General features: G+C 72.7%; 96 protein-coding genes, 1 pseudogene and 1 riboswitch (2 of these 98 cut by a window edge). Of the genes and pseudogenes, 48 read left to right on the forward strand and 49 right to left on the reverse strand.

Annotated features, from left to right (window positions below; genetic code table 11):
- Positions 1–966 carry the 5' portion of an isovaleryl-CoA dehydrogenase gene (locus ACFQSB_RS04190; protein WP_380824309.1) on the reverse strand. Its footprint begins 663 nt before the window's first position, so only the first 966 of its 1629 coding nucleotides appear in the window; its start codon is at positions 964–966; its stop codon lies beyond the left edge, outside the window.
- 144 nt (positions 967–1110) lie between these two features.
- On the opposite strand from ACFQSB_RS04190, the gene ACFQSB_RS04195 reads away from it, so the two are divergent.
- The 3 genes from ACFQSB_RS04195 to ACFQSB_RS04205 all read left to right on the forward strand — a co-directional run bounded on the left by ACFQSB_RS04195 (position 1111) and on the right by ACFQSB_RS04205 (position 3796).
- Positions 1111–1668 (forward strand): sigma-70 family RNA polymerase sigma factor, encoded by a 558-nt coding sequence (locus tag ACFQSB_RS04195; protein ID WP_354838929.1) that lies wholly within the window; start codon positions 1111–1113, stop codon positions 1666–1668.
- A 2-nt stretch (positions 1669–1670) separates the two neighbouring features.
- Entirely contained in the window at positions 1671–2810 is a 1140-nt protein-coding gene (locus ACFQSB_RS04200) for a maleylpyruvate isomerase family mycothiol-dependent enzyme (RefSeq protein ID WP_380824311.1), read from the forward strand.
- 137 nt (positions 2811–2947) lie between these two features.
- A complete protein-coding gene (locus ACFQSB_RS04205) occupies positions 2948–3796 on the forward strand; it encodes a DUF1707 SHOCT-like domain-containing protein (RefSeq protein ID WP_380824312.1) in 849 nt (282 codons plus the stop codon).
- A gap of 119 nt (positions 3797–3915) precedes the next feature.
- Here the strand turns inward: ACFQSB_RS04205 and ACFQSB_RS04210 are convergent, their stop codons facing one another.
- The 3 genes from ACFQSB_RS04210 to ACFQSB_RS04220 all read right to left on the reverse strand — a co-directional run bounded on the left by ACFQSB_RS04210 (position 3916) and on the right by ACFQSB_RS04220 (position 5934).
- Positions 3916–4551, reverse strand: coding sequence for a GOLPH3/VPS74 family protein (locus ACFQSB_RS04210; RefSeq protein WP_380824313.1), 636 nt, complete (start codon positions 4549–4551; stop codon positions 3916–3918).
- Positions 4552–4675: 124 nt separating this feature from the next.
- On the reverse strand, positions 4676–5017 hold the full coding sequence (locus ACFQSB_RS04215; RefSeq protein ID WP_380824315.1) for a type II toxin-antitoxin system antitoxin: 342 nt from the start codon (positions 5015–5017) through the stop codon (positions 4676–4678).
- Complete coding sequence (locus ACFQSB_RS04220) at positions 5014–5934, reverse strand: SPFH domain-containing protein (RefSeq protein ID WP_380824316.1); 921 nt, start codon at positions 5932–5934, stop codon at positions 5014–5016. Before ACFQSB_RS04220 ends, ACFQSB_RS04215 begins: the two co-directional genes overlap by 4 nt.
- A 203-nt stretch (positions 5935–6137) precedes the next feature.
- On the opposite strand from ACFQSB_RS04220, the gene ACFQSB_RS04225 reads away from it, so the two are divergent.
- Entirely contained in the window at positions 6138–8660 is a 2523-nt protein-coding gene (locus ACFQSB_RS04225) for a molybdopterin-dependent oxidoreductase (protein WP_380824317.1), read from the forward strand.
- Between the two features lie 40 nt (positions 8661–8700).
- Positions 8701–9615 carry an FAD binding domain-containing protein gene (locus ACFQSB_RS04230; RefSeq protein ID WP_380824318.1) on the forward strand — a complete coding sequence of 305 codons (915 nt, stop codon included), beginning with the start codon at positions 8701–8703 and terminating at the stop codon, positions 9613–9615.
- A 105-nt stretch (positions 9616–9720) separates the two neighbouring features.
- On the opposite strand, the gene ACFQSB_RS04235 is transcribed toward ACFQSB_RS04230, so the two are convergent.
- From ACFQSB_RS04235 to ACFQSB_RS04265, 7 genes are all read right to left on the reverse strand, one after another.
- Positions 9721–10083, reverse strand: a complete 363-nt coding sequence (locus ACFQSB_RS04235; protein WP_380824320.1) for a hypothetical protein — start codon at positions 10081–10083, stop codon at positions 9721–9723.
- Positions 10076–10543, reverse strand: coding sequence for a hypothetical protein (locus ACFQSB_RS04240; RefSeq protein ID WP_380824321.1), 468 nt, complete (start codon positions 10541–10543; stop codon positions 10076–10078). Before ACFQSB_RS04240 ends, ACFQSB_RS04235 begins: the two co-directional genes overlap by 8 nt.
- Positions 10544–10747: 204 nt before the next feature.
- Complete coding sequence (locus ACFQSB_RS04245) at positions 10748–11650, reverse strand: sirohydrochlorin chelatase (protein ID WP_380824323.1); 903 nt, start codon at positions 11648–11650, stop codon at positions 10748–10750.
- Between the two features lie 196 nt (positions 11651–11846).
- Positions 11847–12575, reverse strand: coding sequence for a phosphoadenylyl-sulfate reductase (locus ACFQSB_RS04250; RefSeq protein ID WP_380824324.1), 729 nt, complete (start codon positions 12573–12575; stop codon positions 11847–11849).
- Positions 12576–12648: 73 nt separating this feature from the next.
- Positions 12649–12792, reverse strand: coding sequence for an Insertion element protein (locus tag ACFQSB_RS04255; protein ID WP_354838959.1), 144 nt, complete (start codon positions 12790–12792; stop codon positions 12649–12651).
- Positions 12793–12832: 40 nt separating this feature from the next.
- Positions 12833–14515 carry a nitrite/sulfite reductase gene (locus tag ACFQSB_RS04260; RefSeq protein ID WP_380824326.1) on the reverse strand — a complete coding sequence of 561 codons (1683 nt, stop codon included), beginning with the start codon at positions 14513–14515 and terminating at the stop codon, positions 12833–12835.
- A 497-nt stretch (positions 14516–15012) separates the two neighbouring features.
- Positions 15013–15816 (reverse strand): TIGR03084 family metal-binding protein, encoded by an 804-nt coding sequence (locus ACFQSB_RS04265; RefSeq protein WP_380824327.1) that lies wholly within the window; start codon positions 15814–15816, stop codon positions 15013–15015.
- A gap of 69 nt (positions 15817–15885) precedes the next feature.
- On the opposite strand from ACFQSB_RS04265, the gene ACFQSB_RS04270 reads away from it, so the two are divergent.
- Positions 15886–16020 carry a hypothetical protein gene (locus ACFQSB_RS04270; protein ID WP_380824328.1) on the forward strand — a complete coding sequence of 45 codons (135 nt, stop codon included), beginning with the start codon at positions 15886–15888 and terminating at the stop codon, positions 16018–16020.
- Here ACFQSB_RS04270 and ACFQSB_RS04275 read toward each other — a convergent pair.
- Positions 16017–16403 carry a TetR/AcrR family transcriptional regulator C-terminal domain-containing protein gene (locus tag ACFQSB_RS04275; RefSeq protein ID WP_380824519.1) on the reverse strand — a complete coding sequence of 129 codons (387 nt, stop codon included), beginning with the start codon at positions 16401–16403 and terminating at the stop codon, positions 16017–16019. The genes ACFQSB_RS04270 and ACFQSB_RS04275 overlap by 4 nt on opposite strands.
- Before the next feature lie 186 nt (positions 16404–16589).
- Between ACFQSB_RS04275 and ACFQSB_RS04280 the strand changes: the two genes are divergently transcribed.
- The 7 genes from ACFQSB_RS04280 to ACFQSB_RS04310 all read left to right on the forward strand — a co-directional run bounded on the left by ACFQSB_RS04280 (position 16590) and on the right by ACFQSB_RS04310 (position 23101).
- Complete coding sequence (locus ACFQSB_RS04280; RefSeq protein ID WP_380824329.1) at positions 16590–16919, forward strand: hypothetical protein; 330 nt, start codon at positions 16590–16592, stop codon at positions 16917–16919.
- A gap of 1 nt (position 16920) precedes the next feature.
- Positions 16921–18129, forward strand: a complete 1209-nt coding sequence (locus tag ACFQSB_RS04285) for an RNA-guided endonuclease InsQ/TnpB family protein (protein WP_380824330.1) — start codon at positions 16921–16923, stop codon at positions 18127–18129.
- A 60-nt stretch (positions 18130–18189) separates the two neighbouring features.
- Positions 18190–18411 carry a hypothetical protein gene (locus tag ACFQSB_RS04290; protein ID WP_459117323.1) on the forward strand — a complete coding sequence of 74 codons (222 nt, stop codon included), beginning with the start codon at positions 18190–18192 and terminating at the stop codon, positions 18409–18411.
- 208 nt (positions 18412–18619) lie between these two features.
- Positions 18620–19630 carry a YihY/virulence factor BrkB family protein gene (locus tag ACFQSB_RS04295; RefSeq protein ID WP_380824331.1) on the forward strand — a complete coding sequence of 337 codons (1011 nt, stop codon included), beginning with the start codon at positions 18620–18622 and terminating at the stop codon, positions 19628–19630.
- Between the two features lie 5 nt (positions 19631–19635).
- Positions 19636–19719, forward strand: a riboswitch (ZMP/ZTP riboswitch).
- A gap of 22 nt (positions 19720–19741) precedes the next feature.
- Positions 19742–20995 carry a serine hydroxymethyltransferase gene (gene glyA, locus ACFQSB_RS04300; protein ID WP_354838977.1) on the forward strand — a complete coding sequence of 418 codons (1254 nt, stop codon included), beginning with the start codon at positions 19742–19744 and terminating at the stop codon, positions 20993–20995.
- Positions 20996–21208: 213 nt separating this feature from the next.
- Entirely contained in the window at positions 21209–22318 is a 1110-nt protein-coding gene (gene rsgA, locus ACFQSB_RS04305) for a ribosome small subunit-dependent GTPase A (RefSeq protein WP_380824333.1), read from the forward strand.
- A 126-nt stretch (positions 22319–22444) separates the two neighbouring features.
- Positions 22445–23101, forward strand: coding sequence for a phosphoribosyltransferase (locus tag ACFQSB_RS04310; RefSeq protein WP_380824335.1), 657 nt, complete (start codon positions 22445–22447; stop codon positions 23099–23101).
- Between the two features lie 312 nt (positions 23102–23413).
- Here the strand turns inward: ACFQSB_RS04310 and ACFQSB_RS04315 are convergent, their stop codons facing one another.
- From ACFQSB_RS04315 to ACFQSB_RS04325, 3 genes are all read right to left on the reverse strand, one after another.
- Positions 23414–23725, reverse strand: a complete 312-nt coding sequence (locus ACFQSB_RS04315; protein ID WP_093171423.1) for a WhiB family transcriptional regulator — start codon at positions 23723–23725, stop codon at positions 23414–23416.
- Positions 23726–23845: 120 nt separating this feature from the next.
- A complete protein-coding gene (locus ACFQSB_RS04320; RefSeq protein ID WP_380824337.1) occupies positions 23846–24700 on the reverse strand; it encodes a sucrase ferredoxin in 855 nt (284 codons plus the stop codon).
- Between the two features lie 359 nt (positions 24701–25059).
- Entirely contained in the window at positions 25060–26601 is a 1542-nt protein-coding gene (locus ACFQSB_RS04325) for a glycerol-3-phosphate dehydrogenase/oxidase (RefSeq protein ID WP_380824522.1), read from the reverse strand.
- A gap of 203 nt (positions 26602–26804) precedes the next feature.
- On the opposite strand from ACFQSB_RS04325, the gene ACFQSB_RS04330 reads away from it, so the two are divergent.
- Both ACFQSB_RS04330 and ACFQSB_RS04335 read left to right on the forward strand, forming a co-directional pair.
- A complete protein-coding gene (locus tag ACFQSB_RS04330; RefSeq protein ID WP_380824523.1) occupies positions 26805–28400 on the forward strand; it encodes an FAD-binding oxidoreductase in 1596 nt (531 codons plus the stop codon).
- Between the two features lie 184 nt (positions 28401–28584).
- Positions 28585–30327, forward strand: coding sequence for a metallophosphoesterase family protein (locus tag ACFQSB_RS04335; RefSeq protein ID WP_380824339.1), 1743 nt, complete (start codon positions 28585–28587; stop codon positions 30325–30327).
- A 106-nt stretch (positions 30328–30433) separates the two neighbouring features.
- Here ACFQSB_RS04335 and ACFQSB_RS04340 read toward each other — a convergent pair whose 3' ends face one another.
- The 4 genes from ACFQSB_RS04340 to ACFQSB_RS04355 form a co-directional block, all read right to left on the reverse strand.
- Positions 30434–33118, reverse strand: coding sequence for a serine/threonine-protein kinase (locus ACFQSB_RS04340; protein ID WP_380824341.1), 2685 nt, complete (start codon positions 33116–33118; stop codon positions 30434–30436).
- A gap of 174 nt (positions 33119–33292) precedes the next feature.
- A complete protein-coding gene (locus ACFQSB_RS04345; RefSeq protein ID WP_354838997.1) occupies positions 33293–34675 on the reverse strand; it encodes a YlbE family protein in 1383 nt (460 codons plus the stop codon).
- Positions 34672–36054 carry an FdrA family protein gene (locus tag ACFQSB_RS04350; RefSeq protein ID WP_380824343.1) on the reverse strand — a complete coding sequence of 461 codons (1383 nt, stop codon included), beginning with the start codon at positions 36052–36054 and terminating at the stop codon, positions 34672–34674. Before ACFQSB_RS04350 ends, ACFQSB_RS04345 begins: the two co-directional genes overlap by 4 nt.
- 241 nt (positions 36055–36295) lie before the next feature.
- Positions 36296–37201, reverse strand: coding sequence for an oxamate carbamoyltransferase subunit AllH family protein (locus ACFQSB_RS04355; protein WP_380824344.1), 906 nt, complete (start codon positions 37199–37201; stop codon positions 36296–36298).
- 164 nt (positions 37202–37365) lie between these two features.
- Here ACFQSB_RS04355 and ACFQSB_RS04360 point away from each other — a divergent pair, with 164 nt between their 5' ends.
- Complete coding sequence (locus tag ACFQSB_RS04360) at positions 37366–38931, forward strand: PucR family transcriptional regulator (protein WP_380824346.1); 1566 nt, start codon at positions 37366–37368, stop codon at positions 38929–38931.
- Between the two features lie 97 nt (positions 38932–39028).
- Here ACFQSB_RS04360 and ACFQSB_RS04365 read toward each other — a convergent pair whose 3' ends face one another.
- Positions 39029–39889: a polysaccharide deacetylase family protein gene (locus tag ACFQSB_RS04365; RefSeq protein WP_380824347.1), complete on the reverse strand. Its 861-nt coding sequence runs from the start codon at positions 39887–39889 to the stop codon at positions 39029–39031.
- Between the two features lie 128 nt (positions 39890–40017).
- On the opposite strand from ACFQSB_RS04365, the gene ACFQSB_RS04370 reads away from it, so the two are divergent.
- Both ACFQSB_RS04370 and ACFQSB_RS04375 read left to right on the forward strand, forming a co-directional pair.
- Positions 40018–40701 carry a DNA alkylation repair protein gene (locus tag ACFQSB_RS04370; protein ID WP_380824348.1) on the forward strand — a complete coding sequence of 228 codons (684 nt, stop codon included), beginning with the start codon at positions 40018–40020 and terminating at the stop codon, positions 40699–40701.
- Between the two features lie 113 nt (positions 40702–40814).
- Positions 40815–41222 (forward strand): PPOX class F420-dependent oxidoreductase, encoded by a 408-nt coding sequence (locus tag ACFQSB_RS04375; protein WP_354839009.1) that lies wholly within the window; start codon positions 40815–40817, stop codon positions 41220–41222.
- An 89-nt stretch (positions 41223–41311) separates the two neighbouring features.
- Here the strand turns inward: ACFQSB_RS04375 and ACFQSB_RS04380 are convergent, their stop codons facing one another.
- From ACFQSB_RS04380 to ACFQSB_RS04405, 6 genes are all read right to left on the reverse strand, one after another.
- Positions 41312–41887 carry a hypothetical protein gene (locus ACFQSB_RS04380; RefSeq protein ID WP_380824350.1) on the reverse strand — a complete coding sequence of 192 codons (576 nt, stop codon included), beginning with the start codon at positions 41885–41887 and terminating at the stop codon, positions 41312–41314.
- A 23-nt stretch (positions 41888–41910) separates the two neighbouring features.
- Positions 41911–43494 (reverse strand): carboxylesterase/lipase family protein, encoded by a 1584-nt coding sequence (locus ACFQSB_RS04385; protein ID WP_380824352.1) that lies wholly within the window; start codon positions 43492–43494, stop codon positions 41911–41913.
- A gap of 420 nt (positions 43495–43914) precedes the next feature.
- Positions 43915–45120 carry a TolB-like translocation protein gene (locus ACFQSB_RS04390; protein ID WP_380824353.1) on the reverse strand — a complete coding sequence of 402 codons (1206 nt, stop codon included), beginning with the start codon at positions 45118–45120 and terminating at the stop codon, positions 43915–43917.
- Positions 45117–45641 (reverse strand): SigE family RNA polymerase sigma factor, encoded by a 525-nt coding sequence (locus ACFQSB_RS04395; RefSeq protein ID WP_354839021.1) that lies wholly within the window; start codon positions 45639–45641, stop codon positions 45117–45119. Before ACFQSB_RS04395 ends, ACFQSB_RS04390 begins: the two co-directional genes overlap by 4 nt.
- A 128-nt stretch (positions 45642–45769) precedes the next feature.
- Entirely contained in the window at positions 45770–46078 is a 309-nt protein-coding gene (locus ACFQSB_RS04400) for an STAS domain-containing protein (protein WP_380824355.1), read from the reverse strand.
- Entirely contained in the window at positions 46078–50244 is a 4167-nt protein-coding gene (locus tag ACFQSB_RS04405; RefSeq protein ID WP_380824356.1) for a SpoIIE family protein phosphatase, read from the reverse strand. Before ACFQSB_RS04405 ends, ACFQSB_RS04400 begins: the two co-directional genes overlap by 1 nt.
- A 427-nt stretch (positions 50245–50671) precedes the next feature.
- Here ACFQSB_RS04405 and ACFQSB_RS04410 point away from each other — a divergent pair, with 427 nt between their 5' ends.
- Complete coding sequence (locus tag ACFQSB_RS04410) at positions 50672–51028, forward strand: STAS domain-containing protein (protein WP_380824357.1); 357 nt, start codon at positions 50672–50674, stop codon at positions 51026–51028.
- A gap of 25 nt (positions 51029–51053) precedes the next feature.
- Here the strand turns inward: ACFQSB_RS04410 and ACFQSB_RS04415 are convergent, their stop codons facing one another.
- The gene (locus tag ACFQSB_RS04415; RefSeq protein WP_380824358.1) at positions 51054–51728 is read right to left on the reverse strand and encodes an NADPH-dependent F420 reductase; all 675 of its coding nucleotides are present in this window, start codon (positions 51726–51728) and stop codon (positions 51054–51056) included.
- Positions 51729–51828: 100 nt separating this feature from the next.
- Here ACFQSB_RS04415 and ACFQSB_RS04420 point away from each other — a divergent pair, with 100 nt between their 5' ends.
- The 7 genes from ACFQSB_RS04420 (at position 51829) to cutA (ending at position 59356) form a co-directional block, all read left to right on the forward strand.
- A complete protein-coding gene (locus ACFQSB_RS04420; RefSeq protein WP_380824359.1) occupies positions 51829–52221 on the forward strand; it encodes a winged helix-turn-helix transcriptional regulator in 393 nt (130 codons plus the stop codon).
- 82 nt (positions 52222–52303) lie between these two features.
- Entirely contained in the window at positions 52304–52855 is a 552-nt protein-coding gene (locus ACFQSB_RS04425; RefSeq protein ID WP_380824360.1) for a hypothetical protein, read from the forward strand.
- A gap of 310 nt (positions 52856–53165) precedes the next feature.
- A complete protein-coding gene (locus ACFQSB_RS04430) occupies positions 53166–54002 on the forward strand; it encodes an oxidoreductase (protein ID WP_380824361.1) in 837 nt (278 codons plus the stop codon).
- A gap of 192 nt (positions 54003–54194) precedes the next feature.
- Entirely contained in the window at positions 54195–55565 is a 1371-nt protein-coding gene (locus ACFQSB_RS04435) for a uracil-xanthine permease family protein (protein WP_380824362.1), read from the forward strand.
- Entirely contained in the window at positions 55562–56458 is an 897-nt protein-coding gene (locus ACFQSB_RS04440) for an FAD binding domain-containing protein (RefSeq protein WP_380824363.1), read from the forward strand. The genes ACFQSB_RS04435 and ACFQSB_RS04440 overlap by 4 nt, the downstream gene beginning before the upstream one ends.
- Positions 56451–56969: a (2Fe-2S)-binding protein gene (locus tag ACFQSB_RS04445; RefSeq protein ID WP_380824364.1), complete on the forward strand. Its 519-nt coding sequence runs from the start codon at positions 56451–56453 to the stop codon at positions 56967–56969. Before ACFQSB_RS04440 ends, ACFQSB_RS04445 begins: the two co-directional genes overlap by 8 nt.
- Complete coding sequence (cutA, locus tag ACFQSB_RS04450) at positions 56966–59356, forward strand: aerobic carbon-monoxide dehydrogenase large subunit (RefSeq protein ID WP_380824365.1); 2391 nt, start codon at positions 56966–56968, stop codon at positions 59354–59356. The genes ACFQSB_RS04445 and cutA overlap by 4 nt, the downstream gene beginning before the upstream one ends.
- Before the next feature lie 282 nt (positions 59357–59638).
- Here the strand turns inward: cutA and cydB are convergent, their stop codons facing one another.
- The 3 genes from cydB to ACFQSB_RS04465 all read right to left on the reverse strand — a co-directional run bounded on the left by cydB (position 59639) and on the right by ACFQSB_RS04465 (position 62909).
- A complete protein-coding gene (cydB, locus tag ACFQSB_RS04455; protein WP_380824367.1) occupies positions 59639–60568 on the reverse strand; it encodes a cytochrome d ubiquinol oxidase subunit II in 930 nt (309 codons plus the stop codon).
- Positions 60569–60577: 9 nt separating this feature from the next.
- Entirely contained in the window at positions 60578–62014 is a 1437-nt protein-coding gene (locus tag ACFQSB_RS04460) for a cytochrome ubiquinol oxidase subunit I (protein ID WP_380824369.1), read from the reverse strand.
- A 178-nt stretch (positions 62015–62192) separates the two neighbouring features.
- Positions 62193–62909 (reverse strand): polysaccharide deacetylase family protein, encoded by a 717-nt coding sequence (locus tag ACFQSB_RS04465; RefSeq protein ID WP_380824370.1) that lies wholly within the window; start codon positions 62907–62909, stop codon positions 62193–62195.
- 701 nt (positions 62910–63610) lie between these two features.
- Here ACFQSB_RS04465 and ACFQSB_RS04470 point away from each other — a divergent pair.
- The 4 genes from ACFQSB_RS04470 (at position 63611) to ACFQSB_RS04485 (ending at position 68139) form a co-directional block, all read left to right on the forward strand.
- On the forward strand, positions 63611–64621 hold the full coding sequence (locus ACFQSB_RS04470; protein ID WP_380824371.1) for a Crp/Fnr family transcriptional regulator: 1011 nt from the start codon (positions 63611–63613) through the stop codon (positions 64619–64621).
- Between the two features lie 184 nt (positions 64622–64805).
- Positions 64806–65507 (forward strand): hypothetical protein, encoded by a 702-nt coding sequence (locus tag ACFQSB_RS04475; RefSeq protein ID WP_380824372.1) that lies wholly within the window; start codon positions 64806–64808, stop codon positions 65505–65507.
- A 378-nt stretch (positions 65508–65885) separates the two neighbouring features.
- Positions 65886–66695 carry an SRPBCC family protein gene (locus tag ACFQSB_RS04480; RefSeq protein ID WP_380824373.1) on the forward strand — a complete coding sequence of 270 codons (810 nt, stop codon included), beginning with the start codon at positions 65886–65888 and terminating at the stop codon, positions 66693–66695.
- A 541-nt stretch (positions 66696–67236) separates the two neighbouring features.
- On the forward strand, positions 67237–68139 hold the full coding sequence (locus tag ACFQSB_RS04485; protein WP_380824374.1) for a serine/threonine-protein kinase: 903 nt from the start codon (positions 67237–67239) through the stop codon (positions 68137–68139).
- Positions 68140–68219: 80 nt separating this feature from the next.
- On the opposite strand, the gene ACFQSB_RS04490 is transcribed toward ACFQSB_RS04485, so the two are convergent.
- From ACFQSB_RS04490 to ACFQSB_RS04500, 3 genes are all read right to left on the reverse strand, one after another.
- Positions 68220–69587 (reverse strand): glycosyl hydrolase family 28-related protein, encoded by a 1368-nt coding sequence (locus ACFQSB_RS04490; protein ID WP_380824375.1) that lies wholly within the window; start codon positions 69585–69587, stop codon positions 68220–68222.
- Between the two features lie 209 nt (positions 69588–69796).
- Positions 69797–70459, reverse strand: a complete 663-nt coding sequence (locus tag ACFQSB_RS04495) for a thymidine kinase (protein ID WP_380824377.1) — start codon at positions 70457–70459, stop codon at positions 69797–69799.
- An 86-nt stretch (positions 70460–70545) separates the two neighbouring features.
- Positions 70546–71877: a hypothetical protein gene (locus tag ACFQSB_RS04500; protein ID WP_380824378.1), complete on the reverse strand. Its 1332-nt coding sequence runs from the start codon at positions 71875–71877 to the stop codon at positions 70546–70548.
- Between the two features lie 268 nt (positions 71878–72145).
- On the opposite strand from ACFQSB_RS04500, the gene ACFQSB_RS04505 reads away from it, so the two are divergent.
- Both ACFQSB_RS04505 and ACFQSB_RS04510 read left to right on the forward strand, forming a co-directional pair.
- A complete protein-coding gene (locus ACFQSB_RS04505) occupies positions 72146–74344 on the forward strand; it encodes a hydantoinase/oxoprolinase family protein (RefSeq protein ID WP_380824380.1) in 2199 nt (732 codons plus the stop codon).
- A complete protein-coding gene (locus ACFQSB_RS04510; RefSeq protein ID WP_380824381.1) occupies positions 74341–76236 on the forward strand; it encodes a hydantoinase B/oxoprolinase family protein in 1896 nt (631 codons plus the stop codon). Before ACFQSB_RS04505 ends, ACFQSB_RS04510 begins: the two co-directional genes overlap by 4 nt.
- Positions 76237–76262: 26 nt before the next feature.
- Here ACFQSB_RS04510 and ACFQSB_RS04515 read toward each other — a convergent pair whose 3' ends face one another.
- The gene (locus tag ACFQSB_RS04515; RefSeq protein WP_380824383.1) at positions 76263–77873 is read right to left on the reverse strand and encodes an alpha/beta hydrolase family protein; all 1611 of its coding nucleotides are present in this window, start codon (positions 77871–77873) and stop codon (positions 76263–76265) included.
- A gap of 79 nt (positions 77874–77952) precedes the next feature.
- On the opposite strand from ACFQSB_RS04515, the gene ACFQSB_RS04520 reads away from it, so the two are divergent.
- Positions 77953–78525, forward strand: coding sequence for an ArsR/SmtB family transcription factor (locus tag ACFQSB_RS04520; RefSeq protein ID WP_380824385.1), 573 nt, complete (start codon positions 77953–77955; stop codon positions 78523–78525).
- Between the two features lie 24 nt (positions 78526–78549).
- Here the strand turns inward: ACFQSB_RS04520 and ACFQSB_RS04525 are convergent, their stop codons facing one another.
- Both ACFQSB_RS04525 and ACFQSB_RS04530 read right to left on the reverse strand, forming a co-directional pair.
- Positions 78550–82071: a WD40 repeat domain-containing serine/threonine protein kinase gene (locus ACFQSB_RS04525; protein ID WP_380824386.1), complete on the reverse strand. Its 3522-nt coding sequence runs from the start codon at positions 82069–82071 to the stop codon at positions 78550–78552.
- Between the two features lie 167 nt (positions 82072–82238).
- Positions 82239–85952, reverse strand: a complete 3714-nt coding sequence (locus ACFQSB_RS04530; protein ID WP_380824387.1) for an nSTAND1 domain-containing NTPase — start codon at positions 85950–85952, stop codon at positions 82239–82241.
- A 1081-nt stretch (positions 85953–87033) separates the two neighbouring features.
- Here ACFQSB_RS04530 and pip point away from each other — a divergent pair.
- The 5 genes from pip to ACFQSB_RS04555 all read left to right on the forward strand — a co-directional run bounded on the left by pip (position 87034) and on the right by ACFQSB_RS04555 (position 92567).
- Entirely contained in the window at positions 87034–87999 is a 966-nt protein-coding gene (pip, locus tag ACFQSB_RS04535; RefSeq protein ID WP_380824389.1) for a prolyl aminopeptidase, read from the forward strand.
- A gap of 212 nt (positions 88000–88211) precedes the next feature.
- Complete coding sequence (locus ACFQSB_RS04540; RefSeq protein ID WP_380824390.1) at positions 88212–88358, forward strand: hypothetical protein; 147 nt, start codon at positions 88212–88214, stop codon at positions 88356–88358.
- 384 nt (positions 88359–88742) lie between these two features.
- Entirely contained in the window at positions 88743–88889 is a 147-nt protein-coding gene (locus ACFQSB_RS04545) for a hypothetical protein (protein WP_354925187.1), read from the forward strand.
- Positions 88890–88967: 78 nt separating this feature from the next.
- Complete coding sequence (locus ACFQSB_RS04550; protein ID WP_380824391.1) at positions 88968–89690, forward strand: hypothetical protein; 723 nt, start codon at positions 88968–88970, stop codon at positions 89688–89690.
- 51 nt (positions 89691–89741) lie between these two features.
- Positions 89742–92567: an AfsR/SARP family transcriptional regulator gene (locus ACFQSB_RS04555; RefSeq protein WP_380824393.1), complete on the forward strand. Its 2826-nt coding sequence runs from the start codon at positions 89742–89744 to the stop codon at positions 92565–92567.
- A 219-nt stretch (positions 92568–92786) separates the two neighbouring features.
- Here ACFQSB_RS04555 and ACFQSB_RS04560 read toward each other — a convergent pair whose 3' ends face one another.
- Together ACFQSB_RS04560 and ACFQSB_RS04565 are read right to left on the reverse strand one after the other, a co-directional pair.
- Positions 92787–93251, reverse strand: coding sequence for an ATP-binding protein (locus ACFQSB_RS04560; RefSeq protein ID WP_380824394.1), 465 nt, complete (start codon positions 93249–93251; stop codon positions 92787–92789).
- Positions 93252–93421: 170 nt separating this feature from the next.
- Positions 93422–94552 (reverse strand): hypothetical protein, encoded by a 1131-nt coding sequence (locus ACFQSB_RS04565; RefSeq protein WP_380824395.1) that lies wholly within the window; start codon positions 94550–94552, stop codon positions 93422–93424.
- A gap of 230 nt (positions 94553–94782) precedes the next feature.
- Between ACFQSB_RS04565 and ACFQSB_RS04570 the strand changes: the two genes are divergently transcribed.
- Positions 94783–96120, forward strand: a complete 1338-nt coding sequence (locus tag ACFQSB_RS04570; protein ID WP_380824397.1) for a hypothetical protein — start codon at positions 94783–94785, stop codon at positions 96118–96120.
- Between the two features lie 279 nt (positions 96121–96399).
- Entirely contained in the window at positions 96400–97059 is a 660-nt protein-coding gene (locus ACFQSB_RS04575; protein WP_380824398.1) for a hypothetical protein, read from the forward strand.
- Here the strand turns inward: ACFQSB_RS04575 and ACFQSB_RS04580 are convergent.
- On the reverse strand, positions 97056–99038 hold the full coding sequence (locus ACFQSB_RS04580) for a hypothetical protein (protein WP_380824400.1): 1983 nt from the start codon (positions 99036–99038) through the stop codon (positions 97056–97058). The genes ACFQSB_RS04575 and ACFQSB_RS04580 overlap by 4 nt on opposite strands.
- A gap of 327 nt (positions 99039–99365) precedes the next feature.
- Here ACFQSB_RS04580 and ACFQSB_RS04585 point away from each other — a divergent pair, with 327 nt between their 5' ends.
- A complete protein-coding gene (locus tag ACFQSB_RS04585) occupies positions 99366–99752 on the forward strand; it encodes a VOC family protein (protein WP_380824401.1) in 387 nt (128 codons plus the stop codon).
- A gap of 93 nt (positions 99753–99845) precedes the next feature.
- Here the strand turns inward: ACFQSB_RS04585 and ACFQSB_RS04590 are convergent, their stop codons facing one another.
- Complete coding sequence (locus ACFQSB_RS04590; RefSeq protein ID WP_380824402.1) at positions 99846–100610, reverse strand: DUF2786 domain-containing protein; 765 nt, start codon at positions 100608–100610, stop codon at positions 99846–99848.
- 564 nt (positions 100611–101174) lie between these two features.
- On the opposite strand from ACFQSB_RS04590, the gene ACFQSB_RS04595 reads away from it, so the two are divergent.
- The 3 genes and pseudogenes from ACFQSB_RS04595 (at position 101175) to ACFQSB_RS04605 (ending at position 104872) form a co-directional block, all read left to right on the forward strand.
- Entirely contained in the window at positions 101175–101330 is a 156-nt protein-coding gene (locus ACFQSB_RS04595) for a hypothetical protein (protein ID WP_354839138.1), read from the forward strand.
- 372 nt (positions 101331–101702) lie between these two features.
- A pseudogene (locus tag ACFQSB_RS04600) lies at positions 101703–102860 on the forward strand (CaiB/BaiF CoA transferase family protein); the annotation flags it as partial.
- A gap of 314 nt (positions 102861–103174) precedes the next feature.
- Positions 103175–104872 (forward strand): carboxyl transferase domain-containing protein, encoded by a 1698-nt coding sequence (locus tag ACFQSB_RS04605; RefSeq protein WP_380824404.1) that lies wholly within the window; start codon positions 103175–103177, stop codon positions 104870–104872.
- Between the two features lie 112 nt (positions 104873–104984).
- Here ACFQSB_RS04605 and ACFQSB_RS04610 read toward each other — a convergent pair whose 3' ends face one another.
- Genes ACFQSB_RS04610 through ACFQSB_RS04635 form a run of 6 tightly spaced genes read right to left on the reverse strand, consistent with a single transcriptional unit; the run spans position 104985 to position 109460 of the window.
- Entirely contained in the window at positions 104985–106202 is a 1218-nt protein-coding gene (locus tag ACFQSB_RS04610; protein WP_380824405.1) for a hypothetical protein, read from the reverse strand.
- Entirely contained in the window at positions 106195–106707 is a 513-nt protein-coding gene (locus tag ACFQSB_RS04615) for a SigE family RNA polymerase sigma factor (protein WP_380824406.1), read from the reverse strand. The genes ACFQSB_RS04610 and ACFQSB_RS04615 overlap by 8 nt, the downstream gene beginning before the upstream one ends.
- On the reverse strand, positions 106704–107132 hold the full coding sequence (locus ACFQSB_RS04620) for a hypothetical protein (RefSeq protein ID WP_354839150.1): 429 nt from the start codon (positions 107130–107132) through the stop codon (positions 106704–106706). The genes ACFQSB_RS04615 and ACFQSB_RS04620 overlap by 4 nt, the downstream gene beginning before the upstream one ends.
- Positions 107129–107587 (reverse strand): hypothetical protein, encoded by a 459-nt coding sequence (locus tag ACFQSB_RS04625; RefSeq protein WP_354839153.1) that lies wholly within the window; start codon positions 107585–107587, stop codon positions 107129–107131. Before ACFQSB_RS04625 ends, ACFQSB_RS04620 begins: the two co-directional genes overlap by 4 nt.
- Positions 107588–107597: 10 nt before the next feature.
- Positions 107598–108431: a carbon-nitrogen hydrolase family protein gene (locus tag ACFQSB_RS04630; protein WP_380824408.1), complete on the reverse strand. Its 834-nt coding sequence runs from the start codon at positions 108429–108431 to the stop codon at positions 107598–107600.
- A 9-nt stretch (positions 108432–108440) separates the two neighbouring features.
- Complete coding sequence (locus tag ACFQSB_RS04635; RefSeq protein ID WP_380824409.1) at positions 108441–109460, reverse strand: DUF418 domain-containing protein; 1020 nt, start codon at positions 109458–109460, stop codon at positions 108441–108443.
- A 246-nt stretch (positions 109461–109706) separates the two neighbouring features.
- Between ACFQSB_RS04635 and ACFQSB_RS04640 the strand changes: the two genes are divergently transcribed.
- The 3 genes from ACFQSB_RS04640 (at position 109707) to ACFQSB_RS04650 (ending at position 111572) form a co-directional block, all read left to right on the forward strand.
- Positions 109707–110879, forward strand: coding sequence for a pyridoxal phosphate-dependent aminotransferase (locus tag ACFQSB_RS04640; protein WP_380824411.1), 1173 nt, complete (start codon positions 109707–109709; stop codon positions 110877–110879).
- A gap of 89 nt (positions 110880–110968) precedes the next feature.
- Positions 110969–111166, forward strand: coding sequence for a ribbon-helix-helix protein, CopG family (locus tag ACFQSB_RS04645; protein WP_354839165.1), 198 nt, complete (start codon positions 110969–110971; stop codon positions 111164–111166).
- A gap of 25 nt (positions 111167–111191) precedes the next feature.
- Positions 111192–111572 (forward strand): type II toxin-antitoxin system death-on-curing family toxin, encoded by a 381-nt coding sequence (locus ACFQSB_RS04650; RefSeq protein ID WP_354925156.1) that lies wholly within the window; start codon positions 111192–111194, stop codon positions 111570–111572.
- Positions 111573–111616: 44 nt separating this feature from the next.
- Here the strand turns inward: ACFQSB_RS04650 and ACFQSB_RS04655 are convergent, their stop codons facing one another.
- From ACFQSB_RS04655 to ACFQSB_RS04665, 3 genes are all read right to left on the reverse strand, one after another.
- Positions 111617–111955 (reverse strand): hypothetical protein, encoded by a 339-nt coding sequence (locus ACFQSB_RS04655; protein ID WP_380824412.1) that lies wholly within the window; start codon positions 111953–111955, stop codon positions 111617–111619.
- 384 nt (positions 111956–112339) lie between these two features.
- On the reverse strand, positions 112340–113446 hold the full coding sequence (bar, locus tag ACFQSB_RS04660; RefSeq protein WP_380824414.1) for a barbiturase: 1107 nt from the start codon (positions 113444–113446) through the stop codon (positions 112340–112342).
- A gap of 76 nt (positions 113447–113522) precedes the next feature.
- Positions 113523–114431, reverse strand: coding sequence for a carbamate kinase (locus ACFQSB_RS04665; RefSeq protein WP_380824415.1), 909 nt, complete (start codon positions 114429–114431; stop codon positions 113523–113525).
- 144 nt (positions 114432–114575) lie between these two features.
- Here ACFQSB_RS04665 and ACFQSB_RS04670 point away from each other — a divergent pair, with 144 nt between their 5' ends.
- A protein-coding gene (locus tag ACFQSB_RS04670; RefSeq protein WP_380824416.1) for an SseB family protein crosses the window boundary here: on the forward strand, positions 114576–114683 show its 5' portion. It continues 468 nt past the right edge of the window; only the first 108 of its 576 coding nucleotides appear in the window; its start codon is at positions 114576–114578; its stop codon lies off the right edge, out of view.

The raw sequence follows: 114683 nt of genomic DNA on the forward strand, positions 1-114683 counted from the left end.
GCCGAACGCCCTGCGGTGGGTGGCGTGGTGGACGGCCTGCGTCACCCCGTACCGCATGCCGGCGGCCGAGCCGATGACGCAGTCCAGGCGCGTCATGTTGACCATCTCGATGATCGTGCGCACGCCGCGGCCCTCCTCGCCGACCAGGCGGGCCACCGCCCCCTCGTACTCGACCTCGGCCGAGGCGTTGGACCTGTTGCCCAGCTTGTCCTTCAGGCGCATGATCCGCATCGCGTTGCGCGAGCCGTCCGGCAGCACCCGGGGGAGCAGGAAGCACGACAGCCCGCCGGGGGCCTGCGCGAGCACCAGGAAGACGTCGCACATCGGCGCCGAGTTGAACCACTTGTGGCCGGTGATCGCGTACGTGCCGTCGCCCAGCGGCTCGGCGCGGGTGGTGTTGGCGCGCACGTCCGAGCCGCCCTGCTTCTCGGTCATCGCCATCCCGGCCAGCACCCCGCGCTTCGCGGCGGCCGGGCGCAGCCCGAAGTCGTAGCCGCGGGAGGTCAGCAGGGGCTCCCACTCCGCCGCCAGGGCCGGGGTGTGCCGCAGCGCCGCCACGCTGGCGTAGGTCATCGAGATCGGGCAGCCGTGGCCCGCCTCCACCTGCGACCACACGTAGAACTTGGCCGCGCGCGCCACGTGGGCGCCCGGCCGGGGCGAGGCCCACGGCGTGGCGTGCAGGCCGTGCTCGACGGCCACGGCCATCAACTCGTGCCAGGCCGGATGGAACTCCACCTCGTCGACGCGGTTGCCGTACCGGTCGTGGGTGCGCAGCACCGGCGGGCACTCGTTGGCCAGCCGCCCCCATTCCTGGGCCCTGGCCGACCCGGCGAGCGTTCCCAGGGTGCGCAGCTCCCCGAGGGCCCAGTCGGCGCCCTCCCGTCGCACGCCCTCCACCATGCCGGGGTCGGCGGACACGTCGTGGCCGGTGAGCGGGGGGACCTGGTTGGTGACGTCGTGCGTCAAGAGAGCCTCCGGGCGGTGTCGGTGCGTGGCGGTGCGGTGCGGTCCGGTGCCGAACGCCTCTTGCATGCGCGCTCAGGCATCCATCTCAACATTTCCCCGGAACAGTGGGATGCTCGGGTCGCTGACCAAGGAAGGGTGGGACCGGTGGAGGCCCCTGGAACGACCGACGACCGGCTGTTGCACCAGCGCGTCGTCGGCGGGGACGAGAGCGCGCTGAGCGAGGTGCACGACCGGCTGTATCCGCTGGTGCTTGGGCTCGCGCTGCGGGTCACGCGCGACCGGGTCGTCGCCGAGGACATCGTGCAGGAGGTCTTCGTCACCTTCTGGGAACGCCCGCTGGCGTTCGACCCCGACCGGGGGTCGCTGCGCGGGTGGCTCGCCACCATCGCCCACCGGCGGGCCGTCGACCACGTCCGCACCGAGGAACGCCACCGCGTCTCGGCGCTCGGCCCCCGCCTGACCGATCCCGAGCCGAGCCCGCTGGAAGACTGGGTCCTGGCCGCCGACGAGGCCGCCCGCGTTCGGCTGGCCGTCAGCCGGCTCCCCGGCGAGGTCCGGGAGGCGATCGAACTCGCGTACTACCGTGGCCGTACCTATCGTCAGGCGGCCGCCGAGCTGGGGCTGCCCGAGGGCACCGTCAAGTCCCGCATCCGGTTGGGCCTGCGCAGGCTCGCCGACGAGCTCGCCGAGAAGGAGGTGTGACGGTGGACCACCACTCCGGCCCGTCCGGCGACCCCTCCGGCCCCGCCACGTCCTCCACGTCCCCCACGTCACCGACGTCCCCCGCGTCATCCGCGCGGCCCACGTCCCCCTCCACGTCGTCCACGTCCGCGACCTCCTCCACCCGGCACGGCCCGCCGGCGCCCGCCTCCCACGCCGAGGCCGCCGACGGCCACGAGCCCGCGCCGGGCGGCGAGCTCGGCGCGTACGGCGTGCCCGTCGCCTCCGACCCGGTGACCCGGCTGAGCCTGGACGCGCTGGTCGAGGCCGCCGCCGATGCCCCGGGCGGCGCGCTCTCCCGGCTGATGACGGCCGCCCGGTCGGCGCGCCGCCCCGCCGCCACCACGGGGGTCGCCGCGCCGTACGCCGCGCGGGTCGCCGCCATGGACGCCCTGCTCGCCTCGGCGGCGCCCGCCGACTGGTCGGCGCGCATCGTCGAGGGCTGGACGCTGCAGCAGCTCATCGCCCACCTGGCCGCCACCGACGGCCTGGTCGCCGACGCCATCGGCGCGCCGGTCGCGGGCCCGGCGGTCGCCTCCCCGGAGGTCCTGGCCCGCACGGCCGACATGATCGCGTTCGCGGCCGGGCAGGCCCCTGAGCGCACCCGGGCCGACTGGCGCCTCCAGGCCGAGGCGATCTGCGCGCACGCCGCCTCGATGGACCCGGCCACGGTCATCGCGCCGGGCGGCATCGGCTTCCCCGTCTCCGACCACCTGCTCGCCCGCATGCTGGAGACCTGGATCCACACCGACGACACCGCGGCGGTGCTGGGCCGCCCTCTTCCCCTGCCGCTGGACGGGCACATCCACCCGACGGCCGACTTCTGCGCCCGGCTGGTGCCGTGGACGATGCTGCTGTCGGGCATGCAGGGCGGCGACCGCGCGATCCGCCTCACGCTGACCGGTCCGGGGGGCGGCGCGTGGCACGTTCCGCTCGACGTGGCCCGTCCGGCCGTGCCCGACGACGGCTCGCCCGTCCAGGCCGCGATCACCTGCGAGGCCATGGCCTTCTGCTTCCTGCTCGGCGGACGCGGCGCCCCGGCCGAGTTCCCCGCGCAGGTGGAGGGGGACGCGGGCCTGGTCCGCGACGTCCTGCACGCCGCGCCCGCCCTCTCGGGACCCTGACGCGCGCTCGCCTCGCGCCGGTTCCGCCGGTTCCGCCGGTCCGCCGGTCCGCCGGTCGTCCGGCGGGTGGAGGCGCGCGGTGAGATCCTCCTTACGGAGGATCGTGACATGGCGTGATGCCGCGCTAGATTCGTGCCATGAATGATCCGGGTGGTATGCGCGCCTCGGACGCCGAGCGCGAGGCCGTCGTCGAACGGCTCAGAGAGGCCTCCGTCGAAGGACGCCTGACGCTCTCCGAGCTGACCGAGCGCACCGAGGCCGCCTACCTGGCCGCCACCCACGCCGAACTGGCCCAGATCACCGCCGACCTGCCGGATGGCGTGCCACACGCCGCCGCCTACCCGTCGTCCCCGCCCCCGTCCCCGCGTACGGGCAGGGCCCGGCGGTGGTACGTCGCCGTCATGGGCGACACCAAGCGGCGCGGCAAGTGGCGCGTCGACCAGGAGATCGGCGCGGTCGCCGTGATGGGCGATGTGACGATCGACCTGCGCGAGGCCGAGGTGCGCTCCAACGAGGTCGACATCGTCGCCACGGCGGTGATGGGCGATATCAAGATCATCGTGCCCGACGGCGTGGACGTGGACCTCACCGGCATCGCGGTCATGGGCGACAAGCGGGTGGACGTCCTGGAGGCCCCGCCGGGGCAGCACGTCCCCGTGGTGCGCGTCCGGGCGTACGCCGTGATGGGCGACGTCAGGGTCATCGGAGACTCCCAGGCCAAGCCGATCCAGCGAGCATGGTTCGCCTGGAGCGAGTGGTGGCAGGAAAGGCGCGGCGAGATGCGCGCCGGCCGCGGCGACCACCTGCTCGGGATGCGCGAGCAGCGCCATGAGCTGCACCGGGCCCACCAGGAGGTGCGGCGCGCCCACCACGAGGCGATGCGCGAGGTCCGCGACGGCCTGCGCCAGGCCCGCCGCGACTCCCGCCGTGACGACCGCCGCGGCGGCCCCTTCCCGCCGCCCCCGCCGCCGCCCCCGTACGGCTGACCACCGCTTCCGCCGGGCCGAGTCGCCGGCCACGTACGATCACGCCGAGCGTGTGGTCCCGGCCCGGTCGAGCCGGGCTTCGCGCGAGAGCCCGGCCCGGTCGCCGGGGGAGCGCCGGGTCAGGAACCGGCGGCCGCGGCCTGGGCGGCCTGGATGGCCTTGTGCAGGGCCCGGGGCACCGGGGCCACGACGACGCCGAGTGCCTCGCCGCGTTCGCGCACGGCCCGCCACTGCCGCCACGGCATGACGGTCCTGAGCCTGATCACCGACGCCAGGGCGGTGAGCGCGGCGTCGCGGGGCTCGACCCGTGACAGGGGTTGCCCGCCGCGCATGGCCGAGGAGACCGTCGAGGTCAGCCGCCGCACCACCCGGGTGTCGCGGACCGTCACCTTGGCCAGCGGGATGACGCCGAGCAGGCGGGTGCGCCGCACGCGGATCCAGCCGCCGGCCTCCAACTGGTCGCGCACCTGGCGGACGGCGCGGTGCGAGCCCTTGTTCACCCAGTGCTGCCAGGTGCGCCGCCGGGACGCGGCGATCTGCTGGAGGGCGGCGTCGAGCAGGGCGTCGTCCGGGACGGCGGTCCGGGAGGCGACCGGGCCGCCGGTCGCGTCGTCCAGGCAGCCGCGCAGCAGCAGCTCGGCCAGGATCCCGGCGCGCATCAGGTAGCCGAGCTTCCAGCGGGCGGTCGGCCGCCCGCGCTCGATGTCGTAGGCCAGCAGGTAGAGCCGTTGGGGCAGGGAGCCGGGCAGGTCCACCGGTCGCTCCTCTCGGTCGTGTCGTGCGAGGGGTCCGGCCGGCGCGGCCCCGGCGAGGGGCCAAGCGGGCCGCGTGCGGCGTCTCAGGTCACTCGGATCGGTCGCGGGTTCCGCGTTCCACGGTTCACGAAGAGCCGTCGTGCCCGGACGCGTCGCCGCTCGGTCCAGCGGCTTCCCCGTCCGGTTCGCCTCCGGCTCGGGAGCCGAGTGCTCCGGCGTCCGGGGCGTCCCCGCCGGCCTCGTCGGCGGCCCCGGTCGGCGTGGAGTCGCCGGGGTCCTTCGGGGGACGGCCCCGTTTGGGCATGCCGCCCACGTCGCCGGGGAGCCGCCCCGCGCCGGCGAGCGCCCGCCGCAGCAGGAACTCGATCTGGGCGTTGGTGCTGCGCAGCTCATCCCCGGCCCAGCGGGTGATGGCGTCGTGGACCGCGGGGTCGAGCCGCAGGAGGATCTTCTTGCGTTCGTTCACTGGTACAGGGAGCCGGTGTTCACGACCGGCTGCACGTCCTTGTCGCCGCACAGCACGACCAGCAGGTTGCTGACCATGGTGGCCTTGCGCTCGTCGTCCAGGTCGACGACGTCGGCGGCGTCCAGGCGGTGCAGCGCGGCCTCCACCATGCCGACCGCGCCCTCCACGATCTGCCGCCGGGCGGCGACGATCGCGCCCGCCTGCTGGCGGCGCAGCATGGCCTGGGCGATCTCGGGGGCGTAGGACAGGCGGGTGATGCGCGACTCGATGACCCTGACCCCGGCCGAGGAGACGCGGGCGGCGATCTCGGCCGAGAGCTTGCCGGTGATCTCGTCGGCGTTGTCGCGCAGCGAGAGCTGGCCGTCGTCGTGGGAGTCGTAGGCGTAGTTGCCGGCGATGTGCCGGACGGCCGTCTCGGTCTGGATGGCGACGAACTCCACGAAGTCGTCCACCTCGAACACGGCCTTGGCGGTGTCCTCCACCTGCCACACCACGACCGCGGCCATCTCGATCGGGTTGCCGTCGGCGTCGTTGACCTTGGCCACGTCGGTCTCGTGGTTGCGGATGCGCGTCGAGACCGCGCGCCGCTGGGTGAAGGGAATGACCCACCGCAGGCCGTCGGCCCGCACCGTGCCGAGGTAGCGGCCGAGAAGCTGCACCACCCTGGCCTGGCCGGGCGCGATCGCCATCAGACCGGTGAGCAGCAGGACGGCGACCACCAGGAGGGCCACCCCCGCGCCGATCACGCCGCCCGAGCCCTGCTCGCCCTGGGTCACCAGCACCGCCACGCCCGCCGCGGCGAGCAGCAGGCACAGCCCGAGCACGGGCCAGCCCGAGACCTCGAGCGGCCGCCGCTCGCTCACGTGCGCCGCCGGCATCTCCACCGCGACCTCTTCCGCCGTTCCCGCCTTGACCATGGTTTCCTCCGGGGGGTCTGTGCTTATGGCACAACCATAGCAAAGTGATATCACTTTGCAAGCCCGGAGCCGATCGAAGAGAAGTGACGAACGGTCGGGAGAGGCGGAGGAGGCCGACGATGTCCGCGTGATGTTGCCAACGTCAACCCGGCTGCCGGAGACTGCGACGGACGATGTCGGTCATCTCGGACGGGAGCCCGCGCGTGAAGATCGTGGTCAACGGAGAGCCGATCGAGGTGGACGCCGGGGCCGACGAGGCGATGGTGGACGTCCTGCGCGAGGGCCTCGGCCTCACCGGCGCCAAGGCGGCCTGCCGCACCGGGGTCTGCGGCGCGTGCACGATCATGGTGGACGGCGCCCCGCACGTGAGCTGCCTGCTGCCCGCCGCCGCCGTGGCCGAGCGCGAGGTCACCACCGTCGAGGGCCTGGACCACCCGGTCCAGCGGGCGTTCGCCGCGCACGACGGCCTGCAGTGCGGCTACTGCACTCCCGGCCTGGTGGTCCAGGCCGCCGCCTTCGTCGACGACTGGCGGGCCCGCAACGGCGACACCGCCCCGCCTCGCGCGCGCGTCGCCGCCGCCATGGCGGGGCACCTGTGCCGGTGCGGCGCCTACGAGGGCATCCACGCGGCGATCGCGGCGGCCTGCCGGGGTGAGCACGACGGCGCCGCCACCGTCCCGCCGGCCCGGGTGGAGGCGATGGACAAGGTCACCGGCAGGGCCCGGTACACCACAGACGTGCGGCCGCCCGGCCTGCTGGAAGGCGTGATCGTCCGCTCGGCCCGGGCGCACGCCCGCGTCACCTCGGTCGACCTGCCGGCCGACCACGTGGTGGACCTGCTGCCCGCCGACCGCACCGTCCGCTACGCGGGGCAGCCGATCGCCGCGGTCGCCGCGGCCACCCGCGCCGAGGCGCTGGCGATCGCCGGGCGCGCGGCGATCGGCTACGAACCCCTCCCGGCCGCCCTGGACGACGATCCCGCCGCGCCGCCCGTCTACGAGGACCAGGCCGCGCGGAAGCGCGCCCCCAGCCACAGCGAGGGCATGTCCCCGCCCGCCGGCTGGCAGGGCAACGTGCGCGGCCCCGTCGGCCTGCTGAGCAGGCGGGGCCGCACCGCCGCCCGGCGCGTGGAGGCCGCGCGCGCCGCGGCCGACCCCCGGCTGGTCACCGGCGGGTTCACCACGGCCGTCCAGGCGCACACCCCGCTGGAGCCGCACGCCTGCGTGGCCCGCTGGGACGACTCGGGCGACCTGCACCTGCACGTCTCCACCCAGGCCGTCGGCGTCGTCGCCGAGCAGGCCGCCAAGCGGTGGGGGCTGCCCGCCGGCCGGGTCCACGTCGTCGCCGAGCACGTCGGCGGCGGGTTCGGCGCCAAGGTCGGCGTGACCGTCGACACCGTCGCGGCCGCCGAGCTCGCGCGGGTCTGCGGCGCGCCGGTGCGCGTGGTGCTCGGCCGCGACGAGGAGCTCACCGACGCCGGCAACCGCCCCGGCACCCGCACCGAGATCGCCCTGCTCACCGACGACGCCGGCGACCTGGCGGCCCTGACCGTGGACGTGTACGGCCGCGGCGGCGTGGCCGTCGGCTCGGCCGTGGCCCTGCAGGCCCGGCTGATGTACGGCAAGGCGCCGCGGCGGCTGCGCGACTACGACGTGGTCACCAACGAGCCGCCCGGCGCGCCGTTCCGCGGCCCCGGGGCGCCGCCCCTGCTGTGGGCGCTGGAGCAGGCGGTGGACGAGGCCGCGCACCGCCGCGGCGAGGACCCGATCGCCCTGCGCCGCCGCTGGGACGGCAACCCCAAGCGGCGGGCGCTGTACGACCGGGCGGCGGCGCTGCCCCTGTGGACCGGACGGCCGGCCACCGGCGCCGGGTCGGGGCGTTTCCGCCGCGGCGTCGGCGTGGCCGCCGCCAACTGGATCTACGTCGTGGACCCGGGAAGCGAGGTGGAGCTGCGGGTCGAGGACGGCCTGGTCGTGGCCCGCACCGCCACCCAGGACATCGGGACCGGCGTCCGCGGCGTCATCGCGGCCGTGGTGGCCGAGGAGCTCGGCCTGCCCGCCGGGGCGGTGCGCGTCGAGATCGGCCGGACCGGGACCGTGCACGGGCCGGGCGCCATGAGCAGCCGCGGCACGGCCTCGATCGGACCCGCGGCGCGCGACGCCGCCCGGCGGCTCCGCGAGCTCGGCCTGACCGAGGGGGCCCGCGTGGTCGGCGGGCGCCGCGGCGACCGGCGCGGCTACCTCACCCCGTTCGCCGTCGCCGGCATGGCGCTCGGTCGCGGGCTCAGCGGCGCCGTCCACGTCACCGAGGTCGAGGTGGACACCCGCCTCGGCGTGATCCGGCCGCTGCGGGTGTGGGCCGGCATCGCGGCGGGGCACATCTACGCCGATCGCCTGGCGCGCAGCCAGTGCGAAGGCGGCGTCGTCCAGGGCGTCGGCTACGCCCTGTACGAGGAGCGCCACGTCGACCCGGCGACCGGCGTGGTGCTCACCACCGGCCTGGACGACTACCATCTGCCCGGCATCGGCGACTGCCCCGAGATCGAGGTGCACTTCCACCAGCAGGGGTGGGACCACGTCAACGGGCGGGGCGTCGGCATCGGCGAGGTCTCCACCATCGGCGTGGCCGCCTCGGTGGGCAACGCCGTCCACAACGCCACCGGCTGGCGCCCCCGCGACCTGCCCATCCGTCCCGACCGGCTCCTCGAAGGGATCACCGCCCGATGACCTCTCCGTCTCGACCGGCTCATGAAGGGATCGCAGGCCGATGACCTCCCTGACCGACATCAGCGCGACCGCGCTGCTCGGCGGTGAGCTGCGCGCCGGCGGCACCGACCTGATGTCTCGCCCCTCGGTCGGCCCGCACATCGACCTGCGCGGCCGGCCGGAACTGTCCGGCGTCGTCTGGCGGGAGGACGGCACGGTGCGCGTCGGCGCGCTGACCACGATCGCCGATCTGGCCGCCGACCCGCGTCTCGCCGCCGCCCACCCCTGCCTGGCGCGGACCGCGGCGGCCGTGGCGACGCCCGAGATCCGCGCGGTGGCCACCCTCGGCGGCAACCTGCTGCAGCGCAACCGGTGCCCCTACTTCCGCAGCCCGGCGTTCTCCTGCTTCCAGGACGGCGGCCACGACTGCCCGGCCCAGGACGGGCTCACCCTGCGCGCCGCGGTCGTGCGAACCGGTCCGTGCCTCGCCCCGCATCCCTCGTCCCTGGCCGTGGCGCTGCTCGCCTGCGAGGCGTCGGTGGAGGTGCACGGCGAGGCCCCGTTCCCCGTGGGCGAGCTGTACGGGGACGGCGCCGACCCCACGCGGGACCATCTGCTCCCGCCGGGCGCCATCCTCGCCGCCGTCGTGCTGCCGCCGCCGCGCGCGGGGGAGCGCGCCGCCTACCACCGGGCGACCGCCCGCGCGCACGCCGAATGGCCGCTGGCCGAGGCCGCGGCGCGGCTGGTGGTGGACGACGGCCGGGTGAGGTTCGCCCGGGTGGCGGTGGGCGGCGTCGCGCGCGTCCCCCTGCGCCTCACCGAGGTCGAGCAGGCCCTGCTGGCCGGAGAGCCCCTGGAACAGGCGGCCGCCCGCGCCGCCGCCCGGTGCACCCCCACGAGCCAGAACGCCTACAAGATCGCCCTGCTCACCGGCACCATCCTCGAAGCCCTGGAACAGGCGGCAGCCCCACGATGACCCCCTGAGCATGCCGCGCTGATGGCGTGAGGCACCTACCGGCGCGAGGACACCGACAGGTTCCGTACTTCCTGGACCCGGCGGACCGCCGGTGCGGGCTGAACGTCAGGGTCGGCGCTTGTCGGTCTGACGAGGGTGGCCGGTGCCCGCCTGCGTGATCCATATGATGCGTTGATCGTCGTCGATGGCGTACCAGATCCTGCCGCCCCCGGTCACCTCGTACTGCCACTGCTCCAACTCGACCCCGGCGATCTTCACTGCCTTGAGATCGAACTTGAGGCGGTGCTGCCGGGCCACGTCGCCGCTGCCACGTGGATCGGCGGTGATGGCGATCCAGGCTCGGTCGAGGTTCGCGGGGGTTTGGGACAGGAGTGAAGCCCACCCCAGCGCGGCTTGGCGGTCGACGAGCCGTATGACCCAGCCAGTGGGCCGTCGCACCTCGTCACCACGCTTCACCTTGTCACTCATCGACGGCGCCGGGCCGTGGAAGGTCGGTGGCGTCAGTGGTGGCGAAGGGGCCGCGGAGTCGGCGGGCGAGTTCGGGGTCGGAGTAGATCTCGGCGGTGGAGGTCCATTCACGCAGCGCGCGGGCGAACGGGACGAGCAGCCCGGTGTCGGCGCCGGCGAGGAGGTGATCGAGAAGTTCGCTCACGCATTCCATGCGGGCCTCGGCGGGTAGCCAGGTCAACCAGGGGAGTTCCTCGGCGAAGACCTGCTCGGCCAGACCGCGATTCGCGTGCGCGATGATCGACAGCGACCGGGCGGCGAGCCGGAGCCCGTCGGACATGGCCTGGAAGCGCTCCGACCGCATCAGGACCAGATTCTCGGCATCCCTTCGTTCCAGGATGACATCGGCGTCGTCGAGCGCCGGAAACACGCTGGTCTGCTTGTTGATCAGCGTCGAGAAGGGAAAAGACCGTGTCGCCATGCCGCCATCTTACACTGCTAGTTCGAAAGTAGTTCAGTTGGCCATCCGGCCTGCGAACAACACCTCCGCGATGCGCCGGCCGCTGCTGTGCAGCAGCTCGCGCACCCATCGACAAGGGATCACGAACCCACTCGGGTAGGTAGGCGCTTAAGTGACCACGCGGTTCTGTTCGGTTAGGCGCACAGGGGCGGCGGAGCGGGTCGGTCAGCCGGGGGTTGGTACGTGGGTGGCCGTTCGGAGGAGGGATTGGGCTTGGGCGTGGCGTTCGAGGAGGACGGTGACGAGTTCGGGTGCGGGGCCGAGGGGGGCGGCGACCGTGTGGGCGCCGGCGGCCAGGGCGGTGCGCCGCACCTTGTCGGCGAAGTACCCGGGGGCGAGCAGGTAAGTGGCCACCACCACGCGGGCCGGGGGTGCGTGACGTGCCGGAGAGTCATGACGTGCGGGGAAGTCATGGCGCGCCGGAGAGTCATGACGTGTTGGAGGGTCATGACGTGCGGGGAAGTCATGGCGCGCTGAGGTGCGGGGGCCGGCGCCGAGCGCCGGACTCGAAAGGGAGGGGTGGGCGGCCAGCAGGCGCCGGACGGCCTCCTCGGGGGTGGGGGAGGCGGCGGAGGCGTAGGCGGGGGTCACCGAATGCCAGCCGCGCGCGAGCGCCCAGTCGCGGGCCATCTCGTCGATCACCGCGATCGCCCGGTGGTCGCTGGACCCCGCTGCCACCAGGACGACGGCGGTCTCCGGGTCGCCGATCTCGACGCCCGCCTCGGCGAGTCGCCGCTCCAGCGCGGTGATCAGCAGGGGGTGGGGGCCGAGCGCGGCGCCCTGGTGGACCACGAGCGGCGGGCGCGTCCGGGCCGGCGGCGCGGAGTCGCGGCGCGCGGCCTCTTCCCGCAGGAAGGCGGGGATGTCGACGCGGGTGTGGTAGGCGTCGGTGAGCAGCAGGGGAAGGACGACGGCCTCGTCCAGAGAGGCCAGCACCTCGGGCAGGGACGGCCGTGCGTGGTCCAGGTAGGCGGCGTGGACGGCCAGGCCGGGGCGGGCAAGGCGCACACGCTCCAGCAGCGCCTCCACCGTGGCGGTGGCACGCGGGTCGCGTGACCCGTGCGCCACCGCCACCAGCGGCGGGACACGCCCCGGGAGGACGATCGGGAGCCCGTGCCGGACCTGGATCCGGAAGGGGCCGGGAACGGTGTTCAGAACCTGGCCTCGTGTGCGGTCGGTCGCGGGTCGTGGCGGGCCCGCGCGTCGGATGGGCGGTCTGTCGGAAGGTGGATGGGCGGTCGGTCAGAGGTGGACGAGCGGTCGGTCAGAGGTGGATGCCGCACTCGGTCTTGCCGAGGCCGGCCCAGCGTCCGCTGCGGGGGTCCTCGCCGGGGGCGACGCGGCGGGTGCAGGGGCCGCAGCCGATCGACGGGTAGCCGTCGTAGTGCAGCGGGTTGATCAGCACGCCGTTGTCGGACATGTAGTTGTCGACGTCGTCCTGCGTCCAGCGGGCGATCGGGTTGACCTTGACCATCTGGCGCTTGGCGTCCCACTCCACGACCTTGGTGCCCACCCGGCTGGGCGACTCGTCGCGGCGGATGCCGGAGATCCACGCGAGGTAGGGCTCGAGCGCGCGGTTCAGCGGCTCGACCTTGCGCAGGTAGCAGCACAGGTCGGGGTTGCGGCCGTGCAGGCGCGGGCCGAGGTCGCGGTCCTGCTCCTCGACCGTGCGGGACGGCTTGACGTTGATCACGTTGACGTCGTACACCTGCTGGACGGCGTCACGGGTGCCGATGGTCTCGGCGAAGTGGTACCCGGTGTCGATGAACAGCACGTCGACCCCGGGCTTCACCCGGCTCACCAGGTCGATCAGCAGGGCGTCGCTCATGGAGGAGGTGAGGCACAGCCGGTCGCCGAAGGTGGCCGCGGCCCAGCGGATGATCTCGCGGGCGGGGGCGTCCTCGAGGAACTGGGCCGCGGACTCGACGATGCCACGCAGGTCGAGCACGCCGCGCTGTCGTTCCAGTACGGCTTCGATCTCCACCAGTGTCATGACTCGCTCACTACTCCTCGATCTTCAGTGTGTGCGGCCGCCGGGCGCGGGGGCGCCCAGGACTCACCGCCGTTCATGAACGCACGCCGATGCCGAGGAACCTCAGCTTGAAGGCGCGGGCGCACGAGCGGCAGTACCAGCCGCCGTCGCCCTCATAGGGTTCGAGGTCCTCCTCGCCGCAGTACGGGCAGTGGAAGGGGACCGCGCGCTCGCTCACGCGTGCCTCCCCTCACCCGCGGCGGGGGCGCCGGGGGCCCTCACGTGAGGTCCGCCTCCTCGGCGCGCTGCACCCAGTCGGCGAAGGTCTCCTCGTCGTTCCGCTGGCTCTGGTAGTTCTTCAGGACGCGCTCGATGTAGTCCGGCAGCTCGTCGGCGGTCGCCTTGAGTCCTCGGACCTTGCGCCCGAACCCGGGCTTGACGCCGAGCGACCCGCCGAGGTGGATCTGGAAGCCCTCCACCTGGTTGCCGCCGGCGTCGACGACGAGCTGGCCCTTCAAGCCGATGTCGGCCGTCTGGATGCGGGCGCAGGAGTTCGGGCAGCCGTTGACGTTGATCGTGAGCGGCTCGCCGAAATCGGGCAGGCGGTGCTCGAGCTCGTCGATGAGGTCCGAGGCCAGCCCCTTGGTCTCCACGATGGCCAGCTTGCAGAACTCGATGCCGGTGCAGGCCATCGTCTGGCGGCGGAAGGTGCTCGGGTTGACCTGCAGGTCCGCGGCCTCCAGGTCGGCCACGATGCCCTCGATCTTGTCCGGCGCGATGTCCAGGATGACCATCTTCTGCTCGACGGTGGTGCGGACGCGGGCCGAGCCGTACCGCTCGGCGATGTCGGCGATCAGGTGCAGCTTGTCCCCGTCCAGCCGTCCCACCTTGGGCGCGAAGCCGACGTAGAAGTTGCCGTCCTTCTGCGGGTGCACGCCCACGTGGTCGCGCCGGCCACCGCGCGGCGTCTCGGGGGCGGGGCCGTCCGGCAGCGGGTAGCCGAGGTACTCCTTCTCCAGCACCTCGCGGAACCGCTCGACTCCCCAGTCGTTGACCAGGAACTTGATGCGGGCGCGGTGACGGAGCCGGCGGTAGCCGTAGTCGCGGAAGATGCCGATCACCCCGGCCCACACCTCGTGGACCTGCTCGGGGCGGACGAAGGTGCCAAGGCGCTTGGCGAGCATCGGGTTGGTGGACAGGCCGCCGCCCACCCACAGGTCGAAGCCCCTGTCGCCCTGCTCGTCGACGACGCCCACGAAGGCGATGTCGTTGATCTCGTGCACCGTGCAGTGGGCCGGGCAGCCGCTCATCGCCGACTTGAACTTGCGGGGCAGGTTCGAGAACGCCTTGTCACCGATGTAGCGGGCGACGGTGTCGTCGATCTGTGGCGTCGCGTCGATCACCTCGCCGGCGTCGATGCCGGCCAGCGGGCAGCCGAGCATGACGCGCGGGGTGTCGCCGCAGGCCTCGGTGGTGGACAGCCCGACGGCCTCCAGGGCCTCCCAGATCGCCGGGACCGCCTCGACCTCGATCCAGTGGAGCTGGATGTTCTGCCGGTCGGTGACGTCGGCCGTGCCCCTGGCGTAGGTGTTGGCGATGTCGGCGATCGTGCGGAGCTGCTCGAGGCTCAGCTGGCCGCCGTCGATGCGGACGCGGAGCATGAAGTAGCGGTCGTCGAGCTCCTCGGGTTCGAGGATCGCCGTCTTGCCGCCGTCGATGCCCGGCTTGCGCTGGGTGTAGAGGCCGAACCAGCGGAACCGGCCGCGCAGGTCGGCGGGGTCGATGGAGTCGAAGCCCTGCTTGGAGTAGACGTCGATGATCCGCTGACGGACGTTCAGCCCGTCGTCGTTCTTCTTGTTCTCCTCGTTCTTGTTGAGCGGCTCGCGGTAACCGAGAGCCCATTGACCTTCACCACGCGGGCGCTTGTGGTGGCGGCTGGCAGGCCGGGGCGGGCTGGTCATGGGGCGTCCTTTGCCGAGAATGGTCGTCGGATCGCACGGACGCTCGTGAGCAGGCCGCCTGACGTCTCATGATCTGAGACGTGAGCGCATGAAAAAGGACGCCTGTCACGGGCCCGAGCTGGCGAGAGTCAACAGGGGGCGACGGTCAACAAGCGTCACAACAGATGGCACTGCGGACACGCAGGAAATCGACGTGACGTCGCACGACGAGAAGCGGGTCCGCTGGCATGTCCCAAACGATACCCGGCGTGTGGGCGATGTCCAATATCGGGTCCACACTTTGGGATATGGTGCCCCTTTTGGCTGGGGTCTCCGTCCCCAGGTAGGGGTTGCCGCCCACCCCAGAAGGGGTGCCGGCCGCGATCACGCGGGGCCCCCATCGATCCCGGTCACGCGAGGGTCCCCCTCGGCCCCGGTCATGCGAGAGCCCCCGTCGGTCCCGGTCACGCGAGGGTCCCCGTCGGTCTCGGTCACGCGAGGGTCCCCGTCGGCCGCGGTCACGCGAGGGCCCGCGCCCGGCCGGGCGGGCGGCCGTCGCCGGGCGGGCCGGCGAACGCCTGGGCGACCGCCGTCCAGGCCCCGGCCGTGTCGCCGCGCACCTCCAGTGAGGTGTCGGCCAGGTCGCAGCGCTGGGTGACGAGCAGGCAGAAGTCCAGCACCGGGCCGCGCACCAGGTCGGCCGCATCCTCGGGACCGCTGGTCCACGGCGTGCCGTCCGGCAGGGTCAGCTCCACCCGCACCGGGTCCCGCGGCGGCGCGAGGCCACGGACGGTGAAGCCGTACGGCATCGCGCGCACGCCGAGGGCGGCCACGTGCCGCAGCCGCGCCGTCGGCACCCGCGCGATGCCGAGCGCGTCGGCCACGTCCTGGCCGTGCGCCCAGGTCTCCATCAGCCGGGCGGTGACGAAGGACGCGGCGGACATGTCGGGCCCGTACCACGGCAGCCGCTCCTTGGCGTCGAGCTTCCCGAAGGCGTCGAGGCTGCGGGCGCGCGCCGCGCGGAACCAGGCGAGCACCTGGCCGGGCGACAGGCTGCGCGCCGCGACGGCGATCTCGTCCACCGCGGTGTCCCCGCGGGCCGTCAGGGCCGGCAGCGCGGCGCGGAAGCACTCGGGATCGGTGGCGGCCGTGGTCGCCGCGTCGTCGAACCACGCGAGGTGGCTGATCTGGTCGCGGACCGCCCAACCTTCGGCGGGGGTCGGCAGATCCCAGCCCGCCGGGTCCAGTGTCCGGATCATGGCCGTGAGCTCCGCGCCTTCCGCCCGGAGATCGGCCAGCAGCTCGGGCATGGAGACGGCCACGGGCACCTCCGCTTCGCATGTGCTGGCGTCAGCGTAACCGAGTGTTGTTCTGGGAGGAACAGGAGGAGAATGGGGCAGGTGATCTGCGAAGAGTGCAAAGATCACCGGCACGACGACTGCCGGGGCGGCTCCTGGTGCGACTGCCAGCACCGGCCCGCCGACGAGCCGCGCGAGAGCGTTCTCGTCTGGTCCCACACCAGCTAGCGCGTGACCTCGGTGCGCCGCGCGCCTTGACCGAGGAAGACGGCCAGCCCGTCGAGCAGCACGCGCAGCCCGAGCTCGAAGATCGCGTCGAGGTCGAGGTCGTACCCGCCCTCCGCGAAGGCGGCCATGAGCCTGGCGAAGGCCGGATGCCCGCCGCCAGCCGCGATGGACCCCATGGCGGGGCCGTGCAGATCCATCCACTCGTCCTCCGACAGCCCGGTGGCGGCCAGGGCGTGGGCCTCCCGCTCCAGGTGCACGGCCAGGCCCTGGACGTACCCGTAGAGCAGCACCTGCAGGTCCAGCATGGTGGAGGCGGTCAGGTCGTGCTCTTCGAGCGCGCCGAGCATGTGCTCGCCGTGGGTGAGCAGGTTGGGCAGCGGCAGCGGCCTGGTGAGCGGGCTGAGCTAGGCCAGCCAGGGTGGCGGCGGTGCAGGCCCCACAGGGCGCGGCCGCTCTCCTCCAGCCGGGCCCGCCATCCCGCCGGGCGCTCGGGCGGGTAGGAGTGCTCCCCGAAGACCGCGACGGCTGCTGGAGGCCATGGGAAGACGCCCGGCTTCTACTTCGACGCGATGGCGCAGATCCACGTGCCGTGCTGGTCGCGCGGGCGGGTGACCCTAGTGGGCGACGCGGGCTACCTGAATGCGGGCCAGTGCTCCGGCGTTCACACCGGGGGGAGGCCCACGCGGGAGTGCCCGCTAGGGTGCGGCCGTGCCCTGACCTTCCTGATGTTGCTGCTTGATCCGCCAGGCGCAGGGCACCAGGATGGCGAAAGGCCGACCGTTGCGTTCGACGATGGTGTGCTCACCGAAGTGGTGGGCGGCGTTGGCGCGGTCGCCGATGTGTTCACGGATCGCTCGGATTCGCCTACGTCCAGTCACGGATCCGGTGACAATGATTGACGTGCGGCTTCGTTACCAATACCGGCTCTACCCGGACGCCGCCCAGCGTGAGGCGCTGGCGCGGGCGTTCGGGTGCGCGCGGGTGGTGTTCAACGACGGGCTGCGTATCAGGGCCGACGCCTACCAGGCGGGCGTGCCGTACATCTCCGACGGGGAGTTGTCCAGGCGGGTCATCACCCAGGCCAAGCAGACCCCCGAACGGGCCTGGCTGGGTGAGGTCTCAGCGGTCGTCCTTCAGCAGGCGCTGGCCGATCTGAATGCCGCTTACCGCAGCTTCTTCGCCTCGATGACCGGCAAGCGGAAGGGAGCCAGGGTGGGCGCGCCCCGGTTCCGCTCCAAGAAGGACAACCGGCAGGCCGTCCGCTTCACCAGGAACGCCCGGTTCTCGATCACGACAGGCGGCAGGCTGCGCCTGCCGAAGATCGGGGAGGTGCCGGTGCGGTGGTCGCGCCCCCTGCCGTCGGAGCCCAGCTCGGTCACGGTGGTCAAGGATGCGGCGGGCCGGTACTTCGCCTCCTTCGTCGTCGAGACCGGCGCCGGGACCGGCGAGGTGCCCTTGCCTGAGAGGGCCGCCGAGGTGGGCATCGATCTGGGGTTGACGCACTTTGCGGTCACGTCCGACGGACGGAAGATCGGCAACCCTCGGTTTCTGCGCCGGGCGGCCAAGAAGCTCCGCGCAGCCCAGCAGGCCTTGTCCCGCAAGGCGAAGGGGTCGGCGAACAGGAAGAAGGCCGTTGTGAAGGTCGCCAGGGCGCATGCCCGGGTGGCCGACGCGCGCCGGGACTTCGCCCACAAGCTCTCTGCGAGCATCATCCGCGACAACCAAGCGGTGCACGTGGAGAACCTGTCGGTGAAGGGCCTGGCGCGCACGAGACTGGCCAAGAGCGTCCACGACGCGGGCTGGTCGCAGTTCGTCGCGATGCTGGAGTACAAGGCCGCCCGGCACGGACGGACCTTGGTCAAGATCGACCGGTGGTTCCCGTCGTCGAAGCTGTGCTCGGCGTGCGGGGCCGTCGTCGAGTCGATGCCGTTGAACGTCCGGTCGTGGATCTGTGCTTGTGGCGCGGTCCACGACCGAGATGTCAACGCGGCGATCAACATCCTGGCCGCCGGGCGGGCGGACAGGTTAAACGCCTGTGGAGACCAGGTAAGACCACCGCTCGCGGTGGCACAGGTCGACGAAACAGGAAGCCTCAGAGGTGCCGCATGACGCGGCGCGGGCTGGATTCCCGGCCTTCAGGGTCGGGGAGCGCGTCAATGCGCCTCGCCGTTGTCGGGCCAGGGCACCAGCCTCGCCCTGGTGGGCGCGTACGTCCTGGCGGCCGAACTCGCCGCGGCCGACGGCGACCACCGGCGGGCGTTCGCCCGGTACGAGCGGCGCATGCGCCCCTTCGCCGAGCGCAACCAGGCGCTGGCCACCGAGAACCCGGGCGGCCCCGCCTCCCAGGAGTCCGTCGACCTGGCCAAGAACGCCATCGCGCTGGACGGCTGATTTCCGCCGCGATCCGCCGGCCTCCGCGAGGGCTTGACCGGCCGTTGACCTGCGCTTTTGTCGCCGTTTCCGGAAATGCGCCGGATACCATTGAAGGTCGCCCATGCCGGGACAGATAGGACGGCACTTCACGGGGTAGACGCCACGCAAGGAGATCGTTACACGGTGGGGTCGTGGTAGGGCCATGTTGCGAATACCTTTGGATGCCATGACGTCCACCGGCGCTCCTGCCAGGTCGCCCGGTCCCTCCGGCCGCACGCCCCGCTGGAGGTTGGTCAGGTCCCGGGCCAAGCGGAACGCCGCCGCCGGGCTCTCCGCCGTGCGCGGGTCCAAGACCTGGGGCAGTCTGCGCGAGACGCGCCTGTGGGCGCTGGTGCGCGCGACCACCGTGGCCGGGTTCAACTTCCGCGTCACCGGCCTGGCCGGGGAGGCGGCGTTCTTCGCCCTGCTGTCGCTGCCCCCGTTCGTCCTCGGGCTCATCGGCCTGCTCGGGCACATGAGCGGCATCCTCGGCCCCGGCACCGTGGCCGAGACCCGCGGGTGGGTGCTGCGGCAGTCGCAGCTGCTGTTCACCGGCAACACCATCGAGCGCGTGGTGCGGCCGCTGCTGGACGACGTGCTGCGCGGCGGCCAGGTGTCGCTCATCTCCGTGGGCTTCCTGCTCGCGCTGTGGTCGGGCTCGCGCGCCCTGTTCGTCTACGTCGACCTGATCTCCATCGCCTACGGGCTCGGCGAGACCCGCGGCATCATCCGCACGCGCATCCTGTCCTTCGGCCTGTACCTGGCGGCGCTGCTCATCGGCCTGCTCGTCATCCCCGTGCTGGTGGTCGGGCCGACGATCCTGTCGAACGCGCTGCCGCAGTACAGCGGCCTGGTGAGCGTGCTGTACTGGCCGGTGGTCACCATCGGGTCGGTGCTGGTGCTCACGCTGCTGTACCACGTGAGCGTGCCGGTGCGCACCCGCTGGTGGCGCGAGGTGCCCGGGGCGGTGCTGGCGCTGGTGATCTGGATCGCCTGCGCGGCGGTCCTGCGCGAGGTGCTGGCCGCGTGGTTCACGCCGCTGTCGATCTACGGTTCGCTGGCCGCGCCCATCGCCGTGCTGCTGTGGCTCTACATCACGGCGCTGGCGGTGCTCATCGGGGCCACGCTCAACGCCGAGGTCGACCGGTCGTGGCCGGGTGGCGGGCTCGGCAGAAACGGCGAGTCCGCTATCGTCTAAGCGTCGGAACGCGACGTGACCGGCGCGTCTGGGTGGGGGCTACCACCAGGGAGCGAAGAGGTCGGAGGCCGGGCGCCTGGGTCTCCGCCGGAGCCAACGAAGGGTAGGGCCATGAGTTCTCTTGCGGACGTCGACCCGGAGATCGCCGAGTTGATCAGAGCGGAGGAACGCCGTCAGGCCGACACCGTCAAGCTGATCCCCTCGGAGAACTACGTCTCCCGGGCCGTTCTCGAGGCCACCGGCACCGTTCTCACCAACAAGTACTCCGAGGGCTACGCCGGTAAGCGTTACTACGAGGGCCAGCAGGTGATCGACCAGATCGAGACCCTGGCCATCGAGCGCGCCAAGTCGTTGTTCGGCGTGAACCACGCCAATGTGCAGCCGTACTCCGGCTCCCCGGCGAACCTCGCCATCTACATGGCCTTCCTGAACCCGGGTGACACCGTCATGGGCATGGGCCTGCCCTTCGGCGGCCACCTCACCCACGGCTGGTCGGTCTCGGCCACCGGCAAGTGGTTCACCCCGGTCAGGTACGGCGTGCGGCAGGACACCGGCCGCATCGACATGGACGAGGTGCGCGCGCTCGCCCTTGAGCACCGTCCCAAGCTCATCTTCTGCGGCGGCACCGCCATCCCGCGCACCATCGACTTCCCGGCCTTCGCCGAGGTCGCCCGCGAGGTCGGCGCCGTCCTGGCCGCCGACATCGCCCACATCGCGGGCCTGGTCGCCGGCGGCGCCCACCCCTCGCCGGTGGGGCACGCCGACGTCATCTCCACCACCACGCACAAGACGCTGCGCGGCCCGCGCGGCGCCATGCTGATGGCCACGGACGACGAGCACGCCAAGGCGCTGAACAAGGCCGTGTTCCCGGGCCTGCAGGGCGGCCCGCACAACCACACCACCGCCGCCATCGCCGTCGCGCTGCGCGAGGCGTCGGGCGAGGACTTCAAGACCTACGCCCACCAGGTCGTCCGCAACGCCAAGGCGCTGGCGGAGGAGCTGGCGGGCCGCGGCTTCGAGCTGGTCTCGGGCGGCACCGACAACCACCTCATCCTGATCGACCTGACCTCCAAGGGCGTCGCGGGCAAGCCGGCCGCGCAGGCCCTCGACCGGGCCGGCCTGGAGACCAACTACAACACCGTGCCGTTCGACCCGCGCAAGCCCTTCGACCCCTCCGGCCTGCGCATCGGCACCCCGTCGATCACCAGCCGCGGCATGGGCGAGAGCGAGATGCGGCAGATCGGCGCGTGGATGGACGAGGTCGTCACCGCCCTGGCCAAGGGCGACGCCGAGGAGGTCATCGCCCGCGTCCACGGCGAGGTCAGCGAGCTCACCGCCAAGTTCCCGGCCCCCGGGCTGAGCTGAGCCGCCCTCCGGCGCCGCGCGGCGCCGGAGGTTAAATGTGTTGCCCTGGTGAGCCGGGCCCGCGATATGGTGGGCCCGGCTTCGCCGTTGTAGGACGGCGGCATCATTCGACGGGAGGTGAGGATCATGCGGGTCTTTCTAGGCATGCCCGTGTCCGATTCCCTCCGGGTGGCCGTCGCGCGCTGAAGCCGCGAGGCGCCCGGTCTTCGAAAGGTGCCTCAGTTGACCGCCTCAGGTCATGATCTTTCCTCTCTGGGCTGGGACGACTCCCTGGCCGCAGATCTTCCGGGCGGCGCCGTCCCCGCCCGCGTGGCCCGCGTCGACCGCGGGGCCGCCGACGTCATCACCGCCGACGGCCACCACCACGCCCAGTACGCCGCCCCGCTGCGCCGCGCGGCGGCGGCCGACCCCGTCGCCCTTCCCTGCGTGGGCGACTGGGCCGCGCTCACCCGGCTGCCCGAGGGCCGCCACGAGCTGCAGGCGGTCCTGCCCCGCACGACCAGCCTGGTCCGCGGCGGGGTGGGCCGCGACTCGCGGGGCGGCCTGTCCGGCGACTCCCAGGGGCAGGTGCTCGCCGCCAACGTCGATGTGGTGTTCGTCGCCGAGCCGGCCCTGCACGCCACCGACTTCGCCGACCTCGGCCGGGTCGAGCGCCTGCTCGCGCTGGCCTGGGAGAGCGGGGCGCGGCCCGTCGTCCTGATCACCAAGGCCGACCTGGTCGGCGAGCACCTGGCCGGCTTGCTGGACGACGTGGCCGCCGCGGGGCCCGGGGTCGACCTGCACGCCGTCTGCTCGATCACCGGCGAGGGGGTGGAGGTCGTGCGCGACCACCTCGCCGGTTCCCGCACCGCGGTGATCCTCGGGGCGTCGGGCGCGGGAAAGTCCACGCTGGTCAACGCGCTGGCGGGCGAGCAGGTCATGGAGACCCAGCAGGTCCGCGCGGGCGACGGCCGGGGCCGGCACACCACCGTGCACCGTGAGCTGATCCCGCTCGCCGGCGGCGGCCTGATCATCGACACGCCCGGCATCCGCCGGGTGGGTCTGTACGAGATGAGCCAGGGCGTCGACCTGGTGTTCTCCGACATCGAAGAACTGGCGGAGAGCTGCCGCTTCGGTGACTGCGGGCACCAGAGCGAGCCCGGCTGCGCGGTCCTGTCGGCGCTGGAGTCGGGCGAGCTGCCCGAGCGCCGCCTGGAGAGCTGGCGCAAGCTCCAGCGCGAGGCCGCGTGGATGGCCAGGCGCGGCGACGCCCGGCTCCGCGCGGAGGAGACGCGCAAGTGGAAGATCATCCACAAGTCGGTGCGCGGCCGGGGACGCCCCTGATCCCTGTGGCCGCCTCGGCCCACGGCGGTCCGCCCCGCAGGACGGGGGCGGGCCGCCCCTCCCGCCGGCAGGGCCCTCCTTGGGACGGCGTCGAGGCGTAGGTCGGCCGAGGCGTAGGTTGGAGGTATGGGCGCTGGCAGGGGGGTCTTCCTGCCCTTCGCCGACAGGGCGGAGGCAGGGGTCCTGCTCGCGGACGCGCTGGCCGAGGCCGGTCTGTCCGATCCGGTCGTGCTCGCCCTGCCGCGCGGAGGCGTGGCGGTGGCGGCGCCGGTCGCCGAACGCCTCGGTGTGCCGCTGGAGGTCCTGGTGACCCGCAAGATCGGCCACCCCTGGCAGCCGGAGCTGGGCATGGGGGCGATCGCCGAGGGCGGCGAGCCGGTGTTCGACGCCGAGCTGCTGTCCCAGCTCACGACCACCGTCGAGGAGCTGGAGCCCATTGTTGCGCGCGAGCGGGCCGAGCTGGCCAGGAGGGTCAGGGCCTATCGCGGTGATCGGCCGCCGCCCGTCACCGCGGGGAGGGACGTCGTGGTCGTGGACGACGGGCTGGCCACGGGGGGAACCGCGCGGGCGGCCCTGCGCGCCGTGCGGGCGAGCGGGCCGCGCCGGCTGGTGCTCGCCGTGCCGGTGGGATCGTCGCGGACGGTGAAGGCGCTCGGCGAGGAGGCCGACCAGGTCGTCGCCCTCGCCACACCGGCCGGCTTCTACGCTGTCGGACAGTGGTACCAGCGCTTCGACCAGCTCACCGACGCCGACGTCCTGACCCTGCTGAGACGTGAACGGTGACGATCCGGGACTGGAGCGGGAGGCTCGTCGAGCGGCGTCGAGCCGTGAGGTCTGGACGCTCGTGGAAGGTGCTCGCGTCGAGCGGTGGAGTCACGCTGGAGCGCAGGGAGCGGGGGCTCGGCGGGGGCGGCGGCGCGGCGCCCCCGCCAGAGCGATGCTTCGCGAGGGGGTGCCCTTGTCAGGGGGCGGTGGAGCGGGGGATGCCTTCCGGGGGAAGGGCATCCGCACGATCATGCGGCAATTGCGGCCCTGGAGGCGTACAGGAGCGGAAAAGCCGCATGATCATGCTGGAGGGATCATGCCGGTGGAGGGTCAGGCAGCACTGATGCCCGCGCTGGCGGCACGCCGCATGCGCCGACGGCGCTCGGACGCCCGCTCGTCCTCGTTGAGCCCACCCCACGTGCCGTACTTCTCGGGACGTGAAAGGGCGTAGTCGAGGCACTCCGCACGGACGGGGCACTGGGCGCAGATGGCCTTGGCCTTGCGCTCACGGATGTCGCGCTCCGGCTGACGCTCGCCGTCAGGGCCGAAGAACAGCACAAGGTCCTCTCCCCGGCACGCGGCGTCATCCTGCCAACCCCAGCTGGGGCGCGGGCGGGCGATCTGCCGACGTACCTGAGACATGAGAAACCACCTTAGGTGAGTAGGTGAGAGGTATTTCGTGTTTGTGCCGCATTGGACGCATATGGCGTCCCTCGTTCCAACGCCGTGATAGGCCGCGGTGTTCCCGGCTCCGTCGGAGCCTCAGGTCAGAACGGGCGTGCCGCACCGGAGAAGCTCCAGCGCCGCCAGCCTGTAGGTCGCGATCGTGTCGGCGCACGCCGTACCGCACGGCGTGAACGCCGCGCGCTCGACCACAACCCGGAACCGGACGTCCCCGTGGCGCACAATCGCCTCGGTGACGTCACCGTCCGACCTGGTGGATTCCACGGCCACTCCGCCTACCGAGAGCTCGCCCGTTTGTACCCGGACGAAATGCTCGGCGGCCTGCGATGGCTCAGGGATGCCCGCGCGTCCCCGGAAACGGTCGAGAACGATCTCGCCGTGCCGGTACGCGTTTGCCGCCGCGATCGCGGCAGCCTGAGACATGCTGCCGTAGTAAAGCCCGTGTGGCAAGCACACGAGGTTGGCGGCGTAGCGATCGCCGCCCACATGAGTGGTTTCCCACACTCTTCCCGGCTGGCTCTCACCCAAAACCCGCGCGATGGGAAGGCCAATGCGGGCACAACACGCGTTGCGCCTGGCATGCGTGCAGACCAGGAACACCGGCTCCTTCACCAGTATGCAGGACTCCGGAACCACTCCGCGCACAAGAGATCCCAGGTCAAGATCGCTCGGGTCGTCGAAGTGGCCCTCGGCCAGCCACGGGACCTCGGCCGTGCTGTCGGCGACCATGACGTGGACCGGGCCCGGAGCGGCGCGGCGGTGCAGCGGACGGCGGATGAGCTGGGCGCGCACGCCCAGATCGGCCGCGCGCCGGATGAGCGCGTGGACCGCCTCGGGCAGCTCGCAGTCGGGAAGATGGGAGGCCCAAGGACCGGAATGCTCGACGAGCAGCCAGAACCGCGCGCCGGTGGTGGCGCTGGCGAGCACCGGCACCCCGCCCGTATGGCAGCCCGCGGGGTGGTCACACCCCCGTGCCCGCTCTGTCGTCACACTTCCTCCCCGATCACTTAGGTAAGACTAACCTAACGGCGTTGAACCCTTCATGCGAGGGGTCAGGTACGCCCGGTGTCCGATTCGGGAGGACATATACAGCTTTGTCGGTGTGAGATTCATCACGGACCGATTTCCTCGGTCGGCTTGCCTGGGCGGGCCGCGACGCGTTAACCGGCCGCCCCCGCGCGGCAACCTCGCCTGACACCCCGATCCGGCATCCCGACAGGCCGCTCGGCCGGGACGCTCGGCCGGGACGCTCGGCTCGGCCGGGGGTCCGCCCCGGGGGCTCGCCGGTGGCCTCAGCCGGAGGCGGTCCGCTCCGCGTGGTCGCGCAGGACGCGTTCGGCGGCGGGGAGGGCGGCGGCGCGGTCGTCCGCCACCAGCCCGATGCGGGTGCGCCGGTCGAGCAGGTCGCCGGCGTCGAGCGCCCCCTCGTGCCGCACCGCCCACACCAGCTCGGCGACGGTCACGCCGAGCGGCAGCCTCTCGGCCCACGCCGGGTCCCGCCCGGCCAGGGCGTGCACCGCCGCCGCCTCCGCCCCGTAGCGCTCCACCAGCCGCCGCGGCGGCCCACCCGCGGCGTCGAAGCCGGGCGTGCCGCCGCCCGGCAAGGGCGCACCGACGAGGGGCAGCCGCGCCGTGGGGCTCGGCGGGGCGTCCGGGAACGCGGCGTCGACGGCGTCCTGCGCCATGCGCCGGTAGGTGGTCAGCTTGCCCCCGACGACGGTCAGAACGCCGTCAGGAGCCGCGACGACCGCGTGCCTTCGGGAAAGGTCGGCCGTGCGCCCATCGCCGCCCAGCAGCGGCCTCAGGCCCGCGTAGGCGCCCGCCACGTCCCCGCGGGACACGGGCGTCGCCAGGACGGAGTTCAGCACGTCCAGCAGGAAGGCGATGTCGGCCTCGGGCGCCTCGGCGACGTCCGGGACCGGCCCGTCCAGCGGCTCGTCGGTCAGCCCCACGTACACCCGGCCGTCGGCCTGGGGCAGCACGAGCGCGAACCGCGCGCCCCGTCCCGGGATCGGCACGTGCAGGCTCGCCCGTGGCGCGCCGAGGACGCCCGGACGCAGCACCAGGTGCGTCCCCCGGGAGGGCCGCAACCGCACCGAAGGGGAAAGCTCTCCGGCCCACACGCCCGCCGCGTTGACGACCTTTCGCGCGCGGATCGCGAAGACCTCGCCGGACAGCTCGTCGCGCACCTCGGCGCCGTCGCCGCGCAGCGACAGGGCACGGCACCGGGTGAGCACGAGCGCCCCGTGGGCGGCGGCCGTGCGCGCGATGGCGACCACCAGCCGGGCGTCATCGACGACCCGGCCGTCGAACGAGGCGAGCCCGCCGCGAAGGCCCCCGGGGCGCAGCGCCGGGAACAGGGCGCGGGCGCGGGCCGGGGTCACCGTGGAGGGGCCGGGCAGCAGCGCGCGCGGGGTTCCGGCCGAGGCCCGCAGCAGGTCGCCGAGACGGTACCCGGTCATCAGGGTCGCGGCCTGGGCGGGGGAGACCTCCGGCGTCAGCGGCAGCAGGTACGGCTGGGCGCGCACCAGGTGCGGGGCCGTGCGCGCGAGCAGCGCCCCCCGTTCGACCGCGCTCTCCCACGCCACGCCCACCTGCCCCTTGGCCAGGTAGCGGAGCCCTCCGTGGATCATCTTGGAGCTCCACCGGGAGGTGCCGAACGCCAGATCATGGGCGTCGATGGCCGCGACCGACAGCCCCCGGGACGCCGCGTCGAGAGCCACCCCGGCGCCGGTCGCGCCGAGCCCCACGACCAGCAGGTCGACGACCCTCTCGCGCGCCTCCGCCAGCTCGCGCGCCCGCCGCGCCGCGTTCAGCGACGAACCGGGGACCACACCCGCGGGCGGAGACCAGCGCCGGGAGCCCCGGGAGTCGGGGGAGCCGGAGCCGGGGGAGCCGGAGCGGGGGGACCCGGAGTCGGGGGAGCCGGGGGAGATCGTCACGGTGCGGCACCTCCGAGAGGGGCGCCCGCCGGGATGCCACGGCCGGGCGTGTCACAGTGTAGGGCGTGGAAACTCCCAAGACCGCAGCCGAACCGATGCTCTGGTCCGGCTGGGGCGACCCCGCCAAGGCCACCGAGCTGCCGCAGTCCGTCCGCAAGCTCCTGCGCGAGCTGCTCGGCGTCCGCGAGCCCGCCGCGCCCCCGGCGAGCTTCGGCGAGGTCAGGCTGGGGCCGGTGGCCCTGTCGCCGCTGGTGCTGGCCGACCTGCGCAAGGCCGTCGGCGCCGACCACGTGCGCTTCGACGACGACACGCGCATCCGCCACACGCGGGGCAAGTCCACCCCCGACCTGCTGCGCATGCGCGCCGGCGACGGGTCGCAGGCCCCGGACGCCGTGCTGCTGCCCGGCTCGCACGAGGAGGTGCTGGAGGTGCTGCGCGTCTGCGAGCGCCACCAGGTCGCCGTGGTGCCGTTCGGCGGGGGAACCTCGGTCGTCGGCGGGCTCGCCGCCGACCGCCGGGGCTTCGCGGGCGTGGTGGCCCTGGACCTCGCCCGGCTCGACCGCCTGGTGTCGGTGGACACCGAGTCCATGATCGCCGAGCTGGAGCCGGGCCTGCGCGCCCCGCAGGCCGAGCAGCTCCTGGCCGGTCACGGGCTCACCCTCGGGCACTTCCCGCAGTCCTACGAGTACGCCACCCTCGGCGGCTTCGCGGCGGCCAGGTCCAGCGGCCAGGCCTCCGCCGGGTACGGCCGGTTCGACGACATGGTGGTCGGCGTGACCGTCGCGACCCCGCGCGGCACGCTGGAGTTCGGCCGCGCCCCGAAGTCGGCCGCCGGGCCCGACCTGCGCCAGCTCGTCCTCGGCTCCGAGGGCGCCTTCGGGGTCATCACCTCGCTCCGACTGCGGGTGCGGCGGGCGCCGGTCGCGAAGGTGTACGAAGGCTGGCGGTTCGCCTCGTTCAAGGCCGGCACGGCGGCGCTGCGGCGCCTGGCGCAGGACGGGCCGACGCCGACCGTGCTGCGCCTGTCGGACGAGACCGAGACCATGGTTGGCCTGGCCAAGCCCGGCGAGATTGGCGGGGTCCAGGCCGACGCCGGCTGCCTGGCCATCCTGGGGTACGAGGGGGAGGACGACGACGTCGCCCACCGCCGCGAGCGCACCGCCGGCACGCTGTCGTCGCTGGGCGGCGTCTACCTCGGTCCCGAGCCGGGTGAGGCGTGGGCGCACGGCCGTTTCGCCGCCCCGTACCTGCGCGACGCGCTGCTGTCGGCCGGTGCGACGGTGGAGACGCTGGAGACGGCGTGCTTCTGGTCGGGCATCCCGCGGCTGTACGACGCCGTGCGGCTGGTGCTCAGCGTGGCCCTCGGCCCGGCCGACCCCGCCGGCGAGGCCGCCGCCCCGCTGGTGATGTGCCACCTGTCCCACGTGTACGCGACGGGCGCCTCGCTGTACTTCACCGTGGTCGCCGCGCAGAGCGACGACCCGGTGGGGCAGTGGGCCACCGCCAAGCGGGCGGTCAACGAGGCCATCGTGCTGGCCGGCGGCACCATCTCCCACCACCACGGGGTCGGCACCGACCACCGCGCCGCCTACGCGGAGGAGATCGGCGAGCTCGGGGTGGAGATCCTGCGCGCCGTCAAGCAACGCCTGGACCCGGCCGGCATCCTCAACCCCGGCATCCTCATCCCCTGACCCCCACTCCTCCCGCCTGGCCCCCGGGTCGTTGCGGTCCGGGGGCCGCCCGGCGTCCGGTTCGCCGGGGGTGGATCGGGTCCGGTCGTGGGCGCCTCTCGTTCTGCGGGGCCCGTTGTGTCCCGGTCCATTCCGGTTGGCGATTCCGCCGCGCCGTCCAGCATGATCCGGAAAGATGGGGGACATGGTGGATGTCGATCGGGCGGCCGAGCGCGGCAGGCGGGCGTCGTCCCGGGTCTCCGAAGAGGGCGCCGGATGGTCCTGCCAGGAGGTCGGCACGTTCCAGGAGTTGCGTCCCGACACCAGGTCGTTCTCCTGGCTCAAGATCGCGACGCTGATCCGCTCGCGCAACGAGGTCCTGGCCCAGCTGTTCGGCGACCCGTCCAACGAGGTGCGCCGGCGGTGGATGGCCTCCCGCGCCGGCCAGGGCGCCGACCCCGACCGCCGCATCGCGATCGACCCCGGGCCCGACTACGGCTTCCTGCTGCTCGGCGACACCGGCGAGGGCGACGCCTCGCAGTACGCCGTCGTCCCCGGCATGCTCAACGTCGGCGCGGGCACGTCGTTCGCCGTCATCGCCAGCGACGTGATCTATCCCACCGGATCGGGCAACGAGTACGACGACAAGTTCTTCCGCGCGTACAAGGACTATCCCGGCCCCATCTACGCGATTCCCGGCAACCACGACTGGTACGACGGGCTGGGCGGGTTCATGCGGGTGTTCTGCGACGCCCCGGCGCTCCAGGCCGAGCGCCGCGGGTTCTCCTTCTCACCCTCCGGCCTGCGCGGACTGCTGTGGAAGCGGCCGCAGGCCATCGACGAGCCGCGCCTGGCCGAAGCGCGCCGCCGTCGCTCCCTGCCCGGCCAGCGGGCGACGCAGCCCGGGCCGTACTGGGTGATCGACCTGCCGGGCCTGCTGCTGGTGGGCATCGACACCGGCATCCGCGGCACCATCGACCGCGACCAGGGCGCCTGGCTGCGACGGGTCTCCGCCGACCCCCGCCCCAAGGTGCTGATCACCGGCAAGCCGATCTACGACCGCAACGACCACCACCCCTGCCCGATCGAGGGCGGCGGCACGGTGGACGAGATCGTCCGCGACCCGGCCTTCAACTACGTGGCCGCGATCGGCGGGGACACCCACAACTACCAGCGCTACCCGGTGCGCGTCGGCGACCGTGTCATCCAGTACATCGTGGCCGGCGGCGGAGGGGCGTTCATGCACGCCACCCACACCATCCCGCGCGTCGACGTCGGCGGTGTGCACGAGGACGACTTCAAGTGCTACCCACTGCGCGGTGATTCGCTGTCGTTCTACAGCAAGCTCTACAGCGAGCGGTACGGCATGCGCTGGCTGTACCTCACGCCCGACGAGGGCCTGGTGCTGATGTCCGACCAGATCGGCAACCTGCCCCCGCGCCCGGTCGGCACCGGCGACGGCACGGCCGGCGACCCCGTCCCCCCGGCCTCCGGCACCCCGGCGACCGGCGCGAGCACGGTCGTGGACGCGGGAACGGCGAGCGGCGCGGGCAAGATCGGCGGCCCTGCTACGGCGGCTGACGGCGGTACGGCGGGGCGCGCGGCGGACGCCGCGAGCACGGCCGGCGGGGCGGGCGGTGGCGTGGGTGCGGCCGAACCCGTGCCGCCCATCACGGCGCGGATGAAGTGGGCCGCCAGGCTGCTCGGCGGCCGTTCGATGCCGTTCCGCCTGCCGGTGGGACGCACCTTCCACCGGTGGTTCTCCGAGCTGTCCGACTGGGACACCCCGCCGTTCTTCAAGAGCTTCCTGCACGTGTCCGTCGAGGCCGGCGTGCTGAAGATCCGCTGCTTCGCGGCGACCGGCTGCCGCCCCCAGGAGATCCAGCCGCCGCTGGAGGACGAGATCACCATCCCGCTCACCCCGCTCCCGCCGGCCGGCGGCGCCTGACCGTCCGCACCGTCGGCACGGTCACGGGTCGTGAGGGCGATGCTTGACGTGGGGCCGCCGTTGGTGGGCTCCCGGGTCGTGCCGCCGGGAGCCCGGGAGTCCGGGGTCAGCCGGCCGGCTTGAAGCTGCTCCACAGGACGGACATGGCTTGCCTGTTGTCCGGTTCGTCCCACTCGGCGTCCGGGGCGGTGAAGGTCACCTCGTAGGCCGACTTGTCGTCCAGCGCCACGTACCGCGTCACCGCGTGCGTGGTGACGTTGGTGAGCGCCGTGTAGGTGTACTCCCAGACGCTGCCCTGCCACTTGCCGTCGCCGAGCGCCGAGGACTCCAGCCGGGTCTGGGCGTAGTCGGTGAGCGTGGCCTCGTCCTTGGCCTTGGTGAGCAGGTCCAGGCCGTCGTCGCCGGTCGGGGCGACCCGCTTGATCTGGATGCGCCGCCCGGTGTTCTTCGGCCCTGTGTAGGTCACCGCCGCGTCGGAGGCGGACGTCGTCCAGTCCTTGGGGATCGACACCGACACCCCGGCGGCGGTCTGCGTGCGGTACCCGTCGGGGATCGCCGGGGCGTCGAGGGTGTCGGCGCTCTCGACGGGCGCCGGCGAGGCCGCGGCGGTGTCGCCGCCGGAGGTCACCAGCGGGGCCGCGACGTTGTCATCGGAGGGGGACCCGGCGGGCCACAGCACGAACAGCAGCGCCGCCACCACGCCGATGACCCCGATGCCCGCGAGCACGAGCAGCACGGGGGAGCGGCCTTCGCGGGCGTCGTCGTCCTGGTCGTTCTCGGGCCTGCTCCGGCGACCGCGCCCGTACGAGCCGCCCTCCGGCCGCTCGTCCGAGGGCCTGCCGCCGGGGCCGGGGAACGGGTCGCCGCCGGCGAGGTCCTTGGCCAGTTGGGCGGCGAGGTTCGGCGAGGCGCTGGGCGGCCAGACCCGCGACCCCGGCGTCCCCGCGACCAGGGACTCCTTGCCCGGGTCGGCGCCGGACAGCTCGCTCAGCGCGGCGTAGGGCCCCGACGGGTGATCGGGGGGACGCAGCGCGTCGTACCCGTCGCCCGTCTGCGGCCCCGAAGGGCCTCTCAGCGCGTCGTAGGGGTCGGGCCTGGGGCCGCCGGGACGCGCCCCCGTCTGGGGGCCGGACGGGCTGCGCAGCGCGTCGTACGAGCCGCCGGGCTGCGCGCCCGACGGGCTCCTGAGCGCGTCGTAGGGGTCGGCCGGCTGCGGCCCCGAGGCGCCGCGCAGGACGTCGTACCGATCGGCGGGCTGCGCCCCCGAGCCGCTCCCGAGTGCGTCGTAGGCTCCCGCCGGTTGCGACCCGGAGCCGCTCCTGAGCGCGTCGTACGGGCCGGCGGGCTGTGGCCCGGAGCCGCTTCTCAGCGCGTCGTAGGGCCCCGCCGGTTGCGACCCGGAGCCGCTTCTCAAGGCGTCGTACGGGCCCGCGGGCTGCGCGCCCGAACCGCTTCTGAGCGCGTCGTACGGGCCGGCCGGCTGCGCGCCCGAGCCGCTTCTCAGGGCGTCATATGGGTCGGGCTGCGGGCCCGAAGGGCTGCGCAGCGCGTCGTACGGGTTGGGCCGGGGGCCGGTCGCGTCCCTGCCCGGGTCGAACGGGTGCGCGCCGGAGGGGCTGCGCAGGGCGTCGTAGGGGTTGGGCCGCCCGCCCGACGGGCTCGCGAACGCGTCGTACCCGGGCCGGGCGGGGGAGGGCGAGCTGTGCGGGCCGGTGCCGCCGGGCTGGATCAGATCGGGACGGTCGCCCGCCTGGGCCGCGGCGTTGCGGTCGACGGGCACGCGCACCGGGCCTGACGGAGTCTCGATGATGCGCGAGGGCATCGGCCCGGAGGGGGTGTCCAGCGGGGGCAACATGTGCACCGGAGTGGTCTCGTTCTGCGCCGGCAGGACGGCGCTCGGCCGCTCGCCGCCCCGCAGCGGCAGCCCGGAGCCGTGGGTGCGCAGCACCCTTTCGAGCAGGTCGGCGGCCTGCGCGGCGGGCATGCGGTCGGCGGGGTTCTTCCGCAGCAACCCCTCGATGACCGGCAGCAGCGCGCCGGCGCGCTGCGGGCGGTTGGGCTCCTGGGTCAGCACGGCGCCGAGCACCGCCACCGCGTCGGGCCCCTCGTACGGCGGGCGGCCCTCGACAGCGGCGTACAGCGTGGCGCCGAACGACCACAGGTCGGCCGCGTGGGTGATCGGGCGGCCCTGCAGCCGCTCCGGCGGGATGTAGGCGGGCGAGCCCATGAGCAGGCCGGTCTGCGTGATCGTGACGTCGCCCTCGATGGCGGCGATGCCGAAGTCGGTCAGCACGACGCGGTCGGCGGTCAGCAGCACGTTGCCCGGCTTGACGTCGCGGTGCAGGATGCCGGCGGCGTGCGCGTGGCGCAGCGCGTCGAGCACGCGGATGCCGATCTCGGCGGCCTGGACGACCGGCAGCGGGCCGCTCTGGCGCACGGCCTGCTCCAGCGACCAGGCGCGCACCAGCTCCATGACGATCCAGGGACGGCCGTCCTCCTCGACGACGTCGTGGACGGTGACGATGCCGGGATGGCTCAGCCGGGCGGCCGAGCGCGCCTCGCGCAGCATGCGCCGGTGGGCGACCTGCTTGCCCGCGCTGTCCAGCCCGAAGGGCAGGATCAGCTCCTTCACCGCGACGTCGCGGTCGAGCAGCACGTCATGGGCATGCCACACCATGCCCATGCCGCCGCGGCCGACCGGCGAGAGCAGGCGGTATCGCCGGCCCACCAGTCGCCCCTGCCCCTCCGGCGCGACGCCGGCATCCCCCAGGGGGCTCTTACCCTCGGCCATGGAGGGCGCCCTCCCGACCGCGCCATCGGTCGTCATACCGCGGTCCCCAATTCACGCTCGTCCGCGTCATATCCCCAGTTATGGATCATGTAAAGATCATCGGCATCATCTGGACTGTGAGACTGGCCACTGATATTAGGGTCAAAGAAGGGTCAATGGGAATTCGGTCTTCCTTTAAAGTTCAACAAGGGCCGCCAGCGCCTTGGTGAACGCCTCGGCCGGCGGAGTGACCAGACCCGCTCCGACCTGCCCCGTCCCCGCCACCCGGCCCGCGATGCCGGTGTTGACCACCGGAAGCCGCCCGGTGCGGGCCACCAGAGCCACGTCGATGCCCGTGGGCGTGCCCCGGAAGCCGAGCCCGGGAATCTGGTAGGCGGGATGCTCGGCCAGCGTGATCTCGTACATCGAGCGGGTCGCCGCGACGGCGTCCGACACGTCCCCGCCGACGAAGCGGACGATCGCCGGAGCGGCGGCCATCGCGAACCCGCCGAGGCCCGAGGTCTCGGTGATCGTGGAGTCGCCGATGTCGGGGTTGGCGTCATCGGGCCCGTAGGCGCCCAGGTAGAGGCCGTCCGGCACCCCCGCGGGGCCGGTGAACCACCGGTCGCCCAGTCCGGACACCTGGATGCCGAAATCGGTGCCGTTGCGCGCCATGGCCACCACCAGCGACGACCCCGGGACGCCGCGCGCCGCGTCCGCGCTGACCTTGCCGGCGGCCATGCCGGCGTTGAGGAAGAAGTGGTCGTTGCCGTTGATGAAGCGCAGCACCGAGGCGGCGTGCGCCGGTGAGGCGTCCACGACCGACGGCGCGAGCTCGCGGGCGAACAGGGAGGTGGCGGCGCGGTTGCGGTTGTGCAGTTCGTCGCCCATCTGCAGCGCCTGGGCGATGAGCGAGCGCAGGTCGACCGGGCCGGTGAGCGCCAGGGCCGCCGCGAGCACCGGGCCGAGGACCTCGCCCATCCAGCGCAGCCGCTCGACCACCTCGGGCCCGTAGGCGCCGTAGCGCAGCACCTTGCCCAGGCCCTCGTTCAGCGAGCAGTAGGCGGTGCCGCCGTGCTCCTCGTCGACGACCTCGAACATCCACATCGACGGGCTCACCACGCCCGCCATCGGGCCCACGGTGCGGTGGTGGTGACAGGGGTCGAGCCGGACGCCGCCCGAGACCAGCAGGCGCTCGGCCTCCTCGGCGTCCGCGGCCAGGCCCTCGAAGACGGCGGCCCCGATGAGCGCGCCGCGCATCGGCCCCGAGGCGCGCTCCCACTCGATGGGCGGCCCGGCGTGCAGGAACGTGCGGGGCGGCAGGTCGAGCACCTCGCGGGCCGGGCGCACCCCGACCAGCCGGGGCCGGGCCGACAGCAGCCGGCCGACGGCGACCTCGTTCGCCCGCTCGCGGCGGGGGTCGGCCAGAACCTTCGCCAGGGCCTGCGACGTGCCCGGCAGCGGGGGCCGCCAGTCGACGCCGAGGCGCGGGACGGCCTGCTGGTCGAGCGACTCGGCCAGCACCGCGGCGCCCACGGTGATCACCCGGGGCTCGCCGTCGAGCATGGACAGCCTCACAGTGCCCTCCTGACCAGGCTCACGGCGTGCCGGGCGGCCGCCGCGTTGGAGGTGAAGACCGACGCCCCGGCCTCGACCAGGGCGCCGGCCTGCCGGTGCAGCCCCTGCGGGTCGGAGCCGGTGCCGACCAGGGCCACGACCACGGCCGCGCCCCGCCCGGCCGCCCGGGCGATCGCGGGGGCCAGCCGGGCCGAGGGGTCGGGGTCGGCGGCGTGGCCGAGGACCACGTCGAGCAGCACGACGCCGGAGGCCCGTTCGAGCGCCTCCAGCCGCACCGTGGGGTCGATCATCGGGTGCGGGCGGCCCAGGGTGTACTCGTCGTCGCCGAAGTCGGTGAACGCCCCGTCGCCCGCGATGATGCCCGCCTCGGCGCACAGGGTGCCGCCGGAGTACAGCCCGCGCAGCCCGGTGCCGCGGGCCCGCTGCGGCGTGGTCCAGCAGGGCCATTCGGGGACCGGCACGCCGAGGGCGCGCAGGGCCTTCTCGGTGGCGGCGGTCAGATCGTCCTGGCCGGGGCCGAGCAGGGCGGTGACGACCGGGGTGGACAGCCCGTCGACGGCCCGGCGCACGACCTCGGCCACCTCGGGGGCAGGGGGCTTGGAGATCAGCACGATGAGCTCGGTGGCAGGGTCGGCCTCCAGGGCGGACAGCGCCGCCAGGGTGGAGGCCCCGGCGACCGCCGAGGACAGGTCTCTGCCGCCGACCCCAAGGACGTGGCTCACGCCCGTGCCCGCGTGGTCGAGCAGGCACGTCACCTGCTGGGCGCCGGTGCCGGACGCGGCCACAACGCCGACCGGCCCGGGACGCAGCACGTTGGCGAAGCCGAGCCCGGCGCCGCCGACGACGGCGGTGCCGCAGTCGGGGCCCATGACCAGCACGCCGCGCTCCCGCGCCCGGCGTTTGAGCAGGACCTCCTGCTCCACGGGCACGTTGTCGCTGAAGATCATGACCGACAGGCCGGCCTCGACGGCGTCCATGGCCTCGGCGAAGGCGTGCTCGCCGGGGACCGACACCAGCACGAGCGAGGCGTCCCACGCGTGGGCCGCGGCGCGTGTGGTGCGTGGCGGGCTCTCACCGGGCGCGTCCGCCGCCCGCCCGCCCCTGGCGAGCGCGGCGAACTGCCGGTCGAGTTCCTCTGCGGCGTCCTCCAGCGCGTCCGCGCTCTCGGCGCGGACGGCCACCAGCAGGTCGGTGGGACCGGCCGCGGGGACCGCGAAGCCGGCGTCCCTGGCCAGTTCGACGTTCAGGCCGGTGGCCATGGCCACCACGGCGACGGTGACGCCCGGGCGCGAGCTCAGCGCCTGGCTGACACGCATCAGGCTCACCGAGTCGTGATAGAGCCCGGCGCGCACCTCGACCCGATCGGTGCTCGTCGTCAACGGTCGCTCACCGCCCCTCGCATGACGTCCGCTCTACTCTCAATGCTCGCTCACCGCATCTCAGGCGTTTTCTCACACGGTTTCTGACAGGCTCTGTGGCACGTGGTCGTCCGGTCGTCCCGACCCCGCGCCGATGACGCCGCCGGCCGACTGAACGACCGCCGACCGGACGATCGACCGCCGACCGACCGGCTGCCGGTTCCGGCGCTCGGGGCCGTGCCCGCCGCCGGCCGGTGCTCGTCTATCGCTGTGGTGAATGGTCCGCGTACGGCGCCGCGCCGCCGAGGCGCAGCACCGCCGCCATGCCGGCCCGAAGCCCCCAGGCCAGATCGGCCCCGGAGGTGTGGCCGAGCCGCAGCAGCCCGCGCACCGCCGGCTCCAGCGACTGGTGGCCCGCCACCGCGCGCAGCACGGCGAGCGCCTCCGCGCACGCCTGGCCCTGCGCGGCGCAGTGCAGCAGGGTCGCGGAGATCGGCGTGGTGCGCGTGCGCGCGTCGAATGCCACCGTCGCCGCCAGCCAGTCGGCCAGCCACACCGCCCGCTCCACGCCCGCGGCCCCGCCAAGGCGCCGCAGCGCGACCAGCATGCCCGCGAGCATGTCGTCGCCGCTGGGCGTCAGGCCGGGGCCGAGTCCCATCAGGCGCTCGGCGGCCGTGATGGCGCTCAGCAGCGAGCCCGAGGCGCAGCCTTCGGCCAGCAGGGCGCCCGCGCCCTCTGGATCGAGGCCGGGCTGCCTGCCCGCGGCCCGGCACACCTCGCCGAACGCGGGCAGCGCCGCCGCCACCCGGTCCAGGCCCACGGGCCCGAGCGCGGGAGCCGGATCCCACCAGCGGCGCACGTGCACGGTGACGCGGCCGATCTCGACGCAGCCGTCGCCCACGGCGGCCTCGTCGCCGCCGGAGACCGCGGGTAAGGGGTCGCCCACCACCACGGCGTTCGGCAGCCGGGTGGCGTCGCCGGCGACGACGGCCACCACCAGCGGCTCGATGTCGGTGCGGATCTCCAGGTAGAGGCCGAGCGGGAAGGCCGCCAGCACCCTGGCCGGCCGCCGCGGCGACTCCAGCGCAGGGCGCAACGCCGTGCTCGCCGCCCCGAACACCGTGGACGGCGCCGGCGGGCGGTGTCGGATCGATGTGCGCGTCCCCACTGTCACTACTCGGCCTCCCCGCGAGTCTGGGGAGAACGTAGAACGGTCCCGAAGCCCGACGTACGGAGAAAGCTGACAACACTTCTGCCTGTAGTTGGCTCTTGTTGACAGGAGAAGTGTTCCGTCAGAATCACTGAAAAGGCGTTTCACCCTGGAGCATGACCATGACTGCTGACCCATCACCCCCGGCGATGCGTTCGGCCTCCACGGGCACCATCATTCACGGCATCTCCGTGGGAGAGGTGCTCGGCGTCTCCACCCTGGCCGGAGCCCGCCTGATCGGCGGCGAGAAGGGCCTGGACCGCATCGTCCAGCGGCTCAACGTCATGGAGGTCCCTGACATCCTTGCCTGGGTCAAACCCCATGAACTGCTGCTCACCACCGGATACCCGCTGCGCAACACCCCCCAGTCGCTCGGCAGGCTCGTGGCCGACCTCGACGAGCGCGGCCTGGCGGCGCTCGGCATCAAGCTCGGCCGGTACGTCGACGAACTGCCCGCCGAGATGGTCGAGCAGGCCGACCGGCTCGGCTTCCCGCTCATCCTGCTGCCCAACGACGTCGGCTTCGACGACATCCTCAACCAGGTCCTCACCGACATCCTCAACCGCCAGGCCGCGCTGCTCGCCCGCACCGAGGAGGCGCACAAGGCCCTGGTGCAGATCGTGCTCGCCGGCGGCGGGCTGAGCGAGGTCGTCGCCGAGGTCGCCGGGCTGCTCGACGTGGCCGTGGCCGTGGTCGATCCCTCCGGGCACATCCTGTCGGCGGCGGGGGACGAGGCCGCGCTGCGCGCCGCGCCCGCGGTGTCCGGCGGCGACCACACCGTCGTCCCCGTCGTCGCGGGCGGCCACCACCACGGGCGCATCGTCGCCCACAGCCCCACCGGGGTCCTGCGCGACGGCGACATCGGCATCCTCGAGCGCGCGGCCACGGTCGCCGCCCTGGTCGTCACCCGGCAGGAGGCCGTCACCGCCGTCGAGAGCAAGTACCGGGCCGACTTCCTGCGCGACGTCCTCACCGGCCGCGGCGGGCCGCGCATCGCCGCCCGCGCCCGGGCGTTCGGATGGGACCTCGAACGGCCCGTCGGCGTGCTCGTCGCCGAGATCGACCCCGAGTGGGACATCCCGCCCGACCGGCTGCTCGCCGCCTGGGTCACCGCGCTGCGCCGCCACGACGCGAACGGGGCCGTGGCCGGTTTCTCCCACGAGGTCGTCGCGGTCGTCGGCTCGGGCGTCGACATGGTGCGCCTGGCGAAGGACGCCGTGGCGTCCTTCGCCGACTGCCGGCCCGCGACCTTCTCCACCGGCATGAGCAGGGTCGCCCAGGGCGCCGACTCGCTGCCCGACGCCTACGGCCAGGCGCTCAAGGCGGCGCGCGTCGGCCGCCAGCTCCACGGGCCGGGCGCGGCCGCCCACTTCGACCAGCTCGGCGTCTACCGGCTGCTCTCACTGGTCAACGACACCGCCGAGCTGCACGCCTTTGTCAAGGAGACCCTCGGCCCGCTCGCCTCCGACGACGACGCCGAGAACGCCGACCTGCGCCGCACGCTGCAGGTGCTCCTGGAGACCAACCTCAACGTCGCCGAGACCGCCCGCCGCCTGCACTTCCACTACAACACCCTCCGCTACCGCATCGGCAAACTCGAACGCATGCTGGGCAACTTCACCGAAGACGCCCATCTTCGCCTCAACCTCACCCTCGCCCTCCACGTCCTCCGCATGCGTGGCATCTGACCGCTTCGCGCCCTGTGCGGAAAGCGAGATGGACCGTCGCACGGCGGCAGACGATGTCCCGTCCAGCGGGAGACCACGAGCCGCCCTGTTCCGGCCCTCACGTGGCCTCTTCCGGCTCTCCTCCTGTCGCCGACCTGAACGCGCGGGCCGTCTCCAGGCACGTGCGGAACGCCAGCGGCCGCTCAAGGCAGGCGTCCAGCAGGCGTTCCAAACCCAGCATGCGATGGCCACGGCCGATCACCTGTGGGTGGAAGGTGAGCACGCACACCCCGCCGGGCTCCTCGCGCAGCATGTAGTCGATGTCGTCGAGGAAGTTCGCGAAGACGTCGTCCGGCCTGCGCAACCCGGGAAGAATCCCGCTGTCGGTCGACCGGAACTCGAAGTAGGGGTAGTCGTCCAGGGACCACGACACCGGCAGTTCGACCAGCGAGGTGGGCGGGCCGAACCGGTAGGGGCCGTCGGTGGCGGCCACGTCCCCGCGCCGCGCGTAGTACGGGGTGTGATCGGCCGCCATGAGGCTGGAGTCGTACTCGCAGCCCACCTCCAGCAGCACGTCGACGGTCGAGGTGGTGAAGTCCCAGCTCGGAGTGCGGTTCCCCACGGCCTCATAGCCGGTCACCTCGCGGATCGCGTCACGGGCCCGGCGCACCGTCGCGAGCTCCGACTCCGGGTCCAGCTTCGAGACCGGTTCGTGGAGGTAGCCGTGCAGACCGATCTCGTGCCCCGCCTCGGCGATCGCGGCGCACTGCTCGGGATAGGTCTCGACGGTGTGCCCCGGTATGAAGAACGTGGCGGTGATCGCGCGTTCGCGCAGCATCTTGAGGATGCGGGGCACTGCGTGCGCCCCGAACTCCCCGCGCGAGACCGGCCCAGGCGACGCCTGCCCACGCGCCAACCATGAGGAGATCGCATCGAAGTCGAACGTGAGACACACCGTGGATTCCGCCCCGTCAGACATGTCGTCACTTTCTCACCCCTCCGCGACCCGGTCACCCAGGCGGGGCGGTCGCCGGTGAACCGGTATGCACCAACAGCAGGCGGACTTCCCGCGTAGGGTGAACTCGCCGGTGATGGACAGGAGCCGCGGTGGCCGACACGACGCTGATTGAGACGAGGGTGGCCGAGGTGCTGGCCGAGTTGGCCGAGCTCGAGGACCCGAAGATACGCGAGGTGAACCAGAGACGCGGTGACGATCACGGAGTGAACCTCGGCAGGCTGCGCGCGCTCGCGAAGCGGCTGAAGGTGCAGCAGGAACTCGCGTGCCGGCTCTGGGAGACCGATGACACCGCGGCGAGACTGCTCGCGATCCTGATCTGCCGCCCGAAGGCGTTCGGGCGTGACGAGTTGGACGTCATGGTGCGCGAGGCGCACGCGCCCAAGGTGCGCGACTGGCTCGTGAACTACGTGGTGAAGAAGAACCCGCACTCCGAGGAACTGCGCCTGGCGTGGTTCGCCGATCCGGACGCGGTGGTCGCGAGTGCCGGCTGGGCGCTGACCGCCGAACGCGTGAGGAGGAAGCCCGAGGACCTCGACCTCGGAGGGCTACTCGACATCATCGAGGCGGAGATGAAGGACGCCCCGTATCGCCTGCAGTGGGAGATGAACCACTGCCTGGCTCAGATCGGGATCGAGCACGCCGAGCACCGCGCCCGTGCGATCGACATCGGTGAGCGCCTGGAGGTGCTCAAGGACTATCCGACCCCTCCGGGCTGCACGTCTCCGTTCGCGCCCATCTGGATCACCGAGATGGTGCGCCGACAGCACGCTTGAGTGACGGTGACGGTGACGGTGACGGTGACGGTGACGGTTCGCGGAGCGCGAAGCTCGCGGCCGGTAGCATCGGCCTGCCCTTCGATCTTCGACGCTGATGGAGGCTTCCGTTCATGTCCCGTGAAGCTCTGCCCGAGCACCTCGTCGCGGCGCTCGCCCTCCCGCATCCGTGTGTGATCAGCACGGTCCGGACGGACGGCGCGCCTGTCTCCGTGGCCACCTGGTACCTGTGGGAGGACGGGAGGGTGCTGGTCAACATGGACGCCCAGCGCAAGCGCCTGGACTACCTGCGTGTTGACCCGCGCGTCTCGCTGACCGTGTTGGATTCCGACAGTTGGTACAACCACATCAGCCTGCAGGGGCGGGTGGTGTCGCTGGAGGATGATCCGAACCTGGAGGACATCGACCGTCTCTCCCGTCATTACACGGGTGAGCCGTATCCGAACCGCGAACGACCGCGGGTCAGCGCCTGGATCGAGATCGACAACTGGCATGCGTGGGGTCCTGCCTTCAAGTCCTGATCGCCTGCCGGACGACGACAGGAACGGCCGGCGGTGACGCCACCGCCGACGGTGACCGGGGTCCGTGCCGTCGATGGACGTGCCCCGGGTCAGCGGCCGGGGCGGGGGCGTGACCAAGGGGTGCGGCCGAGCGGTTTGTACACGCTGAGCAGGGTGATCACGACCAGCACGCAGGTCGCGCCGCCGGAGTTCTCGACGAGGCCGAACGCGTCGGCGGGAGCATGCCCGGCGAGTGCCGTCGCGGCGGCGGCGTCCAGGGTGGGCACGAGGACGAACACGGCCAGCACGGTGCCGGCGGTGTCGAGGACCAGCTTGCCGAGCACCCACCAGTGCCGCAGGACTCCCCACGGGGTGAGCAGCCCCAGGGCGAGGCCGAGGACGAGGGAGAGCGACGCCAGCGGCAGGATGACCGCCGAGCCGATCAGGTGCGCGGCCGGATAGATCGTCATCGGAGCGGCCCCCCGCCACCCGGCGATGGCGAGGGTGAGGGCGGCGGCGTCGGCGCCGAGCAACCCCACCGACGTGATCACATGTATCGCCCGCAGGGCTTTGCGCCACGGCGGGGTCCGCAGCGCCGCCCGCAGGGTGCGGGGCTTACCTCCGGCGACCATGAGGCGCACGTGCGGTGGCCGCTTCTTGTCGTGGGCGACGCGTCCCGGGTCCACGGGGAATCTCCTTCTTCGGTGGTTCAGCGGCCGTTCCAGAAGGCGCAGCCATGGGCTGCGGCAAGGTCCACCGGCCGGATGCCGTCCGGGCCGGAAGCGAGCGAGAGGGCGGTCCCGCCGGAGTGATAGGCGGGCCAATGCGGTAGCCCGGGTCGGTTGGGGTCGCCGGTCGCGGCGAAGCGCGTCCAGTAGGCGATCATGTCGCGGGACAGCTCCTGCTTCGCTGGGCTCATGGGATTCGCGCCGGCCGGTCCGTCCAGGAGGTAGGGCACGTCGCTGCCGTGCGAGGCGCCGAGCGGGAAGCCGAGGATCTCCTGTGCCGAGTCTTCGGCGAACTCGAACTCGTAGACGGGCGTACGGCGGGCCGCCGCGTCGGCCGCCGGAAGCTGCGAGCAGGCGCCGAGCTTGCGACCCCAGTCGCCGAGGACGGTGGCCAGTGCCAGGCTGGGCGTGCGGAAGGCGCTGAGCGGATAGCGATCGAGTACGGCCTTCGCGTCCTCGCCGAAGAGGTCGGCGGTCATCCGCGGGTACTGCTGCGCCGTCACGGGCCGGCCCTGCGCGTCGAACTGCACCGCGACGAAGGGACGCATCTCGTCACGGGTTCCCCCCTGGATGAGAGGGACCTGCACGGCGCGTCCCCGGCGCAGCGCGTCCAGCGGTTGCAGCGGGAGCGCGGGCGTGCCCGCGGTGAAGATCCACGGCATGTCACCGATGCGGGCGGTCGCGGTGAAGATCTCGTCGGAGCCGATGGGCGCCAGATCCGCCATGGGCTTGGCTCGCAGGCAGGCGAGAACGTCGGTCGTACAGCCGAGGTCGGCGGCGAGTCTCTCGGCGCGCGCCTGGGCCCGCGGCAGGGTGACGAAGTCGTTGCCGCACGGGCCGCTCTGCACGATCGCCTTCTGGAACAGACCGCGTGATCCGCGTGCCGCGAGATGGGCGCACACGCTGAAACCGCCGGCCGACTCACCGAAGATCGTGACGTTGGCGGGGTCGCCGCCGAAGGCGCCGATGTTGCGTCTCACCCAGCGCAGCGCGGCCTGCTGGTCGGCCAGCGCGTAGTTGCCCGCATAGGGATCCCGCAGCTCCCGGTGGGCGAGGTGGCCCAGGGCCCCCAGCCGGTAGTTGAGGGTCACCGTGATGACCTTCCCCTGGCCGGTCAGCCGGGTCGCGTCGTATTCACTGCCCGCGCCCTGAACGAACCCGCCGCCGTGGAACCAGACCATTACGGGAAGCGACCTGGAGGGGCGAGCGGCGGGTGTGGTCACGTTGAGGAAGAGGCAGTCCTCGCCGCCGACCAACTTGGGCGGCTCGCCGGGAGCCTCGCCGTTCAGTTGGGGGCAGGGGCTGCCGGGCTTCGTGGCGTCGCGCTCTCCTGTCCACACCGGCGCGGGACCCGGCGGACGCCACCGCCGCGTACCGGTCGGCGGCGCGGCGTACGGGATGCCGGAGAAGGTCCGCACGTCGGAGCCGACGGCCCCGCGCAGGGTGCCCTGGGCGGTGTGCACGGTGGGCCGCCGGATATCTCGCGCCGCTTGCGCCTGCGCCGGGCCGCCCTGCAGGAGGGCGATGACGACGGTACACAGCGGGAACGCCGACCTCATTCGCATGACCCCAGCGTTTCGATCTCCGCCGGGCCTCGCGTCCCCTCGCGGATGTCGCTCCGACTACACCCCCGGTCGTAGTACCCGACCCTCGCCGTACGGCGGCGCCGGATTCGCCGGACCACGTCCACCGACCCGGCGCCACTCAAAACAACCAGACCAGGCAGCAATCCGACACCACACCCGCGCCGTACGACGACGCCGGCTTCGCCGTCCCACCGTCCCGCCGCGTCGGCGCCGTTGGGGAGGCCCGTAGTGAGCCGGGGGAGGGACCGGGCGCCGTTCGCCGTGCCGCTGGGGATCCCGCCCGTCCTTGAACAAGATCTTCCGCGTCGGTGGGGCCGGGGGTCGTCGGGCGCGGATGCGTGGTCGGCGAACCCGGCGCCGTGTACGGCGCCCCGCGCTCCTTCCTGGGAGGGTGGGTGGTCAGGGGATCTTGGAGAGGTCTATTACGTAGTAGGTGTTTCCGAGGCGGTAGGTCATCAGGCGGCCGGTGCGGTCGGGGACGGGGATCTCGCCGCGGGTGGCCACCTCATCGCGGATGCCCGTGTCGGCGAGCTTGCCTCTGGTGACGTCGTAGAGGCCGAGTCCGCCGCCGTTGTCGGCCAGATTGCGGACGTAGAAGCGGCTCTGTACCGGTGGTTCCGGGATGAGGTAGCCGACCGGGATCTCCTTCTGGCGCGAGCCGTCGCGACCCCTGGTGAAGCCCTTGCCGTCGGCGGTGGTGCCCATGCAGGACCGCACACCGCAGGCGTACACCCGCTCGCCCTGGTGGGAGACGGCCGTGCTGCTCTGCCCGGTCTCCAGGTTGACCAGCCGGGTGAACGGCGGCCCGGCCATCGGGTCGCTCCTGTCCGGTGTTCCCGCCCACGGCCAGGACAGCAGGTGCAGTCCGGCACCGCGCGGGACCGCCGTCACCGGCCCCCCGGTCAGCGGAACGGTGAACACCCCGCCGGTCGACAGGGAGAACGCGGCCTCGCCGCCGGTCGCGCCGAAGCCGTCCACGCCGGAGGCGTCGGCGTCCTTGATCTTGTGGACGGCCACCGTCCGCGCCGGGCCGTCGTCCGGCGGTGCGGCCCAGATGCGCACGGCGTGCTTCGTCGCCGTCCACCAGGCCACCTGCCCGCCGTCCAGGCTGAAGTCGGAGGGGTACCGCGTCGTCCCCTTCGGCGTGGGCACGTCCACGATCTTCCGCGGCCGGCCACCCGCCTTGGTGTACACGTACAGAGCCTCGGTCCTGCCGAACTCGCGCCATCCCTCCATCAGCAGCGTCCGGTCGTCGATCAACCCGATCGGCCGCAGCTCCCGGCCGTCCGGCGCCTTGGCGGGTACCTTCCACACGGCCTGTGGCCATACCTTCTCCACCGGTTCGGCGGTGATGGCCGAGGCGGAGGGGGTGGAGGAGGAGTGGGCGGCGGGCGGTGTCGTCCCGTCGTCGCCCGGACGCAGGCCCACGGCGACCCCCACGGTCACCACGACCACGCCCGCCGCCGCGAGCAATGCCTGGGAGCGCTGCCTGCGCCGCCGGTAGCGGATGTCCAACTCTCCCGCCAGCGTGCCCGGCAACTCGGGCGCCTTCTCCGCGGCGCTCTCCAAGGTCCTGCGCAATGTGTCCTCGACGTGGTGGTTCATCGGCGCTCCTCGTACTCCCGCCTGGTGCTTTCAGGAATGCCGGGACCGCCCGTCGGTATGGCCGAGCGCAGCTTGTCGAGCCCTCGCGAGGCCTGGCTGCGTACGGTCCCCCGGGAGATCCCCAGGGTCTTCGCGATCTCGGCGTCGCTCAGCCCTTCGTAGTGCCGGAGCACCAGCACCGCCCGCTGCCTGCGCGGCAGCCCCGCCAACGCCTGCCACATCGCCTGCTCGTCGCCGTCGGGCAGCACGTCGTGGTGGCCCTGCTCCGGCAGGTCCCAGGCGAGCAGTTCGCGCCGCCGCAGTCGCCAGGTGGCCGTGTGCAACCTGGCCATGGTCGTGCGCACGTAACTCTCGGGATTGTCCTTGGCCCTCAACCTCGGCCAGGAGGCGCGCAATCTGAGCAGCGCCTCCTGCACCAGGTCGGCCGCGTCGTGGTGGTTGCCGGCCAGCACGTAGCCATAGCGCAACAGCGCCTCGCCACGCTCGGCGACGAACCCCGCGAACCGCGGATCTGCTTCCACCTGCGTTCGCCCTTCGTCGTGTCCGTCACCTCCCAGATGCGACTCGGCGGCGAACTGTTGCACCGGAGGGCCGGGGCGGCCGTGGCCTTCCGCGGGCGGCTGCCGGAAGGGCCGGCTGCGGTGAGGTGTCAGGACGGGTCTGACGGGTTCCCTTCGATGGTGGTGAGTTCGGAGAGGCCGGAGATGGTGAGGACGGGGGTGATGAGGGGGTTGGCGATCAGGCGGATGTTGGAGGCGTGGGTGAACAGGACGGTCAGGCCGGCGCTGTCGAGGTAGCCCACCTGGCTCAGGTCGACGAGGAGCGGGCCGTCGGCGGCCGAGCGGGTCAGCGCGTCGTCCAGGTCGCCGGCGTTGCTCATGTCGATCTCCCCGGTGACGGCGAGGACCGGGGTGCCGTCGGACCGCTCTGAGGCGACCAGTGTCAGGGGGGTGGCCATCAGGGAATCCTCGCATGCATGTCGACGGTGGTCCCGGCGGCGCCGGGATGGATGGAGACCTCGTTCATCAGGGCGCGCATGAGCGCGACGCCACGGCCGCGATGGGCGTTGGCCTCGGGCTGCGGGGTCTTCCAGCGGCCGGTGTCGGCGATGGTCAGCCGCAGGCCGCTGACGGTGGCGACCGCCCGCAGGCGGATCATGTGGCCGGGGGCGTGGCGGTGCCCGTGCTCGATCGCGTTGGCGCAGGCCTCCCCGGCCGCGACCAGCACGTTCTGGATCATCGAGGGCGCGAGCTGGCAGCGGGTCAGCCAGTCGCGTAGCGCGTTGCGCACGGGGGCGAGCTGGCTGGACTCGGCGGGGAAGGCGACCTCCAGGGGGGCGGGCTGGCGGTACAGCAGCAGGGCGACGTCGTCGGTGTAGCCGCCGTCCGGCGCGAGCAGGGACATGACGTCCTCGGCCAGGTCCTCCAGCGGGGTGGACCGGCCCGCCTGGAGGGCTCCGCCGGCCTGGCCGATGCCGGCGGTCAGCGGACGCCGGCGGCGCTCGACCAGGCCGTCGGTGTACAGCAGCAGGGTCGACCGGGCCGGCATGGTGCACCTGGCCTCGGGCCGCGCGAGCCCCGGCCGCACGGCCAGCGGGACGGAGCGGCCCTCCTCCAGGAGCAGGGTGGTCCCGTCGGCGTGGGCGACGATGCCGGGGGGATGACCGGCGCTGGAGTAGACCAGGTCACCGGTGGCGGTGTCCAGGACGCCGCAGAACACGGTGGTGCACTTGGCGCCGGGGACCAGGGCGGCGAACCGGTCGAGGGCGGTCAGCGCCTGGGCGGGACCGGCGTCCTGCAGCAGCAGGGCGCGGCAGGCGCTGCGCAACTGCCCCATGACGGCCGCGGCCTTCAACCCCCGGCCCACGCAGTCGCCGACCACGATGCCGATGCGCTCCTCGGCCAGCGGCACTATGTCGTACCAGTCGCCGCCGACCTCCAGCGGCCGGCCCGCCGGCTCGTAGCGCACGGCGAAGCCGTCGGGGAGCTGGGACGGGCCGAGGATGGCGCGCTGGAGGGCCACGGCCGCCTCACGCTGCTGGTCGAGCTGCTGGACCCGGTGCAGGCCCTGGCCGAGATGGCCGGCCAGCAGTGCCAGCAACGTCTGGTCCTCGTCGGTGAAGGGCCGGTTCTGGCCGAGATCGACCCAGATGGCCAGCAGCCCTTCGGGGTGCTCGAGGGTGACGCCGGCTCCGCCCGCCTCCGAGGCGACCGGGCGCAGCGGCGGCTGGTCGCGCAGCCCTTCCAGGTCCTCGCGCACCTTCTCCGGCAGGTCGTGCCAGCCGCCCTCCGAGGGCGCGGCGACGACGGGTGGCGGGCTGTCGCCGTTCCAGACGGCGGCCACGACGCGGCGGGCCTGCCAGACCTCCCGCAGCGCGGAAAGGGCCCCGCTCAGGGCGTCGGACACGGTGTCCGCCTGGGACAGGCGCATGCTGAGCGCGGCCAACGCGCTCTCGCGCTGCACCAGGTAGTGCTCTGCGGTGACGTCGTGCAGGGTGCCCACGACGCGGCGCCGGCCGGTGTCGGGGTCGGCGACGTCGTTGAAGGTGGCCGCGATCCAGAGCCGGTGCCCGTCACGGTGGGTGAGGGGGATCACGTAGCTGCCCTTGCCCTCGCCGACCAGCCCGGCGAACGCCTCGGCGACCATGGCGTGGGCCTGCGGGTCGTCCTTCTCGTCCGGCCACCAAGGGTGCATGGGGGTGTAGGGCAGGCCCTCGGGGCCGTAGCCGAGGATGTCGGTGAACGCCGAGTTGATCTCGATCACGGCGCCGTCCTCGTCGGTGACGAAGAACGCCTCCTGCAGGGAGTCGATCATGGCGCTGCGCCACCGGGCGTGGCGGGTGCGCATCCGGGCCAGCTCCACGTTCGCCCGCACCCGGGCCAGCAGCTCGGCGGCCGAGAAAGGTTTGACCAGGTAGTCGTCCGCGCCCGCCTCCAGGCCCTCGATGGAGGCCTCCTGGCCGGCGCGGGCCGACAGCAGCAGCACCGGCACACCGGCGGTGCGCGGGTCGGACCGCAGCGCCGCGACCAGGGCCAGGCCGTCCAGGCGCGGCATCATCACGTCGCTGACCACCAGGTCGTGGGCGTCCGCGCGGACGGCGTCCAGGGCCTCCATCCCGTCGCCGACGGTCTCGACGCGGTAACCGGCGCCCCTGAGGAGGCGGGAGAGGTACTCGCGCATGTCGGCGTTGTCGTCGGCGATCAGCACCCGCGTGCGGGCGCCGTCATCCGGCGCCGAGGGGTGGGCGCCGGCGGAGCCGTCGGCGGCCGTCCCGTCGGCGGCCGCGCCGTCTCCGGGCAGCCAGCGCAGGGCCTCCTCGACGAACGGTCCGGCGGTGACCGAGACCGCCTCTGTCGCCCCGGCCGGGACCAGGCTTCCGGCCGGCAGGTGGGCCGGACCGAAGGGCAGGCGGATGGTGAAGCGGGTGCCCTCGCCCTCGGCGCTGTCGGCGGCGATGGTGCCGCCGTGCAGGCCGACCAGTTCCTGGACCAGGGCCAGCCCGATGCCGCTGCCCTCGTTGGAACGCGACCGGGCGCTCTCGATGCGGTGGAACCGCTCGAACAGCCGCGGCACCTCCTCGGCCGGGACGCCGATGCCCGTGTCGGTGACCGTGACCACCGCGTGGGCGTCCTGCGCGCGCACCGTGACGCCGATCGAGCCGTCGAAGGTGAACTTCAGCGCGTTGCTCAGCAGGTTGAGCACCACCTTCTCCCACATGCCGAGGTCGAGGTAGACCGGCTCGGCCAGCGGCGGGCAGTCCACCTTGAAGACCAGGCCGGCCTTGTCGATCGCGGAGCGGAAGACGCTGGCCAGCTCTGCGGTCACGGCGGCCAGATCCACCGGCTCGTACCGGGCCTGCATGCGGCCGGCCTCGATGCGGGAGAAGTCGAGCAGGGTGTTGACGAGCTTGCCCAGCCGCAGGCCGTTGCGGTGCACGACCTCCAGGTCGTCGCGCACCTGCTGGTCGGCGTCGGCCAGCGTGGTGCGCAGTTCCTGCACCGGCCCCATGATCAGGGTGAGGGGGGTGCGGAACTCGTGGCTGATGTTGGAGAAGAAGACGGTCTTCGCGCGGTCGAGCTCGGCCAGTTCCTCCGCACGCCGCTGCTGGGCCTGGTAGCTGCGGGCGCTGGCGATGCCCGCCGCGACGTGCCCCGCGGCCAGTTCGACGAACCCGCGGTAACCGTCGTCCAGCGGCCGGTACCGGTTGAGCGCGGCCACCAGGAACCCGTACGGCGTGCCGCCCTGCTGGAGCAGCGGCACCACCAGCGCCTGTGTGGGCGGCTCGGGCCAGCCCCCGGACGGCAGGCCGGTGAACGGCGCGCGGTCGAGGGCCATGAGCACCGGCTCGCCCTGGGCCAGCGCCGCCGCCGGCCACACTCCGGCCGGATCATCGAGGGGGAGGGTCGCGGGGGCGGCAGGGTGCCCGGCGGAGATCCCGGTCGTCCCCGCGAGCCGCGCCTGGCCCTCCTCGTCGAACAGGTAGGTCAGCGTGAACGGCAGGTCGTGCGGGTTGCGGCCGAGCTGGCCGCAGGCGAAGGCCAGCATCTGCCGCTCGGTGCGGACCACGCTGGGATCGGAGCCGAGATCGCGCAGCGTCGCCATGCGCCGCTCGCCGATGACGCGGTCGGTGTCCTCGCTGACGACGCACAGCATGCCGACCACCGCGCCGGCGTCGTCCCTGAGGGGACTGTAGGAGAAGGTGTGGTAGGTCTCCTCCGGGTAGCCCGCCCGTTCGAGGAACAGCAGCAGCGCCTCGTCCCAGGTCGCCTTCCCCGTCTCCAGCACGGCGTCGATCCGCGGGCCGATGTCGTCCCAGATCTCCGCCCACACCTCGCCGGCCGGCCGCCCCAGCGCCCACGGATACTTGCGGCCCAAGGTGTCGCGGCGGTAAGCGGCGTTGCAGAAGAACGTCAACCGCGGCCCCCACGCCATCCACATGGGGAAGCGGGACGACAGCAGGATGCTCACCGCCGTCTGCAGGCTCTGCGGCCACTGGTCCGGCGGGCCGAGCGGGGTCTCCCGCCAGTCCACCCTGGCCAGATCGCGGCCTACCTCGTCATCGACGGTGAAAATCTCGGCGCCTGCCGCTCTCACCGGCCCGCGCTCAGCGTCGTCACGGCGCATCATCCGCCACCCTCCCGTCAACCCCGTCAACGCCGAGCCCGGCTACCCCGATTCGAGCACGTCACACGCCGTTCGCCTCGTCGGCGCCGGGAAAAGGCGGGCGCGTCGATCGGCGAGTCTCGAGGGCCGTCCCCCGTCCCCACCGCCGCTCATCCCCGTGCCCGCCTCCGCCCGGGCGGATCGAACGCTCCGCCGCCCGACGTGGCAGGTCATGCAACGGTTCAACGGTTACGTAGGATATGGCAAATCGCTCCGGAGCCCTGCGTCCGCTCCGGGCGGCGAGGCCGAGGGAAGGAGCCTGACGTCAGAACCTTCGACGAATCGCTCACCGACGTGGCCGCGCCCCCACGACGTGTCGGACGACGCCGCGATGCCCGCCCTGTCCGTTCCCGTCCGCTCGACGGCCGTCCCTCCTCCAGGAGCCTCGGTGCAGCATGACGACGGCCTGACCGTCACTCTCCAGCCGCATTCGGCGCGCCTCCACGTGCTGGCCGTCGCCGGTGAGCTGGATCACCACACCGCCCCCCGTCTGCGGGCGGTTCTCGACGAGTTCACCTTCGTCCCCGCCGCCGGGCTGGTCATCGACCTGTCGGCGCTGACGTTCTGCGACTCCACCGGCATCTCGCTGCTGGTCGCCGCGCACCAGCGCGCCCAGGAGGCCGGCGCCGCCGTGGCCCTGGCCGGCCTGCATCCCGACATCGCCCACGTCTTCCACATCATGGGCCTGGACCGGTTGTTCTCCTGCCACGACACCACGGACAAGGCCATGACCGCCCTGCAGTGAGCCACCGGCCGATCGGCGACCCGGCTCACGGGGAGGTCGTGGCCCTGTCCTCCGCGGTGGCGGGTGCGGGAACCCGGGGGACGGCGGAGCGCGGGTCGACACCGGCGAAGGCCAGCCCGATGACGAAACCGGCGGCCTCCTCGAGCTGGCGGGCCCGCTCCAGCGATCCAAGAACGGCCGGCGTCCCGCCGACGTGGCGCACGAGCTCGCCGACCACGCGCAGGGCCGCCGGGTCGTCGCCGCACATCGCGACCGTCACCGGGGAGGCGTCCTGATCAGGCGCCCCGGCCCACTGGCCGGCGGGGAACAGGTGGAAGGCCTTGACGACCCGTGCGCCCGGCGCCAGCGCCGAGATCCGCCGCGCCGCCGACTCGCCGTTCCCGGTGAGCAACACCCCGACGCCGTGCTCGACAGCGTTCGTGGGATCGATCAGCGGAACTCCCTCCAGGCTCCCATCTGGAGCCCTGACGCTGCGCAACATCTCCTCCACCCCGTCCCAGGACACCGCGAGCAGCACCGCGTCGCACCCGGTCACCGCCTCGCGCGGGGTGACCGCGCGCGCTCCCCGGCCGAGCCGGTCGGCGAGCCTGCGCGCCTTGGCCGGCGACCGCCCGCCGATCACCACCTCGTGACCCGCTTCCACCCATCCCGTGCCCAGCCCTTCGGCCAGGCTCCCCGTGCCCAGGATGCCGATTCGCATCGTCTCTCCCTGTCTTCGCCGTTGTGCGGTCGATGGCAACGCTAGGGAAGGCGATGCGCACCGATCGGTGCGCATCGCGGGAGCGATGATGGGAGGCGAGATGAGCGAGCGCGAAGCCCACTGCTACGAGCTGGTCGCCGACTGCCGCATGCGCGCGGCCACCGACCTGTTCGCCCACACCTGGGACCCGGTCGTGCTGGCCGCGCTGCGCCCGGGCCCGCGGCGGCGGCGCGAGCTGCGCGTGTCGATCGGCGGCATCAGCGACAAGGCTCTCACCGAGGCGCTGCACCGCCTGCTCGCCAACGGCCTTGTCGCTCGCCGGGCGTACGCCGAGGCCCCGCCCCGCGTCGAGTACGGCCTCACCGGTCTGGGCCGCAGCCTCGTGGACGGCCCCATGACGGCTCTCGGCCGTTGGATCCTGGACCACGGCGACGCCCTCCTCGACGCCCAGGAGACCGCCGCACGCGAAACCACGGACCGCAGCGCCCCATAACCGGTCCTGGTACCGCAAGAGGGCCAACTTCTGACCGACATTCGTCGTCTACATCTCAGTGAACGCCCCTGTAAGAATGTGTATGAAGGGCAAGCCCCGCTACGCGGTGTCACGTACCTTTAGTGCCACTGAGCGTGCGCAGTGTGCCCGTTTTCGCCTGCTTTTAATGAAGTTGGCAATCCTGGTGGCCGGCGTGAGTTCTCTGATGGCCTGCGTCGCCGTGCCGGGAGATCCTCTGCCCCGGCCTGTGGGAATCGGTCGTGCCGATGATGGACGTATCCGCTTTCTGGGCGTTCTGTGCTCGGACGAACGGATCTCCGGCTTCACGGTGGCGGACAACAAGACCGGGGTGCCCGTGTGGCAGATGTCCCGCCCAGGCGACATGCTGCAGGGCGGATGGATCACCTTGGGCGACTCGGGCGGCTTCGGAGTGGTCGACATCCCCTTCCCCGCACACTTGCCGGAGAACATCGACGCGACGGTGCATCTGACGAACGGCGCCCGTTTCGGTTCCGCCTTCGTGTCCGATGAGGTGCCACGGGATATCGCCGATACCGGCCGGGTGCTTAATCTGGACAGGAAGCAGGTCACCGCGGAGGAGTTTCTCGAGCAGGTCCGGGACGACTACTGCTGATCCGGCAGAGCACTCGCCGGCTGGTCCCCACCGTCGGAGGTGACGGACGACCGAGGCAGGGCGCAGACTTCGTGCGCGGCGGCGACGGCGGGCCTCCCACGGTCACCTCGGCCGGTGGGGGTCGCTCTGCTGCTGGGTGAGGGGTTTGTGTCCGGGCGGAGGTGGTCGGTGCCGGAGAAATCGCTTACGGTTTGCGACGTCCGCGAACTCTGCGTCGATGGGCTCGTCCCGCCGTCTTGCTTCACGTGCGAAAACTTCAGTTCTGGGTGTCCCTGCTCTGCTCCGGCTCCGTAGCGGAAGGCTGCACCACATGTCGAAGGTCTGGTTGACCACGGGGAGTTCTCGCGGCCTCGGCCGCGAGCTCGCCGAGGCCGTGCCGGCCGCCGGTCATCGCCTCGTGGCCACGGCGCGCAGGCCCGAAGTGCTCCACGATCTCGTGGCGCGGTACGGCGGCCGGGTCCGCGCGGTCGCGCTGGACGTCACCGACGCCGCGGCCGCCCGGGCGGCCGTCCAGACCGCGGTCGAGGAGTTCGGCCGCTTGGACGTGGTGGTGAACAACGCCGGGTACGGCGTCGTGTCGGCCATCGAGGAGACCTCCGAGGAGGACTTCCGCGCGCAGATCGAGACCAATCTGTTCGGCACCGTCAACGTCACCAAGGCCGCTCTGCCGGTGCTGCGCGCGCAGCGATCCGGTCACATCATCCAGGTGTCGTCCCTCGGTGGCCGTGTCGCGGTCTCACCGGGCATAGGCGCCTACCAGACGGCGAAGTTCGCCGTCACGGGCTTCTCCGAATGTCTCAGCCTCGAGGTGCGGCCCTTCGGGGTCAAGGTCACGATCGTCGAGCCCGGCGCGATGCGCACCGACTGGATCGCCGATTCCGTCAGCGGGGCGCGGGCCACGGAGAACTACCGGCAGACGGTCGGCGAGATGATCGGCTTCTTCGCCGCCTACGCCGGAAACGAGGCTGGAGACCCGGCGCGGGTGGCCAGGGCCATCGTCGGCCTCGCCGACGCCGAGGAACCGCCTCTGCGTCTGCTGCTGGGCTCGGACGCGGTCGAGCTCGCCGAGCAGGCTTCCAGCGCTCGCGCGGCCGAGGCCGAGAAATGGGCGGCCGTGAGCAGGTCGGTCGACTTCCCGGTGCACTGAGCCGCCGCGGGGCCGGTGCGCAAGCGGACTGCTGGTGAGATCGTCACCTTTGGCAAGTCCTTACCATGTGGACGGCCCTGGACTGGTCTAATGTGCCGCAACAAGCCACAACGGCAATAACGGTACGACGCCGCGGAGGTCCGCCTGCGGGGTGGCCACCGACCGCCCGGCCCGGTCAGTGAAGGGGCTCTCATGGCTTTCGGTTGGAAGTTGCACGGGGACGGGCGCGGTCTGACGCCCGGCGAGGTGGTCAGGCCGGACGAGCGGCTGAGCTGGCCGCGCATGGTGGGGTTCGGCGCGCAGCACGTCATTGCCATGTTCGGGGCGACGTTCGTCTTCCCCCTGATCATGGGCCTGAACGCCAACGTGGCGATCATGATGTCGGGTGTCGCGACGATCCTGTTCCTGCTGATCGTGCAGGGCAGGATCCCGAGCTACCTGGGCACGTCGGCCTCGTTCGTCGGCGGCGTGGTGGCGATCCGCGCGGCGGGCGGCGACAGCGGCACGGTCACCGGGGCCATCCTGGTGGCCGGCGTCGTGCTCGCGCTGTGCGGCGTCGCCGTGCACTACCTCGGCGTCGGGGTGATCAACCGCGTCTTCCCGCCGGTGGTGACCGGCGCGGTGGTCATGCTCATCGGGTTCGGCCTCGCCTACGTGGTCGCCGACGTCTACTGGCCGCAGGACCCGTGGATCGCCCTGATCACCATGATCGTCACCGGTGTCATCCTGGTGGCGTTCAAGGGGTTCGCCGGCCGCATCGGCATCCTGCTCGGCCTGGTCGCCGGCTTCGTCCTGTCGTGGGTCGCCGACAAGGCGTTCGGCGCCATCACCGCCTTCAACGCCGGCGCCGGCAAGGTCGACACCCACCCGCGGGTGAGCTTCCAGGGGGTGACGGACGCCTCCTGGTTCGGCTGGCCCGACCTGCACGCGCCGAACTTCACCGTCTCGGCCATCGTGCTGGTGCTCCCGGCGGTGATCGCGCTGATCGCCGAGAACGTCGGCCACGTCAAGGCCGTCGGCGAGATGACCGGCACCGACGTCGATCCGTACATGGGGCGGGCGGTCTTCGCCGACGGCGTCGGCACGGCGCTGGCCAGCGCGGTCGGCGGCTCGCCCACCACGACCTACGCCGAGAACATCGGGGTCATGGCGGCGACCCGGGTCTACTCCACCGCCGCCTACTACATCGCCGCCGTCGTGGCCATCCTGTTCGGGTTCATGCCCAAGTTCGGCGCGCTGGTGGCGGCCACGCCGGGCGGCGTGCTCGGCGGCATCACCGTCATCCTGTACGGCATGATCGGCCTGCTGGGCGCCAAGATCTGGATCGAGAACCGCGTGGACTTCGCCGACCCGGTGAACATGGTCCCGATCGGGGCGGGCATCATCCTGGCGATCGGCCCGGTGTCGCACCAGATCACCGGCGACTTCTCGCTGGCCGGCATCGCGCTCGGCACCGTCGTGGTCCTCGGCGGGTACCACTTGCTGCGGGCCATCTCCTGGAGGAGGACGGGCCCGGGCGGCGCGGCGCCGGCCGTCGCCGAAGGGAGAGAGACCAGCGCGTGAAGCCACCCCCGTTCGACTACCACGCGCCCACCGGCCTCGGCGAGACCCTGGAGGTCCTCGCCGGGGCGGGGGCGCACGCCAAGGTGCTGGCAGGCGGCCAGAGCCTGATCCCTCTGCTCAACATGCGGCTGGCCTCGCCGTCGCACCTGGTGGACATCAACCGCGTCGCCGAACTGGACACCATCGTGGTGCGGGGCGGCGGGGTGCGCGTCGGCGCTCTGGCCAGGCACGCGGCCGTCGAGCGGTCCGAGGCCGCCGCCCGGGCCCAGCCGCTGCTGCGGGCGGCGCTCCGTCAGGTGGCGCACCCGGTGATCCGCAACCGCGGCACCGTCGTCGGCAGCCTGGTCCACGCCGACCCCTCGGCCGAGCTGCCCGCCGTGCTCACCGTGCTGGAAGGGTCGGTGCGGCTGGCGCGGCACGGGGGCGGCGAGCGCGAGGTGCCGGCGTCGGAGTTCTTCGTCGGGCCCCTTGAGTCGGCGCTGCGCCCGGGGGAGCTGGCCGTCTCGGCGTTCTTCCCCGCGCTGCCGCCCCGCGCGGGCAGCGCCTTCTGCGAGGTGGCGCGCCGGCACGGCGACTACGCCGTGGCCGGGGCCGCCGCCGTGGTCGTGCTGGACGACGACCAGCGCATCGCCTCCGCCCGGGTGGCGTGCGTGAGCGCCGGGCCGGTGCCGGTGCTGCTGGACCTGTCGGAGGTGTGCGCCCGCCGGCCCGCCGCCTCGGCCGACTGGGCCGCCGTCGCGGCGGCCGTGCGCGACCGCGTGGACCCCGAGGGGGACATCCACGCCACCGCCGACTACCGTCGGCATCTGACCGGGGTGCTGGCCGAGCGGGCGCTGCGCGTCGCCGCCCAGGAGGCCGCCGGCGAGGGAACGGGGGAGTCCGCCGATGGGTGAGGCGCTGCACGAGATCGCGCTGACGGTCAACGGGGTGGTGCGGCGGGTGCGGGTCCCGGCCCGGCGGCTGCTGTCGGACTGCCTGCGCCACGACCTCGGCCTCACCGGCACCCACGTCGGCTGCGAGCACGGCGTCTGCGGGTGCTGCACGGTGCTGATGGACGGCGCGCCAGCCCGCTCGTGCCTGACGTTCGCGGTGACGGCGGACGGGCACGAGATCACCACCGTCGAGGGGCTGGCCGGGCCGGACGGGGCGCTGTCGCCGGTGCAGCGGGCGTTCTCCGAGTGCCACGCGCTGCAGTGCGGCTTCTGCACCCCCGGGTTCCTGTGCACGGTCACCGCGCTGCTGCGCGAGACCCCGGCGCCGACCGACGAGCAGGTGGTCGAGGGGATCTCGGGCAACCTGTGCCGGTGCACCGGCTACCAGAACATCGTCAAGGCGGTCCACCGGGCGGCCGAGCTGATCGCCGACGAGGACGGGACGCCGACCGCGGCGGGTGGTGAGGCGTGACGACCAGACTGTTCGGCGAGCCGGTCCAGCGCAGGGAGGACCTGCGACTGATCACCGGGCAGGGCCGCTACCTGGACGACCTGGGGCACGACGCGCTGGCCGCGGCGTTCGTCCGCTCGCCGCACGCGCACGCCCGCATCCGCGACATCGACGTGTCGGCCGCCCTCGACGTGGACGGGCTGGTCGCGATCTACACCTGGGAGGACCTGCCGGAACGGGTCCGCGACCCGCTGCCGCTGCTGATCCCGCACCCGGCGCTGACCCACGGGCGCACGGCCTACCCGCTGGCCAGAGACCTCGTCCGGCACGTCGGCGAGCCGGTCGTCATGGTCGTCGCCCGCGACCGCTACCTCGCCGAGGACGCCGCGGCGCTCATCGAGGTCGACTACGAGATCCTCAAACCGGTCGTGGGCATCGAGGAGGCCGCCCAGGGCGCCCACCTGGTGCACCAGGACGTCCCCGGCAACCTCGGCGCCCACCTGGTGCAGGAGGTGCCCTCCGCCGCGGGCCGCGGCGCCCGGGAGGCCGTCGAGGCGGCGCCGCACGTGCTGTCGTTCCGCCTGGACTTCGAGCGCAGCGCTTCCACGCCCCTGGAGGGGCGCGGCGTGTACGCGCGGTGGGACGCCGACGACCGGTCGCTGCGGGTCTACAGCTCGACGCAGACCTCGACCAGCGTGCGCATGGCCGTCGCCGCCAAGCTGGGGCTGCCGCTGCCCTCGGTCGAGGTGATCGCCCCCGACGTCGGCGGCGGGTTCGGCGTCAAGATCGTCCACCCCTGGCCGGAGGAGGTGCTCGTCCCCTGGGCGGCGATGCTGCTCGGCCGGGAGGTCAAGTGGGCGGAGGACCGCCGCGAGCACTTCGTCTCCTCGGCCCACGAGCGCGGCCAGGTGCAGCACGTGCGCGTCGGCTTCGACGACGAGGGGCACGTGCTGGGCCTTGAGGTGACGATCCTGCACGACCACGGCGCCTACACGCCGTACGGCATCATCGTGCCGATCATCACCTCGACCCAGCTGCTCGGGCCGTACCGCATCGGCGCCTACCGGGTCGAGTTCTCCTCGATCTACACCAACACCGTGCAGGTCACCCCGTACCGCGGCGCCGGGCGCCCGCAGGGGGTGTTCTGCATGGAGCGCACGATGGACCGCATCGCGGCCCACCTCGGCATGGACCGCGCGGCGGTGCGCGCCGCCAACTTCATCCAGCCCGGCGACTTCCCCTACGACCAGGGGCTGGTCTTCCAGGACGGCCGCCCGCTGATCTACGACAGCGGCGACTATCCCGAGTCGCTGCGCATGCTCAAGGAGCTGATCGGCTGGGACGGCTTCCCGGCGATGAAGGCCGAGGCGGCCGCGCGCGGCCGGCGGCTCGGCATCGGGCTCGGCTGCTACGTCGAGGGCACCGGCGTGGGCCCCTACGAGGGCGGGCACGTGCAGGTGACCTCCGACGGACGGGTCCACGTCTCCACCGGCCTCACCTCGCAGGGCCAGGGGCACGAGACGGTGTTCGCGCAGATCGCGGCCACCGAGCTGGGCGTGCCGCTGTCCAGCGTGTCGGTGGTCACCGGCGACACCCGGCGCTTCGGGTACGCCGTCGGCACCTTCGCCTCGCGGGCCGCCGTGATGAGCGGCAACGCGATCGCCCTGGCCTGCCGCAAGGTCCGCGACAAGGCCCTGCGCATCGCCGCCGAGGCGCTGGAGGCCGACCCGCGCGACCTTGAGATCGAGGACGGAGTCGTGCGCGTCGTCGGCGCCCCCGGGGCGTCGCTGCCGCTGGCGACGGTCGCCGTGCTGTCCAACCCGCTCAGGTACGCCTTCGACGAGGAGGCCGCGCGGGCGACGCAGTTCGCGGGGCAGGCCCCGATGGACCGGCCGCCGGTCGAGGAGGGGGAGGAGCCGGGGCTGGAGGGGCGCGACTACTACTCGCCGGTGCGCTCGACCTTCGCCTCCGGCATGCACGCCGCCATCGTCGAGACCGACCCCGACACCGCCGAGATCCGCATCCTGCGCTACGCCGTCGTGCACGACTGCGGCAAACTCATCAACCCCATGATCGTCGAGGGGCAGATCCACGGCGGGGTCGCGCAGGGCGTCGGCGGGGCGCTGTACGAGCGCATGGTCTACGACGGGCACGGTCAGCTGCTCAACGCCTCCTTCATGGACTTCCTGATGCCCTACGCCACCGAGGTGCCGGCCATCGAGACCGCCCACCTGGAGACGCCTTCGCCGCTGAACCCGCTCGGCATCAAGGGCGCGGGCGAGGCGGGGGTCATCCCGGTGTCCGCGGTGATCGCCTCGGCGATCGAGGACGCCGAGGGGCTGCCCGTCGACCGAATGCCGATCTCCCCGTCCGAGCTGTACGAACTGCGCCGCTCCGCGGGGCGCTGACAAGCCGCGCCGGCCTCTCATGGCGAAGGCCGCCACGGGGTGGCGGCCTTCGCGCCCGCTCCGGCGGGGGCGGGAGGTGCCGACCGGTCAGGTCGGCTCCGGTAGGCGGATGACGTCGGACGGCGGGGTGGAGGAGGGACGCCGTGGCTCCCTCACCCCTCCCGTGTCGGGCCGGTCGTCGCGTCCACCAGCGGGGACGCGCGAACGGCGGCGCAGCAGCCGGTCGATGAGCCGTTTGAGCCCCATATGCGTATGACGTTCGTGGCCCTGCGGAGAGTTCCCTCAGGCGGTGACGCGCTTGCGGAACACCCAGTAGGTCCAGGCCTGGTAGCCGAGGACGAACGGCAGGGCCGCCAGGCCGATCCAGGTGAGCACGCCCAGCGTGTACGGGCCGGACGCCGCCTCGGCGACGGTCAGGCCCGGCAGCGGCGCGCGCCACAGCGCGCCGAACAGCGCGGCCGTGGCCAGGACGATCGAGGCGGCGGTGGCGGTGAACGCCCAGCCCTCGCGGCGGCGCCAGACCAGCGCGGCCGCGGCGGTCAGTGCGCCGGCGGCGGCCCCCGCGGCCAGCCACGGCAGCGGGTGGGCCGTCCAGGCGCCGCCCGCGCCCCCCGCGGCGGGGATGCCGGGGAGCGCCAGGACGGCCACCGGCAGAGCCACCGCCGCGATGCCCGAAGCGGCGCGGCGGGCACGGGCGCGCAGCGGCCCGGTCGTCTTCAGCGCGACGAACACCGCGCCGTGCACCAGGGCCAGCGTCAGCGACAGCGCGCCGCCGAGCACGGTCGCCACCGCCGTGCCGTACAGCAGGTTGCCGAAGATCGCCCCCCAGAGGAACGCGGTCAGCGCGCTGCCGGCCACGATGCCCGCGTCGCACAGCGCGCGCTCCCGCGCGGTCACCTTGCCGCGCCACTCCAGGGCGACGCCGCGGACGATCAGGCCGGCCAGCACCATGACCAGCGGCAGGTAGAACCCGCTGAGCAGCCCCGCGTACCAGGCGGGGAAGGCCGCGAACATGGCGCCGACCGCGGTGATCAGCCACACCTCGTTGCCGTCCCAGACCGGGCCGATCGTCTCGAGCATCTGCTTGCGCTCGGCCTCGCCCCTGGTCAGCAGGGGCAGCAGCGCGCCGACGCCGAAGTCGAAGCCCTCAAGGACGAAGTAACCGGTCCACAGGAAGGCGACGACCAGGAACCAGAAGGTGGTGAGTTCCATCGCGCTCTCCTAGTACATGAGGGTCGGTGTGAGGCGGGCCGCCTCGGCGTCGACGTCGCCCGGCCCGCGCGGGTCCGGCGACACGGTGAGGGGGTCGGGCCCGGCCTTGACGTGCCGCACGAGCAGGCGGGCCTCGGCGATCGCCAGCGCGCCGTACAGGACCGTGAAGACGGCCAGCGATGCGGCCACCTCGCCGAGCGACACCCCGGGTGACACGCTGGCGGCGGTGAGCAGCTCGCCCTGGACGGTCCAGGGCTGCCGCCCGATCTCGCTGAGCAGCCACCCGGCGATCACCGCGAGCGTGGGCAGCGGGAGGGCGAGCAGGCCGGCGCGGGCGAACCAGGCGGGGACCGGGCGGCGGCGCCGGGTCAGCCAGAGGCCGAGCAGCGACAGCCCCACCGTCGAGAGCCCGAAGACGATCATGACGCGGAACGACCAGTAGACGACGGGGATGTTCGGCCGGTAGTCGGCGGGCCCGAACTCCGCCTGGTAGCGCCGCTGGATGTCCTCGACGCCCTGCACGCGGGCTCCCGGGTCGTGCGCGGCCAGCAGGCTCAGCAGGTTCGGCACCTCGATGCCCGGCACGGGGGAGAACGGCGCCCCGGCGGTGTCGTGCCGCAGCCCTTCGGCGGCGGCCAGCTTCATGGGCTGCTGCTCGCCCATGTACCGCGCGGACGCATCGCCGGTGCCGGCGAGGACGGCCCCGGCGATGGCGGTCATGACCAGCGCGCCCCGCAGGGCGCCGCGCCACATGGCCGGGTCGCCGGGGACGCGGGCGGCGCGGGCGACCGGGACGGCGGCGTCCCCGCCGGTGGCCGCGCGACGCTCGCGGGTGATCCGGTAGCCGCTGACCGCGATGACGAAGCCGCCGGCGACGACGAAGGCGGCGGCGACCACGTGGGGCACCTGGGCCAGGGCCGTGGGGTTGGTCAGGACGGCCCACAGGTCGGTCATGCGGGCCCGGCCGTCGACCACCTGGTAGCCGACCGGGTGCTTCATCCAGGCGTTGGCGGCCAGGATGAAGTACGCCGAGATGTTCGAGCCGAGCACCGCGGCCCAGATGCAGGCCAGGTGCACCCGCTTGGGCAGCCGGTCCCAGCCGAAGATCCACAACCCGAGGAACGTCGACTCCAGGAAGAAGGCGAGCAGCGCCTCAAGGGCGAGCGGCGCGCCGAAGACGTCGCCGACGAAGGTGGAGTACTCACTCCAGTTCATCCCGAACTGGAACTCCTGCACGATGCCGGTGACCACGCCCATCGCGAAGTTGATCAGGAAGAGCTTGCCGAAGAACCTGGTCAGCCGCAGGTAGTGCTCCTTGCCCGTGCGGTGCCAGGCGGTCTGCAGGCCGGCGACGAAGACCCCGAGGCCGATCGTCAGGGGTACGAAGAGAAAGTGGTACACGGTGGTGACCCCGAACTGCCACCGTGCCAGATCCAGTGCGTCCATGCACCCCTCACCCGGGCCCCTCAGCTCTACGGCTTGTAGTTCTACTTCTAGTAGTACTACGGCTTGTAGAGTAAACGTGGTGCGGAGGTCCTGCCGTCCTGTGCGATCTTCGTCACACCCCCGCCCGCCGGTCCCCCGGCGACGGGTCAATGGTCGGCCTCCCGGCCCGGCCGGCGCGTCACCCCACCGGCTGATTCCCCCCTACACCGCCCGGCGGAGCGGGCAGGCGCACGCCCGCCGCCCTGAGGTAGGCCTCCAGGTTCCCCAGCTCGAAGCCACGCCGCTCGATCTTGTCGAGCAGGATCTCGAAGTCCCTCGCCAGATGGGCGCGGAAGTGCAGGAGCAGGATGTCGCCGGGGTGCAGCCGCTTGTCCGGCGTCTGGTAGGAGATCTTCCCGCCCGGCTGCACCGTCGCCGTCCACAGCAGTACGGCCGGCAGCCCGCACGACTTCGCCGCCCGCAGCGTGGTCCCGGTGTAGTTGCCGAACGGCGGCCGGAACAGCACGGGCCTGCGCCCGATCTCCCTCGCCACGACCCCGGCCGAGCCGCAGATCTCCTTGCGCTGCGCCCGGCTCCCGAGGTTCCACAGGTTCGGATGGGTCAGCGTGTGGGCCTCGACCGGCACGCCGAGGTCGCGCAGCTCCCGGAAGTAGGACCACTTGCCCGCGCCGACGTACCGTCCGCCCGCCGCCCCCGGGTCCGGCACGCCGCGCGCCTCCACCGCGTCGCGCATCGCGAACACCGTGATGGGGACCGCCCGGTCCCGGACCAGCCGCACGAACCCCGGATCCTGCTCCCAGCCGTCGTCGATGGTGAGGAAGACGACCTTCCGCCGGGTCGGGATCGAGCTGATCACCGGCACGACCTCACCGGCCTGCGCCCGGACCCGCCCCACCTCCCCGTCCCGAGGCGCCGCCCCCACCGGCACCACCGGCGCCGAGGAGAACGCGGGGCCCGGAGAGACTTGCGGGCGTGGAGTGAGCGTGGGGCCTTCGGGAACCATGGCGCTGGGAGACACCGCAGGACCCGGCGAGGAAAGCGGGAGGGGCCCGTCGGGGATGGAGGGCCGCGCCTCGGGTGGCCGGCCGGAGGTGGGGCGGACCTGCGGTGATCCGCCCTTGCCAGGGGGGATCCGAGGCCGTTCGGCGGAGGCCGCGCCCACCGGGGGCGCCTCGCCGGAGGCGGTCCCGCCCATCGAGCAGACCACCAGAAGTCCCAGTCCCGCGGCCGCGCGTGACGCCTTCCGTCCCCAGATCATGACGGGCAATCTTGCCATCACGCCGATCCCTTGCCGAAAGCGCGCGATCCGGCCGGCCGCCGTTGTTGCCCATCCGCAAGGTATCCGCAAGGACGTCGACGGAGGGTAGGACCCGCGAACGGGAACGGTCGCGCCGCGGCCACGCCGTGCACCCGAGAGGCCATCGCCGTCGGCGACCCCGGCCTCCCGCGGTACCACGCGTGCGCGCCGCCGGCGCGCGGGCCGGCGCTCGCGCGGCAAGGCACGGGTGGGGGCCCGGGCACGGACCACCGGCCCTCAGGCGGCCGGCGTGAGGTGGGAGGACTGCCATGACCGGCCCCGTACCAAGGCGGGCCTGCGTGATCCGCAATGTGGGCGCCTGGCCCCGGCGCGGCCTGCTCGGCGGTCTGCCCGGCGAGGTGAGAGACGAACTGCTGGCGCTGGGGAGGCCCTGGCAGTACGCGGCGGGGACCGCCCTGACCACCGAGGGCGAGTGGTCCGCCGACGCGATCCTCCTGCTCGACGGCTGCGTCGGCATCACCAGCACCCGTCCCATGTCCGCCTCGGCCACTGTCCCGAGGGTCGGCGCGGCCCCCGGCTCGGGCGGCGCCCGGGGCACGGCGGCCGTTCCCGGCCTGGGCGCCGTCCCCGAACCGCGCAAGGGCGACGATCCCGCTCGTGATGACGGTCCTGGTGTCGTGCCGGGGCGGGGTGAGGGTGGCGATCCGGGTCGTGATGACGGTCCTGGGGTCGTGCCGGGGTGGGGCGGAGGCGACAGTGACCGGCAGGGGGCGGTACCCCGCTCCGGCGTGGGGGACGGTCCGGGGAGTGTGCCGGGGGCGGGTGGCGTCGCGGGCGGGGCGGCGCTCGTCGGAATCCGCGCCGGAGGCGACCTGGTGGGGGAGGCCGCGGTACTGGCCGGGCGGCGCCAGGAGGTGACGGTCACCGCGGCGGACGCCTGCCTCGCGCGTCGCATCCCGCCGCGGGAACTGGCCCGGCTCGCCGTGCGGTTCCCGGAGTTCGCCCACGCGATCTACGGCCCGACCGGCGGGCGCCGCGCCGCGGCCCGCCGGTACGCGACGGGCGCGTACACGGCGATGGGCCGGCTGGTCCGCGTCTTGGTCGAGCTGGCCCGCTGCTACGGCGAGACCGTCCCGGAGGGCGTCATGATCGGGGTCTCGCTCACCCGGCCGGAGCTCGCGGGGCTCGCGGAGGCGGACGATCCGGCGGTCGGCCGGGCGCTGACCGTGCTGCGCCGGACGGGCGTCATCGGCACCGGGTACCGGCGCATCGTCGTGCACGACATCCGCGCGCTGCGCGCCTCCGCCGAGACGGGCGACGGTCCCGCCGGCGGCGGTCCGGCGCGGTGATGACCGCGGTGGTGTCCGCGGAGGTGCATGCGGTGGTGTCCGCGGAGGTGCATGCGGTGGTGGTGTCCGCGGTGATGACCGCGGAGGTGCCTGCGGGGATGACCGCGGTGCCGAGGTGAGGAGCGCGGCGCCGGGAGGGGAGCCGCGTATCCGTCGAAACGATGAGATGGGAGGGAGAGCACTGGTGAACGATCTGGGGGGAGAAGTACGCCGACTTTGCGTCGCCGTCGACGCCGAGCAGGACGGGGGGCGATCCGGCGTGCGGCATGGGGAGACGCGCCGCCGCCTCGCCGAGGTGATCGAGGAGGCCGCCGCGCACGCGGGACTGGACCGTCTCTACATCGCCGACCCGCTCCCCGTGCCGCCGCCCGCCGAGGACGGCGTCTCGGGGCCGGTGGGGTCCGGCGCCGTCGCGGGGGCGGGTGCCGGGCCGCTGCTCATCCTGCCGCCGGGGGTGAACGAGGCACGGGTGATCGCCGGGCTGACCGGCGAGCTGCGCATCGCCCTGCGGCGGCGCAACGAGCGCGCCGGCACGGGGGCGTCCGCGCGGCTGCGGCTGCGCGTGGCGTTCCACCAGGGGCCGATCAGCATCGGGGACGACGGGTTCGCGGGCCGGGCGGCGGCCACGACCCGCGCCCTGCGCGACAGCGACGAGGTGCGGGCGGCGCTGCGGCAACGCCCGGGCGCCGACCTGGCCGTCGCCGTCTCGGCGCCGCTGTTCGAGGACGTCATCGAGCACGCCCACCGAGGCCTGGTGCGGCACATGTTCCACCCGGTGACCCTGCGTTCCGTGGACGCCGGGACGCGGGTCTGGATCAGCGCGCCCGACGCCCTGCACACCTTGTACGGCGGTCACCCCGTGGAGTTACCCCTGACCGCCGGCTGACCCCCGCCCCCACGAACGTCCGGCGGCGGGCGGCCAGGACGGCGGCCCAGGCCGTGCCGCCGCCGGACAGGCCGGGTACTGGGAGGGAAGGGGAGAGCCTTTCCGGTACCCGGCCACTGGCCGGTGGACTCTGATCCCACTGCCGTCCCAAGCCCGCGCCCGCGCAGGCCGGGCGCCGAGCCGTGCCTGGAGTCGTCTCCGGTGCGAGCGCGGCTTGTGGAGGGTGGGGTGGTGTTAGCGTGACCTTGAGGCGGGGCGGGGATGTCGGCGTCACCCCGGCGGCGGCGACATCTGACGAGCTCCGGCCGGTCGGGCGGGCAGAAGTTGCCCTTATGCGCGTTACGGCCCGTCCCTAGTCTCTCGGCATCGGAGGTGTCCATGAAGGTCGTCGGCAGTGCCGTCGTCGGGGTCGACCGCAACAGCGTGTGGGCCGCGCTCCAGGATCCGGCCGTGCTGGTGCGCACGATCCCCGGATGCGAGCGGCTGGAGGCCACGGGCGCCGACACCTACCGCATGACGGTCAGCGCGGGCGTCGCCTCCATCAAGGGCATCTACCAGGGCGAAGTCGCCCTGTCCGACCCGCACGAGCCCGAGCGGTTCACCCTCCGCGCACGCGGCGCCGGCGCGCCCGGCACGGTGGAGGCGACCGTGCTCATCCGGCTCAGCGAGGTCGACGGCGGCGCGACCCGCATCGACTACGACGCCGAGGCCGTCATCGGCGGGATGATCGGCGGCGTCGGGCAGCGGATGCTGGGCTCGGTCGCCAAGCGGACGGCCGGTGAGTTCTTCAGCGCCGTCGAGCAGCACCTCCAGGTCACCGCCGCGACCGCCCGGGCCGCGGCGGGCACCGGCCCCGCCGTCGTCGCGTGGCAGGCCGGTGCTCCGCAGGCCGGTGCTCTGCAGACCGGTGCTCTGCAGGACGGCGGGTTGCCGGCGTTGGTCCCCGCGGCGGCTCCGGCCGCGGCTGGGGCGGTGACGGCCGCCGGCTCGGCGGCGGCTCCCGCGGCGGCGCTCGCCGGGCAGGTGTTCGAGCGTCCGCGCGCCGAGGCGGGGCAAGGGGGCGGGGCGTCCCGCTCCGGCGGCACGCCGGTCTGGCCGGTGCTGACGGCGTTCGGCATGGGCGCGGGCGTCGCCCTCGGCAGCGCGGTCATCGGCTGGCTCCTCGGCCGCTCCGGCCGCGCACGCTGACCGGGCTCGCCCGCCTGCCCATCCGCGCGACCTCTCAGGTTCGTCGACTCGCCTGGGAGCCGCCGGCCGGGGCTGTCGATCTGGGTTGTCGGCCCAGCGCGCTGTCCATGAACGTCCACCGGGTCGGGCGCCGTAGCAGGCGCCGGCATCGCCGTAGCGCGACCCGCCGACCCGGCGCCGATCACCTCCGGCACGTGGCCGGGGGTGGAGGGCCGCGCCCGGTGGGCGCATGTGGTCACCGCACTGGTGTGCCGCGCCAGAAGTTCGTCCTGTGAGTCGATGACCCACGTGACCAGGCCGGCGAGTGGCCCTCGTGCATCCGGCCTGGTAGGAACCGACATGACTCACCCGGCGGATTTCCGGCGCGGGACACTGGGGCATCGCCTGGGGCCGGTGACCCAAGGGGTTCTCATGGCCGGGGTGGGGGTTCGGTGCGAGTGGTGGGTGGTTTGCCATGGTCGGAGGCATATGGAGGTTCTGATGTGGTCTGGGGATATTGTCGGACCTCGCGGAAGAGGATCTCCGGGCGTAACGTGGGGATATGCGAGAGTTCCGTGCGGAGGACGCTCGATCGGAGGCTCGGCGGCTCATCCACGACCTGCTGGGTGAGCGGCAGCCGACGGCCGCCTCGCTCCTGGGCGACGCCGCGACCGTGCTCGGCGCCGAGCGCACCGCCCGCTGTGCCGAGCTGGCGCAAGGAGCCGCGCTGACCCGGCGTTCCTCGGAGCTGGCGGCGATCGCCGGCCTGCTCGTCGGCACCGGAGTGCTGGGCGCGGACTGGTGGACCTCCGGCCGCGGCGGCAAGATCCCCGCGCCGGACGAGGTGCTGGCCGCCAACACGGCCATCGAGCCGTGGACCGATCTCACCGTCCTGGAAATGCTCGCAGCCTGGATCGCCGACGACGGCGCCGACGCCGCCTGGGGCCCGCCGGTCGCCTCCGTGGACCTCAACTCCTGGCAGGCGGAGGACCGCGTCGAGCTGCCGGCGGACGCCGTCCCCGGCGCGCGCCTGGTCGTCGCGTTCGACGCGGGCGGCCGGCTGGACGCCGTGGTGGTCGAGCGGCCGGACGGCGCGCTCGGGTCCAACCTCGACTTCTCCTCGCTGCGCTACTCCCGGGCCGCGGAGGCCCAGTGGAGCTGGGGCGTCGCCGCGGGGCTCGGCCCGCACCCGCTCCCCGGCGAGGACCCCGACCCCTACGCCGACACGGTCGACCAGCAGGCGGCCGAGTACCTCCGCCAGTGGGCGCTGCGCCACGGCGCCACCGGCGAGCAGGTCGGCGCGCGCTGGCAGGCCAAGGGAGACGTGGTCGCCGCCGTCGAACGCGTCGACTGGATGTGGCGCAGCGGCGAGTGGTTCGCCTGGTGGCGTGCGACGTCCGCGCTGCTCGGCGGCGACCCCGTCCAGCTCGCCTCCCGCATGGACGACATCGCCTCCGCCTCCTGAGCGGGCCACTCGGCCCGCGGTCCGCCCTCCCTCGGCCCGCGGTCCGCCCTCCCGGCCCGCTCTCACGGTGGCGGAGCCGGTCAGCCCGAGACGTCCGCCGTCGCCCAGCTGTCACGGAAGGCGTAGCGCGCCGGCGCGCTCGCGTACCGCAGGAACGCCGAGCCGCCGGTGACGCCCACCGCGGTGGTCGTGTGGTGGGTGCGGCAGCCCTCGTAGATCATCTTGCCGTTCGTCAGGGACGTGCCGACGCCGCCTACCTGGTGGTAGCCCGCCAGCGTGCAGTCCTGGTAGCGGACGATCGGGATCCGGTTCGAGGCCGGGGTGTAGAGGTGGAAGTTGTAGGGCGCGCCGTCGCTTCCCGACACCGACGCGATGTCGGAACAGGAGGTGAACGTCACCGACCCGAGGCCCCAAGCGCACTCGATGATCTTCTGGTTCGCGCTCTTCTTCGGCTCGAAGCGGACGCCGTTGACGTTCAGCCTCGACGCGGTCGCGTCGCCGTTGGCGGTGGGCATGGAGAAGTATCGCGCCGCCTCCGTGCTGGTCATCGAAAACGAGCCGCCGAACACGTTGATCGAGCCACCCCGGTCGAAGCGGAAGAAGTCGCCCGCCTGGAGCGCGAAGTTGCACGACAGCACGAAGTAGTTGAGGAACTGGTTCTGCTGGCTGTTGCCGGCCGGGTTGGTGATCCCGCAGTGCAGGAAGGCGTCGGTGTACCTCGACGCCGTGTCGGTCGAGCACATGACGAAGTGGTGCTCGCTGTTGTTGTTGGCCTGGGAGTCGCCGTCGATGCCGATGACGCGGTCCCACGTGCCCCGCCACTCGACATTGCGGTAGACGAAGTACTGGTTCTGCCCGGCCCCGTACGTGGGGTACACCGAGGCGCCGTCGACCTGGTCCACCGACCAGTAGTACGCGAAGCGGTTGGCGGCGTTGGTCGAGCGGAAGCTCATGTCCTCGAAGGAGGTGTACCGCAGGCGCACGGCGGCGGTGATGAGGTTGTTCTCGCGCGGGTCGGCGTTCGGGGTGAAGGAGGTCGCGAAGTCGATGTTGGTCACCCGCGGGCCGGCGCCCCGGAAGCGCAGGCCGAACACCTGGTCCGCGGAGCCCGAGGTGGGCGACCACATCAGCGTGTCCTTCTTGGTCACCTTGTAGTTGCCCGGCGGGAAGAACACGTCCTTGCGTACGACGCCGGAGGCGCGGCCGGCGATGGCCGCCGCCACCGCCGCGCGGATCGCGTCGGAGTCGTCGGTGACGCCGTCGCCCTTGGCGCCGTAGTCCTTGACGTCCACGGTGAACACCGACGGGTCGGTGTTGGCCGCCGCAGGCGACGCCGCCAGCAGGTCCAGGGCGCCCGCGCCCGTCGCGGCCAGACCGCCCGCCGCACCGAGGGCGAAGGCCCTGCGGCTCACCGTGCCGGAACGGTCTCCTGTGTCGTGTTCAGGCATGCTGGAAACACTCATTTCGGTCTTGATCGTTGGAGGGGGCGATCAAGGTACCGCAGCTATCCAACGGCGCGGGGACGTTTCGCTCAAGCGGTGCACGAGGGACTCACCGGGACGTCCGGGACTCCGGTCAGGGCGCTGGACGTGCGGGTTCTGCGGGGGAGACTCCGGTCGGGGCGCTGGACGTGCGGGTTCCGCGGGGGAGACTCCGGTCAGGCGCCGGCCGTGGTGAGCGACGCGGCGCGGGACTCGCCGAGGTCGCCGGAGCGGTAGTGGCGGCGGCACAGCACGCGGTAGTGCACCTGCGCCCCGTCGGTGTCGGCGATGACGACCTGCTCGCCGGTGCGTGCCATGACCCCGTCCACGACGCGGGCGTTCAGCCTGCCCTGGCGCCCGCACCAGCACAGCACCTCCACCTGCAGCCGGGACACCTCGTCGGCCAGTTCGAACAGCCGCTGTGCGGCGGGGAACATGTGCGAGCGGAAGTCCGAGGCCAGGCCGAAGGCGTAGACGTCCACGCCGTGCTCGTCCACCAGCTCGGCGAGCTGCTCGATCTGCGTCACCGTGTAGAAGCACGCCTCGTCGCAGATGAGGTAGTCGATGCGGTCGTGGGCGAGCACCAGCCCGACCAGGTCGAGGTCCTCGTCGACCTCGACCGCCGAAAGGCCCAGCCCGATGCGGCTGGTGACGCGCGGGCCGCCCGAGCGGTCGTGCTTGGTCAGCACCAGTCCCCGCCGGCCCTGGCGGCCGTGGTTGTAGTTCATCTGCAACGCGAGCGTGGACTTGCCGCAGTCCATCGGGCCGTGGAAGAACCTCAGCACCGCGTCGCGGTGCGGGGGCGCGGGGACGGCGGACAAGGCGGACGTATCACTCACGGGGCGTCAGCATACAGTTCGCCCGCGCACGAGGGCCGCCTGGCAGGGGCAGGCGGCCGGCCGACCGGTGGCGTCGGTGGGGGTGGTCAGGTGGTGGCGGGCGCCGCGTGGCGGAGGAGGGTGAGGCCGGGGATGGACAGCCGGGCCGCGGGACCGCCGCCGTTCTGTCCCTTCCCACCGTCGAAGCGCAGGACGCCGTCGGTGACGCCCACGTAGACCCCGTCCCCGCCGGGCGTGACCACGGCGCCGCGCGCGGGCGAGGGCAGGCGCCACTCGCGCCGCACGGCCAGCGAGTGCGGGTCGACGGCCCGCAGGGACGGCCCGGCGGCCAGGTACACGAAGCCCTCGGAGGAGGCGAAGACCGACGCGGCCGTCGTGCCCGCCGAGGCCGACGCCGCCGAGGAGCCCTTGGCGGGGGACGCGCCGATCGTCGCGGTGTCGACGATGGTGAGCGACTCGGTGCTCGCCCGCACGAGCGTTCCCCGGCCGTCCTCGTACACGTACAGCGAGCCCGCGGAAAGGGTGAGGGTGTGTCCGGCGGCCGGGGCCCGGCCGAACGGCTCGGGCAGGTCCAGGCAGTACGCCCACCGCTGGTTGAGGTCGAGCACGTGGACGAAGGCGTGCACCCCGGTGCCGCGCCCGGCCAGCAGGTCACGGGTGTGCAGGTGGTTGGGCTGGTGGGTGTAGAGGGTGTAGAGCCGCTGCTGGACGGGGTCGAGCACGGCGGCGCGCCCGTCGCCGCGCATGGTCTCCTCCGCGTCCTCGGGCACCGGCTTCTTGTCGCGGGTGGACAGCGGCCACAGCGCCTTGTGCTCCAGGTCGTAGACCTTCACCTTGTAGCTCTCGGGCGCGGCGGCGGGCAGATACTGCAGGAGGAACAGGCCGTCGCCGACGGCGGTGAACCCGTCGGGCTGGAAATTGCCCTTCAGGCGGACGGTCCTGGGCTTGCGCCCTCCGTCCGGCGCGACGACCACCACGCTGGTCCTGGTGCGCCCCGGCCGGCCGTACGGGGAGGCCGGGGGAGGGGGCGTCAGGGCCACGGCGTTCCCCAGCGAGGACACCACGCGCGGGATCAGGCCACGTGGAACGGTGGTACGAGCGGTCGCCTCGCCGGTCAGGGCGTCCAGCGTCACCAGGTCTCCGGCGGGGGAGACGGTGTACAGGCGCCGCCAGTCCGCCGAGGGCACCGGCCGGTCGGCGGTGAACAGCGTCGTCCCGGTCCCGGCGTCGAAGGCCGCCAGGCGCGCCGAGACGTCGGCGTAGACGATGTGCCGCGCGGCCGGCGGCGTGGCCGCGGCCATGGGCCGGGGTGCGGAAACGGGGGAGGCGGGGGTGCCACCGGGGCCGCCGGTGCACGACGTGAGCAGTGCCGTGCCGGTCAGACCGCCCGTGAGCCTCAGGAAGTCGCGTCGCTCCATGCCCTTCCTACCGCCGCCACGCCCCGCGGGTTCCACCATGGTGCCCGCGGGTTTCAAGGCCCGGCGCGCCGCGGGTCCCGACCGGCTCACCACGGGTTCCGGCCGGGTGCGCCGCGAGGTTCGCGGACGACGTTCCGCGGGTTCCGGTCTGGTGGCGTGCGGAGGACGGCCGGGGCGTATGGACGGCGGAAGCTGCCGACGGATGGGCGATTTCTTGGCGGATCTCGCTGATTCCCGAGGCGGGAACGGTTCAGTAGACACTGAGAGCATGCGCAACGTCCGTATCGGCGTCGACACCGGGGGCACGTTCACCGACGTGGTCATGGTGGACGAGCAGACCGGCGAGATCACCACGACCAAGACCCCTTCCACGCCGGCCGATCCGGCGGAGGGGTTCATGAACGGCGTGCACAAGATCCTCGCCGGACGGCTCCTCGCCGACGTCGCCGGCATCGTGCACGGCACCACCGTCGCGACCAACCAGCTCCTCGAGGACCGCCCCGTCGACCTCGGCTTCGTCACCACCGAGGGCTTCGAGTTCATCCTGGAGATCGCCCGGCAGAGCGTCCCGGACGGGTACGGCAACTCCTACTTCTGGGTCAAGCCGCCCCGCATCGTGCCGGTGCACCGGGTCAGGACCGTCGGCGGGCGGCTGGACCATCTCGGCCGGGAGGTGCGGCCGTTCGACGAGGCGCAGGCCGTCGAGGTGGCACGGTGGTTCCGCGCGCGGGGCGTCACCGCCGTCGGCGTCTGCTTCCTGCACTCCTACGCCGACCCCGGGCACGAACGCGCCATGCGGGCCGTGCTGGAGCGCGAGCACCCGGACGCGGTGGTCTCCCTGTCCAGCGACGTCCTGCGCGAGTACCGCGAGTACGAGCGCTCGGTGACGACCCTGGTCGACGCGGCCGTCAAACCCACCATGCGCCGCTACATCGCCAACCTGTCCTCGCGCCTCGGCATGCCGTTCTCGGTCATGAAGAGCAACGGCGGGGTGCTGTCGGCGGCCGAGGTGGTGCACCAGCCGATCACCACGGTGCTGTCCGGGCCGGCCGCGGGCGCGCTGGGCGCCGCCCTCATCGCGGGCACCGCCGGCCGCCGTTCGGCCATCACGCTGGACGGCGGCGGCACCTCCACCGACGTCGCCGTCGTCGTAGACGGCGAGCCGTCCCTCACCACCGAGGGCTCCGTCGGCCGCTACCCGTGCAAGATTCCGATGATCGACATCGTGACCGTCGGCGCGGGCGGCGGCTCGATCGCGTGGATCTCCCCGGAGGGCACGCTGAAGGTCGGGCCGAGGTCCGCCGGGGCCGACCCCGGCCCGGTCTGCTACGGCAGGGGCGGCACCGAGCTGACCGTCACCGACGCCCACGTGTACCTCGGCCGCGTGCCGCCCCACCTGCTCGGCGGCGAGATCCCGCTGGACGCCGCCGCGGCCGGCGCCGCCGTCGAGGCGCTGGCCGGCAAGCTCGGCCTGTCCCCGGAGCGCACGGCCGTCGGCATCCTGGAGATCAGCGCGTTCAACCAGTCCAACGCCATCCGGCAGATCACGGTCAAGCGCGGCCTGGACGTGCGCGACTTCCCGATGGTGGCCTTCGGCGGGTCGGGGCCGCTGCTGGTCTGCCGCCTCATCGACATCCTGTCCCTGCCGGCGGTGGTCGTGCCCGTCGACCCCGGCAACGTCTCGGCGTTCGGCCTGCTCACGGTGGACGTCAAGAACGACTACGTGCGCACGCACGTGACGCGCGAGCTGTCGCTTGACGCGGCACGGGACGTGTTCGGCGACCTGGAGGCGCAGGCGGCTGACGCGCTGCGGCGCGAGGGGTTCGCCCGCGACCGGCACATCTACGCGCGCAGCGCCGACCTGCGCTACTTCGGGCAGGCGTACGAGGTGCGGGTGCCCGCGCCGTCCGGCCCGCTGGACGAGGCGTGGCGGGCCGAGGTGCTCGGCCGCTTCCACGAGGCCCACCACAAGCTGTACGGGTACGGGTACCGCGACGACCCCCGGCACGCCGTCGAATGGGTCAACCTGCGCGTCTCGGGCATCGGTCCCATCACCCGCCCCGCCCTGCCCGAGCTGCCGATGCCGGCGGACGGCGCGCCACCGCCGCCTCCCGTCCACCGCAGGGTCTACTTCGAAGAGGACCCGGCCCCGCCCGGCCGGCGGGACGGGCGGCCGGACGACAGACCAGACGACACACCGGAAGACCGGCGAGACGACAGATCGGACGGCCGGCGGGACGGCTGGTGGACGGCGCCCGTCCACCAGCGCGGCGACCTGCGCCGCGGCGACGTCGTCACCGGCCCCGCGGTGATCGAGGAGTACGGCTCCACCCTGCCGCTGCATCCCGGCTTCACCGCCGAGGTCGACGCCCATGGAAACCTCGTCGTGCGGTCCGCGAGCCGGTCGCAGGACCCGGTGACGGCCGGCGGGCCGGCCGCGGAGCCCGTGAAGGGAGCGGACGCGTGAGCGAGGTCGACCCGGTGCTGGTGGAGATCGTCGAGGGGACCCTCGCCTCGGTCGAGATGGAGGTCGAGACGGCCATCGCCCGCACGGCCCGCTCGCCGATGATCCGCGACGCGCACGACTTCCGCGCCGGCATCCACGACGCGCGGCTGCGCAAGCTGACCGGCCGCTCCTACTCGGCGCTCGTCCAGCCGATCGTGCGCGACTTCCCGATCGCCGAGATGAACCCCGGCGACGTGTTCTTCCACAACGACGTCTACCTGTCGGAAGGAGGCATCGGCCACCTGCCCGACCTGTGCGTCACCGTCCCGGTGTTCCACGACGGCGAGGTGGTGGCGTTCGTGCAGGCGTTCGGCCACCACGACGACATCGGCGGCGCCGTGCCCGGGTCGATGCCCTCGCGGGCCCGCAGCGCCTTCGAGGAGGGGCTGATGGTCCCGCCGATCAAGCTGTGGGACCGCGGCGTGCCCAACAGGGCCGCCCTGACCATCATGACCCGCAACTCCCGCATGCCCGACTCGCTGGCCGGCGACCTGGACGCCGAGTGCTCGGCCTGCCTGATGGGGGCCCGCCGGCTGGGCGAGCTGTTCGCCCGGTACGGCCGGGCCGCCGTCGAGGGATGCTTCGACGCGATCATCGCCAAGACCACCGAGACCTTCCGGCGCGAGCTGCTGTCCAAGATCCCCGAAGGCGTGCACGTCTGGGAGGACTACGCCGAGCACGACGGCGTCGAGGAGCCCCGGCTGCACGCCCAGCGCATCACGCTCACCGTCGACCACTCGGCGGAGCGGCCGCTGGTGATCGACTTCACCGGCACCTCGCCGCAGGCCAAGGGCCCGATCAACCATGCCGGCGACTACGCGGGCGGCGTCTTCCTGATCAAGTGGCTGGCTCCCATCCTGCGCAATCTCGCCGACACCCCCGAGCGCATGGCCGAGCTGGACGTCAACGAGGGCGTCGTGCCGCTCATCGAGATGAGGTTCCCCGGCAAGGGCACCCTGCTCACCCCGATCTTCCCCGCTCCGACCAACGCGCGCACGTTCGTCATCCTGCGCCTGCTCGGCGTGCTCGCGGGCGCGCTGGCCAAGGCCACCGGCGGCCGCATGCCCGCCGACCAGGAGACCATCCGCTACACCGGCGTGTACGGGGAGGACGAGGAGGGCCGGCCGTACCTGATGCGCGAGGTGCTGGGCGGCGGCTCCGGCGGACGCTGGTACGCCGACGGCGAGGACACCATCCACATCGTCCCCGACTCGCGCAACATCCCCGTGGAGTTCGCCGAGGCGCGCTGGCCGTTCAGGGTCGAACGGCTCGGCCTGGCCCGCGACTCCGGCGGCCCCGGCCTGTACCGGGGCGGCCTCGGCTACGACAAGCACATCCGGATGCTGCGCGACGCCTCGTTCATGTCCATCGCCGACCGGTCCATCCTGGCCTGCTGGGGCGTCAACGGCGGCAGGGCGGGCCGCCCCTTCCTGGTCACCGTCGGCGGCCGGGAGATGGAGGGGCTCGTGGACGACTTCCCGGTCAGGGCCGGCGAGATCGTCCGGGTGCGCACCACCGGGGGCGGTGGCTGGGGCTCGCCCTACGACCGCGACCCCGAGGTGGTGGCCGCCGACGTCCGCGACGGCAAGGTGTCGCCCGAGGGCGCCCGCGCCGACTACGGCGTCGTCCTGGACGGCCCGCCGGACCGGCCGCGCGTGGACGCCGCGGCCACCGAGGCGCTGCGGGCGGAACTGCGCGCCGCCCCCGCGGTCCCCTTCTTCGACCGCGGCCCCGGCTACCCCACCCTGTCCGGCGGCGAACCCCACGCCGACGTCGACCTCCTCGACCCCGACGACGCGGGCAACGCGGGCAACGCGGGCGGCGTCGGCGGCGCGGACTCCCGGACCGGCTGAGCCCGGGAGGCGGGCGGGGCCTTCGGTCACGGGAGCAGCAGGCCCCAGTAGAGGGCCCATGGCAGGAACACGACCCCGCCCGCCAGCAGCAGCCCGAGCCGGACCCGCTCGCCCCGGCCGGGACGCCCCCCGCGGTGGGAAAGGTCTCCGGCGGCGTGGTCGCCGGCGCGGGGCGCCCGGCCGCGGAGCAGGCCCGACGCGACGACGGCGGTCGCGGCCGCCGTGGTCACCGCCAGCGCCTGCAGCGCGAGCCAGATCAGCGGCCGCCCCGCCGCCACCGGTCCCGTGGTGGCCAGTTTGCCTCCGGTCATGACCAGGTAGAACACGTAGCCGAAGGAGCCGGCGACCGAGGTGAGCCCGCCCGCGCTGAGCAGCCGCGCGGCCCGGCCCGCCGCGGGGCGCGCACGGCCCCGCAGGCGCCGCACCAGCGTGGTCGCCGGGTAGGCCGTGAACGCGACCAGCATCAAGGCGAGGGCGGCGGCCTGAGCGTTCGCCGACTCCCACCACGCCGGTGGATCGACGGGCACGGTCGGTGAGGCCTGTACGGGCGCGGGTCCGGAGACGCTCACGAGCGGCGCCTTTCCCGCGATGGCGGCGGCCGTCCAGGACCCCACCAGGTCGGCGTAGCCGGGGGCGAGCTCGGGCAGGCGGGTGACGCCGCCGTCCGGGGTCCGGTGCGCGGCGTGGTCGGCCTCCCCGAAGAAGCGGAAGGTGTAGCGCCGGTTGCCGCCGCTCTCCAGCGCCTTGGCGAGCAGCGGGGGAGTCTCCCGGGGCGGCGTCAGCAGGTCGTGGGTGCCCCAGATGGCCAGGACCGGCTGACGGAGCGACGCCAGGACGGGAGCCGGGTCGTAGTACGGCTCGGGGAACATGCCGCCGTCGGTGATCGCCCGGTACAGGTTCGGCTCGGTCCGGTCGACGAGCGAGCCCGACACGCCCGCTTTGCGCAGTCCGGCCGCCACCGCCCACGTCTGCTGGCGCAGCGGCTGCAGCGCGTTGGCGCCGACCAGCACGACGAACGCGACGTCCGCGGACCGGGAGGCGGCCAGCGGCGCGACCCAGCCGCCCTCGCTGAGCCCCCAGATGCCGACCTTCGCCGGGTCGACGCCCGGCTGGGAGCGAAGCGCCGCCACCGCGCCGAGCGCGTCGTCGGCCAGCTGGGAGTACGACCGGCGGAACAGTGAGTAGCCCACCGACCGCTTGTCGTAGACCAGGACCGACAGGCCCCGGCGGGCGAACTGGACGGCCTCCTCCATGAGCTTCGTCCGCGGCGTTCCGGAGCCGGCGCCGTGCACCAGGACGATGCCCCGGCGCCTTGGCCCGGCGGCGGCGGGGGAGAGCACCGTGCCGCGCATCTCAAGGCCCCCGGCGCCCCGGAACGAGACCTCCCGCGCCGCCAGGTCCGGGGGGACCGCGGGCGACGGCTCGACGAGGCCGTGCGGAACGGCACGCGCCCCGGCGAGGGAGGGGCCGGCGACGGCGTGGGCGGTGGCGGGGACGGCGAGGGAGGGGACGGGGATGGCGGGGACGGTGACGGCGGGGATGGCGAGGGAGGGGGTGGCGAGGGAGGGGGCGGCGACGGCGGGGATGGCGAGCAGGCGGAGCGCGGTCGCGGCGGCCGCGAGGATGCTTGATGTCATATCGCCGAACCTACTCTGCAGAGAGTTCTCGGCAAAGGAGCATCTGCAGATATCCTTCTGCGGTATTAGGCTGCTCCTCATGAAGGATGACGAGCCGTTCCTGCTCGACGACCCCGCGCGGCTGAAGGCCCTGGCCCATCCCATGCGGCGCCGCATGCTGCGCCACCTCAACATGTACGGCCCGGCGACCTCCACCACGCTGGGCGAGCTGCTCGGCGCCAAGACCGGCACGACCAGCTATCACCTGCGCCAGCTGGAGAAGTACGGCTTCATCGAGGAGATCCCCGAGCGCTCGGCGGGCCGTGAGCGCTGGTGGCGCACCGCCGGAGGCCGGGGGGACATCCGGCTCCCCACACCCGACCGGCTCGCCCCCGAGGACCGTCCCGTCCTGGCCGAGTTCCACCGGTTGGGCATGGAGGAGGACCGCCTGCTGTTCGAGCGCTTCCCCGAGGTCCACGCGCGCGACCCCGAATGGGCCACCGGATCACGAGGCTTCGGATGGATGACCAAAGAGGACTTCGCGCGGTTCTACGAGGCGTACATCACCCTGCTCAAGGCGCACACCCACCGCCCCGAGACCGCGCCGCCGGGCGCCAGGCCGGTATATGTCCGCCTTTTCACCCTTCCCGCCGACGACCCCGCCGTCGAATGAGGCCCTGGCGGGCGCACAGTACGGTCAGGAGCGGCAGACGTCCCGGTAGGGGATGCCGGGGAGGTAGCGGGTCCACTCCGCGCGGGTGAGGGTGCGGCCGGCCCGCGCGCACACCGCCGTCGCGGCCGCCCCGGCCCCGGCGGGCAGCCGGTAGAGCGTGCCGCTCTGGTCGGAGATCGTCAGGGCCGAACCGTCCGGGTCGAACGCCATGCTCATGGCGAAGTCGCCGAACAGTTTGACCGGCACGCCGATCCGCCGCTTGGCGTCCACGTCCCACAACTGCACCGTCCTGGACTCGCTCACCGTGGCCAGCAGCCGCCCGTCCGGGGAGAAGGACATGAGCGCGATGGGCTCGGCCACCCCGCGCAGCACCGGCGGCACCGCCGACCTCGTCCGCGTGTCGTACAGCGCCACGCGCCCCGCGCCGCCGCCCGAGGCGAGCAGCCCGCCCGCCGGGCTGACCGCGAGCACGCCCAGCGACGGCGCGCTGTTGAACGGCGGGCCCACCTGCGCGCCGGAGACGGCGTCGAGCAGCCGCCCGGCGGACGTGGCGATCGTGCGCCCACCGGGGGTGAAGGCGATCGCGCCCGGGCCGGCGGCCGGTCGCAGCGTCCTGATCAGCCGCCCCGTGCGGGCGTCCCATTCCAGCAGGGGGAACTCGGCCGACCCGTTGAGGGCGGTGAGGACCGCGGCGTAGGTCGCGCCGTCCTGGCTGAAGACGCCGCCCACCGAGTCGAATCCGGAGGGGAGCCTGTGGCTCCACAGCGGTCTGAGCGACGGGATGTCGAAGGCGCGCAGCGTGCCGCCGGTGACGGTGACCGCCGTCCGGCCTCGGGGGTCGAAATCGGCGGGCACGCCGGAATCGGCCGTGCCGGGAAACACCCCGGCGTACCGGCGCCGCCGCACGTCCCACAGCCGGATCGGGGTGGAGTCGGAGAGCTCGGCGGACATCCACCGGGCGTCCGGGCTCAGGCCCGTCTTGAAGACCTTCCCTCCGGGGCCGGTCGTGGTGACGCGCGGCCGGACGTCGAGGGTGACGACCGTGCCGTCCATCAGGAAGCGCAGGGTGCGGCCGTCGGAGCCCAGGCTCGCGTTGTCGACCTCGCCGTCGGCCCGGTAGGAGAAGATCCGCCGCTGGTCGGCCACCCGCCACACCGTGATGTCGCGGTCGGCGAAGCCAAGCAGGAACCGCCCGTCGGGGCTGAACCGCAGCCCGAGGCTCCCGCCGGCTGCCAGCGCCCCGCCCTCGGGCCAGCGCCAGTCCTCGTCCTCGTGGTAGGGGATGCGCTTGCCGGTGCCCGTGGTGACCAGCCTGACGGTCCACCCGGCACACGCCAGGGTCGCGCCGTCCGCGCTGAAGGCCGCCACACCGGTGTCGCTCGGGCAGGCCTCGCGGAAGCGCCGGTCCTCCGTGCCGCCCGGCAGCCGGTAGGCCCTCAGGCCGTTCTCCACGCCGACCAGCGCCGCCAGGTGCGCCTTGTCCGACACGACCGGGCCTGAGCCCCTCCAGTGGCGGCGGCCGTAGGTGCGGCCCGTCGCGAGGTCCCAGACATAAGGCTCGCTGTCGTCGTCCACGAGGGTGAGCGTGGACCCGCCGGTCCCGAACGCCACCCGGGTCCAGAGCGGCCCGCCCGGCAGCCGCAACCGGCCGCGCACCCTGCCCGCCCGCAGGTCCCACACGATGAGGACGTCCGCTGTGGAGATCGCCACCAGCCGCCCGTCCGAGCTCAGCGCGACCTCCCGCACGTCCAGCCCGCGCGTCGCCGGTGTGGGGACGCGCCTGATCAGCCGGCCCCGCGCCAGGTCGTAGAGGCGGATCTCGCCCGGCGACACGCTGACCATCAGCCGCCCGTCCCCGCTCAGCGCCCTGGACGGAGAGTCACGCACGGGCGGTTCGGTGAACACGGCCGTTTCCGGCTGGTGGAGGGAGGACATCAGGCTGGAACGGGCCTCGGCGCCGCCGTCCAGGCGGTACGCGGCGACGCTGAGGAGCATCGCGGCGGCCGGGTCGGCGGTGCGCAGGGTGCCGGACAGGAAGGCCAGCTCACGGCCCTTGGCCTGGTCGCGCTGCGCGGTGATCTGGTCGCGCTGCTCGGCGACGCGGGCGCCCTGGTAGACCGCGAGGCCCCCGGCCGCGAGCGACACCACGAGCAGGACGGCCAGGGCCGCGGTGAGCAGGCGGCGGCGGCGCGCGCGCCGGCGGGTCAGCGCGGCGGAGGCGTCCAGGAAGTCGCGTTCGAGCGGGTTGAGGGTGAGCCGGCGGCGCCCGGTGGCGGCCCACCGCACGGCGGCGTCGAGGCGGCCGCCCTGCAGCACATCGCCGTCGCGGCGGCCGTGCTCGTCCCACTGCCGCGCCTGCGCCAGGATGCCGGCGTGGACCGGCAGGCCCTCGTGCTCATCCCGCACCCAGGAACGCAGCCTCGGCCACGCGCCCAGCAGCGCCGGGCGGACGAGCCGCACCTCTCCGTCCTGGTGCGAGAGCACGTAGGCGAACACGCGCAGCACGTTCCCGGCGCCCGCCGGTAGTTCGTCGGCCCGCGCCGGGCGGGTGACCGGCTCCCCGTCCGGGCCGATCGCCACCATGCGCAGGAAGACCTCCGGCGCCAGGTCGCGCTCGGCCGGGGAGAGCATGCCGTAGGCGTCCTCGGCGAGCGTGCCCAGGGCGGGATCGCGCGCCTGCGCCGGGCCGACCCGTCCCGCCGCCGCGCTGCCCCGCTCCAGCAGCCGGGCCGTGCCGGCGCCCTCCCCGCCGCTGATCAGCCCGAGCAGCAGGTCGGTCGCGGTGGGACGGTTCTGCGGCTCCTTACGCAGGGCCGCTGCGACCAGCGGGCGCAGGGAGGCGGGCAGGACGTCCAGGTCGGGGTCCACCGACAGCACCCGGTGCATGACCCCGCCCAGGCTCTCGGCCTTGAACGGGTCCTCGCCGGTGGCGGCGAACAGCATGACGCCGCCCCAGGCGAACACGTCGGCGGGCGCCCCCGCGCGCTGCCCGGTGAACACCTCGGGGGCCATGTACGTCGGCGTGCCGGCCACCAGCCCGGTCGTGGTCAGCGACATCTCCAGCGTCCGGGCGATGCCGAAGTCGATCACGCGCGGCCCGTCCGGGCCGAGCAGCACGTTGTCGGGCTTGAGGTCGCGGTGGACCACTCCGGCCTCGTGGACGGCCGCCAGCGCGGTCGCGACCGCCGTGCCCAGGCGGTGCAGGTCGTCGCCGGTGAAGGCGCGCCCGTCCCGCACCGCGCGGCGCAGGCTCGGCCCCTCCACGTACTCGCTGACGATGAACGGCCGCTCGCCGTCCAGCTCGGCGGCGATCACCCGGGCCGTGCAGAAGGAGGCCACCCGCCGCGCCGCCGAGGCCTCCCGGCCGAAACGGTCCCGCAGCTCCGGGTCGCCGGCCGCGCCGCCGTGCACCACCTTGAGCGCGACGCGGCGGCCCTCCTCGTCGTAGGCCTCGTAGACCACGCCCTGGCCGCCGGCGCCCAGCCGTCCCGCCAGCCAGTAGCTGCCCAGGCGCTCCGGATCGTCCGGGCTCAGCCTTTCCGTCATGTGCCGCCCCCTGTCTCCGCATCGCCCCGCAGGCACGACACGGCATTAGATGCGCGCGAGCGGCGCGAGGTTCTTCCATCCGGCCTCCGGGCCGCGGACCGGTCTTTCTGCCCGGTTCGTGGCCGAGGTCCGCGTTCTTCCGGCCGGTCCATGGTCGCAGAGCCGGTCTACCGGCCGGCGGGACCGGCGAGCACGCGGTCCACCTGGCGCAGCAGGCCGCCGGTCGGCGCGCACGCGTCACAGTTCCACACGCGCACGGTTCCGTCGTCGTGCGTGGTGAGCATCCGCCGGCCGTCCTCGGCGAACGAGACGCTCTCGACGCTCGCGCCGAACCCGGAGAAGGTCAGCGGCTGGCCGGCCGTGTCCGACCGCCACACGCGCACTGTGGCGTCGTGCCCGGCCGAGGCCACCCAGCGGCCGTCGGCGCTGAAGGCCACGTACCACACCATGCCCTGGTGGGCCCGGTGCACCAGCGGCGTGCCCCGCCCGTCCGCCGGCCAGACCCGGACGGTGCCGTCGCTGCCGGCGCTCGCCACGCGGCGGCCGTCCGGGCTGAACGCCACCGACCAGACCAGCCCCTGATGGCCGCGCAGCACCACGGGCGGGGCCTCGCCGGTGGTGTCCCACACCCGCACAGTGCCGTCCTGGCCGCCCGTGGCGATGTGGCGCCCGTCCGGGCTGAACGCCGCGAACCGGATCTGGCCCTCGTCGGCCTTGCGGACCAGGGCCGGGCCCGAGCCGTCGGCGGACCAGACGCGCAGAGTGCCGTCGATGCCGGCGGTGGCGACGCGGCGCATGTCCGGGCTGAAGGACACCGTCCACACCACGCCGCTGTGCCCGCGCAGGACGACCGGCGGCGCGGCCCCGTCCACATCCCATATGCGCACGGTGCCGTCCCGGCCCGCGCTCGCCACGTGCCGGCCGTCGGGAGCGGCGGTGACGCCCAGCACCTCGCCGCGACGGCCGCCGGCCACCTCACCGTGGCCGCCGCCGGGCACCTCACCGGGGTGGCCGCCGCCGAGCACCCGCCGCCGCCCGGTCGACAGATCCCAGAGGCCGACCTCGCCGTCCTCGCCGCCGCTGACGATCCGCCGCCCGCCGGGCAGGAAGGCCGCCGACCACACGGCGCCACGGTGACCGCGCAGAATGGTCGAGCCGTCGCGCAGGGACCAGACCCGCACCGTGCCGTCCTCGCCGCCGGAGACCAGTCGCGCCCCGTCCGGGCTGAACGCCACGCTCCACACCACCCGCTGGTGGCCGCGCAGCACCAGCGGATGGCCGCCGCCGTCCGAGCTCCACACCCGCACGGTGGAGTCGTCGCTGGTGGTCGCGAGCCAGTGGCCGTCGGGGCTGAAGTCCAGGCCCTCCACCGTGCCGTCATGGCCGCGGAGCACCACCGGGTCGCCGTGCCCGCCGGCCGGCCAGACGCGCGCCGTGCCGTCGACGCCGGCGCCGGCGCTGGCCACCCGTGTGCCGTCCGGGCTGAACCGCACGGTCTTGACCGCGCCGTCGTGGCCGCGCAGCACCGCCGTGGCCTTCCCCGTGCCGAGGTCCCACAGGCGCACCGTGCGGTCGTGGCCGCCGGTGGCCAGGCGGTGGCCGTCCGGGCTGAAGGCGACGCCCTCCACCGGACCCTCGTGCCCGCGCAGCACCACCGCCCCGCCCGCGCCGCCGGAGTCCTGGACGCGCACGGTGCCGTCCTCGCCGGTGCTGGCGACCCGCCGCCCGTCCGGGCTGAACGCCACGTTCCACACCGTCTTGTGGTGGCCGGTCAGCACGACCGGCGGGGCGGAGCCGTCCAGTGACCACACCCGCACCGTGCCGTCCGAGCCCGCGGTGGCGAGCCGGCGCCCGTCCGGGCTGAAGGCGGGGCTGTGCACGTCGCCCTGGTGCCCGGTCAGCACGAGCGGGACGCCGGACGGCAGCCCGGTGCGGGGGTCGCACGACCACACGCGCACCGTGCCGTCCGAGGCGGTCGCCGCCACGTGGGCGCCCCTGGCGCTCCAGGTCACCCCCATCTGCCGGCCGGTGAGGCCGGGCAGCGACATCAGCATGCGGTCGTCGACCAGCGCCTGGCGCAGCGCGGTCTCCGCCTCGCCGGTGGGACGGACCGCGTACGCCCGCCGCGCCTGCCGCAGCGCCCCCTCCGGGTCGAACTGCGACTGCGTGCGCGACTCGGCCGCGAGCTGCCGCGACACCGCGACGTCGCGCTGAGTGCTGATCTCCCCGGCCTGCATGAGCGCCATGGCCGCCAGCACGCTCACCGCGATGACGGCGCAGGTCAGGCCGCTCAGCGCCAGGACGACCCGCCGCCGGACCGCGCCGCGCTCGCCGGCCTGCTGCCGCCGGCCCGCCGCGAGGAAGTCGCGTTCGAGGTCGTTGAGCCCCTCCAGCGACCGGCCGTCCCAGTGCGCGAGCCGCGCCCCCCGGTACAGGAACGCCGCGTCGCGGCCGTGCTGGTCCCATTCCGCGGCCGCCTCGGTCAGCTTGCGGTGGGCGCGCAGCAGCTCGCGGTCCTCGGCCAGCCAGGAGCGCAGCCGCGGCCAGGTCCGGATCAGCGCCTCGTGGGCGATGGTCACGCTGTCCTGGCCGGCGGTCACCAGCCGCCCCTCGATCAGCCGGTCCAGCACGGCCGCCACCGCGGCGCTGTCCGGGCCGCTCACCAGCTCCGCGCGTCGGGCCCGCCGCCGGGTGTCCTCGGTTCCGTCGCCGGGGGCGATCAGACGCAGCATCACCCGCCGCACCAGGTGCCGCCGCTCGTCCGGCAGCTCGCCGTAGACCCGCTCGGCCGTCATCGCGATCGCCCCGCGCACCCCGCCCGCCGCGCGGTAGCCGGTCACGGTCAGCGAGGAGCCGCGCCGCCGCCGCCAGGTCTCCAGCAGCGTGTGCGAGATCAGGGGCAGCGCGCCGGACTGCTCGCCCACCTCGGTGACCATGATGTCGACCAGCTCGGGGGCCACCTTTCCGCCCACCCGCTCGGCGGGCCCGGTGATGGCCCGCCGCAGGTCCTCCTCCTCCATCGGGCCGACCAGCACCTGACGGTCGCGCATGGCGGCCACCAGGTCGGCGTGGCCGGCGCAGTGGGCGTAGAAGTCGGCGCGCACGCCGAGCACGACCCGCGCCCGCGGCTCGCCGCTCATGGCGACCACCAGCGCGACGAACTCCGCGCGCTCCCGCTCGTCCCGGCAGAGGGTGAAGACCTCCTCGAACTGGTCGACCACCAGCAGCAGGCGGGCCTGCTCCGGCCGCTCGCCGAGCATCCGCGCCACGGCGGACGGCAGGTCGGCGGGGGTGGCGGTCCGGGCCGCCAGGCGCAGGCGGAGCGCCTCCAGCGGGTGCTCGCCGGGCGTCAGCGCGACGACCGGCCAGTGTTCACCGCCGGCCACGCCCCCGGCGGCGACGGCCGGCAGCAGCCCGGCGCGCAGCAGCGAGGACTTCCCCGCCCCCGAAGCCCCGAAGACCGCCAGCAGCGGCGAGGCGGCGAGCCGCGCGCACAGGTCCGCCACCAGCCGTTCGCGCCCGAAGAACAGGTCGGCGTGCTCGGGGCCGAAGGCCGCGAGCCCACGGTAGGGAGCGTCGTCGGCGGGGCGGGCGGGCTGGTCGTCCTCGCGCCGGGCCAGCTCGTCGGCGAGCTTGCGCCAGCGCTCCTCCCACTCCTGGACGTCGCCGCCGCAGGCCCGGACGTAGGCGAGGGTCACCGGCAGGCTCGGCAGGACGTTGCCGCCGGCGGCCTCCGACAGGGCCGTCACCGAGAAGTTCGCCTGGCCGGACAACCGCCGGTAGCTCGGCCGTCCCGCGGCCTCGCGTAATCGCCGCAGTTCGAAGGCGAAGGCGTGCAGCAGATCCTTGTCCGGATCGAGCTCGCGTTCCGGACGTCCCATACCTGCGCTCCCCGTGCGTGTTGTTTGTCCAGTGGGGCAAACCCTCGCTGGACAACCCATGGCCGACTATACCGATAGCGATGCCGCTCGCTGGGAGTAATGGCACGCGGTGCTGGATTGGTGTGAACCGGAATGGAGGCGAGAAGACCACCATGCGAATGAGGGGAATGATCGCTTTCGTGCCCGGGTTCACCTTGGCGTTCGCGGCGTGCTCCGCCGGGGCCGGCGAGTTCGCCTTCATCCGTCCGTCATGCCGGGCGGGCCGCGCGGCCTGCCCGCCACCCCGGGCGGGACCGAGATGCGCGATCCCGCGACGGTGCCCCCGGCGCCGGCCGCGCCCGTCCACGGGCACGGCCTGACACGTTCCACTCCAGCTCACGGAGCGAGGGCGCGAGATGTCCCCGGCTCGCCCGCGCGAAAGGGGCCCGTGTGCCGGACGCCGTGCCACCACAAGGGCACGGCGGTGGAACGAGGTGCCGCGCCGGTCGCACCTGAAGCGGGATCATCCACGGTCGCCCTCGCGGAGGGCGACCTACACGAAGCCACCCTGGAAGGCACCGCACCGCCTCGGGCAACCCCCTCCTGCTCGGCCGGTGCGAGCCCAAGGACGGAAGACAGGCGCCCTCCCCGCCATCCCGGCCAAGCCGGGGGGCTTCCCCGGGGCGGCGCGTCTGGCCGTTTCCGTCCTGCCTCACACGGCCTCGCCCCCGGTCTCGATACCTCCCGAGAACCGGGGGTGAGGCCGTGTGGCGGTTTTATGCTGCTAAATCGATTTGTGGGTGATAAGCGACGGCAAAGAGGGCCGATGGGGGGAAATATCGTATAAATCCACAGGCCCGCACCGGCCGTTGACAGGTCTCCCGAAGCGGCGGACCGGCCCCTCCAGCACGGTGCGGACGCCCGATCAGATCACCCGCCGCCGGTCCACCGGATCCACGACAAGGCGGAGGTGGTCCACGTTCGAGTCGCCGTACGGGCGTCCGACCAGGTCGAAGATGGTGCGGTGGGTCATTCGCCGTGCGCTCCCGGGTGGGCGTGCCCGTGCGGCGTCCGGGGCGGCGCACTGCCAAGATGGCTGGTCATGAGGACGCTCTATCCACCGCTCGAACCCTACGACTCCGGCATGCTCGACGCCGGCGACGGCGACCAGGTCTACTGGGAGGTCTGCGGCAACCCCGACGGCAGGCCCGTGGTCATGGTGCACGGAGGGCCGGGTGGTGGCTGCACCCCCGACCACCGCCGCCAGTTCGACCCCGAGGCCTACCGCATCGTGCTGTTCGACCAGCGCAACTGCGGGCGCAGCCTGCCGCACGCGAGCGACCCCGCCGTGTCTCTGGAGCACAACACCACGTGGAACCTCGTCGCCGACATGGAACGCCTGCGTGAGCATCTCGGCATCGAGCGCTGGCAGGTCTTCGGCGGCTCGTGGGGCAGCGCCCTCTCCCTCGCCTACGCCCAGACCCACCCCGGCCGGGTGACCGAGCTCGTGCTGCGCGGCATCTTCACGCTCCGGCCCCTGGAACTGCGGTGGTTCTACCAGGAGGGCGCCTCGCTGGTCTACCCCGATCTGTGGGAGAGCTACATCGCGCCGATCCCGCACGACGAACGCGGCGACCTCATCGGCGCCTTCCACCGCCGGCTCAACGACCCCGACCCGGACGTACGGCTGCCCGCCGCCCGCGCGTGGAGCGTCTGGGAAGGTTCCACGATCACCGTGCGCCCGAACCCGGACATCATCGCCACCCACGGCGAGGACGACTACGCGGTGGCCTTCTCCCGCATCGAATGCCACTACTTCGTCAACAACGGCTTCCTCGAGGACGAGCAGCTGCTGCGCGACGTCGACAAGATCAGGCACATCCCCTGCGTCATCGTTCAGGGCCGCTACGACATGTGCACCCCGGCCAGAACCGCCTGGGACCTGCACCGCGCCTGGCCCGAAGCCGAGTTCCACATGGTCCCCGACGCCGGCCACGCCTACTCCGAACCGGCCATCCTCGACCGCCTCATCACCACCACCGACCAGTTCGCCCGCAAACCCGCCTGACCCCGCCGCCCCGCCGCTTCAACGCCCACCGTCGTCCGTCGTCGTCCGTCGTCCGTCCGTCCGTCGTCGTCCGTCCGTCGCCTTCCGTCCGTTCTCCGGCCGTCCGAGGCCTTCGGCGCTCTCCGGGACGCCCCGAAGATCTTCCGAAGCGTTTTCGAAGACCGCCGCGCCACGATGGCCGGGAAGTTCTCACCACCGCACCGGAGGTTCCAATGGCGAACGGGCAGACATCAGGCGAGCGGAACTCCGAGACCCAGGTGCTGCGGGACGCGCTGGTCGTCCCCATCCGCATGAGCATCGTCTGGAATGCTCCCCGCGGCTCCAGGGAACTCGCCGTGACGGGCGCCGAAGGGCGCTGACGCAGACGTTCCCGGCCCTGGGCCCTCCCACGCTCACAGGGCCGGGAACCCTCATCCCGAAGGCGGACTCCACCGCCGCCGCCTCCACGCCCCGGCGAAACCGCGACCCCGGCCGCCCTCCCCAGCCGGTCCGAGGCCCACGGTCCCGTCCATACGAACCCGTACCTGGCCCGCCTTCCCCAGCCGGTCCTAGGCGACGGTCTCGTTATCACGATCCCGTACTCGGCCCGCCTTCCCCGGCCGGTCCGAGGCGACGGTCTCGTCCGGCAGAACCCGCACCACGGCCCGGTTCCCCAGCCGCGCCGTGGACCGCGGTCTCGACCCGCCGGCCGGCCACCCGGCCGGAGGTTTCCGCCACCCGGGCGACCTTCTGAGGAGAAGCCCATGACACACGGTTCCACGAAGTCCACGCGCAGCGCCGAGACCCGGATCCTGCGGGACTCTCTGACGCTCCCCATCCGCATGAGCATCACCTGGAACGCCCCCCGCAGCCCGAAGGAACTCGCCTTCGCGGACGCCGAGCAGCACTGATCCACGGGTCCTCCGGCCCCGGGAACCCCAAGATCCCGAGGCCGGAGGGCCTCCCGTCTCGTGAAGGTCACCCTCCCCATGACGTCCTTCTCGTTCCGCGCCTGCTTCGACGGCGTCGTCCCCCCGACGGCCGCCGACCCGTCGGCGCTCGGAACGCCGCCCTTCCGCGCCGTCTCGTACTGCGAGCCCTTCCGCGCCGCCTCCGGCTACGGCTGGTACCTGTACCCGCCGGTGGACTGCTACATCAAGTGGGACGGCGCCGCGTTCCACTGGCTGATGGAGAACGCGGACGACTGGATGCCGCTGACCACCATCGCCGCGCAGACGCTGATCCGGCTGACCGGCGCGGAGCCCACCGACGACGCCTTCCTCGGGCTGCCGGTCTTCTCCACCCCTCCCGAGCCCGGCCTGCTGCAGATCTGGACCGGTCTGGTGGCCGTCACACCGCCCGAATGGAGCCTCCTGGTGCGCGGCGTGCCCAACCTGCCCGGCAGCATCACCTACGAGGTGCAGGACGGCATCCTGGAGACCGGCTGGTGGCACGGCCCCGTCCTGGGCAACCTGCGCTTCCGTCGCACCGACGAAGTCGTCCAGCTCTCGCGCAGGATGCCGCTGTTCGCCGTCCAGCCGGTGCCCTGCGCGGCCTACCAGGGCAAACTGCTCCGGCAGACCGAGTTCGTGCCGGTGAGCGACGAAAGCCGCGCGGAGACCGCCAAGATGATCTCCGACGCGTTCTCCGTCCGCGACGACGACAGCCCCGGAGGCTACCGCCGGGAGGTCTCGCGCCGACGACGCGCATGAGACCAGGTGACCCCAGTAGCCTTGGCGCAGGCCGAAGAAGGGGCTCACCGGGTGCGTTTCCGCTATCAGCTGCTGGGGCCGGTCACGGTGTCCGGCGCGGACGGGCCGCTGCGTCTCGGCGGTCCCAAACAACGGGCGGTGCTGGCCGCCCTGCTGCTGAACGCCAACCGGGTGGTGGCCGAGGAGCGGCTGTTCGACCATGTGTGGGGCGAGGACCCCCCGCCCAGCGTCCGCGGGCAGCTCCACGTCCACATCTCCGACCTGCGCAAGATCATCGGCCGTGACGCGATCGTCCGGCGCCGCCCCGGTTACCTCCTGCAGATGCGCCCGGGGGAGCTCGACCTCGACGCCTTCGACGACGCCGTCGCCGGGGCCCACGCCGAGCTGGCCGCCGGCCAGGCCGACTCCGCCGCCCACCGGCTGCGCGCCGCGCTGGCGATGTGGCAGGGCGCCGCGCTCGGCGGCGTCACCGAGCCGCTCCTGGCGCTCGAAGGCCCCGCGTTGCGCGAACGGCGGCTCAGCGCGCTGGAGGACTATTTCCACGCCCAGCTCGACGCCGGGTGGCACATCCACGCCGTCGGCGAGTTGCGCCGCGCCGCAGAGGAGAACCCGTTCAGGGAGCGTCTCCAATCGTTGCTGATGCTGGCGCTGCACCACTGCGGGCGCACTCCCGAAGCGCTGGAGGTGTACGCCGCCGCCCGCGAGCGCCTCACCTCCGAGCTCGGCATCGAGCCCGGCGCGCTGCTCCGCGACACCCAGCTGCGGCTGCTGCGCCACCGCGACCGCGACGCCGGCGTCGGCGCCGAACTGCCCGGTTTCGGCGCCATCACCCCGAGGCAGCTGCCCGCCGACGTCATATCGTTCGTCGGCCGCGCCGGCCCCCTCGCCCGCCTCGACGCGCTGCTGCCGCGCGACGGCGGGCCGTCCACCGCCGTCGTCGCCGCGATCGGCGGCGGCGCCGGCGTGGGCAAGACGTCGCTCGCCGTGCACTGGGGGCACCGCGTCCGCGACCGCTTCCCCGACGGGCAGCTGTATGTGAACCTGCGCGGCTTCGACCCGGAGAGCTCGATGATGACCCCCGCCGAGGCCGTCTGCGGGTTCCTGGAGGCGTTCGGAGTGTCCGGGCAGCGCATCCCCGCCGGCGAGGCCGCGCGGTTCAGCCTCTACCGCAGCCTGCTCGCCGGCAAGCGCGTGCTCGTCCTGCTCGACAACGCGCGGGACGCCGACCAGGTGCGGCCCCTGCTGCCCGGCGACCCCGGATGCCTCACGGTGGTCACCAGCCGCGACCAGATGGCCGGGCTCGTCGCCGTCGAAGGAGCCCAGCCGATCAGCCTCGACCTGCTGTCCGCCGCCGAGTCTCGCGAGCTGATGGCGCGCCGCCTCGGCGCGGGCCGGGTCGCCGCCGAGGCACGCGCCGTCGACCGCATCGGTGACCTGTGCGCCCGCCTCCCCCTCGCACTCGCCATCGTGGCCGCCCGCGCCGCCACCAACCCGACCTTCCCGCTCGCCGCCCTCGCCGACGAGCTGCGCGAGGCCCACGGAGACCTCGACGCCTTCGACGGCGGCGACCCGGCGAGCAACGTGCGCACCACCTTCTCCTGGTCGTACCGCACCCTCAGCCCGGACGCGGCCCGGCTGTTCCGGCTGCTCGGCCTGCACCCCGGCCGGTACGTCGCGGGCGGCGTCGCGGTCAGCCTGGCCGGCCTGCCGGTACGGCGCACCCGCGCGCTGCTGGCCGAACTCACGCGCGCGCAACTCGTCACCGAGTACACCCCCGGGCGCTACACCCTGCACGACCTGCTGCGCGTCTACGCCACCGAGCTGGCCCACACCCACGACCCAGAGGCCGAACGGCGCGGCGCGACGCACCGCCTGCTCGACCACTACCTGCACACCGCGCACTCGGCGGGCCACCGCTTCTCCTCGCAGCCGCCGATGCCTCTGGACCCCGCCCTGGACGGCGTCGTCCCCGAGGCGCTCACCGAACAGCAGGCCGTCGACTGGTTCGCCGCCGAGTACCCCGTCATCCTCGCGGCCATCGACCAGGCCGTCGACGCCGGGTTCCCCACGCGCGCCTGGCAGCTCGTCTGCACCCTGACCACCACCTTCTTCCACCAGCGCGGCGGCTGGCTCAACGAGGCGATGACGACCTATCGCCGGGTCCTCGACGCCGCCGTGCGCCGCGGCGACCTCACCGGGCAGGCCCATAGCCACCGTGGCCTCGCCCTGGTCCATGCCGGTCTCGGCCACATCGGCCAGGCCGACACCCACCTGCGCCGGGCCGTCGACCTGTTCGGCCGTCTCGGCGACCTCGCCTACGAGGCCGACGCCAACCAGGGCCTCACCTGGGTGAGCGACCAGCAGGGATGCTTCGAGCTGGTGCTCCACCACGCCGAGCGGGCCCTGGAGCTGTTCACGGCCGCCGGTCATCGTCCCGGCCAAGCCGTCGCGCTCAACAACGTCGGCTGGGGCCACGCCCGGCTCGGCGACCACGAACGCGCCCTGTACTACTGCCACAAGTCCCTCGAACTGTGCGAGGAGTTCCCCGACCAGATCGGCAAGGCCACCATCCGCGACAGCCTCGGGTACGCCCATCACCAACTCGGCCACTACGAGGAGGCCGTCACCCGCTACCGGCAGGCCCTGGAGCTGTACCGCCGCTCGGGCAGCATGTACTACGAGACCCGCACTCTCAGCCGTCTCGGCGACGCCTACCAGGCCATGGGCGACCCTGCCGCCGCCCAGCACGCCTGGCGCCAGGCCCTGAGCATCCTGGACGACCTCGCCCACCCCGACGCCACCCTGCTCCGCGCCAAACTGCCCCCCACCCCGCCGCTTCCCGCCGGCGCCCCCACCCCTCCTCTCGTCACCTCGTGACCGCGCGCTGAGGCGCCGCGACGGCCGAAGGCGTACGGCCTACCGGCGTCCTCCCAGGGCGGCGAGCCCGCCGCTTGCCGCCGACGGCTGCGCCCTTCCTCTCGTCACCTGGTGACCGTGCGATGGCGCGCCGCGGCGGCGGGACGGTGTACGGGGGTATCGGCGCCCTCGTACGGTGGTGAACCGGTGACCGGCGGCGCGCCGGGGTCGCAGTACAGGTCATGTCTGGTCGGCGTTCGGGTGGGGGTGAAGGACGAACCAGACGACGCAGCGGGGGCGGTCCTCGATGTAGCCCCATTGGTCGGCGATGGCGCGGACGAGACGCACGCCCCGGCCCGACTCCGCCAACTCTCCCCACTCCGCCGGCGCGGCCGCGTCGACGGAAACGCGGCGGCAGGTGCACGGCAGCGTCTCCGCCCCTTCCGATACCACCTCCACCTGCAGCCGCTGGTCCTCCTCACCGAGCAGGACGACCCCGATCACGGTGGACCGGGTGTGCACGACGGCGTTGGTGAACGTCTCCGACAGCAGCAGGAGAGCGTCGTCGCGGCGCGGATGACCCTCCAGCACCTTCGCCGCCCACTTCCGCGCTTCGGGGACCGAGCCCTCGGCGGCACTGAACGCCGCCCTCTCGAGCAGGCGTACGACGGGAGCGGCGCCGAAGGCGTCCTCGCACATGGGCATTCGCTGGTCCTTCACGAAAGAGGCCGGGTCGATCGCGAGCCGCGTTCCGGCAGCGGCCCAGCGAAAGCCAAGCTCTTTCGCGTGGCCGTCGGCAGCTCACCGACGCCGCTCAGATGGCCTCGCTCCCGTCCTCGTTCCCTCACCATCGTGTCGTCCCCGGCCTCGACCCCTCACTGCCGTCTGGTGGCCGCCCCCCATCTCCCTCGCAGACTTCGGAGACTTCGGAGTCCTTGCGATGTCCACGCGGTCGGCCCGCCAGACGCATCTCGCCGTCGTGCCCTTCGGCGCTGGACTGCCGCACCACCGGGGTTGTCCGGATGACGCTGGAGGCGCTCCTCAGGCATGATCACGAGCGCGATCACGGCCATGCTGAGGACGAGGAGCACGGCCGTCACCATCGGGCCTGAAAGCCACGTGACCGCCCCGGTACGTCGGACCTGTCCTAGATCGCTCAGCACCCGGCCGAGCCACCACAGCGATCCCGCCGTCAGAGACGCCGACAGCAGAGCCCAGCAGGCGACGAAGCGGTCGGGCTCGCTCGCCACCACCAGGACGAGCAGGAAGGACACCACCAGCAGGGACAGGACGGTCTCGGCGGCCGGAGTCACCGCCGATCCGGCGGAGGAGCCCGCCAGGTCCCACAGGGACAGGTAGGTGATGATTTCTTCACCGTACTCGCGGTGATGCCGAAGACCCACCCACGGCAGTGCGCTCGCGAAGATGAGCAGCACCGAGACCATGCCGCCGCGTACCGCGTGTCCCAGCCTGCGGCGGATCTCCAGCGACCATGGTGAGCCCGTGAGCCTCTGTCCTGCGGACGCCGTCATCCGGCGCGCGGTGTCTCGCTCGTCGGCACTGTCGACGAGAGTGAGCAGGCCGAGTCCGAGTATCAGAGCCAGCGTTTCGACGAGCGCGGCGGCCACGCCGGGTGCGGTGCCGCCGGGGGCGGCGTCACCGAGCGCCTGGTGCAGCCACATGGTGTTCAGAAAGCTGAGCGCGTCCGCGAGCAGCGCTCCGAGCACCATCGGACGCGCGGGATGGAAAGCGGCCAGGAGGGTGAGCGCGAGAGCCAGCGACAGCATGCCGAGCGCGCCTCCGCCATACGCGCTCACGGAACCGACAACGGACCCTGGCAACTCCCACAGGGTCAGCCCCTCGCCCGTCGACCAGGGATGGGTACGAGGCAGCCACGGCACGGTGCTCGTGACAAGCAGGCCGAGGGACAGGCCGGCACACCACACCGAATACCGGATGCGCTGGACGGCCGCGAAAGGCTCGACGGGAGCCGGTGAGCTGGACATGCGAATCAGACCGCACCTTCGAGTTGGATCGGGTCGGGAGAATCTCGCCGGGGACGCTATGAGGCTCGTCCGATCGGCGGCGTCGCTCTCCCGCGTCGCGAACGGGCACCGACCGGTCACCGATGTGGCATGCCTGTGCCTCGACCGCCGTGACACCGAAAACGGCTGGCCTTCACCCGCGACGCCACTTAAAGTCGCGAAGTGATTACCGAACGTTGACCATATGGTTCGTGAAGGCGGTGTTCCGGATGCCCGGCCGGCAGACGTTGTTGAGAGTGTTGCTGTCCAAGCGTCACCAGGAGACGCATCGGGCGTTCTGCCTGGAGTACGAGAAGGTGGCGCGGGGCATCGACCGTCGCCTCATCGGTTCGGCCCCGAGCCGCGAGGCGTTCGGCCGCTGGCTCAAGGGCCACCTCAAGACCAAGCCGCAGGCCGACCACTGCCGGGTGCTGGAACGGATGTTTCCCGGCCACACCGTTGCGGAACTGCTCGCGCCGTACGACCCTGAAGGGAAAGGCTCCGGCGTCGCACCAACGCGCCCCGACCCCCGGGAGGCGGCCACGAACCGGCGAGAAGTCTTCCACCTAGGCGCCACCACCATGGCCCTCGGCCTCACCGAGACCCTCTCCCGAACCCCCGACCTCTTCGAGCAGGTTCTCGATGCCAGCAGCGTGAGCGAGGCACGGGTGCTCTACCTGGAGAACGAGGCGGATCGGCTTGGACGGAATGTCCCGCCTCCCACCGTGCTGCCAGAGGCGCTGCTCCATCTGGCGAGTGTGAGAGAACTGCTGACGCAGAGGCATCCCGCTGCAGCGCAACGCAGGCTGACCAGGGTGGGCGCCAAGCTGGCCATTGTGGTGGGCGAAATCATGTTCTGCGCCAACCACTTCCCGCTCGCCCGCAGGTGGTACACGACCGCGACCAGGGCGGCGGACGAGGCCGGCGATCGTTACCTCGCCGATCTCGCCCTCTCCAGCACCTCGCTCATACCGACGTATGCGGCAGATCCCCATGCGACTCTTGCCATGGTCGTGCCCCGGCTGGAACACAGCGTCACCGCCACGCCGGCCATCGCCTGGATGTGGGGCCTCGCCGCCCTCGCCCACGCCTCGCTCGGCGACAGGCCTGCGTTCGAACGCGCCATCAACCGATCCGGGTACACGCTGGACCGTTGCGCGGACGACCTGCTCCAGCCGGGAGTGCTGTCCTTCCAGCGAGAGCGGCAACTCTTCTACGAGGCACGAGGGCGGGCCGACCTGGGGGACCTGGGCGGCACGGCCGAGGCGATGACCCGAGCACTGGCGCGCTACGAGGCCAAGGACTCCAACGATCCAGCTCTCGTCCGGCTCGCCTACGCCTGTGCACTCGCCAAGGCGGGCGAGATCGAAGAAGCGTGCCACTTCGCCACGGCGGCCGTCCGGGACGCGCACACCGGACCGAGCATCACCGTGGTTGTCAGGGCCCACGATTTCGACGATCTTCTCGCGGACTCGGGTTCGGCGACGGCCGACTGGCGAGAAGCTCTCTCCGGTCTTCGAGCACCGGACCCGACATCACTGGTGTCCTAGGCTGCGTGATCGCTCACGGGGAGCCCTCGAGGGAGACGGCGGGGGTGAATACTGCTATGACCAGCCGCTCATGCTCGCCGCCGTCGACCGCGAGACCTTGCTCGGCGTGGATCGCAACTCAGCCTCCAGTTCGGCCAGGATGTGGTGAACGGCCGTCTTCAAACGCGCCCGCCGCCCGTTCAACTCCTCCCCGAACGCCCGAGCCGTAGGCCCGACCCACACCGCATGCCCCCCGAACATGGCACACCCAGGATCCAGGGCAGTCTCCAGTACACGCACATGAGCCCGCACGGCAGCCAGAGCCGCCTCCAGGTCCCGACGCCGGGGATTCGGTACCAAATCGTCGTCGATGGCCAACTCCGGACTCCTACGGCGATGAAAGTCACAGCGAGGATATGGATACTAGGTGGCGTTGCAGCTCTGACTGAGATTATGTGGAGGATCAACATCCCGCCAGCTCTGGAGGACAAGATGATGCACGGCCTGCCAAGTCGCGGAACGTTGCGGGCCAGGGGAGCCGTGCTCATACTACTTGTCCTGCTGGCTCTAGCTGCCTGTACAGCCGAAAAGGGGCCTACTGTGACGCAAGCCGGCCAAACCTTGAAGACGCACATTCTGCAGGCGCTCAAAGAGCGGCAGGCTCAAAACGTAAATATAACCGACCCTGGAGGCAGGAATATATCCTGTGCCCAAGGTAAAGCTAAGCAGACATTCGCGGCGACGGGTAATGATCTTCCGGAGCGTAGGCCGGAGACGCTGCGATCGATGCTGTTGGGAACGGTGGAGCGAATAGCTCCTTATGAGATAGATGATGCTGAGAGCTTCGACAAGCCCATCCGCGTTTCCAGCGATTCGCTAAGAGTGACCCTAGTGCTCGACTCTCCATCAAGCGGGGTCTACGCTATTAGTGGAGAAACGGAATGCTTGGCGCTATCTTAGTTATTGGCACGCTTGGCCGTTCGCGCCTTCGCGAAGCTCTTGTGTCCGTCGAATTGTGTAGCCAGGTCATCTGCCAACTTTCCCAGGCTTCGCCTGTCCCCGTTGCGCCCATTCTCCATTAGCCACTCATCGAAGTCGTCTAAACCCTCGTCTCCGGAATTTAAGATGTCGGTAAATGGGCATAGTCTCCCGGCTTCATCCGCGATCGCAGTTCCGGGGTGCCGCTGTCGATAATCGTGGAGTGAGACTTTGGGGCGAATTCCTGAGTCGACCAGTAACTGTGCGATCGCATGTCGTCGTCCTAGAGTCTCTAATTCGTCAGCGCTGCGGATCCTGTCGGCTTCCTTTGGTCTATCGTTCTTGTAGGTGTCGAGGGCCGACCACTCGGCACCTAGTAGAGTCCACAACGTAGCACCTGTCATGCCGTATGGAACAAAGATCCCGGCTACTCCCAGTATGGTCCCGGAAGCCATGCTGAAATTTTTGCTTGCTGCTTCTTCGGCGTCGTCCGCTACCTTGGCCAGCTTCTCCGCAGTGGCTAGTTGGACCCCATTAACATCGCCTAGCGCGGCGAAAATATCTTCTAGTCGAGTAAGGTTGTGGCTTTTCAGCATGTTTGCCACTTCCGATCTGATTAGTCGCTGCGCCAAGTTTCCCATGCCCTCCCGGAATGGCATCTGATTTTCGGTGCTATTGGTGAAAGTCTTGATGAACCGATAGGTGTCCTTTGGGCTCAGTCGGAACACTGGATTCAATCCCGGGATCTGGGACGCAATACGACCGAAAGTGGTCGGTAGAGTCCGGTTATCGTCTCGAAGGGAAGCTCCCTCGGTTATCTCTGTAGCGTAGGATCCGGCAATTTCCGCTAGATGTATTCGCGTTGCCTCGCCGAGTTTAAGGTCGTCGACGGTCGTCATCAGGGTGAACGCGAATGTCGCCGCATCGTCGCTGTGTGTGCCATCTTTTTCGTCGTAGGCGCCGGAGGCGGCGGCGAGCATGCGGCCGAAGGCATCTGCCTCGATGTCGGTGGCGTACGGTCCGCTCGTGCGGTCGCTCATGCCCTTGAGCCACTTCTTGAGCGCTGACTGGTCAGCGCTGTCGCCCAAAGCCGTCTTGATCGCCAAGCGGGCGGCGGCGGAGTTGTTTCCGAGAGCGTATAGATAACCGGGCTGTACTTCGCGCGGTGTCGCCAGTCCTCGCGCTGCCACCACCTGCGCCAGCCACTCGGCAGGGAAGGCTCCCGCTGCCAGGATGAGGCTGGCGCCGAATGTGTCCCTCGGGTCGAGGTTCGGACTCCGGAGAGCGTTACTGATCTGCGTCATTCCAGGGAAGCGAGAGCCGGACGAGACCGCGGTTGCGAAAGCTTGGCTTACTGTGCGAATGAGTTCGTCGTCGGGGCGTGGTGGCGCGAGCGTGGCTTCGCCGGGGTCGCCGAGGTGTTCGCGGAGGACGACGGGGAGTTGCAGGGTGTCGTGTACGCCCAGGGCTGCGAAGAAGGCGGCGGTGTAGGCGGGGTCGTGGACGTGCTGGGCGAGCGTGTCGAGGACCTTTTGGTAGTCCGCTTGACGGTCAAGGTTGACGAGGCCCTCGCCCGCCTTTTTGTATTGGGCGGCGAGCTCCCGCCCTAGGCGTTGGGCGTCTGCGGTCGGGAGAGCGGACTTCTCCTCGTAGGGGATGAGGTGCGTCGCCTGGGGGGACCAGTTGGGAAGCTGTGCGGTGTTTCTTGCGGTCTGCACTCGGCGGCGAAGGTCGGGGAGGTGGGTGTCTATCCAGTGTTCTACTTCGGCTATGGGGGTGAGGGAGGTGGCGGGGAGGTCGTTGGCGGCGAATACGCGGCGGATGGCTTCGGTGTGTTCGGCGATGGTGCCTCGGGCGTGGTCGATCTCGGTGATGAAGCCGGCCATCCGGTCGGGGTCGATGCCGGTGAAATCGGGTGACAAGGGGCCGGTTCCGGGCACGGGTCCTGTTTCCTGTGTCACGATCTCGGCCTTTCGACGCCCCGGCAACCTCCGTAACCAACGTAACGCAGCCGGATGTCACGGATGCGTGATCGGCGGGAACCGTTCACATGTCAGGCCGGGGCGCACAGTGGGTCAGGCCGAAGCGCGCGGTGGGTCAGGCAGGGGCGCTCGTGGATCGGGCAGGGTCTTGCGAGTCGGGGGAGGTGCTCGTGGGTTGGGGGAGGTGCGTGGTGGCTCAGGGCGGGGGGTTCGGCGAGTTGGAGCGGGAGTTTGGGGTGGCTTGCGGGGAGCAGAAGGGTCTGGTTGCGTAGCGCGGTGTGGAGAAGCTCGTCGGGAGGTAGGGGCGTGGCGCACTACAGCAGGGTTTCCAAAGTCGTGATCGACGTCTCCGAGGACGTCCACGACGCCGAGCTGAGGTTCTGGGAGGGCGCGGCGGGGGTGACGATGCATGCATTCGAGTCCGAGCCCGCGTATCACGGAGCGGATCTGCCGGGGCAGGATGCCTGGCTGCTGATCCAGCGCCTGGGGGAGGGGCCGAGCCGGGTGCATCTGGACGTCCACACCGACGACCTGGAGGCGGAGGTCGCGCGGCTGGAGAAGCTCGGAGCGCGGCGGGTCCGCCAGGTCGACGGCAGATGGTGGATCATGGAGGATCCGGCCGGTCTGCCGTTCTGTGTCATCCCCGACGAGCGGACGGACTTCCACGAGGGCAATGCCCGGCGCTGGGACTGACCCCTTTCGTTCGTTCGAGGTGGGACCGCGCCCTTCATCGTTCGTTCCTGGTTTCTCCGGGACTTCTCGTGCCGGGGCCGCGGCGCCCCGGTTTCAGCGGGGGAGGCGGCCGAGGGGGAGGTCGGGGAGGGCTCGGTCGCTGAGGTCGGCCATGCGGCCGGCTTGCCGGCCGGTGTGGTAGCCGCCGGCGTCGAGCGTGGTGGCGCGGGCGCGCTTGAGGCCGGGGAAGCGGCGCTGGAACTCGGCCTGGACGAGCGCCGACCGGTCGAGGAGCACGAGTTCGGCGCCGGTGCCCTTCACCTGGTCGGCTATCTCGGCGACCCGGTCGCGGAGTTTGGCCGAGACGCCGGAGCCGAAGCCGACGTAGAAGGCGCGCCGGTAGTCGGACGTCGCGCGGGCGCGCCGGTCCTTGCCCTCGACGCCCGTCAAGTCGCGGGCGGTGAAATGCCGCAGAGCGGGCCGCACCTGGTTCTCCATCTGGAGGGTGATGGACGGGAGCAGTACGCGCAGGCTGTCGAGGACGGGGTCGGGTCCGACGACGGTCATGGTGACGTGCCGCGCGCCACGGATGCCGCGCCCGTGCACACCGGTCCAGTGCTGGGCGCCTTTGCAGCCGAGCGCGTCGCAGATGAGGTGGAGCGCCCAGCAACGCTCCCGCGCGTGGCCGCCTCGGTTGGAGACCTCGAACTCGATGCCGTCGATCTTCTCGGAACGCCCGGTGGCGCCGCGCCGTACCGCGCTGGCGTCCAGCCCGTGCCGCAGCATCAGGGCGGCCGCGTGGGCGGAGGCGAGCGCCGCTTCCTCCTCGCCGGTGTTGGGATGTTCGGCAAGGTCCAGCAGCCGCCGGACCCGCTCCATGATCTTCGCTCTGGACGTCGCGTCAGTGCTGGTCAGCGGGCTCTCCTTCGGTCGTGCGCGACCGTCTCTCGTCGTCGGGCGGCATAGGGCCGTCGCCCCTGCGGGAGCCGTCGCCCTGCGGAGTCGGCGCTACTGCGAGGCTGGTCCTCCTATGGGAGCCGCGCTCCGCGGTGCCTGTGCTGGGCGATGCCGGTGCCCTGCGACGTCGCGACCCGAGCGACCCCAGCGACCCCAGCGACGGTGGCGACCCCGGCGACGTACCAACCTAATGCACGCGCTGCTGGCGGGGCGCGTGGACTCGGCCGCCGCCGGGCCGGTGCCCGCGCGCCACGCGCCGGGTGGCAAGTCGTCCCGGTCGTGATCACCGATGGAGCGACCTCGCTCCGATTTGTCGGCGTAAATCCCCAATTGGTCACGCGGGCATCGCCGGATGGTCGTGGCTGTATCCCACAATCGTCATCGCTTGTCCTGTTTTATCGGCTTGCGAGCACAATGCGTGATTGGCGGGGGATGTCGAGGGTAGCCGTTCGAGGGAAACGGCGATCGACAGGCGGTGGTGACACGATGGCATCCATGATGGACCGCATCAAGGAGTACCTGCGCGGCCCGAAGGGGCATGAGCACGTCGAGAAGGTCAAGACGATGGCCAGGGACCCGCAGAACCAGCGCAAACTCCGCGAACTCGTGGACCGCTGGCGTACGCGCAGGACCCACCACTAGGCAGACAAGGCTCGCGAAGCGCCCCCGCGCGGTCGCGAGCTCCTCTTCGGGCGAACCGGGACGATTCTCGGACGAGCCAGACGGTTCTCCCGGGCGGGCCCAGACCTCCTCCCGAACGGGCTGAGATGGTTCCTCCCGAACGGGTTGAGACGGTTCCCCCTCGGATGGACGGTGGCCGACGCGACGCGACCGGTCGGGACGGGTTCTCCCGGCCGGCGCGCGTAGATCGTCCCGAATGGGACGGTCCAGAGGGGTGGCGGGGGTAACCGGCGTGTTTCGGGGCGGCACCTGGGTGTCGGGACGGCGGTGTCACCTGGCAGGCTTGCCTGTGGACGAGAACACGTTCTCCTCACACCCCCGTGGAGGCTGACCTTGCAGGGACCGCTCAGCGACATCGTGGTCCTCGACCTGTCCCGGGCGCTGGCCGGGCCGCATGGAGCGCAGATGCTCGGCGACCTCGGCGCCATGGTGATCAAAGTCGAGCATCCCGACGGCGGCGACGAGTCGCGTGGCTGGGGGCCGCCCTTCGTCGGGCCCGAGGGGGACATCTCCACCTATTTCCTGGCGGCCAACCGCAACAAACGGTCCATCACCCTGGACCTGAAGTCCGAGGAGGGCGCCGCCCTGCTCACCCGGCTCGTGCGGCAGAGCGACGTCCTGGTCGAGAACTTCCGCACGGGCGTGCTGGACCGGCTCGGCTTCTCCGTGGAGCGCCTGCACGAGCTGAACCCCCGCCTGGTCATCCTGTCGATCACCGGTTTCGGCCACGACGGCCCCGAGGGCGGGCGGCCCGGGTACGACCAGATCGCGCAGGGCGAGGCGGGCCTGATGAGCCTCACCGGCCCTTCGCCCGACGAGCCGTACCGCGTGGGCTCCTCGATCGCCGACCTGCTCGCCGGCATCCACGGCGCGTACGGCGTGCTGGCGGCGCTGTACGAACGCCAGCGCACGGGCGTGGGGAAGGTCGTGCGCACCTCGCTGCTGGCCTCGGTGGTCGGCGTGCACTCCTACCACGGGACGGCGTGGACGGTCGGCGGCAAGGTGCCAGGGGCGAGCGGCAACCACCACGCCTCGATCGCGCCGTATGGGGCGTTCCGCTGCGCCGACGGGGTGATCCAGATCGCGGTCGCCAACGACGCCCAGTGGGGCAGGCTCGCCCCGCTGCTGGGCATCGACCCGGCGACACCGAAATACGCGGTCAACCGGGAGCGGCGTGCCCATCGTGACGAGCTGGTCGCCGACATGGAGGAGGCGCTGGGAGCCCACGACCGGGCGCACTGGCTCGCCGTGCTGAGCGAGGCGGGCGTCCCCGCCGGGGCGGTCCGCACGCTGGACGAGGTCTACGCCTGGAAGCAGACGCGGTCGCAGGAGCTGGTGGTCACCGTGGACCACCCGGTGCTCGGCACCATCGAGCTGCCGGGGTCGCCGCTGCGGTTCGACGGCGCGCCACGCGCCGAGCATCTGCCGCCGCCCTCGCTCGGCCAGGACGACCGGTCGGTCCGCGACTGGCTGGCCGGGCGCGAGGCGCAGGGCGCGACCGCGACCGTCGCGGGGCGACCTGAGAACGGATCGGACCCGGAACCGGGCTTGACCGGGACGGACGCGGTGCCGGGCTTGACCGGGACGGACGCGGTACCAGGCTTGACCGGGACGGACGCGGTGCCGGGCTTGACCGGGACGGACGCGGTACCAGGCTTGACCGGGACGGACGCGGTGCCGGGCTTGACCGGGACGGACGCGGTACCGAGCGGTCCGGGAGTGCCAGGGGTACCGGACGCGCCGGAGACGTCCGGGAGGCCGGTCCACCTCGCGGATGCGGACAAGCGGGAAGGGTGAGCGGTCCGGTGAGCGGCGTCGCACGCCCCGACGCGTACACGTTGATCCGTATCGTCCTGGACCCCGGGTCGTGGAAGTCGTGGGACGAGCCGACCGTGGATCCCGCGCCCCCCGGCTCGCCGTACGCCGAGGAACTGGCGGCGGCGCGGGCCCGGACGCCCTACGACGAGTCGGTGGTCACCGGGGAGGGGCTGCTGGGCGGCCGCCGCGTGGCCGTCATGGCCTGCGAGTTCTCGTTCCTGGCCGGTTCGATCGGGGTCGCCGCCGCCGAGCGGCTCGTGCGCGCGGTGGAGCGGGCGACGGCGGAGCGGCTGCCGCTGCTGGCCGCGCCGGCGTCGGGCGGCACCCGGATGCAGGAGGGCGCGCTCGCCTTCGTCCAGATGATCAAGATCAGCGCCGCGGTGTCGGCCCACCGCGCCGCTGGTTTGCCCTACATCGTGTATCTCCGCCATCCCACCACGGGCGGGGTGTTCGCCTCGTGGGGATCGCTCGGGCACGTCACCGCCGCCGAGCCGGGCGCGCTCATCGGCTTTCTCGGCCCGCGGGTGTTCGAGTCCCTGCACGGATACCCGTTCCCCGAGGGCGTGCAGGTCGCCGAGAACCTCTTCAAGCACGGCCTGGTCGACGCCGTCGTCTCGGCCGCGAGCGCCCGCGAGGTGGCGATCCGCGCCCTCGCCGTCCTGTGCTCCTCGATGGACACGCGGGACGCGGCCCCCGGCGAACAGCAGCGGAGCCTGCCCCGGCCGCCTCACCACAACGCCACCGCCACCGAGGAAGAACGCGGTGAGGCCGGACGCGGTGAGGACGGCCGTGGCGAGGACGGCCGTGGCGAGGACGGCCGTGGTGACGACGGCCGTGGCGAGGACGGCCGTGAAGAGGGCGGACATGGCGAGGGCGGGCCGGCCTGGCGGGTGGAGCCGGAGGACCGGGTCGCCGAGGTCGGCGCCTGGGAGGCGATCAGCCGCTCCCGGCGTGACGACCGTCCCGGCGTGAAGGCCCTGCTCAAGCTCGGCGCCTCGGACGTGACCCCCCTGAACGGCACCGGCGCCGGCGAGAACGATCCGGGCCTGCTGCTCGCCCTGGCCAGGTTCGGCCGGGCGCCCGCCGTGGTGCTCGGCCAGGACCGCCGGCAGAGCGCCGGCCGTCACCTCGGCCCCGCCGGGCTGCGGGTGGCCCGCCGGGGCATGCACCTGGCCTCCGAGCTGGGGCTGCCGCTCGTCACGGTGATCGACACGGCGGGGGCGGCGCTGTCCAGGACGGCCGAGGAGGGCGGCCTGGCAGCCGAGATCGCCCGCGCGCTGACCACCCTGGTGTCGCTGAACACGCCGACCGTGTGCCTGATCCTCGGGGAGGGGGCGGGCGGCGGCGCCCTGGCCCTGCTGCCGACCGACCGCGTGCTGTGCGCCCAGCACGGCTGGCTGTCGCCGCTGTCGCCCGAGGGCGCGTCGGCGATCCTGTATCGGACCATCGACTTCGCGCCCGAGATCGCCAAAGCTCAAGGGGTGCAAGCCCGCGACCTGCGGCGGGACGGCATCGTCGACCGCGTCATCCCGGAGTTCCCGGACGCGGCCTACGAGCCGCAGGCCTTCTGCGAGCGGGTCGGCGCGACGATCGAGCACGAGATCCTCGGCCTGATGGGGAGCCCGCCCGAGGACCGCCTGGCGACCCGCCTGGCCCGCTACCGCTACCTCGGCACCCCCACCTGACCGCCCGCCTCCCTCACCCGCTGTCCGGGCCCGGTCGTCTGGCCGTCACCGCGCTCCCCGGGCCGATCGTCGGCCCGTCGGCGCGGTGAACGGCGCCACTGGCGGCCGCTGTTCACCGCGCCGGTGTGGACAGTGGGACACCGGTCCACAGAGGCGGATGGGGAGGCACCTTCTCCCGCCAGATCTCCTTGCCGCGGGCGTCGAAGCCGACGATCGTGTACCCCCCGGTGTAGAGGTCGCTCTCGCGCCCGCTGGGGGCGGAGAACAGGGCGAGACCGCGTCTCCAGGGGTCGCGGGCCGTGGCGGCCCAGATCGGGGCGCCCGTCCCGGCGGTCAGTTCGACCTTGGCCGTCCCCGCGGTGGCCAGGCCGAACCACCGGCCGTGCCCGAAGTGCCAGGAGATGATCCTCGCGGGCGCGCCCGCCGTCGCGCCGGTCCACAGGATCTCCGTCGCGGCGACCACGACCCCGTCGCGCAGCCAGGTGAACGTCCCGTCCTTGTGCAGCTGCGCGGTGAGCCCGCCGGGCAGGTCGACAGGGGGCGTCACGGGGGCCGCGCTCGTCGGGGAGAGCAGGAACGGATCGGGCGTCGTGCGGCCGAGGACCTCGCCGTCGGCGTCGCTGAACTCGAAGGCGCGCACCCGTGCCCGCGCCGGGTAGGTCACCGCCCACACGGCCGCGGGGGCGCCCTTCGGCCGGTAGATCACGCCGGGCAGCCGGGTCCCGTCCGCGGCGATGGCCGACACCTTCCTCACCTTGGAGCGGGCGACGCCGTAGGAGATCACCGTCTCCCCGCGCGACCAGTCGTCCGCCGTGCCGCCGACGTACCAGGCGTACTGGCCGGCGTGGCGGGGGTCGGCGTCCACAGGGCAGCCCGCGTACGTCCTACCGTGCAGAGCTGACTGCATGGCCCAGCAGAGGACGTCGTATCTTGGCGCATCGGACGGCACCGGCTGGTCGAGGCCCTGCTGTTGCGGCTTCCTGCTGAACCAGAGGCGCAGGTACCGGCCGTCGGCGGGGTTGACCAGGATCACCGGGTCGCCGACGGGAGGACTTTGCCGTGACTCGAGGTCGAAGGCGTCCTCGTGCCCCTTGGACGGGACCGCGGTGGTGGTCGCGCGGGTGGTGGTGTGGTCGGACCCGGTGCCTGAGAGCACCAGCGGCACGCCGGCGGCCAGCGCGGCCACCGACAGCGAAGCGGCCGCCAGCGCGGCGAACCTTCTGCGCCGGGCCGTACGCAGGCGCCGCTGGACGCCGATCCACGCGTGCGGACTGGTCTGGTAGGTCGAGGCACGGGCGCGCAGGGCCTCGCGGAGGTCGTCGTCAATCATCGTTGCTCTCCCTGAGGGCACGACCGAGGGCCGCGATGGCACGGCTGGTGTGGCTCTTGACCGAGCCGGGGGACACGCCCATGGCATCGGCGATCTCGCGTTCGGACAGGTCGAGCCAGTACCGCAGGACCAGGGCCTCGCGCTGGCGGCGCGGCAGCCGGTCCACGGCGGCGAGCAGGTCGCGGTGGCGTTCGGCGGTCAGGTACGCCTCTTCGCCGTCTCCCTGGGCGGGCGGAGGCTCGAGCCTGCGCAGGCGTACCAGCCGGAGATGGCGTATCCGGTTGCGGGTGAGGTTGCAGACGATCGCGCGGAGGTACGGCACCACCGCCGCGTCATCGCGCAGGCGCGCCAGCCGCGGGTGCAGGCGCGCGAAGGCCTCCTGCGCGATGTCCTCGGGATCGTCGGCGCCGAGCAGGCCCGCCAGCCGCACCATCGCCGGATAGTGCGCGGCGAAGATCTCGGCGAATGACGGCCTGCCCGGCGACAGCACGGGCGTTTCTGTCACACTCCAGAGACACTCAAGCCCTGGGCCGGTTGACAGGGGATCGGGACGCGCTCGACGCGGATGGAGTGGACCTCCTCGTGCGGCACGACCACCTCGTAGGCTCCGTGGTCGACCATCCAGTAGCCCAGCGCCTCGGCCTTGAGCCCGCTGTGACCGGTGTAGGCGATGTGCAGGCCGTCGTCGTCCTCGTCCAGCACCACGCACGGCTCGCCGCCGAACGCGCCGACCGTGCGCAGCAGCACCAGCCACTGCAGGTCCTCGCGCCGGACCTGCCGCCGCCAGTACGCGCCGGCGCGCTCGAAGCCCTCGCGCGGCTCCTCGCTGAACAGGATCACGTCGTCGGGGCCGGGGCCGAGGGCGGCCGCGTAGGTCTGGTCGTGCTGGTGGGCGATGAAGCCGAGACCGACGGGTTCGATGTCGGTCATGCGGCCGGCCGCCAGGTCAGGCCGTCGTAGTCGGCGAAGCGCCGCTCGCCGCGGGTGGTCAGGTGACGGATCTCGGCCCCCGCAGGGATGGGCATGGGCGGGGTGTGGAACTGGGGGACCACGTGCTGGCGGGAGGTGGTGAACCCGTTGCCCGCGAAGGGTGGCGAATCGTTCCAATCTCCGCCCATGTGCGGCCCGTAGGGGACGTCGTAGGTGTCGGTGTCGCGTACCAGCCACCGCAGGATGTACAGCTCGGGGACCGAGGGTTCGAGCTCGGACCCCTCGAAGGTCAGGTCGAGCGCGGACACGAGCTGCTCGGGGGAGGTCAGCCGCGAGCAGTCTTGGACGCGGTAGACGTAGCCCGAGATGATCGTGCGCTGGCCCGCGAGGTAGGGCACCAGCAGCCGAGGTGGAATGACCTTTTGCATCTGGGTGCTTGGTGCGGGCTCGCTCACATCCCGCATTTTACGATCTGCCGACCTCGGCGTTCCGCACGGAGCGATAAATATCTGGGCGCCGGTGGGAAAGACAGGGCAGCGTGGCCCGCACCCGGTCGGTCTCGGCCGGGTCGATCTCGACGACCTGGACGGCGCCGCGGGGCCCCAGATCGGCGCGGACCACGCCCATAGGGTCGACGAGCATGCTGCGGCCCACGCCGAAGGCGTCCCTGGCCTCCGGGTCGGGGGCCTGGCCGACGGCGATCGTCCACATGGTGTTCTCGATGGCCCGCGCCCTGACCAGGGTCGCCCAGTGCTCCTCCTTCATCGGGCCCGCGCTCCAGGCGGCGATGACGACGAACGCGTCGGCGCCCTGGTCGACCAGGGCGCGCGCCAGCTCGGGGAAGCGCACGTCGTAGCAGGTGATCAGGCCGAGGCGCAGACCCTCCAGCTCCACGACCACCGGCGTCTCGCCGGGGGCGACCAGGTCGGACTCGCGGGCGCCGAAGGAGTCGAACAGGTGGATCTTGCGGTAGGTGGCCAGCAGCCGCCCGCACCGGTCGAGCGCGACGGCCGTGTTGTGCACGCGCCCGTCGCCGTCGGGGTCCCCGGACTCGAACGTGCCGAGGACGACCGCGATCTCGTGGGCCCGCGCGGCGTCGGCCACGGCGGTCACGAACGGGCCGTCGACCGGCTCGGCGGACTCGGCGATCTCTTTGCCGAACCGGGTCAGCATCGCCTCGGGGAACACCGCGAGCGTCGCGCCGCGCGAGGCGGCCCGGCCGAGAGCGTCGCGGACGCGTTCGAGGTTGGTCTTGGGGTCGGCGGACACCGGAAGCTGGCACAGGGCGATGCGGGTCACCCCACAAGCCTAAAGGTCCGGACCCCCGGCTGCCGAGGAGCGCGGGCGGCGGTTGGGGAGCGGCTCCCACCAGGTGACGCACCGCCACGCCCACTCCAGCGGCCCGTACCTGTACCGGGCGGTCCACCAGCGGGCGAAGGCCACCAGCGCCAGGACGGCGACCGCGGACACCACGAGCACGCCCGCGCGGCTGCCGTCCCGGGTGAGCAGCGGGAGCGCCGCCAAAGTGATCAGCGTGCCGGCCACGTACGCGGTGAGCGCGATGCGGCCGAGCGGCTCCAGCGCGGCCGTGAGCCAGGGCAGGCGCCCGGCGGCCAGCAGTGACCCGGTGCAGTACGCCGTGGCCGCGGCCAGACCGGCCAGCGGGTAGACGCTCACGGTGAAGGGGAAACGGAACGTCGCGGGGTGCGCCCAGAGGTACAGCCACGCCCCGGTGAGCGCGACGGCCAGCGGCGCGCTCACCAGGAAGGCCGTGCGCAGCGCGCGGCGTCCGGGGGCGTACGCGATCACGGCCATGCCCAGCAGGAACAGTCCAGGGATCAGCCACACGCCGCCCGCGTGGAACAGGACCGCCCACGACGTGGCGGCGATCCCGGCGGTGAGCACCGCCCACCTGGGCAGGTAGGAGGCCGGCAGCAGGATGAGCGCGCCGGTCAGGGCGTAGGGGAGCAGCACTTCGCCCGGGCTGAGCGTCCGGTGGAGCAGCCCGAGGACGGCGAGCGCCGACAGCCGGCGGAGCAGCACGAGCCGGGGGTGGGACGTCCGGCGGGCGGCCGAGCGCAGGAACAGGACGAAACTGACGCCGAACAGCAACGAGAAGATCGGGAAGAAGCGGCTCTGCAGGAGGTTCTCGACCAGCCAGTCCGTGGGCGTGGTAGTGGTCCTGTGGACGGCGTCGGAGGTGTGCTGCCAGGTGTTGACCAGCGTGATCCCGCAGACGGCGAGGCCGCGCAGCACGTCCAGCTCCCGGATCCGGGCGGGGGCCGGTTCCCGGCGCTCCTCGGCATAGCGGACAAACCTGGCGACCACCTCAGCAGGCTAACGCCGCTACGTCACCCGCGTCTTTCGGTGTGTGTGGATTTTCCGCCTGACATTACTTATTTCGGTATTTGTCCGCCTTTGACGGCGAAGCGGTGGGGTCTGGGGGTCGTGAAGTGATTGGCCGGTGGCCGGTGGTCGATTCGGGCGATTCGGGCGATTCGGTTCGCGAACGCCTCCAGTGGGTGGGGGCGGAGGGTTCGGTGCGGGGAAGGGCGGCTGGGTAGGCTTGCCGGCGTGAACGAGCCATTGGTCGCCCGCATGCGCGAGTTCGGCACGACGATCTTCTCGGAGATGACGGCGCTCGCCGTGCGCACCGGGTCGATCAACCTGGGACAAGGCTTCCCCGACACCGACGGCCCCGCCTCCATGCTCGAACACGCCGTGACGGCGATCAGGGGAGGGCTGAACCAGTACCCTCCCGGCCCCGGGATGCCCGAGTTGCGGCAGGCCGTCGCCGAGCACCGCAAGCAGCACTACGGCCTGCTGTACGAGCCGGACGGCGAGATCCTGGTCACCGTCGGCGCCACCGAGGCGCTCGCGGCGTCGGTCCTCGCGCTGTGCGAGGCGGGTGACGAGGTCATCCTGTTCGAGCCGTACTACGACTCCTACGCCGCGGCCGTCGCGCTCTCCGGCGCGGTACGCCGGACGGTGGCCCTGCGCCCTGCGGGGGACAGGTTCACCTTCGACCCCGACGAACTGCGCGCGGCCGTGGGCCCGCGCACCCGGGCGATCCTCGTCAACTCCCCGCACAACCCCACCGGCACCGTCTTCACCCGCGACGAGCTGGCGCTGGTCGCCGCCGTCTGCCAGGAGCACGACCTCATCGCGATCACAGACGAGGTCTACGAGCACCTGACCTTCGACGGCGTGGAACACGTGCCGATGGCCACGCTCCCGGGCATGCGCGAGCGCACCGTCATGATCTCCTCGGCCGGCAAGACGTTCTCGGCGACGGGGTGGAAGATCGGCTGGGTGTGCGGTCCCCCGGAGCTGGTCGCGGCCGTCCAGTCGGTCAAGCAGTTCCTCACCTTCACCTCCGGCGCTCCGTGGCAGGTCGCGGTCGCCCACGCCCTGCGCGAAGAGCTCGGCTGGGTCGCCGGGGCGCGCGACGCGCTCGCCGCCAAGCGCGACCGGCTCATGGCGGGGCTGTCGGCGGCGGGCTTCGGCGTCTACCGGCCGGCAGGGACGTACTTCGTGCAGACCGACATCCGGCCGCTCGGCTTCACCGACGGGGCCGAGCTGGCCAGGCGGCTGCCCGAGCTGGCGGGCGTCGTCGCCGTCCCGACCCAGGTGTTCTACGACCACCCCGAGCTCGGCAGGCAATTCCTGCGCTTCGCCTTCTGCAAGAAGGACGAGATCATCGACGAGGCCGTCATGCGGCTGGCCCGCCTGGGACGGGCCGAGTAAAAAGCACTGACACCCGGTGTAAATGGTCATACACTCACCGTGTCCAAGCGTGACGCCGACACCGGATGCGTACCGTGGAGGTATTGGCCATGACGCTCAGCCTCAGTGAGGAGCAGACCGAGGCCCTGCGCCGGCGCGCGGAGAAGGAGGGGCGCAGCCTCCAGCAGGTCGTGCAGTCGGCCGTCGAGGAGTACATCGCCCGGCACGACGCCGACGAGGAGGTCCGCCGCCTGGGCCTCGCGGCGGCGAGCCGCTGGCGTTCGGTCCTCGACCGGCTCGCCGAATGACCGGCCACACCCCACCGGCGCGCGGGTGACGCGCTACCTGACCATGGAGCAGGTGGTGGATCTGGCACGGGTGACGCTCGGTGCTCCGCCTCGCCTGCGTGACATCGGGCTGCTCGACTCGGCCGTGCACCGGCCGCAGGCGTCCATGTTCGGCCACGAGGCCTACTCGCACGTGCTGGTCAAGGCGGCGGCACTGCTGCACTCGCTGGCCGTCCACCATCCCTTCGAGCGTGGCGCGCGGCAGGTGGCCTGGGTCTGCACCGTGGTGTTCCTCGCCTGCAACGGCGTCGAGGTGGACAGCGATGACGACGCGGTCCACGACCTGGTCACCTCCGTGGCCTCCGGCGCGTTCACCGAGGTGGACGAGATCGCCCAGGTCCTGTGGGGGTTCGCCGTACCGGTGTGAGCCGCGGCGCGCTCCAAGGTCGAGGGCTCACGGGAGCGGCCTGGTCAGCCTCGCCGGCGACCGGTGATCTTGCTCAGCGCGTACGCCACGTTGACCGCGGCGATGAGCGCGAACATCAGGAGAAGGGCGGGGCCGGGCGACGGGACGCGGGCCACGATCGCGGTCAGCGGGATCGACATGGCCAGCGACCCCAGGCCGAGGGACATCTGTGCCCAGTCGGGCCCCTGACGCCTGGCCGGGGCCGAGGCGAGCCGCGCGTCGATCACCGCGTTGACGCGGTCGACGAGCGACTCGGCGAGCTCGAGTTCGTACTGTGGGCCGAGCTCGCGGCGGGCGGCCATGGCGGCGGCGACTTCGTCGCGCTCGAATCTCTGGGACTCCACGGCCCGATTCTGCCTTGTACGTCGGGCTCGTGGTGAAATCCGGCACAACGAATGCGCGGCATTCGCGTACGAGACTCGCGACCCCGATCCCGCCGGCGGTTCGACAAGATCCGGTCCCGCTCCGCGAGCAGGCGGGTGGTCCGAGGGTCGCTGCCCACCCAGGTCGTTCACCACGGACAGAGGCGAAGGAACACAAGACCCTCGGAACGCGTGAGGTCCGGGAGCGGAAGCGGCACCAGGGAAGAGCGGGCGCCGCGGCCCCCGGATGTTCGCCCCCGGTGCCCCGGATCGAATCGGTGCCTCGCTGTCAGGCGACCGGTCGCCCCCACCGGGAGGCGCTCACCTCCATCCTCGCTGACAGCCGAGGTACGGCCGTCCTCGCTGTCAGCCGAGGTCGGCGATGGCGGCCACGGGGCCGCCGCCCGAAGGGCCCTGGTGGACGGCGGCGACGGACACGAAGACGGCCGGGTCGCCGGTGACACTGGCCGCGACGCCGCCGACGGTGGCCTTGATCTGCCGGTGCCAGTGCACGTCGGAGTCGTCGAGCATGATGTTCCTGCGTCCGCGCACCCGGCCACTGGGGTCGGCCTCGCACTTCATGAACACGTTGACGAGCCGGTCGCCGAGGTCGCTCGGGTGCGGCCGGTCGGGCAGGTCGATGCCGCTGCCACGGATCGCCTCCCAGATCCCGTCGGCGTCGAGCGCGTCCTTCATCACGCTGTGCCCGATGCGGTAGCGCCCGCCGATCCCGCGCACGTTGCCGACGACGACGATCTGGGCGCGGTCGAGTTCGACGCCGGAGGAGCACGAGGCGACGCTGGAGTACAGCGAGAGGTCCTTGTGGATCTGCCCGGCCTTGGGCATCTCGATCTCGCCGAGGGCGACGGCGATGCCGAGGGCGGTCGTGGAGTTGGAGATGTCCATGGAGGGGCCGGTGTCCTCGATCACGACCTCCTGGCCGCGCGACTTGGCCTCGGTGATCGTGGCGAGGGTGAGCAGCGGGGTCTTGGTCTGCACGTAGTGGACGTCGGCCGGATCCTCGATGCCCGCGATCTTCATGGCCTCGCGCACGCCGGCGGCGACCTTCTCCACCATCGCCGGGCGGCCGATGTCCTCGGGGAGGATGACCTCGCTCATGGCCACGCCGACGGAGACGCGCGGCTCGTCCGACGGCTCCACCGTGGACGGGTCGATCGACGCGAAGATCGTGGCGTGCGGGCTGAGCACCCCGTCGGTGCCGCCGGACCACACCAGGGGCACCTGCGCGACCTCCTCCGGAGTCCGGGTGCCCTTGGCGATCAGCACCTCGCGGAACGCGCGGTCGGCCAGGATGCGGGTGTAGTCGTTGACGCCGCCGTTCCCCTCGGTCTTGCCGATCACGGCGAGCACCCGGTCGGCGTCGATCACCCCGTCGTCGATGAGCCTCTCCAGCCCGGAGGCATCGGTGACGCTCTCGATGGCGACCTTGCGCACCTCGATCGGATCCGGCATATCTCCTACCCTTCGGTCGTTCGCTCCGCTACGTCGGTCCATCTTCCCCACCGGCCGCGGCGTCGACCGGTCCGGCTCACCGGCCGACCACCGTGCCGGCGGCGCCGTTCAGCGCCTCGCCGAGGTGCTCCAGGGAGGTGATCACGGACCGGCCGCCGGCTTCGGCGAACCGTAGCGCGGCCTCCACCTTGGGTCCCATGCTGCCGCTCGCGAAGTGCCCCGCCGCCTGCAACTCGCGCAGCTCGGCGACGGTGGTGCGGCCGATGGGGCGGGCTTGGCCGGTTCCGTACCCCACGACGGCGGCGGGCACGTCGGTGGCCACGACCAGCACGGTCGCCCGAACGGCGCCCGCGAGCACCGCGGCGGCCGCGTCCTTGTCGACGACGGCCTCGACGCCTTTGAGCGAGCCGTCGGCCTGACGGGCGACGGGCACCCCGCCGCCTCCGGCGACCACGACGGTGTACCCGGCGTCCATCAGGGCCAGGGCGGCGGGCGCGTCGAGGATCTCCAGCGGTTCCGGCGAGGCCACGACGCGCCGGAAGCCCCTGCCGGGGAACGCGCGCCAGGTCTGCCCGAACTGCTCGAACCTGCGCGCCTCGGCCTCGGTGAAGTACCTGCCGATCGGCTTGACGGGCGCGGCGAACGCGGGGTCGGCGAGGTCGACCAGGGTCCGGGACACCACGACGGCCGCCGGGTGGCCCAGGGCGTTGAGGATGAGCACCCCGATCGTGGCCTGGGTCTGCGCGCCGCACCAGTCGAGCGGGACGGGGGGCACGACCTCGGCGGCGAGCTGGTTCTTCAGCAGCAGGTTGCCGACCTGGGGGCCGTTGCCGTGGGTCAGGACGACCTGGTGGCCGCCGGCGATGAGCGCGGACACCTGCGCCATGGCCCGCTCGATGGCCCGGCGCTGGTCGAGCGGGGAGGCGCTGCCGTCGGGCGCGGTCATCGCGTTGCCGCCGAGAGCGATCAGGACGCGTTCACCCACAGCCCGAAGCTATCGAGAGCAGTACGTTCCCCTCATTGGCGACATCTGCCCACGAAGAGCCGTCCCTTCGGATACATCCGCCGATTCAGCCGCCCTGTGGCCGCGTACCGGGGAGGGGAGAGGGGGTGGGTAGGCTCGTGAGTCGTGCCGAGCATTCCGCAGCCCCTGGTCCCCGACGACGACGGCGGCGCAGACGCGTCCGTGACGGCGGCGCTGGCCGCCTTCGCCGCGGGCACGGGGGACGCGGCCGCG

Source organism: Sphaerisporangium rhizosphaerae (assembly GCF_042665155.1).
GTDB lineage: Bacteria > Actinomycetota > Actinomycetes > Streptosporangiales > Streptosporangiaceae > Sphaerisporangium > Sphaerisporangium rhizosphaerae.

What these genes read in the sequence shown, in the direction of transcription:
- ACFQSB_RS04205 (WP_380824312.1), top strand. Translation starts at nt 2,948, where the DNA reads ATGAATGATCCGGGTGGTATGCGCGCCTCGGACGCCGAGCGCGAGGCC.
- ACFQSB_RS04220 (WP_380824316.1), bottom strand. Translation starts at nt 5,934, where the DNA reads ATGGTCAAGGCGGGAACGGCGGAAGAGGTCGCGGTGGAGATGCCGGCG.
- ACFQSB_RS04230 (WP_380824318.1), top strand. Translation starts at nt 8,701, where the DNA reads ATGACCTCCCTGACCGACATCAGCGCGACCGCGCTGCTCGGCGGTGAG.
- ACFQSB_RS04235 (WP_380824320.1), bottom strand. Translation starts at nt 10,083, where the DNA reads ATGAGTGACAAGGTGAAGCGTGGTGACGAGGTGCGACGGCCCACTGGC.
- ACFQSB_RS04240 (WP_380824321.1), bottom strand. Translation starts at nt 10,543, where the DNA reads ATGGCGACACGGTCTTTTCCCTTCTCGACGCTGATCAACAAGCAGACC.
- ACFQSB_RS04250 (WP_380824324.1), bottom strand. Translation starts at nt 12,575, where the DNA reads ATGACACTGGTGGAGATCGAAGCCGTACTGGAACGACAGCGCGGCGTG.
- ACFQSB_RS04260 (WP_380824326.1), bottom strand. Translation starts at nt 14,515, where the DNA reads ATGACCAGCCCGCCCCGGCCTGCCAGCCGCCACCACAAGCGCCCGCGT.
- ACFQSB_RS04270 (WP_380824328.1), top strand. Translation starts at nt 15,886, where the DNA reads ATGGGGCAGGTGATCTGCGAAGAGTGCAAAGATCACCGGCACGACGAC.
- ACFQSB_RS04280 (WP_380824329.1), top strand. Translation starts at nt 16,590, where the DNA reads ATGGCGCAGATCCACGTGCCGTGCTGGTCGCGCGGGCGGGTGACCCTA.
- ACFQSB_RS04295 (WP_380824331.1), top strand. Translation starts at nt 18,620, where the DNA reads ATGACGTCCACCGGCGCTCCTGCCAGGTCGCCCGGTCCCTCCGGCCGC.
- glyA (WP_354838977.1), top strand. Translation starts at nt 19,742, where the DNA reads ATGAGTTCTCTTGCGGACGTCGACCCGGAGATCGCCGAGTTGATCAGA.
- ACFQSB_RS04310 (WP_380824335.1), top strand. Translation starts at nt 22,445, where the DNA reads ATGGGCGCTGGCAGGGGGGTCTTCCTGCCCTTCGCCGACAGGGCGGAG.
- ACFQSB_RS04315 (WP_093171423.1), bottom strand. Translation starts at nt 23,725, where the DNA reads ATGTCTCAGGTACGTCGGCAGATCGCCCGCCCGCGCCCCAGCTGGGGT.
- ACFQSB_RS04330 (WP_380824523.1), top strand. Translation starts at nt 26,805, where the DNA reads ATGCTCTGGTCCGGCTGGGGCGACCCCGCCAAGGCCACCGAGCTGCCG.
- ACFQSB_RS04335 (WP_380824339.1), top strand. Translation starts at nt 28,585, where the DNA reads ATGGTGGATGTCGATCGGGCGGCCGAGCGCGGCAGGCGGGCGTCGTCC.
- ACFQSB_RS04340 (WP_380824341.1), bottom strand. Translation starts at nt 33,118, where the DNA reads ATGGCCGAGGGTAAGAGCCCCCTGGGGGATGCCGGCGTCGCGCCGGAG.
- ACFQSB_RS04360 (WP_380824346.1), top strand. Translation starts at nt 37,366, where the DNA reads ATGACTGCTGACCCATCACCCCCGGCGATGCGTTCGGCCTCCACGGGC.
- ACFQSB_RS04365 (WP_380824347.1), bottom strand. Translation starts at nt 39,889, where the DNA reads ATGTCTGACGGGGCGGAATCCACGGTGTGTCTCACGTTCGACTTCGAT.
- ACFQSB_RS04375 (WP_354839009.1), top strand. Translation starts at nt 40,815, where the DNA reads ATGTCCCGTGAAGCTCTGCCCGAGCACCTCGTCGCGGCGCTCGCCCTC.
- ACFQSB_RS04385 (WP_380824352.1), bottom strand. Translation starts at nt 43,494, where the DNA reads ATGCGAATGAGGTCGGCGTTCCCGCTGTGTACCGTCGTCATCGCCCTC.
- ACFQSB_RS04390 (WP_380824353.1), bottom strand. Translation starts at nt 45,120, where the DNA reads ATGAACCACCACGTCGAGGACACATTGCGCAGGACCTTGGAGAGCGCC.
- ACFQSB_RS04400 (WP_380824355.1), bottom strand. Translation starts at nt 46,078, where the DNA reads ATGGCCACCCCCCTGACACTGGTCGCCTCAGAGCGGTCCGACGGCACC.
- ACFQSB_RS04405 (WP_380824356.1), bottom strand. Translation starts at nt 50,244, where the DNA reads ATGCGCCGTGACGACGCTGAGCGCGGGCCGGTGAGAGCGGCAGGCGCC.
- ACFQSB_RS04415 (WP_380824358.1), bottom strand. Translation starts at nt 51,728, where the DNA reads ATGCGAATCGGCATCCTGGGCACGGGGAGCCTGGCCGAAGGGCTGGGC.
- ACFQSB_RS04420 (WP_380824359.1), top strand. Translation starts at nt 51,829, where the DNA reads ATGAGCGAGCGCGAAGCCCACTGCTACGAGCTGGTCGCCGACTGCCGC.
- ACFQSB_RS04425 (WP_380824360.1), top strand. Translation starts at nt 52,304, where the DNA reads ATGAAGGGCAAGCCCCGCTACGCGGTGTCACGTACCTTTAGTGCCACT.
- ACFQSB_RS04430 (WP_380824361.1), top strand. Translation starts at nt 53,166, where the DNA reads ATGTCGAAGGTCTGGTTGACCACGGGGAGTTCTCGCGGCCTCGGCCGC.
- ACFQSB_RS04435 (WP_380824362.1), top strand. Translation starts at nt 54,195, where the DNA reads ATGGCTTTCGGTTGGAAGTTGCACGGGGACGGGCGCGGTCTGACGCCC.
- ACFQSB_RS04445 (WP_380824364.1), top strand. Translation starts at nt 56,451, where the DNA reads ATGGGTGAGGCGCTGCACGAGATCGCGCTGACGGTCAACGGGGTGGTG.
- cydB (WP_380824367.1), bottom strand. Translation starts at nt 60,568, where the DNA reads ATGGAACTCACCACCTTCTGGTTCCTGGTCGTCGCCTTCCTGTGGACC.
- ACFQSB_RS04460 (WP_380824369.1), bottom strand. Translation starts at nt 62,014, where the DNA reads ATGGACGCACTGGATCTGGCACGGTGGCAGTTCGGGGTCACCACCGTG.
- ACFQSB_RS04480 (WP_380824373.1), top strand. Translation starts at nt 65,886, where the DNA reads ATGAAGGTCGTCGGCAGTGCCGTCGTCGGGGTCGACCGCAACAGCGTG.
- ACFQSB_RS04485 (WP_380824374.1), top strand. Translation starts at nt 67,237, where the DNA reads ATGCGAGAGTTCCGTGCGGAGGACGCTCGATCGGAGGCTCGGCGGCTC.
- ACFQSB_RS04490 (WP_380824375.1), bottom strand. Translation starts at nt 69,587, where the DNA reads ATGCCTGAACACGACACAGGAGACCGTTCCGGCACGGTGAGCCGCAGG.
- ACFQSB_RS04500 (WP_380824378.1), bottom strand. Translation starts at nt 71,877, where the DNA reads ATGGAGCGACGCGACTTCCTGAGGCTCACGGGCGGTCTGACCGGCACG.
- ACFQSB_RS04505 (WP_380824380.1), top strand. Translation starts at nt 72,146, where the DNA reads ATGCGCAACGTCCGTATCGGCGTCGACACCGGGGGCACGTTCACCGAC.
- ACFQSB_RS04515 (WP_380824383.1), bottom strand. Translation starts at nt 77,873, where the DNA reads ATGACATCAAGCATCCTCGCGGCCGCCGCGACCGCGCTCCGCCTGCTC.
- ACFQSB_RS04520 (WP_380824385.1), top strand. Translation starts at nt 77,953, where the DNA reads ATGAAGGATGACGAGCCGTTCCTGCTCGACGACCCCGCGCGGCTGAAG.
- ACFQSB_RS04525 (WP_380824386.1), bottom strand. Translation starts at nt 82,071, where the DNA reads ATGACGGAAAGGCTGAGCCCGGACGATCCGGAGCGCCTGGGCAGCTAC.
- ACFQSB_RS04530 (WP_380824387.1), bottom strand. Translation starts at nt 85,952, where the DNA reads ATGGGACGTCCGGAACGCGAGCTCGATCCGGACAAGGATCTGCTGCAC.
- pip (WP_380824389.1), top strand. Translation starts at nt 87,034, where the DNA reads ATGAGGACGCTCTATCCACCGCTCGAACCCTACGACTCCGGCATGCTC.
- ACFQSB_RS04540 (WP_380824390.1), top strand. Translation starts at nt 88,212, where the DNA reads ATGGCGAACGGGCAGACATCAGGCGAGCGGAACTCCGAGACCCAGGTG.
- ACFQSB_RS04545 (WP_354925187.1), top strand. Translation starts at nt 88,743, where the DNA reads ATGACACACGGTTCCACGAAGTCCACGCGCAGCGCCGAGACCCGGATC.
- ACFQSB_RS04550 (WP_380824391.1), top strand. Translation starts at nt 88,968, where the DNA reads ATGACGTCCTTCTCGTTCCGCGCCTGCTTCGACGGCGTCGTCCCCCCG.
- ACFQSB_RS04560 (WP_380824394.1), bottom strand. Translation starts at nt 93,251, where the DNA reads ATGCCCATGTGCGAGGACGCCTTCGGCGCCGCTCCCGTCGTACGCCTG.
- ACFQSB_RS04565 (WP_380824395.1), bottom strand. Translation starts at nt 94,552, where the DNA reads ATGTCCAGCTCACCGGCTCCCGTCGAGCCTTTCGCGGCCGTCCAGCGC.
- ACFQSB_RS04575 (WP_380824398.1), top strand. Translation starts at nt 96,400, where the DNA reads ATGAGCCCGCACGGCAGCCAGAGCCGCCTCCAGGTCCCGACGCCGGGG.
- ACFQSB_RS04590 (WP_380824402.1), bottom strand. Translation starts at nt 100,610, where the DNA reads ATGGAGCGGGTCCGGCGGCTGCTGGACCTTGCCGAACATCCCAACACC.
- ACFQSB_RS04595 (WP_354839138.1), top strand. Translation starts at nt 101,175, where the DNA reads ATGGCATCCATGATGGACCGCATCAAGGAGTACCTGCGCGGCCCGAAG.
- ACFQSB_RS04610 (WP_380824405.1), bottom strand. Translation starts at nt 106,202, where the DNA reads ATGATTGACGACGACCTCCGCGAGGCCCTGCGCGCCCGTGCCTCGACC.
- ACFQSB_RS04620 (WP_354839150.1), bottom strand. Translation starts at nt 107,132, where the DNA reads ATGACCGACATCGAACCCGTCGGTCTCGGCTTCATCGCCCACCAGCAC.
- ACFQSB_RS04645 (WP_354839165.1), top strand. Translation starts at nt 110,969, where the DNA reads ATGACGCTCAGCCTCAGTGAGGAGCAGACCGAGGCCCTGCGCCGGCGC.
- bar (WP_380824414.1), bottom strand. Translation starts at nt 113,446, where the DNA reads ATGCCGGATCCGATCGAGGTGCGCAAGGTCGCCATCGAGAGCGTCACC.